Raw genomic sequence first — 113545 nt, 5'->3', positions numbered from 1 at the left:
CGTCGAGCAAAGTGGCCGCTTCGTCGAGACCGAGCTCGGTGGCCCAGCGCTTGAGGGTGCCATAGCGGGCAATCTCATAGTGCTCGACGGCCTGGGCGGAGGAAATGAGACCGGCGTCAATCGCAACAGTGCCTTTGAATTCGTCGATGATCTCCTCGCCCTCGGCGAGAATGCCTTCAATGGCGTCGCAAGTCTTGCCGCGTGCGACCTTGCCGATCAGCTCGAACACCTGTTGCAAGCGCTCGACATGCCCCTGGGTTTCGCCGCGGTGCTTTTCGAACGCCGCCTTGAGTGCCTCGGATTGCGCTGCCCTCTTCATCTTGGGCAAGGCCTTCAGGATTTTCCGTTCCGCGTAATAGATGTCCTTGAGAGTATCCTCAAAGAGGTCGCTTAGTGTTTTCCCGGCGGCCACCGTGACGCTCCTTGATCAGCTCGCTCACGGAAGGTGAGGTGCAGGCTCAACGAGGTGCACATGCCTTCGTTCCTTGTCCTACGGTCACTTCTTTCCAATCCGCACAAGCCGAGGCCGAATGCGGCTCCCGCCACGGCGCGGAGTTCATCTCGGATGCACCTTACTCCCGCGTCCTGGGGCGTAACGGAAATGGCTGCACGCCGAATTGCGGCGGGATGAATCTCAGGAGCAGGGCACGCTCAGGGGCCAGGCGGGGCTTTGCGGCCAAGTTCGATGACAAGGATATGTTCGCCGCCATCGAGCGGCACCTGGAAGACGCCCCTTTGAGGCAGCAGCGCCGCCCCGTCCATTGTCGCGCTGCTGGGTGCCTCGGATCGCTCACTTCGGTGGCGCACGATGACTTGGCAATTTGTGTCCGCCAAGTTCAGTGTTGCGGAAAACTCCGGCCAATCCGGCGGAATGCAGGGATCGACAACCAGCGCATCACCCTGCCGCCGCAGCCCCAAGATGCCTTCGATGCCGGCGCGATACATCCAGCCGGCTGATCCCGTGTACCAAGTCCAGCCGCCTCGACCAATATGCGGTGCGACCGAATAGACATCGGCCGCTATGACATAGGGTTCCACCTTGTAGCGTGCGACGGACCGAGGATCCGAAGCGTGGTTTATTGGGTTGACGAGAGCAAACAGATCATGCGCCTTTTCGCTGAGGCCCAGCTTGGCGAACGCCATTATTGCCCACATGGCCGCATGGCTATATTGGCCCCCATTCTCGCGAAGCCCCGGTGGATAGCCCTTGATGTAACCGGGATCGCGTGACGTCTTGTCGAATGGTGGCGTGAACAGCAAGGCGATGCCGTCCGCCTTGCGGATCAGGTGTTGGCCGAGCGATGACATGGCTTTGAGCGCGCGGATCGGATCGGCCGCGCCCGACAGCACCGCCCAGGATTGGGCGATGGCGTCGATGCGGCACTCGTCATTGTCTTTTGAACCCAGCCAGGACCCGTCATCAAACGTGGCGCGGCGGTACCAGGCACCATCCCAAGCCTCGCGCTCCAACGCGGTCTTGAGGCGGGCCGCATGGTTTTTCCAGCGCTTGGCACGCATGGGATCGCGCTGTTCGGCGAAAGGCATGATGAGATCGATGGCGCTGATCAGCAGCCAGCCCAGCCAGACGCTCTCGCCCTTGCCCCCCTCGCCGACGCGGTTCATGCCGTCGTTCCAATCCCCGGTGCCCATGAGCGGCAAACCATGGTCGCCGCTGAGCCTGACCGCTTGGTCAAGGCCGAGCGCGCAATGCTCGAACAAGGATGCGGATCGTTCGGACACCATGGGCTGGAAGAAAGCATCGTGCTCGCCTTCGGCCAGTTTCTGGCCTTCAAGAAACGGCACGGTTTCATCCAGGATGGTTTCGTCCCCTGTCGTGCCGGCATAGCTGGCGGTGGCGAAGGCCAGCCACACGCGATCATCAGAAATGCGTGTCCGCACGCCCTGGCCGGAATGGGGCAGCCACCAGTGCTGCACGTCACCTTCGATGAATTGCCGTCCGGCAGCGCGCAGGATATGGGCACGGGTGTCCCCGGGCCTCGACAGGGTCAGCGCCATGCCATCCTGCAACTGGTCGCGAAAACCATAGGCGCCGCTGGCCTGATAGAAACCGGAGCGCGCCTGGATGCGGCAGGCCATGGTCTGATAGAGCAGCCAGCCATTGAGCATGATGTCCATGGCGCGATCGGGCGTGTTGACCTGCACTGCACCCAGCACTGACTGCCAATGCGCCTTCACTTCCGCCAGTACGGCGTCGAGGTCGACCGCGCGATAGCGCGCGATCAGGTCGCGCGCCGACGCCTCGGATTCCGCTTCGCCCAACAGGCAGACCAGTTCAATGCTTTCGCCCGCCGCCAGTTCGATCCCGGTCTGCAGCGCGGCGCAAGGGTCGAATCCGGCACCGGTCTTGCCGGACAATGCGGCGTGGCCGACAAGCGCTTCCGGCACCGCGGCATCGCCGTTGCGTCCGAGAAATTCGGTGCGGTCGGCCGTCCAGGCGGTTTGCCTTCCGCCCATATCGGCAAAACCGACTCGGCCGGGAAATGCCATCGCCCAATTGTTGCGCGCGAACAGTGCACCCGTCTGCGGGTCACTGACCATGGTAAGGAATGGTGCGGTCGTGCCGCGCTGCGTACCGAGAACGAACTCGGCATAGCTGGTGACCGACAGCCGACGCGGCCGCCCCGAGCGATTGGTGAGGGTGAGCCGCGATATCCTGATCGGGTCGGCGAGCGGCACATAGGACAGCAGATCGCTTTCGATGCCATGAGCCCGATGGGTAAAGCGGCTATAGCCGAAACCATGGCGCGCAACGTAACGCCCGTGGTCGCGGATGGGTTGTGCCGTGGGGCTCCACAGCGCCAGTGTGTCCTCGTCGCGGATATAGATCGTTTCACCGGTCGGGTCGGCGACCGGGTCGTTCGACCAGGGCGTGATCTGGTTTTCGCGGCTATTGCCGGCCCAGGCATGAAAGCTGCCTTCGCTCGATACCTGAAAGCCAAACCCGTCATTGGCGATGACATTGATCCAGGGCGCGGGGGTCGTGACGCCATTTTCGAGCACGGTGACATATTCCGTGCCGTTGCGGGCAAAGCCGCCCAACCCGTTGAAGAATTCCAGAGGGTCGGGCTGTTCGACATTTTCGGCCGAGACGGGGACACTTGGCGCCGCCGTGGGGAGAACAGAGGTCTTGTCCAGACCGGCATGGTAGGCGAGCTGGTCGCTGATGGGACCGCGACGGGCCGCGAGTACCACTCGTGCGGTAGCGTTGAGCAGGTTGCGCGTTTCCAGAGTCATCAGGTCGGCGCGGAGCACATGCACCGAGCCCTCGGCCGGCCTGTCGTCATAGCGCGGTCGGGACTGGCTGGAGCGCACAGCCGCTTCGATGGCGTTCTGCAAATCCTGCACATAGGAGGAGCCGCGCTCGTTCACGATCACCAGGTCGACGGCCAGTCGCTTGATGCGCCAATATTCGTGTGCCCGCAGGATTTGCCGCACCTGCGCCATATCTTCCATGGCATCTATGCGCAGAAGCACGATGGGCAGGTCGCCCGAAATGGCCTGCGGCCAAAGGGCCGATTGCGGCCCCATGCCGCTGGCAATGATGTCGGAGCCGGGCCGGAAACGCGGATCGGCATAGAGGATGGGCGCGGCCAGCCGCTGGAAGTCGGCAGCTTCATCCAGCGCGATACCAAGGTGATAGAGCTGCACCTGTGCCTGCGTCCAGGCCAGCGTGCGCGCGCGCCCATAGGCACTGCGGTCGTGATGCTGGTCGATCAGTTCCATCAGCTCGGCGCGCGATGAGGCCACCAGCGTCCAGAAAGCGATCCGGGCGACCTTGCCCGGTGGAATGCGCACGTGCTGGCGCAGCGAGAACACCGGATCGAGCACTGTGCCGGCCGTATTTGACAAGGCCTTTCCATCATGGATGGCAGCGGCATTGCCAATGGCACGGTTGCGTCCAAGAAACCGGGCACGATCGGATTCATACTGCGGATCGGCGATGACGTCGCCTTCGACGACAGCGAAATGGGCCGCCCAGATTTCTGGCTCGGAGGGTGAACGCCGGCGGCGCGTGGCGATCAGAGCGTCGAATTCGGCGAGATATTCGGTCTCCACGAACATCTTGGCGAAGGCGGGGTGGGCATTTTCGGTGGCCGGCGCGGTCAGCACCAGTTCTGAATAGGAGGTCACCTCGATCTCTCGTGCCCGGCGGCCGCTATTGGTCAGGCAAACCCGCCGCACCTCGCCATCGTCCTCGCCCGAGACCAACACATCCATTTCGCTCGCCAGCGTTCCATCCTGGCGCAGGAACTGGGCATGATCCTCACCGAATACTACCGAGGCTTCGTTTTTTTCGTTCATCGGCTGCGCAGTCGGAGAGAAGACCCGCCCGGTTTGCGTGTCCCTGAGGAAGATGTAGGCCCCGCAATTGTCGCTTGTGGCATCTTCGCGCCAGCGGGTGATTGCAATGTCGCGCCAGCGGCTGTAGCCGCTGCCTGAGGCTGTCAGCATGACAGCATAGCGCCCATTCGACAGAAGATGGGTAGCGGGCGCTGCATCACGCGGTAGGGTCAGGCGGCGGACTGAAGGGGCTGCGTTGATCGCAGCGCCGACGGACGCCCTGACCTCCTCGGCGCGCGGCCGGATAACTGCAACATCGCGCGGAATGCGCTCGGACAGCAGCAATTCGCTCGCCTTGATGATCGGATCGCGGTGAAACCGCTCCCGCATACGTCCATTGTCCAGCACATTGGCGAGGGCGACCAGGGTCATGCCCTGATGATGCGCCATATAGGAGCGCACGATGGCGACATTCTCTCCTTCCGGGAGCCTTGAGCGGGTGAAATCGAGCGCTTCGTAAAAACCATGCACGCCCAGAGCGCCCATTTTCTCAAAGCGCCGAAAATTCTCCGCAGCCTCCTGCGGATCGACCATGGCGGCGAGGCCAGTCGCATAGGGCGCGACGACCATATTGCTCGCCAATCCGCGCTTGAGCCCCAATCCGGGCACGCCGAAATTGGAATATTGGTAGGTAAACTCGTAGTCGCGCGCATTGTAGGCGGACTCGGAAATGCCCCAGGGCACGTTGCGCGCCCTGCCATAGGCCTGCTGGCGACCGACGATCAGTCGGTTGGTATCGTCGAGAAGGCTGCCGGCCGGCGCACGCATGACCAGCGAGGGCATCAGATATTCGAACATCGAGCCCGACCACGAGATCAGGGCCGAACCACCCCTCAGCGGGGTGGCCGTACGGCCGAGCCGGAACCAGTGCCTGGTCGCGACATCGCCCTTGGCAATGGCAAAGAGGCTGGCCAGCCGCGCCTCGGAAGCCAGCAAGTCATAGCAATTGCTATCGAGGCCATTTTCGGCCAGCGAGTAGCCGATGGACAGCAGCTTCCTGTCCGGGTCGAGCAGAAAGGCGAAATCCATGCCGAGCGCCATGCGGCGCGCGGTCTGCGCCAACGCGACAAGGCGCTTGCCAAGAGCCGCAGGATTGTCGTGGATCAACTGCCGGTCCCGTGCGCCTTCGGTCAGGGCGTGGCGCAGGGCCAATATCCAGAAAAGGTCAGGGCCTGCTTTGTCCGAGACCGGGCCGGATACACTCCCTGCCTTGAGCGCCTTGTCCGTCAGCCGCAAAAGTGCCGGAGTGACGAGGTCAAGCGATTGCGGTCCCTTGAGCAGGACGGCTATTTCGTCAAGAACGGAGGAAACGAGGCCATGGCCTTCGCCGGGGCTGTCCTTGCTCGCCACCCTTGCAAGCGCCAGCGTATCAAGAAGCCCCTGCGACGAGGATGCCGGCAGCGCTTGCGCCCAGTCTTCGCAGGCATTGGCGAGGGCGATCAGATGGCCCGCGAGATTGCCGCTGTCCACTGACGACACATAGGCCGGGTCGAGCACCCTAAGGTCGCGCGTATCATACCAGTTGAAGAAATGTCCTTTATAGCGTGGAAGCTTCTCCAGCGTGACCAAGCCTGCCTCCAGCCGCTCGATGGTTTCGAGTGTGCCGGCCCAGCCGAAATCGCGTGCGGCCACGGCCGACAGGAAATAGAGCCCGATATTGGTCGGAGAGGTCCTGTGGGCAACTGCCGGCCTTGGCGTTTCCTGGAAATTGTCGGGCGGCAGCATGTTCTCCTCGGGCGTGACGAAGGTCTCGAAGAACCGCCAGGTGCGTCGTGCTGCCAGGCGCAAATAGTCGGCATCGGTGGCGGTGAGTGCCCTATCCAGCCGGGCCTGCGGCGCACGGCTGATGCGCAGGGCAATAGAAGGCGCAGCCAGCCAGATCGTGCCAAAGGCTAGGGCCAGCGGCCAGGTGAGCGGCGCGACGATCAAAGCCGCAGCCAACATGAGAAACGCCAAACCAGTACCGCCGGCCATGTCGCGATAGAAACCGTAGAGGGCCAAGCGCGCCCTGCCGCCCGAACTGGCCGAGGTCGTCCATTCGAGCAGATGCCGGCGCGTCACTGCGAGGCGGAACAGCGTGCGCACGATGGCGTCGCCATTGCGCCAGGCCTGATCGGGCAGAAGGGCAAGACCAAGCCCGATCTGCAATCCCGCCATCCTGAGATCGCCGAAGAGGCCGCGCAGGTGGGCGCGCCATTGCAGACCCGGTCGCCTTGGAATGATGGCAAACAGGGCTGGCAGCAGCGCCGGGATTGCCAGCGTGGCAAGGATCGCCCCGGCCGCGACAATACCGATCCGAAGCGGCATCAGGCAGCAGATCACCAATGCGAGAAAGGCGGCCGGTGCAAGCAGCGACCGGCGCAGATTGTCGACCATCTTCCAGCGGCCCACTGCCGGCACGGTGCGATCCGAGCCGATCCAGGGCAGCAATTGCCAGTCACCGCGCGTCCAGCGATGCTGCCGCCGTGCGGCCACGTCGTAGCGCGCGGGAAAGTCGTCGACCATCTCGATGTCGGAGGCCAGTCCGGCCCGGGCGAAAACGCCCTCGAACAGGTCATGGCTCAGCAATGTATTTTCGGGAATGCGACCGGCCAGCGCCGTCTCGAAGGCATCGACATCGTAAATGCCCTTGCCGGTATAGGAGCCTTCGCCAAACAGATCCTGATAGACGTCGGAGACAGCCGCCGCATAGGGATCGATGCCGCCGGGCGCCGAAAAGACACGCTGATAGAGCGAGCCCTCACGCCCGAGGGGAAGAGATGGGGTGACGCGCGGTTGCATGATGGCGTAGCCGTCGATGACGCGCCGGCCTGTCGTGTCGAAGCGGGGCCGGTTGAGCGGGTGAGCCATCTTGCCGATCAGGCGCAGCGCCGCATCGCGTGGCAATTGTGTGTCCGCGTCGAGGGTAATGACGTAGCGCACATCTGTGGGCACGGTCTGCACGGCACCGGTTTCGGTAACAAAGCTGGTATCGGTTGCCCCGCGCAGAAGGCGGTTAAGCTCATGCAGCTTGCCGCGCTTGCGCTCCCACCCCATCCACACGCCTTCGCTGGCATTGAAGCGGCGATCGCGATTAAGGAGCAGGAAGCGATCGCCAGCAGGACCCGGACCATGTCTGGCGTTGAGCGCGGCGATGGCCTCCCGGCCGAAGCCGAGCAGCGCCGCATCGCCGTCGAGGATTTGCGCCTCGGCGTCCAGCCCGTCCGTCAGCAGGGCAAAGCTGATATCGCCACCTGCGCCGGACAGGTAATGGACTTCGAGCCGCTCGATGTCTTCGAGAAGGGTTGCCTGATCCGCCAAGAGCGTCGGCACCACGACCAGCGTGCGCAGCTCCGGCGGCACACCCTCGGCCAGTTCAAGACCAGGCAGGCTTGCGGATCCCAATCCCCAGCCAATGGCGCGATTGACGAGCGCGGTCGCCAGCTCGCTGGCTGGGAGCAACGCCAATGCCAGAAACGTGCAGAGCAGCGCCATGGGAAGCCCCAGGCCCGCTAGGCTCCAGCCGGTCAACGCAAGCAGGGCGAAGGTGGTGGCGGTTATGGACAGACCATATCCGCCGATCCCGAGGCGGCCGGCCAGTCGCCCGAAACGCAGCCGGGCTGGCGCGCGAAAGCCGATGGCCTGTTCAAGCGCCGGCCGTCCGCGCCCCAACAGGTGATAACCCGTATCGCCCTGCCGGTCCGCATCTATACTCGTATCAACTTGTCGGGCTGCCGACAGCGCCGTTTGGGCGATATCGAGCTCGGAAAGCCGCGAACCGCGCGCCAGATGTTCGATGGCGCTGCGATAGAGATCGCGCGTGGCAAAATCCATGCGGGTGAAGCCATCTGCCTCGCCCAGCTTTGCATCGACCAGGCTGACGCTTTCGAACAGGTCTGCCCAGTCTATGTCGGAAATCAGCCGCATGCTGGTGATGACATTGCGCACCGTGACATTGGACGCGCCCTGGCGCTGCTGGGCGTGCTGCACCACTGTCTCGATGGAGGTGCTCTGCCGGGCAAGACGGGCTTCGAGCCAGCCATGGGCCGGGGTGGTGCTCGGATCATGGTCGCGCAGTCGCTTGGCCAATTGCGCGGCAAACAGCTCATTCAGGGGCTCGTCCGATATGCGCGCCATTGCTGCTTCACCGCCGGAGGCGAGCAACAGGTCGGCGAGTGCGTCGCCCTCGGCGCGCGCCTTGCGTCCGGCGGTAATCTGGTCCGCCAGCCGGCGCAGATTTTCCACCAACACGATGCGCAAAGTGATCGCCACAGCCCATAATTCGCCGATGGTCAGTGGCTGGACCTGCTGGTAGGCGGCGATGAACCGGGTCAGCGTTTCCGGGTCGAAATGGCTATCGGTATGGGCGATAAACGCCCAGGCCAGCCCGAAAACCCGCGGATAGCCTGCGAACGGACCATCGGCAAGCTTGGGCAATTGCCGGTAGTAATTTGGCGGCAGATCGTCGTGGATCTCGCGGATCTGCTCCTCGACCAGATGATAATTGTCGAGGAGCCATTCAGCTGCCGGCACGACGCCACGATCGCTGTCCATCTCCATGGCGCTGGCACGATAGGCAGCCAGGAGGACGGCAGCATTGCTTTTCAGCCTTTTGTGCAGTGAGAGAACGGCAGGCGGACGTTCGGTTATGCGCTGGGCCGAAGCAAGGCTGTTCGCATGTTGTTCGAGCCGCTCGACACCGAACAATTCCTCGCGCACCGGAGCGGTATCGAGCCAGGGACTGGCGGGCCGCACCTGACCGCCGGCCGCTGCGGCCGCTTCGGTCATCGTTGCTTCTTTGGTACCGCGATCCGTTCCAGCACCGCCTTGCTCGATAGCGTTGCGGCCTCGGCCACCGGCTCTCGCACCTTTTTGGGCTTTTTGATCTCGCGATTGCCGCGTTTCTGTTCCTTGGCCATGATTGATCCTCGGCCCGGATACGGCCGGACGGCCGTCCGGAAAGCTCCGGAGTGGTTCTATGTCGAGCAGCCATGGCGAGCAGGACTGGTGACTACTGTCTGCTCCCGCGGCCAGGCTATTCCATCAGCCCTGGAGGCAAATCGCCCAGCTTAAGCAATATGCGGGGCTCGTCATAGGCGTCGGTTTCCACGTCCACCTCCTGGGAAAAGGCGATGACGCCAGCGCGTGTCGGCGCCAGCCGCTCCGCCGTTGCCATTGCTTTCTCAGCCGTCTTGGTGGTTTGGACCGGATCGGCAACGAGTTTCCGACCGACCTGCTTAAACGCCTGAACCAGATACATCGTCGCCATGCCTGCCTCTAAACTCCAAAATCATGTGCCATTGCCGCCCTTGCGCTTGCGGACCGATCATCGGCCTGCGTGCAGGGTAAGCTCATGGTCTGAGCCAGGGCGCGGTTGGGCACGCCATATCTTGGGGCGCGGGCTTCACCTGCGCCTTCAATTCTTCCGCCGATGCGAGGGCATTTGCTGCCGATCATGCGGGTCAGGGCAGCGTCGGCTCTATGCCCGAATTGCGGTCATTGAGGATCGCCGCCTCAAGATCGCCGGCGGTGACAGGGAAGGCTTCGATGCGCCCCGGATAGCGCAACAGAATGCTCGACATCGTTCGGTGCGCGTCCCACATCACGTCTAACTGTTCCACCTCCGAGCGGACCTCGAATGTGCCCGGCGCATGCGGCTCCTGCATACCCGGCAGCTTGAAGGGGAACAGGAACGTCACGGACCTGCTAGTTGAGGGGCCGCTGGTCATGCTTTCCCTCCGAGCCTGGCAATATCCTTGGCGCTGGTGCGCTACGGGCGCGTTCCGCCTTGAAGCGTGGATAGGCCGAGACTCGCACGGACGGAACCAGGGCGGGGTAGGCACTGCGTCTGAAGGGAATGATCTTGCTCGGAATAGTCATCGATATTCTCCTGGAGTGGACGTTTATTTCGTGACGAGCGCCGCCAGATGTCGCTGTGTACGCACAACATGCAGGGCAATCCCACCGGCAGCAGCCAGTGCCATCATGCCGGCCACTGGCGCGACGTGACGCGTGAGGTCGAGTTCGTAAAAGCCGGCGACTGCGGCCAGTAGCAGAATGGCTGAGACCGATCCCACCACACCGTAAGTCAGTACCGAGCCACCCGGTGGCGGAGCATCCGCGTTGGATCGCGGCTCGCTCTTCATGGGCGTTCAGTCCTGGCGAGCGGAAAAGCTGCAGCATCATAGAGGCCACGAATTTGAATGCCGTCGAACCGCTGCTCGTCGACTTCCAGCAAGGAGCCGCGCAGCAGGGGAGCCGGCATGTCCTCAATGGCATAGCGCACGGCCTCGGCGGCGGTGGTGAAGCGGCGGTAGCTCACCCGGCCCGATTTATAATGGCTTTTGCTGGGAAAGAGCTCGGCGGCGGAGGCATAGTCGAACTGCGTCATGTCCTGTTCTCCTTGTGAGTATATGTGTGTGGCTCTGAACGATTTCAGTTTTGAAGCCACGCGGAGGCAAGCGCCCATCAGGGCAATCTGAGGTTGATCGCCGCCATGCGGCCATCCGGGCCATTTTCGATGTCGTAGGAAATCTTCTGTCCCTCGCCGAGGCTCGAAAGGCCGGCTCGCTCGACTGCGCCCGCTTGAACAATGGCGTCCTTGCTGCCGTCATCTGGCGCAATGAAGCCGAAACCATTGGTGGTATTGTAGAATTTGACAGTGCCGCTGATCATGTCTTGGTCTTTCAAAGTCCCGCCGATTGCAGGTGTCAATGCCCCGTCGCGGAATGCGTAAGGGAATAAACGTTTGCAAAATCGGGGGATCGCCAAGCAGCCGGCTGTGCCGGGGGGATCAGGTCGCCTTGGAGGCTGTAAACGTATTTCTATACATAGGTACACAAAGCGCCCTTTACAAGGAGGCGCCATGCCAAGGTCGAATTTCCAGGAATTTACCGACGACAACGCAGCGCCAACCTCGCCCGACCATGTGAAACGGAAGCGTTAGGCTGCCTAGGTGCACTTCCGCCTTTGTCGAAACGAAGTAGATGTTCGAACGGCCGGAACGGGGCGCTTTGCTGATCGGCTGCTCACGTCGCCTTTTGTTCTCCGCGCAGCTGCGTGTGCTGTTAGTCCCTTCACATGAGGTGATTTCTGCTTAGCCTAGTCTAGGTTTGAGCGGGAGGTCGCTTTTGGAAAGGCATCTGGGACTAGACCCCTCTCCTGATCTCTGGCGCTACTGCTTCACACCGTTGTCACATTGCACGCCGATATCACGGCGGTGCAGAACCAAAGCCCCAGGAATGCGACACCCGATCGGCTGCAGGCAGCTTGCGAGGAACTGCTGCAGGCGGCCGAACATCCAGATCTCGTCACCGTGCGCAGCATTGCCCAGCGCGCAGGCACAAATGTTGGCGCTATCAGCTATCACTTCGGCAGCCTCGAACAATTGATCTTCTCGGTAGCCGAGCGCGTCTACCTCCGGCTCAATGCCGAGCGCCTCGCGCTCCTGCAGGCGGCCGTGCAGCGGGCGCATCCAGCGCCGGCATCGGTGGAAGACCTTGTCACCGCCCTGGTCGGCCCCTCCATACGCTGGAGCCTTGACCCGCAATCGAGCTACCGCGTGCTGCGGCACATGACGACGCTGGCGCAAGTCAGCGACAATCCTGAAATCTTCAAGCCGATGGTCGAGGACGTGCAGCACCACCTCGTCTTCGTGCCGCATTTCCGCAGAATTGCGCCGTGGCTCAGCGAGGTGGATATCGGCTTCCGCATATCGTGCCTCTTGGGGGTCCGTTCGCAGATGACAAGGAGCCGCCAGCGCACCGAGGAGCTGACGGGGCACAGGCTTGCCCTTGGTGATCCGGACGTGGTGATTGCCGAGGTGATCGCTGCCACGGCGTCGATGTTCACGGCGCCCAGGGCCACCTATTCAAACGCTGTTCCAAACCTGTCACGCGACTGAGACGGCCACGGCTTAAGCCATGCTCCAGACCTGCTGGAGCACAACGATGGCCGAGACCACTTTCATCCACCTGACCGACCTCCATGTCGGCAATCCTGCCGTTCCCGACGATCACCTCTTCAGCGACACCTCGGCAACGCTTGGGCGCGTGCTCGAGCTTATCGGGAGCATTGACAACAAGCCCAGCTTCATCATCGCCAGCGGCGACCTGACCAATCGTGGCGACGCGGACAGCTACCGGCATCTCAAGTCCCTCATGGCAGCCACTGACCTGCCTGTCGTCTATGCCTTGGGCAATCACGATACGCGTCCCGGTTTCTACCAGGGCATGCTGGAACGCGAGACCGATCTCGATGCGCCCTATGATCATGAGCAGGTGATCGCTGGCGTCCATATCATCACGCTCGATACGACGACCCCCGGCCAAGTGGGCGGCGCCATCGAGCCAGAGCAGTTCGCCTGGCTCGAGGAAACGCTCGACAGCCATCCCGACCTGCCCAAGCTCATCGTCGCACATCATGCGCCCGTGCTCGGCGACACAGTGCCATGGGACCATTGGCGCACCATCGAGTTCAACCAATCCCAACAGCTTGCCGCGCTGCTCAAGGGCCGCAATGTGCTGGCGATCCTTTCAGGACACATCCACCACGACCGCTTCTCCGTATGGCACGGCATTCCGGTGATCGTCGGCATGGGGCAGCACGCCGCCACCGACATTCTCACCACCGATGTGCTGCGCATGGTGGAAGGCGCCTCGTTCGGCATCGGCACCATCCGCCGCTCTGGCCTTACCATGGCGCTGGTGCCGCTGCCCCAAACCCGCAGCGAACTCAACCGCTACGATCTAAGCAAGCTGCGCCAGAAGCAGGAAGCAGCCCTGGCCGAAGCCGCCGCCAGCTAACCCCTCCCCCCGCAAGGACCTCAACCATGATCAAGCGCGACTTTCTAAAACTGCTGGCCGCGGCCAGCCTCGGCTTCACCGCCCTGTCCGGCGCCGCCTTCGCCCAGATGGCGGACAGCATCACCGAGCCGGTGACCATCAGCTTCTATAACTACAACCTCGCTACGGCGAGCGCTGGCGCCGATGCCACGCGCGAGCTGATTGCCAAGTTCGAAGCAGAAAATCCCAACATCAAGGTCGAGACGGTGGGCGTGCCCTCCAACGAGATCGTGACCCGCCTCCAGGCCGACATGGCCGCGGGCCAGCAGCCGGACGTGGCACAGCTCGTCTTCCGCGACCTGATCTACATCGCCAGCGATTTGGGCGCTAACGCGCTCGAGGACATGGCTGGTCCCGAAGGCTATGCCGAACTGACAGATGGCATGATCCCGCGCGGTCTGGACCTCGGCAAGGTGGACGGCAAGACCTATGGCCTCGCCTATACGTTCTCGACGCCCATCCTCTACTACAATGCGGACCTGTTCCGCGCCGCCGGCCTTGACCCCGACAATCCGCCCAAGACCTGGGCGGAAGTGAAGACGGCCGCCGAGGCCATCGTCGAAAAGACCGATGCCGAGGGCTTCTTCCCCGGCGCCTATGGCCCCTCGGACGGCACCTTCGTTTACCAGGCCATCCTGATGAGCAATGGCGGCAAGGTGCGCGACGGCAATACGCTGACCTTCGCCAACGAGGAAGGCATTGAAGCCGTGCAGATGTTGCGCGACATGGTCGATAGCGGCGCCCATGCCAAGCTCGACCCGTCCAACCCGCAGGAAGCCATGGCTTCGGGCCAGCTGGGCATGTACCTCTATACCAGTGCGCTCCAGAACAGCCTTTCGACCTCCGCCGAGGGCAATTGGGAGCTGCGCGTTGCAGCGATGCCCAGTTTCGGCGGCAAGCCAACCGCCCCCACCAATTCGGGTAGCGCCCTCTTCACCTTCTCCAAGGACCCGGTGAAGCAGCGCGCCTCCTACGAGCTGATGAAGTTCCTCACGTCCAAGTATGGCTACACGATCATCACCAGCAAGATCGGCTACCTGCCGCTGCGCCTCGATATCGTCGATGACCCAGAATATTTGGGCGAATGGACGGCGTCGCACCCGCTGATCCGTCCTAACCTCGAACAGCTGTCGCGCCTGACGGCCAACGTCGCCTTCCCCGGCCCGAACTACCGTCAGGCCGAGTCGATGATGAAGGAAGCCGTGGTCGAGGCTGTGCTGGGCAGCGGCGATGTTACCGAAGTGCTGACCGCCGCGCAGCAGAACGCACAGAGCCTGATGCCCTGATGCGACCCGGCGCGGCTTTCGGGCCGCGCCGACTTTCCTGAAATATATCTGGAGTACGAGCGCCATGACCTTGGCTGCAACGCGTCATTGGCGCCTGCCCGACACCCACAATATTCGTGATCTCGGCGGCTATGCCCGCCTGGGCGGTGGCACCACGCAGTGGAACCGCATCCTGCGCGGCGAAGCGCTGCACCTCCTGCGCGAGGACAGCGCGGCGCTGCTCGCCCAGCGTGGCCTGTCGCTGGTGATCGACCTGCGCGGCCCGCATGAAACAACGGTCACGCCACACCCCTTCCGCGAACACGATAGGGTAACCTATCGCAACGTCATCCTGTTCGATGCCCTGGCGCCGATTGCAATGAGCACAACGCCCTTCAACATGGGCAAACGCTATTGCGACGCGCTCGACCAATGCGGCCCGCAGCTGGCCGAGGTCATGCGCGCCATCATCACTGCCCCGCCCGGCGTGGTCCTCTTTCACTGCACTGCAGGCAAGGATCGCACGGGCATTGTCGCCGCACTGCTGCTGCTCGCCGCCGGTGTGAACCGGATAGACATTGCGGAAGACTATGCCCTCACCGCCGAGGCGGAAGGCCTGATCAGCCAGTTGCGCCAGCGCGCGCTGGCGGCCGGCGGAGAACCTGATCATGTGGAGCGCGTCCTCGCCAGCGATGCGGCAACCATGCTCACCATGCTGGACCATCTCGACCAGGCTCATGGCGGCATCGATAGTTATTTTGCCAAGATCGGGCTTGCGCCCGCCGAAACCAAATCTCTGGTCGACCGGCTATGTGCGTGACGAGTTCACGCCGCGATGACCGACCAGCACATGTCGGCGATCAGCTGGCGGTCGCCGCTGCTCAAGTGGGGACCGCTCAGGCGCTGGCGCTTGAGGGTGTTGCGGATCGCGCCACGCAGGAAGCTCATGATCATGGTCGGCGTGCCTTCGCGCACCACTTTGGCTGCCTGCGCCGCCTCGATCATGGCGATGCCATGCTGCACAAACGGTCCGAAAATGGCCTTGGCGTCTTCCATGGTGATCAGCGGATTGTTGTCGAGATAGTCAAACAGCCGCGCCCGGTCGTGGTCTTCCCAGATAAAGTCGATGTAGCTGTCGATGTAGTGGCGCAACGTCGCCTCGGGCTCTGCCGCAGGCGGCGTCGCTATCAGGCGCTCGGCCATATCGAGGCTCACGCGCGTATAGACGCCCAGCACCAGTGCCTCCTTGGACGCGAAGTAGTTGTAGAGCGAGCCGGTCGCCACGTTTGCCTCTTCGGCAATGGCGGCCATCGAGCACTGCAAGCCGTTGCGCACGATGAGCCGTGCTGCAGCCGCCAGGATCCGTTCACGCTTGTCGAGCATCGTGTCCATAAACTGAATGAACCTTCATTCACCTGTCATGTAGCGACGGTAAACCTCCCTCCGCCGCTTCGCAAGCAGAAAATCGAATTGATAAATTAATTCAACCGGTTAACCCGGTTTCGCCGTCATTTTCTCTCGCCGGAACAAGGAGATCCATAGTGTCTGACGCCGTCACCTTCATTCACCTGACCGACCTGCATGTGGGTAATCCCGACGTGCCGGACGCTTACCTGTTTTCGGATACCAGCTCAACGCTGCGCCGCATTCTGGCCGAGATCAAAACCCTCGTGCCGCAGCCCAAGTTCATCGTCGTCAGCGGTGATCTGACCAACCAGGGCGACGACGGCAGCTACAACCACCTTAAGGCCATCATGGCCGAGTCCGGCCTCGACATGCCGGTCCTTTATGCACTGGGCAATCATGACAAGCGCGACGGCTTCTACCCTGCAATGCTGGGGCGGACCGAAGACCTTTTCGCCCCCTATGACCACTCGGCGGTGATTGCCGGTATCCATGTCGTCGTTCTCGACACGAGCGTGCCCGGCAAGGTCGGTGGCTCATTCGAAGCGGGTCAACTGGAGTGGCTGAAGGGCGAACTCGATAGCCATGCCGAACTGCCCAAGCTTCTCGTCATGCACCATGCCCCGGCTCTCGATACCCATAATCCCGACATGGAATGGGAGGGGCTGTCCTTTGCCGATACCGAGGCGCTACGTCACGCAGTGTCAGGGAAGAATGTCATCGGCATCCTCTCGGGCCATATCCACTACGACCGGGTCGCCAACTGGTACGGCATCCCCAGCGTCGTCGGCATCGGTCAGCACGCCGCCACGGACGTCCTCTGGCTGCATGAAGGCCTGCGCATGCTCGACGGCGCCGCCTTTGCCATCGGTACGCTGCGGCCATCGGGCCTCGCCATCACCTTCGCCCCTCAGGCCGCGACCCGTCGCGAGCTGCACAGCTTCACCTTTGCCCGCATGACCGAGCTGCTCAAGCAGCGCGATGCCGCTGCCGTAGCGGCCGAATAGGAGACCATCCATGTTCCGCACCACCATTATCGCGAGCCTTCTGGCGCTGGCGACTTCCGCCCCAGTGCTGGCGCAGACCATGGCCGCAAGCGTCGACCAGCCCGTGACGATCCGCTTCTACAACTACAACCTTGCCAGTGCCGGCATCGGCGCCGAAGCCACGCAGAAGCTCATCAACGAGTTCATGGAAGCCAACCCGGACGTGACAGTCGAGGGCGTGCCCTATAGCTCCGCCGACGGCAGCCGCATCCAGGCCGACATTGCAGCCGGCCAAGCGGTCGACCTCGTGCAGACCGTCTTCAGCGACCTCGATTTCTCGATCAACAATTTCGGCGCCCAGGCACTGGAAGACATCGCGCCCACCGACGAGATCAAGGCCCACCTTGAAGGCATGCATCCCAACGGCACCAAGCTCGGCGTACTCAACGGCAAGACCTATGGCCTGGCCTATACGTTCTCGACCCCGGTGTTGTTCTATAATGCGGACCTGTTCCGCGAAGCGGGGCTCGACCCGGACCAGGCGCCCAAGACCTGGGCTGAAGTCAAGGATGCAGCGCTCGCCATTGAGGACAAGACCGACGCGGAAGGCTTTACCGCCGGCATTACCGGGCCCGGTGCCGTCGACTGGCTGTTTCAGGGCGTGGTGCGCTCCAATGGGGGCGAGGTGATTTCCCGCGACCGCACCACCCTCAAATTCGCTGAACCCGAAGCGATCGAAGCGGTCAGCATGCTGCGCGATCTTTATGATGCCGGCGCCTATGAGCAGTACGACTCCACGGCCGCCGTCGACGCCATGTCGAGCGGATCGCTGGGCATGTATCTGCAGACCAGCGCCCTCCAGGGTGGCCTGGTGGCAGGCGCCGAGGGCAATTTCGAGCTCCGCTCGGCCGCCATGCCGCAATTTGGCGACAAGCCCACCCGCCCCAACAATTCGGGCTCGGCGCTGACCATTCACACGACCGACCCGCTCAAGCAGCGCGCGGCCTGGGAGCTGATGAAGTTCCTGACCTCCGAGCACGGCTATACCGTGATCACCTCCGAAATCGGCTACCTGCCGCTGCGTCCTTCCATCGTCAACGACGAGAAGTACCTAGCCGGCTGGATCGCCGAGCATCCTCTGGTGGCGCCCAACCTCGAACAGCTCGACCGGCTGGAGCCTTGGGATCCGATGCCGGGCCCCAACTACCGCCAGATCGTCAAGACCATGATGGATGCGGTCGAGATGGCTGTGTTCGGCGGCGCCGATGTCGAGGCAACCCTCGCGGACGCGCAGGCCAATGCCCAGGCACTGATGCCTTAAGCCCCTAGGCCCGCCTCTCTGGGCGGGCCACCCCTCTCTTCAAGGAGCGCGACATGGCCCTAGCTTCCGCTGCCCCCAAAAGATTGCGCCGCAAGAGCCATGCGCGCTGGTCGCCCTGGCTCTATCTGGCCCCGGCACTGATCACCCTGGTGGTCTGGATCTACTGGCCACTGGTCGACGCGGTGCGCCTGAGCTTTTACCAGTGGAACATGCTCCCCACCTCGCCGCAGACCTTTGTCGGCTGGGAGAACTACCAGCGCATCTTCGCGCTGCCCAAGTTCTGGCAGGCGCTGCGCAATACCGGCATCTATGTGGTCGGCCTCCTGCCCCTGGCCGTGCTGATCCCGCTGGCGATCGCCATCTATACCCACGACCTGCCCGAGCGCTCTCGCAACATCTACCGCGCCATCATCTTCGTGCCGATGATCATCGCGCCCGTTGTGGCCGCCGCCGTATGGCGCTGGCTGCTCGACCCCGGCTATGGCCTCCTCAACCAGATGCTCAAGGGGCTTGGGCTCGATTCCGTCAAGTTCCTGTCAGACCCCAAGGTCACGATCTGGACGGTGATCGCCATTACCGGCTGGAAGCTGATGGGCTTTTCCACGCTGATCCTGTCGGCGGCCAATGCCAATATCAACCCGTCGCTGATCGAGGCGGCACGCATGGACGGCGCCAGCCGGTGGGAGATCATCCGCGACGTCCGTCTGCCGCTCCTGAGCTCCACCGTCCTGTTCCTTGTGGTCATGACCATCCTCCTGGGCGCGCAGTGGAGCTTCACCTATATCAACGTCCTCACCGGCGGTGGCCCGCTCGGCGCCACGACCAATATCTACTATCTGCTGTGGGATTTCGGCTTCTCCACCATGTCGGTGGGCTGGGGCTCGGCTTCCGCCGTCATCCTTTTCCTCGGCTTCGGCGCCATAGCCTTCGTGCTGTTCCGCCTGATCGACAGGTATTCCTTCCATGACAACTGATGCCCTCGCCCGCCCCGGGTTCGGCAAGCCCGTCGCGCTGCGCCGGATCTCGTCGCAGTCCGGCCTCAACAGCGCCGCCGGGCACCTCATGATGGTGCTCCTGTCGATCTTTTGCCTGTTTCCGGTCTACTGGATGCTGGTGAGCTCGTTCCGGCCGGCCAATACGCTGTTTGAAACCAGCCTCTGGCCGACGCAACCGTCGCTCGATAACTACACCCGCGCCATCGATGCGATCCCGATCGCGCGCATGCTGGTCAACACGCTGGTATTCTCGGCCGTGTCAACCGTGTTCCAGCTGCTGACCGGGATCCTTGCCGCCTTTGCCTTTGCGCGCTGGAAGTTTCCGTTCGACAAGCTGATCTATACCGGCGTTGCCTTGACCTGGCTGGTGCCGTTCCAGGTGGTGATGATCCCCAATTATCTCCTCGTCGCCCAGCTTGGCCTGCTCGACAGCGTCCTGGCGCTGATCCTGCCCAATATCGCCGCGGCGCTCGCCATCATGCTCTTGGCGCAAGCGATGCGCGGCTTCCCCAAGGAAGTGATCGAGGCGGCCCGGATGGACGGCGCCGGCAATTGGCGGATTTTGTGGGAAGTGCTGGTACCCAACCTTCGCGGCACGATCGCCTCGTTGGCCATCCTCATCTTCATCTCGACCTGGAACGAATACTTCTGGCCGCTGCTGCTTTCCCGCACTGCCGAGAACAGCGTCATCCAGATCGGCATCCAGATGTTCATGACCGCCGAAGGCAATGCCTGGGGCCCGCTCATGGCGGCTTCGACTCTGGCCAGCCTCCCTGTTCTCCTCATCTACATCGTCCTGCAGCGGCAGGTCGTGCAGTCCTTCATGAAATCGGGAATTCGCTGATGCAACCGGCCCCCAGCCGTCACCTGCCCATCACGGGCACCTTCAACGTCCGAGACCTGGGCGGCTATGCCGCCGGGGTCGGAGAGACCCGCTGGCGGCGCCTCCTGCGTGCTGATGCCCTCCACCGCATGGATGATGCGGGCGTCGAGGAGATGCTCGCCGCCGGCGTCACCACCGTCATTGACCTGCGTCATGGCGACGAGTTGATCCACCAGCCCAACCCGTTCCGGGAGCATGCTGAGGTCCGCTACCACAACGTATCGCTGCTGGAAGGGCTCGCGCCTGACCTCATGAGCGAGGGCGACGTCCTGCTCGAACTCTACAAGCTCGCCTTGCTTCAGCGCCAGTCGGCCTTGGCCGAGGTGCTGCGCATCATTGCCGATGCACCACCCGGCGCCGTGCTGTTTCACTGCACCGCCGGCAAGGACCGCACCGGCATCGTCGCCGCCCTGCTGCTGGCAGTTGCGGGTGTCGAGGCGGGCCTGATCGTCGAGGACTATGCGCTGACCGCCAGCATGATCGCGCCCATCGTGGCCGATATCACCGCTGGTGCCGTCGCCCGCGGCGCCGACCCAGCCGGCTTTGCGCGGCTGCTCTCATCGGAACCGGCCACCATGGTCGCGACCCTTGCCTTCATTGAGGCCGAGTTCGGCTCGGTTGCCCTCTATCTCCAACATATCGGGCTTGATGAACCGACCATCGAGCGCCTTCGCCACCGACTCCTGGGAGAAATCTGATGGCCGATCTTTCCATCACCAACGTCAAAAAGACCTATGACGGCAAACTCGTGCTGCATGGCGTGGACGTTGCCATTCCCGACGGTCACTTCGCCGTCATTGTCGGCCCTTCGGGCTGCGGCAAATCCACCTTGCTGCGCATGATCGCCGGTCTCGAAGACATCACCTCGGGCACAATAGCCATCGGCGGCACGGTGATGAACGATATCGAGCCGGCGGATCGCGGCTGCGCCATGGTGTTCCAGAACTATGCGCTCTACCCGCACATGACGGTGCGGCAGAACATTGCCTATCCGCTACGAATTGCCAAGCTGCCCGCGGCGGAACGCGACAAGCGCGTGGAGCAGGCGGCAAAAATTCTCAACCTTACCGACTTTCTCGATCGCCGGCCGGCGCAATTGTCCGGCGGCCAAAGGCAGCGTGTCGCCATGGGCCGCGCCATTGTGCGCGAGCCCGACGTTTTCCTGTTCGATGAACCGTTGAGCAACCTTGATGCCCTTCTACGCGTACAGATGCGCATCGAAATTAAGCGCCTCCATAAGCGGCTTAAGGCGACGTCTATCTTTGTGACGCATGACCAGGTGGAGGCCATGACCTTGGCCGATACTCTGATCGTGATGAATGCTGGCCGGATCGAGCAGACCGGCTCGCCCACCGACATCTACCGCAAACCGGCCTCGGTCTTTGTTGCAGGCTTCATGGGCGCGCCGGCCATGAACCTCCTCCCAGCAACAGTCTCAGACAACGGCCGGGTCCTGCTCGACAGCTTCGGCGGCTCAGAAATCGGCCAGACTGCGCTGGCAGACGGCACGACCCTAACCTTAGGGATTCGCCCCGAGAGCATCGCGCTCTCCACGACGGTCGGCGCCGGCCTCCCTGCCACGGTTGATCTCGTGGAGGAGCTGGGCGGGTCGCGCGTCGCCTACTGCAACCTCGATGGCAAGGAAATCGCCGTTGTGTTGCCGGCGGGCGAACAATCGCTGGATGGCGCGACGGTTTGGCTGAGCTTTCCCGCAGCGGCGCTCCATTGCTTTGACCGGATCACCGGCCAGCGCATCGATGTGCAGGTTAGTCCCACTGCTCTCCTTCTCACGGCAGCAGGGAGGGTGAGCGAGCGGGCCTAGCCGGTGCGTTCCGCGTGGTTGGCGAGCACCGGTGTCGGGAGCAGTGCCAACCTAACTAACGGGTGGTCTCGGCCGCTCTGACGGCACAATGCGCGCTGCCACGGTCCGCCACGCCCGCGTTCAGAGGCTGCATTGCAGGAAGCTACCATTCCGTAATCCATCCTATAGACGATCGGGGCGACGTAAGCGGACTGGCAGCTTTGGGGATCTCACCTTGCCTCTTTGAAAGGCCGGATTGGGGCGCGTTGTCGTCGAAGATCGGCGACTTACTGAACGGCGGCTATCCCAGCGTCGCCGCCTAGAAGCGGCCAGTCCGCATTCCACTTCCACTAGGCCGTTTGTCCCTGTTGGGCATCAGTACCCACAACATGGCCCTGCTGTCCTTCCGGAAGAGGCGCGAGGATTCAAATATCAATCCATCAGGCCAACGGCAGGTCAGGGAGCGCAAGCGTTGCAAGGAGTGTGCACGGAGTTGGATGGGCCTCACCGAACACTCCCTGGCATCCACCTAAGATGCGGCAGGTGGCTCTCGACATCGACTGGCCCATCGAGCAAACCTAGACGCTTGCAGCGACGAAAGTCTCTGGGAAACAGTGTTATGTGGACGCGGCGATCGCCTCCGCATAGCGAGCCTCATCATGCTGCCTCCCACACCTGGTTCAGAATCCTGGCAGCTATGGCCGCCTTATCTTGTGGGAGAAACCGGCCATAGTGCTGCTGCACCATGGCCGGGGTGTCCTGAATAGCATACGAAGCCTGCTCGTAGCTCCCGGTTTGCTTGAGAATATGGGTCGCGAGCACATCGCGAACGTTGTGCGGCCCATGAGGCAGCAGACCTTTGATGGCGCCGCGTCCCGTCCACGGGTTGTAGATGCCATAGCGCTGGATGGTGAGCCGCCAGGCCTCGTAGAACGTGTTCTGGTTGTAGCTGGCATCGGCGCTGGTGCGCTTGACGGATTTCACGAAGAAGGTGCCCGGGTCGACGGCATCGCCGATAAGGCGAGCTCTATGACGATCGATGTAGGCGTCGATTGCATCGTACAGTCCGGCCAGGTCCGGCAGGACCAATTTGAATGGCTTCGAGCCGAAGAATGATGACGTCGAGTTCTTGAATGCAACGGATGGGATCAGCACCTCCCATCCCCGATCGCGCTCACTCCACCGGAGTTCACCTCTCTTCCTGTCCTCGAGATGTCGCTCGGTCGTTGGCTCCCGGCCCCGGGGGCAGACGAGGAGCTCGCGCAGGTTGCGTTGGCGCAGGCCAGTGTGCATGCCCAGGCGGATGAGAAGGAAGGACCTGACGGCCTCGGCAGCGGGTCTGGGATAACGCTGCTCGTCAGGCATCAGTCGCATGATCTCCTCGGTGATCTTGCGGTACTCGCCCACTGGGCTGTCAGCCTCAAGCACAGGCATAATGGGCTCGAAAGGGTCCCGGTGGATGCGGGCAACACGTTCAATCTCGCGGATGCGATGTCGTGCGTGCTTGTAGAAGGCGTCGCTGCTGCGCGTCAAACAGGATGAGACGGAGCGGTTGGTGTGTGTCGCAGGGAGGGCGTAGCCCGACCGGAGGCACATACCAATCGCTTTGCCCGATTTTGGGGTCTGTGATCGCGGCCGTCCCGCTAGAGTGGTGGTTTTCAGGATTGTGGAACCACCTTTGTGCCGGGGCGCCATGTAACCGATCATCAGATGAGGCTTTTCATGAAGCTCAGACAAAACCACACCACCGAGACGGCGTCAGCCATGGGCCGGAAGGCCAGCGGAATGAGACCGCCTGCCAGCGACGCCCCTGGAAGCTGAGATCGAAGCCTGCTTTCGCTGCTACAAACGGGGCAGGAGGTTGCCGTGCCATGCATCACTTGATCGCATTGCTCCAATAACCGACACCCGGGACCTCGCCGCTCGGCTCTCGTTAAATACTTGCAACCGCTCGATCCCTCGTGGCCGATGCCATTGCCTTGGGCATACGCTGTTCCATCCTGCTGGATGGAAGCGCACTGGGCGGCGATAGGCCCGGCGTCCGATGGAAGAAGATCGAATACAGGAGCTCATACCTCCAGACGCGGCCCGCATATACACCCTACCAACCACCGATGGCGCTCGCTCGACTTGGCGACGACGTTGGCGTTCGACCTCATGATCCTTGCACCGACCGCCAGGAGCCGCGAGCCATGCCCGCACGCGTCATAGCTTCCACGTGGAAGACCGGCGCGTTGCCAACCAGGTTGGACTAGGGCTCGGATGCGACCTAGCCGCGCTTCCACACCGGCATTTCACCTTGGTTGGAGAGCCCCAAAGGATAGCCAATAATCCTCGCTCCCGACGATCTATATATCTGTAGGAATGTCGGTTCCACGTGAGCCGGCCGATCACATGCCCAGCGTCGACATCCCCCCGGACGAACTGTGCATTTTAAGGAAGCGAGCGGAAGAGACAAGGGTGGTTTCACCGTCGCGGACGGCATCGGACAGCGACCAGGTGGCCTCATGTTCCGCTGAGCCGACAACCTGTCGCCTCGCACATGGATTTAGACCATGGCGGACCACGTCGCGCCTGACTGACAGGAGGCGTCGGACATTCGTGCTCGCTAGCGCCGTGGTTCAGAGCGGTTGGCGATTGGACGGAGGCCGCTGCATTCATCAGCACGTTGGCACCCCACGTCCGTCGGAACAGGACCGTGCACATGCCGCGTGCAAACCCGACTTCGACCAAGGTCCGCCCGCTGTGGCCGCGGGACCCAATGGGACGATTTCGACGTTCTGGGTTCTCTCACAAGTTCTAGACTTTGCCGAGCCACCCAGGCCCCAAATTTTCAGTCGCTTGAAGATCAAAGAGGTGAAATTTGTCTCCAGCCGAAGCCGCACGCTTCTGAACGAATACAAGAAGGCCTTGAAATCTTGGGTGATGGCTTTCACCGGCTTCTCCGGTGAAGACGAGAGTAAATTGCGGGTCGCCTGACGATGGCCTGTCTGTCTTGTCGGAAATCATCAACGAGTTTCCTTAAATGGCCGATCGCGATGCCGAATAGGACAGCCCGCTGCTGCTGATAGATAGAGTGTGACGGAATGATTGGTTCCCACATTGCCCCGGCGGCCATGGCGTCACGCATCGCCTTCACGGGCCTCAGCTTCCCAGCGGCCTGTTTGCTCCTGATTGTCGAATCTCCCTTGAGAACAGCCTCCCCAAGACACGCCGCATGGACCGGTCTTCACCCTATGGTATGGCATTGCTCCTGAAGGTGCTTTCCCGGGCGGGATGATCTGCGGATCTATAGAGGCTGCTTGAACCACGAGCGCGGTCTGGGCATATGATCCAATCGCTTACCTTTGCCAACAATGAGAAAAACGATGAATGGCAGCGCCACCCGCGACTTTTCAAGAACTTCGCTTGGTATCGATCCCGGTGTGGCAATGGGGCTTGCCGGGGCGTTGATCTTCTTCATCGCGAGCGGATTTGTCGCGTATACGAATTTCCAAGCCCTTCGCGAAGGCAATCAGCGCATCGTCCAAACGCACGTCGTCATCGTCGCCTTGGACGAGCTCCTGTCACACGTGCAGGACGCGGAAACCGGGCAACGCGGCTATTTGCTAACCGGCACAGATACCTATCTCGCTCCCTACGACTCCGCTCTGCGTGCCATCGGGCCGCAGCTGGACAGGATCGCCAATCTGACCAACCAGAGTTCGGTGCAAGAGGATCGCTTGGAGATCTTGCGGCAGCGTGTCGATGCGAAGCTCGCCGAATTGAACGAAACGATCGAACTGCGTCGGACTGCAGGGATCGAAGCAGCTCTCGCCCTCGTCAATTCCGATCGAGGCATGATCGAGATGGATGCCATTCGAGCCCAGATCAGAGCCATGGCCGACGAGGAAGTGCGCATACGAGGACTGCGGATCGTCGAAATGGAAGACGCGCAGCAGCGGGCCCTGCTCAGCACGCTGTTGTCGGGGGCACTGGGCATTCTGCTCACCATCGTGATCGCATTCATGCTGCGGCGGACCACACTCTTGCGGCGGCGCGATCAATGGCTTCAGGCGGGCCAGGTCGGTCTCGCGACGGCGGCCATGGGCGACCAGTCGATCGACCGGCTCGGTAATGCCATCCTGGATTATTTGGCGGAGTACGTCGGCGCCGTGGCCGGCGCGATCTATGTCAGCGATGGCGATCGTTACAGCAAGGCCTCGGCGTATGGCATACCGGAGGGGGCGCAGGTACCAATGCACTTCAGGACCCGGGAAGGTCTGCTTGGCCAGGCGGCTGCCGAGCAGCGAACGATCGTCGTTGGTGACGTTCCTCAGGGCTACATCGCCTTCGGATCGGCGCTGGGTTCCGAGAAACCAAGATATCTGGCTATCGTCCCCGGCATCGTCGAAGGCGAAGTCAATTCCGTCATCGAGCTCGGCTTCGTGCATTCGATCGACGAGAAGGCCATAGCGCTCCTCGCCCGTGCGTCGGAGGGAATTGCGATCGCGGTTCGGTCCGCGAAGTATCGGGGCGAGCTGCAGAACCTTCTTGAGGAGACCCAGCGGCAGTCCGAGGAATTGCAGACCCAGAGCGAGGAACTGCGGGTCAATAATGAAGAATTGGAGGAACAGGGAAGAGCTCTCAAGGAGTCGCAGGCCCGGTTGGAGCAACAACAGGTCGAGCTCGAACAAACCAACTCGCAATTGGAGGAACAAGCGCAGCAACTGGAAGCCCAGCGCGACGATCTCGAACGCGCGAATTCCGCGGTTCTGCACAAGGCACGCGAGGTGGAGCAGGCAAGTCAATACAAGTCGGACTTCCTGGCGAACATGTCTCACGAGTTGCGGACACCGCTCAACTCTTCGCTCATCCTTGCCCGTCTCCTCGCCGACAATCCGCAGGACAACCTGACCACCGAACAGGTCAAATATGCCAAGACGATCGAAGCGTCTGGTAACGACCTCCTCAACCTGATCAACGATATCCTCGATCTCTCCAAGATCGAAGCGGGGCACGTCGAGATGCATCCGGAGATCGTGCCGGTGGAGCGCTTGGCGCAGGGTATGCGCCAGCTCTTCCAGCCCTTGGCATCGGAGAAGAAGCTCGATTTTCGGGTCGACGTAGCTGCAGACTGCCCGCCCACCGTCGCGACAGATCCCCAGCGTCTCGAGCAGGTATTGAAAAACCTACTCTCCAATGCAATCAAGTTCACCGAGACGGGCGCCGTCGCCATGACGGTTACGCCATCGAGCAGCGGAGAAATCTCGTTCGCCGTAACTGATACTGGGATTGGAATTGCCCCTGATCAGCAGCGCAGCGTCTTCGAGGCCTTCCACCAGGCCGACAGTACGATAAGCCGCCGCTATGGGGGCACGGGACTCGGTCTGTCGATCTCTCGCCAGTTGGTGCGTCTTCTCGGCGGTGTGTTGGAGCTCCAGAGCGAAGTGGGCAAAGGCAGCACGTTCACCGTCACCATCCCCTCGAAATACGACGCCGCAGCGGTCCAGCCGCGCGATGCCCTGCCGGTCTCGATGGCCGCGATGCCCGCATCCTCTCCTCAAGAGTCCGTCCCTGCAATTCATCGGAAGATCGAGGACGACAGGGATGCGTTGGCAGGGGGGCACCGAGTGCTACTCGTCGTCGAGGACGACGATTCCTTCGCCGGAATCATGCGCGATCTTTCGCGGCAGGCCGGCTTCAAGTCGCTGGTGGCCGGCACCGCAGAGGAGGCCCTGTCCTTGGCGCAAGAATTTCTGCCCAATGCCATCGTGCTCGACGTCGGTCTTCCCGACCAGTCGGGGCTGGCGGTTCTTGACCGCTTGAAACGCGACGTCAGGACCCGCCACATCCCTATCCACGTCGTGTCCGCCAGCGATCACACGGATACTGCCTACTCGCTCGGCGCCGTTGGCTACGCCATCAAACCCGTCAACCGCGATCAGTTGATGGACGTGCTGCACCGCCTCGAAGAGCGTCTCGATCAAGGCGTGCGCAGGGTATTGATCGTCGAGGACGATCCGGTCCAGCGCGATGCCATCGTCACGCTGTTGGCATCGCGTGCCGTCGAGACGGTGACAGCGAGCACCGCCGCGCAATGTCTGGAGCTGCTGAAGCAGCAGACATTCGATTGCATGGTGCTGGATCTCACCCTGCCAGACGGATCGGGCCATTCGCTCCTGGAAACGCTCAGCCAGGGCACGTCCTACGCTTTCCCGCCAGTGATCGTCTACACCGCCCGCGACCTTTCCGCGGACGAGGAGCAGCGGCTGCGGCAGTACTCGAAATCGATCATCATCAAGGGCGCCAAGTCGCCTGAACGCCTACTCGACGAAGTGAGCCTCTTCCTGCACCAGGTGGTGTCCGAACTTCCCGACGAACAGCAGAAGATGATCCGCAGAGCGCGCAATCGAGACGCGCTTCTCGAGGGCCGTCGCATCCTCGTGGTCGAGGACGATGTGCGCAACGTGTATGCGCTGACCAATATCCTCGAGCCTCGTGGTGCGGTCGTCGAGATCGCACGCAATGGCCAGGAAGCCTTGGATCGCCTCGCCAAGGCGGCGGAAGAACCGGACACCGCCATCGATCTGGTCCTCATGGACGTCATGATGCCGGTAATGGACGGCCTCACCGCCACGAGGGAGATCCGGAAGAACCCCGTCTGGAAGAAACTGCCCATCCTCGCTCTGACGGCGAAGGCAATGCCCGACGACCAACAGCGATGCATCGATGCCGGCGCGAACGACTACATGGCAAAGCCCCTCGATGTCGAGAAGCTGCTCTCCCTCGTCCGCGTGTGGATGCCCAAGTGACGGAGCTGCCCGAGAAGGTCGAGGACATAGAAATCAGACTGCTGCTGGAAGCCTTGTTTCTCCGGTACCACTATGATTTCCGAAATTATGCCATGGCTTCGATAAAGCGGCGCCTGCGGCAGGCGCGGGAACAACTCGGCTTCTCGACATTTTCTGCCATGCAGGAGAGCATCTTGCGGGACGCAGACATGCTGCCCCAACTGCTCCGGTTCATGACCGTTCAGGTCAGTGAGATGTTCCGCGATCCGAGCTATTTCCGCGCGCTGCGCGAGCGCGTCGTTCCGCACCTGAAGACCTATCCTTCGCTGAAGGTTTGGGTTGCAGGGTGCAGCACTGGAGAAGAACTCTATTCTCTGGTGATCCTTTTCCGAGAAGAAGGACTGGAAGAGCGCACCCTGTTCTATGCCACCGATATCAATCACGACGCGCTGGAAACCGCTCAAGCCGGTATCTATCCGATGGAACGAATACCATTGTTCACCCAGAACCACCGGCAATCCGGCGGGAAATCCTCGCTCTCGGATTATTATCAGGCCGCTTACGGGCGCGCGTCGTTGGACAAGACGTTGCGCAAGAACGTCGTGTTCTCCGATCACAGTCTGGTCACGGACTCTGTCTTCGCCGAGATGCACCTGATCTCATGCCGGAACGTCCTCATCTATTTCGACAAGGCACTGCAGGATAGGGCGCTCGGGCTGTTCGAGGACTCCTTGGCCCGCCGCGGCTTCCTAGGCCTTGGATCGAAGGAGAGCCTTCGGTTCTCGAGTCACGCCTCTGCGTTCGCCGACTTCGTGCGTGAGGAGAAGATCTACCAGCGGAGCAGCGAATGATGCGCCCGGGACCTCAAATCGTTGTCATCGGCGCCTCGGCAGGCGCCGTCGACGCGCTCGGCGCGATACTGCCTTCCATCCCCGAGGATTCCGGATTGTCGATGCTTGTCGTGGTGCACGTTCCTCCCGACAAGCGCAGCGTCATGGCTGAACTGTTCAGGGCCAAATGTCGTCTCATGGTGGTTGAGGCCGAGGACAAGATGCCTATAGAGCCAGGCGTGGTCTATTTCGCGCCCCCGGACTATCATCTCCAGGTCGAAGCCGATAAGACACTCTCGCTTTCGGGAGACGAACCAGTCCTGTATTCGCGCCCATCGATCGACGTCCTGTTCGAGAGCGCAGCGGAGGCTCTTGGGCCGCTACTGATTGGGTTGATCCTGACTGGAGCCAATCAGGATGGCGCCAACGGAATGGCCGCCATTGTTGGAGCAGGAGGAATCGGCATCGTCCAAGACCCTCGAACCGCCTTTGCACCGGCGATGCCGGAGGCCGCAATCGCGGCATGTCCACAAGTCCGAGTCTTGGCCCTGGCCGAAATCTCGACCTTCCTGCGAGAGGTTGAAGTCTGATATGGAGCCAGTACCGTTTCTCCTGGTCGACGATCTCGAAGAAAATCTCCTCTCCCTCGACGCACTGCTGCGTCAGGACGAGCTGCTCCTGCTCAAAGCCCGGTCGGGCGACGAAGCACTTGAAATACTGCTCCAGAACGATGTCGCTCTGGCGCTCGTCGATGTGCAGATGCCCGGCCTCGATGGATTCGAGTTGGCCGAACTCATGCGCGGAAACGAGCGGACCCGCCGAATCCCGATCATCTTCGTGACTGCGGGCGCGGCCGACGTACAGCGGCGGTTCCGCGGGTATGAAGCCGGCGCGGTCGACTTCATCCAGAAGCCAATCGAAGCGAGCGTTTTGCGCAGCAAGGTCGCAGTCTTCTTCGAACTGTATCGACAACGTCAGCAATTGACCTCGCAAAGAGATGAACTGGCGGTGCATGCGGAGGCGCTGAAGGAAGCCACGCAGCACAAGGACGTCATGCTGCGTGAGATCAATCACCGGATAAAGAACCTGTTCAGCCTCACTGGCGGTCTGATTTCTCTCAGCGCCCGGTCCGCGAACAGCGTGGCAGAGCTGGAATCCGATCTACGGTCCCGCCTGCATGCGCTTGCTGTCGCCCATGAACTGACCTTGCCCGACCCTTCGACGGACAGCCAGGGCGAGACCGGCACCTCGGTGATGTCATTGCTGCAGGCCTTGACGGCTCCGCATCAGCAGGCCCAAGGGGCAGTCATCGAGATCACCGGCGTGGACGCACCGCTGAAAGGCGCAGGACTAACGTCGTTGGCTCTGCTGCTCTACGAACTGATCACCAACGCCGTCAAATACGGTGCGCTGTCTACCCCGCAAGGTCATCTCGCGATCGAGCTCGCCTTGGCCGGTGAGAAGCTCCGCGTGAACTGGATCGAGCGCGGGGCGCCATGCCGGGAGGACCGAGCGGAGCGCGAAGGCTTTGGATCGACGCTGGAGAAAGCAGCGCTCCGGGGCATCGACGGCCAGATCTCCAAAGAATGGCGCCCGGAGGGGCTGAGCCTGCAACTCGAAATGCCCTTGACCAGCCTGGGGGGCTGAAGCGAAGGATCGACCTCGCCGCCTGGACCTGTCGGCACGCAAACGGTCAGGTCTCGACAAATCCGCTCGATGACCCAGGATTCGTGATGGCCGCCATTGTCGATCGTCGTTTGATGCCATCGTCAGCGAGGATGTATAGCATTGTTCGCCGTTGGATGCTGCCGCGGAGCGCACGTCCCCGTGTAAGGCATTCGGAAGCTTAGACCGCCGCAGTTTTGGGCGGCCAAAACGACGGTGGATCAAGCTCGTGTCTTCTCGACCGTCGAGTTGGTCAACGCGCTCGAGCAGGAGAAAATGCAAGGAAAGGCTGGTCAGATTGCCGGGCGCCTCGCTTATGCCGATCTCGTCATTCTCGACGAGCTGGGATACCTGCCGTTCAGTGCTTCAGGTGGGGCCTTGCTCTTCCACCTGCTCAGCAGGCTCTACGAGCATACCAGCGTCGTCATCACCACCAATCTCAGCTTTAGCGAATGGGCCAGCGTCTTCGGTGACGCCAAGATGACCACGGCGCTGCTCGACCGGCTCACTCATCACTGCCACATCCTTGAGACCGGAAACGACAGCTTCCGCTTCAAGAACAGCTCTGCTCATCCCCCGCCGAAACCAAAGGAGAAACCTAGACCCTTGACCGCAACAACCGACCCGAAAGAAAACTAAAAGGCGGGTCACTTCTCGGCTCTGACTCACATTTGCTGCTGTTCGGGCCAAGGTTCGCGCTGGTTCGTAGGAGGATCAGCAGATGCAGCATGGTTTTCAGCGCGCGAGCCTTGCGCCGAGTGGTTTTGCAGTAGATGCGGTGCAGGTCTTGGCGGACAGGGTGCAAATCCTGCTTCGATCTCGCCGATCGTGGGGAGACTGCCCTGCCTGCGGAGGCCGTAGTCGGCGTGTGCAAAGTCGCTATAGGCGACGGCCAGCAGATTTGCCGCTCGGTGGACGACGGGTAGAGCTTTCGATCCTGACGCGTCGGTTTTGGTGTGATGGTGTTCTTTGCGGCCGTCGCATTTTTTGCGAACGTTTCGATGACAGCGTCTTGGGTCGGTATATGCCAGAACGATCTTAACCGTTCATCTTCATCCATCACACTTCGTAGCCGATGTTGTCTGGACTACATCGGCTAAGAAGACCGGATTTAATTGCTCAAGGCTGCGGATCGCCAAGCCTGTACCAGCGCGACAACGTCCTGGCATATCCGGCGATAGGGTCGAGATAATACACTCCAGAGGTGACAACCGGCCCCGGCCTCACGCTCGGATGGCCTTCCACAAACCCCATCAATGCGGGCTCGGCGCGCCGGCCCAGGCGCCAATCGTTCAACACCGGGGCGGCAGAGATGTCCCGGATGGATGGCGCCTCCAACTCCTCGATGAGTCGGAGGTCACGGGAAAGAGCGTGGATGCGTTCCGCGATCTCGCGGACTTGAGGATTCTCGAACGTGAGCAGCACGACGACGTCTCCTAAGTAGGGGAAGTGGACGTCGTGCGGACGAGCGGCACGCGGGATCAGGCTTGGGGACTCGCATATGGATGCGCAGGCCGAGTAATTCAAGTGGATCGGGTTCCACTCGAAAGGGATATCGGGTTCAGACGGCTCGCAGCTTCGCCATTCGATGCTGGGAACGGGCGGCAGGCAACATTTGCCGGAAGCCTGGCGGCGCCCCGTCGGGGCGCCGCTGCGAATATTTAGATGCGGTTGCGCGACTGATCGATGTCGACCGAGCGATCGTCTTCGATCTCGACTTCCGTCTTACGAACTGTATCGCTGACGGTCTCGGTGCGATCAGTGCCTTCCTTGCGAAGGGATATCTCCTCGACCACACGAGCTTCCTTGGCGATCACCGCCTCTTCGGCATGCTGTTCCGCCTCGATAACGCGATCCGTGAAAGCATTGTCGGTGGCACCAAGCGGACGGTCGACGGATCGACGCTCGATGGTGACGTTTTCGTTGTGCAGATTGACGTCGGCGCTGACCGGTTCCTCACGCACATAAGACCGCACGCGAACTCGGCCCAGATTGACGTCGCGCTTGCCCACGACAAGGCGTTCGTCGACGACTGGAATGGCCTCGCTGCCGCCCTCTTCAAGCGTGCGTGACGATGCCTGTGCGGTGTTGGAGCCGCCATAGGTGCCGCTGATCCCGCCGGCAGAGGCGCTTTCGGTCGTGTAAGAAGACACCGCATCAGCCGAATAGCCGGACCAGCCTTCGCTACGCCAGCTTTCCTCGCGCTCGTCGAGATCGATCGAACCTTCATCATCGAGGATATCGAGGGCGACATCGTGCTGACTGGCCGCGAGATTGTCGACAACGACGAGATACCCGCCGCGCGACAGGCCTTCGGCATAGGAGTAGCGATCTTCGTCGGGGAAGAAGAAATCGGCGAGCGCGGCAAAGAAGCCCTGATGGTGCTGCGACCGGTCTTGGACCGGGGTGTCGCTCTCATAGCCTGGCACAATGCGGGCGGTGGTAATGCCAGCCTGGTTCAGGCGATCGACGGCGCGCGAGGCTTCGGATTCGCTGTCGAACAGCGCCGACAGGGTTCGGTTGTCAACACTCGAGATTTGGCTCATTTCAAGTTTCCTCTTCGCTGGTAGGGTTGGCGACATCGAGCCGTTCGATCACCGCGTGTTGTTCGCGAAGATCGATACTGGTCTCGACGGTCTCGTGCGAAACGGTGCGGCGGATATGCAGCTCTTCCTTGAGGACGAGACGCTTCTCGACGATGAGGATTTCCTCAACTATCGGGACGATAGTCACGTCGCCCTCGGTGCGAATGGCCGGTGCTTCGTCGACTTCGCGATTGACCGGTACCCGCTCCACATCGACAGCCTCCGAGCGCAAGGCGGCCGTCACGAGTTCGTCGTGATGCTCGGTGCGGGTTTCGACCCGAACCTTGCCGGTCACGACCTCGCGCTTAGCCAGGGTGGCGCGTTCGGAGACGATCTCCAATGTGGATGAAGGGTCCTGCATGGCTGATCCGTTTCAATGCCCGAAGCCAACGGGCCAAGAAATCACAAGTTCCGACGAAGCGACGTTAGCCGTCATCACGATGTGCTCGGGTAACCATTTCGCTGTTAAAGGCCGGAGAACCTCATGGATAAAAAGGGCATGGTTGGATCGCGCCAACTCGAATGAAGAGATGATGGACGGAATCACTTCGCCAGTGGTGAGTATCCCGTCGCAGAGCGAGATCGTTTTAGCCGTTTGGCAAGACAAGGCTGCCGAAAGTGACGTTTCGACCCTGCTGAAGGGGCAGAAGCGACGTGCGGCGTCTATGGGCAGCCGTCATCAAAATTGATCCGGGGATCCGTGTTCAATCACACTTCCCGGAACTAACACCTCGAGGAACTCTCGATGTATGAAAGCGAATCTTCAAAGAGCTGACTTCGTGCGGGTCGATCATCTTCAACACGCTTGGCATCAAGCGTTGAAGGAGCGGCTTGATCCGCATCTATCCGTGGAGAGAGAGGAGCGCATGTTCGACCTCGTGGCAAGCTGCGATCCCACGCCGGCAGGGCGTTACCTTTCATGGCTATCGCGCTGGCGTCGCAGGAATTGGGACATCCTGGGTCTGCGCGCCATGTGCGGCGCGGGAGAGTTGGCCGAAGTGATGGCGGCTCTTCAACATTTCGACCGTATCAGGAAGTTCCTGCCCAAGGGTCGTGGCGACGTAAACACGTATCATTCCGCTCAGGACCTCTTCAACGCCGAGGGATACATCAAGGGACCGGGACGGCGAGATCTGCGCCGTGCGGAACGCGATGTGGCCATGGCGGGCAGCGAGGTGCTGTTCGACGAGGGACGCTGGAGGCTTGTGCTGCTGAGAAGCCAAGCCGCGGCAGCGTGGTGGGGCATGGGAACGAGATGGTGTACCGCTGCTCGCTCTGACAACCGCTTCGAACTCTACGCCAGACAGGGTGACCTCCTGGTGATCCTCTCACCCTGCGACAGGTATCAATTGTCCTGCGCAACCGGCGAGTTCAGGAACTCGTCCGATGGCCACGCCAATCTCGCTCAAGTTCTCCACCGCGCGCCAAGCGCGATGAGAAGCATACTCGAAAGCAAGATGGGGCTTCGCTGGGAGACCTTGACGTCTCGGAGGGTTACCGAACTCTATTTTTCCCTTCGCTCCAGCGACGACACTTGCCATCGGGATCGTGCATCCGCGACAGGCTAGGCATGGTCGTCATGGCCAAGACGCGCGCGCGCAACGCTGCCACGTCTTCTGCTGCCATCCGTGCTTGGTGGCACAGGACTTCATCTGTTCCACCTCGACTGTCGGTTGGACGACGATCCTCGTGACTCCGGCAATGAAGGCTTGCAGATCCGGGGGACTTCCGGAAAGCTGAATGCAGGAAAAGGAATCGCCCATGACCCACAGCAGCGCAGTCACCCAGATTCTTCGAATGAATCGGTACGTCACCTCGACGTTCGCGCTGCTCGCGCACGCACGGGAGGATTTCGGTTCTCCCGACGGGGCGGCGAAACTTGCTCGTCTACTCGATATCTCACCTGCTCAAGCTGCTGGAATGATCGCTGGAAAACCATCTGCGGGATTGCATCGCCTCGCGTTCTACTACGGCTTCATGCCAGAGGGCGAAGAGCGAGATACTTGGAGGGCTTTGCCGATGCGCGAACAGCCGTTCAATGACGGACCGGCAATGGTTTGGGGCTCGGCTATGGCGGAATACGTGCACGACGTGCTCACCGCCAAATGCGATCTCCGGCCGACGCCGTGGCCCATCCGGTACTGTTGACCCCCTATCGGCATCCAATATTGACCCCCTGATGATTGTGGGGGCGGGCCGGACGTCGGAGCTGGTCAGGGTTGCGCAGGCGTTCGGCCCGCGAGGCGAGATGGTCAGGCTCTGTTCTTGAAGCGCCAGCTATCGTTTCCGGTCTCGACGATATCGCAGTGGTGGGTCAGTCGGTCGAGCAGCGCTGTGGTCATTTTGGCATCGCCGAAGACCGAGGGCCATTCCCCGAAGGTGAGATTGGTGGTAACGATGACCGAGGTCTGCTCATAGAGGCGGCTGACCAGGTGGAAGAGCAGTTGGCCGCCTGACTGGGCGAAGGGCAGATAGCCCAGTTCATCGAGGATTATGAAGTCCTTGCGGCCCATATACTCGGCCAGACGGCCTTGTTTGCCAGCCCGGGTCTCGGTCTCGAGCCTGTTGACCAGATCGACAACGTTGAAGAAGCGGCCCCGCGCACCATTGCGGATACAGGCCCGGGCGATGGCGATGGCCAGGTGGGTCTTGCCGGTCCCGGTGCCACCGACCAGCACGATGTTGCGCTGGGTGGTCAGGAAGTTGCCGGCGGCCAGGTCGCGCACCAGGGTCTCGTTGATGCCGGTATCATCGAACACGAAGTCATCCACGTCCTTGGCCAGGGGCAGCTTGGCGATGGTCATCTGGTATTTGATGGACCGCGCCTGCTTCTCGGCGATCTCGGAGGTGAGCAGGTCCGAGACGATCCGTTCGGGTTGATGTTCGCGCTTGATGGCCGTGGCGATGATCTCGTCATAGGCGCTCTTCATGCCGTAAAGCTTGAGCGCGTTCATCGTGGCCAGGATCTCGGAGCGTTCCATCATATTGCCCTCCTCAGGCTGTCATAGCGGGAACAATCGGCCGTTGGCTCGATGCGGAGCCGGAGGGCCTGTGGGGTATTGAGGATGGTGACCGGGCTGCGCGGTTCGTGTTTCCGGGCCAGGATATTGAGCACGATATCGGCGGAACAGACCCCCTCGCGCACCGCTTCTGCGCAGGCCGCCTCGACCACGGGCAGACCATCGCTGAGCACGGCGGTGAGGATGCTCACCATCTGCCGGTCGCCATCGTCTGCAGAGCGCAGCCGGCGCCGGATCTTCTCGATGCTGACCGGCAGCACCCAGTTCTTGAACGGAGCGCCATTGCGCCAAGCACCGGGCTTGCGGGCCAGCACCGGCACGTAATGCCAGGGATCGTAGATGGTCTGGTCGCGCCCGAAGGAACGGGCATGCTCACCCACCACGAGGCCATCCTGGCGCAGCTCGATGCGGTCAGCATAGGCCCGGATCTCGACCGGCCGACCGACGGCATGAGCCGCGACCGAGTATCTGTTGTTGTCGAACCGCACCAGGCAGGTCTTGCTGACCGATGCGGTCACGGCATGGAAGCCGTCGAAGGCGCCGGTATAGGGCACCAGGCTGGGGCGTTCGGCTTCGAACACCTCCCAGATGGTCCGATCGCGGAACTCGGGATGCCGGTGTGCCCGGGCATAGGCAATGGTCTTGTCCAGCAGCCAGGCATTGAGCTCGTCATAGCTCCGGAACCGCAGACGCGGCGTGAAGAAGCGTTCCCGCACCAGGCCGACCTGGTTCTCGACCTGACCCTTCTCCCAACCGGAGGCCGGCGTGCAAGCGACGGGGTCAACCAGATGATGGCCGCACATCTGCAGGAAGCGCTGAACCGCACCGGGAATTCCGGAGGCTGTTTGATTTAAGTTATGCGGCCATGGCCGGTTGTTCCAGTGCGGCGTAGAAGTTTGCCTTAGCTTCCGCTGGCGGGATATTGCCGATGGGCTCGAGGAGGCGCCGGTGATTGAACCAGTCGACCCATTCGAGGGTGGCGAACTCGACGGCCTCGATGTTTCGCCAGGGCCCGCGCCGGTGGATCACCTCCGCCTTGTAGAGACCGTTGATGCTTCCGGCCAAGGCGTTGTCGTAGCTGTCCCCGACGCTGCCCACCGACGGTTCGATGCCGGCCTCGGCCAGGCGCTCGGTATAGCGGATACTGACGTATTGCGACCCGCGATCTGAGTGGTGCACCAGACCGCCGCGATGGATGGGGCGGCGGTCGTGGATCGCCTGCTCGAGGGCATCCAGCACGAAGCTGGCATGGGCGGTGCGGCTGACCCGCCAACCCACGATATAGCGAGCGTAGACGTCGATCACGAAGGCCACATAGGCGAACCCGGCCCAGGTCGCGACGTAGGTAAAATCGGAGACCCAGAGCCTGTTGGGCGCCGGGGCATGGAACAGGCGATTGACGTGATCGAGCGGGCAAGGCGCCGCCTTGTCGCTGATCGTGGTGCGCACTGGCTTGCCACGGACCACGCCCTGCAGGCCCAGATCGCGCATCAGGCGCTCGACGCTGCATCTGGCAACGTCATACCCCTCCCGCTTCATCTGCCGCCAGACCTTACGCACGCCGTAGACGCCGAAGTTCTCGGCAAAGACCCGCAGGACCTCAGGCTTGAGGGTCTCATCACGCCGGGATCGGGCAGACCGCCGGACAGGATCGCGGCGCTGGGCAACGCGTTCGTGGTAGCTGGATGGGGCGATCGGCAGAACCCTGCAGATCGGCTCGACCCCATAAGCATCCCGGTGCTCATCAATGAAGGCGATCATCGCTTGAACGGGCGGTCGAGCTCCGCCTGGGCGAAATATGCGGAGGCTTTGCGCAGGATCTCGTTGGCCTGACGCAGCTCCCGGTTCTCCCGTTCCAGGGACCTGAGCTTCTCGGCCATATCCGTGGTCACGCCAGCCCGCTTGCCGCTGTCGACCTCGGCCTTCTTCACCCACTCGTTGAGGGTATGGGCCGAGCAGCCGATCTTGCCGGCAACCGACACCACCGCTGCCCAGCGGGACGGGTACTCCCCGCCATGCTCTTGAACCATCCGCACCGCACGGGTCCGGACCTCAACTGAAAACTTGTTCGTCGTCTTGCTCGTCATGCTCCATCCTACTCAGGAGTTGGAGCCTCCGGCAAACCCGGTGCGGTTCATTTCAATCGATCGCATTCATTCAAGCCAGCACTATTCATCCCTACCCGCGCTGAAGAAGCACCGACTGGAGGTCACCTACTGTGACCTCGTCGTATTTCTCGTATCCCAATCGTTTTGCCAATTTGATCGAGGCGAGATTTCGAGGGTCTATGCGACAGGTCGTCTTCCGCAGGCCCTTCTTCTCCGCCCATGACAGGACTGTAGTAAGAGCCTCACGCGCGAGACCTAAGCCCTGGTACCGCGGCAGCAAAGCCCAACCGGCTTCCGGGGGCTCACCGAACGACGTCAACGCGTCCCTATGGTAATGGGCTATACCCACTTCACCCACTAGTGCTTGGTTGAACTTGTCCTCAACAAGGAAGTACCCGTAGCCAAGCAGCTCCCAGTGGCCGGAGTAACGAAGGATGCGACCCCAGACCTCCTCAGACGTAGAGGGGCGGCCCGTGATGTACTTCGTCACATTTTCATTGCTCCACAGGCGCAAGCACTCATGGAAGTCGGCTGGACAATGGGCACGTAGCACCAATCTGTCCGTCTCTAGGCGCGGCACATCCATCCCTGTCTACTCACCAATGGCTATGCAATCGTGACCAGGATGATTATGCCAAGCGCGGTGTCCAGAACGAAGCAGAACTCGGAGAGCGACCGAGATACGACCCTGTTCACCCGATGGTGGTAAACGTCCCACGCCGCGTGGGCAAAGAGAGCCACAGCTACTAGAAGGGCGCCCACCTTGGGCTCAACGGCCAACGCGACCAGAGCCGCCGCACTAAAGGTCAGCATTCCGATGGTCTGAAGCGGCAGTCCGCTCATGGGGCGGATGAACACGCCTTTCACGACACCATAAGCGAGAAGCGGGCCACTAAGAATGATCAGCACCCATGCCGCATTGAGGTCAAACAAGAATGACCCCAGCCCGCCAAGAAGCAAGCTTGCAAAGAATAGAGGCCACGACGAACTCTTCTTCTGCAGAGCCGCAGCGCCAAGATAAATAAGCGCGGATGCCGTAACTACCGGCGCCAGATCTCGACCTTGAGCGAGGTCAAAAGCGAATACGCCAGCCGCTACGGCTCCTGCCTGAGGGCCACCACTGCAACGTTTTTGCCCATCGTTCAAGTGAGTTCAGTGACGAGCTTGTTTCCTCGGGTGTCGATCGTGCAATTTCGGTCATGTATTGGCTCCTTTGATCTGGCAGGAAAATACAACATTCATGGCGTGGCAGAAATGACAGAACTGTACTGTTCTCTGCCACTTTCGCGTGCCGGCTCTCGTCAACCCATCTGCAGCGGCAATGCTTAGGGCCTAAGCTGAGCGCGGATAGCCGGCGTGAGGAACGCTGACTGTTGTGGAATATAGCCTGCCGGTACGAGCAGTAACGTTCACTGATCCGGTCCACTCGTTGGCACAAATGAACAGGGTCCGACCATCATGCCCTCCTAGCATGCAGGCGAAAGCCATGCGGTCTAAGGGAACCTCGTCCAGAACTTGCCCTCCTTCGGCGACTCGGACGCACCGAGCACCTGCAGCGATCCACAAAGCTCCCTCCGCATCCATGCACATCCCGTCGCCGCCTTGGCCCTTGAGTTGCGCCCACAGGCGCGGGTTGCTCAGGGCGCCATCGCTCTCGATGTCAAACGCCGTGAGTCTCCCGTTGAACGACTCGGCACAGATGAGGGTGCCGCCATCAGGTGTGACGACCATGCCGTTCGGGAAGGCCAAGTCGCCTACTTGCCGAACGACTGACCCATCTGGGTGGACGAGCGCGATGAAGCCAGGGCGAAAATCACCACCGGGGAATTCGAAGTTCACGTTGTTGAGGTAGATGCGGCCTGCGCCGTCCACGACGATTTCGTTGTAACGGTGTTCAGCTCCACCCAAGTCCACGAAATCTTCGAGGGCGCCGCTGTTCAACTTTTGCAGCTTCTTGGCCGTGGCATTGACGACCACGAACGTGCCATCCGGCAGCCAATCGAAGGAGATCGGTAGCGAAGCAAGGTTCAGCTGGACTTCGCTGTCTCCGCTCTCGTCCACCGCAAGGATCGCCTGTCCGACCCAATCTGCGAACCACAAGCGCCCCTCATGCCATCTGGGACATTCACCAAGCAGGATGTCAGACTTCAAGAGTTTGAGCTTGTGAGCAGTCATGGTCTTACCTGGGATCTTTGGCGGTTCAGGGGTGTTCAGGGAGGGGCGGGTTAAGGCTGAGAGCCTCCCGCACGGGGTCTTCAGTTCAGGTGCGTAAGGAAACGACGTACTCGACCTTCGAACTTCAGTGGGTTAGCGTTCCAAACCTGGCCGTGATCCCCTTGCTCGGGCAGCCAGACCTCAACCTCTCCCCTTACCTCGGCCGCCAAGCGAACAGTGTGGTCGAATGGAACCAGTTGATCGGACTTACTGTGGATGAACAGCAAAGGTGGAAGGTCGGCCATCCTTAGAGCTTCAACTGCCGACGGAGCTGCGGACGACCCGGCGCGCAGTTGCGCTACACCCGCAAGGCTAGCCACCATCCAATCGGGTAGCCCCTCCGACTCGCGAGCATCCCGAAGCAACTGATACAGGCTCTCCATGGGGTTTTCGAGAATGACGCCATCAACACCGTGCGTCGACGGCAAGGCCCTCAAAATGGACAAAGCGCCGACAGAGCTTCCCATCACAACGACATGCCGGTAGCTCGCAGTCAGCTGCCGGACCGCAGATCTGACATCCACCGACTCTTTATCGCCGTACGACACTCCGCCTCCAATACACGGCGAGATTCCGTGGCAAACCGGGTCGAAGGAGGCCAAGTCGAATCCGAGGCTGTGTGCCAGATCGACGTACCGACTGGCTTCCCTTCGGTCGCTGCCGCCACCAGGTACATAAAGCAGCACCTTTCGGTACTCGTCCTGAGCGTTGGAGCGAAGTATCCAGCCGCTGAGCATGTACTCGTTGTCCGACTGGACCTCCCACGGGAGTTTTTCAATGTCCGTTCGCGCGCTCAAGCGCCCGCAATCCGTGCCCCATGCCTGCATTGCTAGTTGTGAGCAGCTACCTATCTCACCTACGCCACCTGGCCCAGACGGTCGCAAAATTGCTTCGCTCGCCGGCCACAGAATTGCGCCCACGGCGATTGGCGGAATGGCAAGAGCCGCAAGCACCAGGCCAGCTGAGATGAAGATAATAGGGCGGCTACTAAGCTTCGACATCGCTTTGCTGCTCATGGAGCGTTCTCGCCATGGCCCCAGCGGATAGATCCCGGCGTTGTCAGAAGCTCTCCAGTTTCAACCAAGGTCTTGAGACCAGACAGGATCATGGGCCACCCTCCATAGAGCTCCGGATTGGCACCTTCCGGCAGCATGTCGTGGACAACGGTGAGCCTGCAGGAGTCGCCGATCGGCTCGATCTCAAGAGTAACTTTGGAAGGTGCGTATGCTGCGACTCCTGGAGTCCAGTGTGCGTTGTAGGACTGAACGAGCCGCTTTGGGGGGTCATATTCCAGCGTCTCGCCAGAGACTATGGTCCGACCGCCTCCTGCCGCCGTGTAAGGCTCGCCTGCGCGGAACTCAGGCGAAAAAAGAAGGCCAAACTGATACTTGGCCCTTTCGTCGGGATCGGTCAGCGCGAACCAAATCCTCTCTGGAGAGGCCTTGATGTAGATTTCGAATACCTTTTGCACAGTCGTCTCCAGCTCCGATTTTAAATGGACAAGCGCCTCCGCCCATGGGGCTGCGAACCTCGATACCCAGCGGTCGTAAATCTGCGCGATGGGGAGGGTATTCAGGAAATGAAGGCGTTCGCGACCGTGTTTCCGCGCAACCACGAGTCCGGCGGCCTCCAGCACCCTGAGGTGCTTGGCCACTCCAAATCGAGACATTCCGTGAGCTGCTTCCAAGGCGCTTAGGCTCTGCCCATCTCGTTCTTGCAAAGCGTCGAGCAATGCCCGGCGGGTAGGGTCAGCCAAAGCTTTGAACACGTCATCCATGTGCAACCCGATAGGTGACTGTAAGGTCTCGTGTCAATACGGAAATGAGACCAAACGGTCACTTTTTTGCATTTGAGTGGGTGCTCACCGGACTTGGCGCAGAATAAGCTCGTATGACACGAGCTTGGAGCTAGAAGGTGATCACCTCAGAAATCTTAAAAAGTGCTGGACGGGCGGCCTTTGGCCTCGATCCCGCGGGCTATGATCGGGCGCGGCCAGATTATCCTGCGTGGGTATTCGAGTGCCTGTCATCACGTTGCGATGTGGGTACCAGCACTGCTGCCTTCGAAATCGGAGCGGGAACTGGAAAAGCTACTCGGCAGCTATTGGCCTTGGGCGCAAACCCGGTCGTCGCAATTGAACCCGACCCTCGATTAGCAGCCTTTCTCTCGAAAGGTGCCGCTGTTCCGGCACTTCGGGTCGTAAACAGTGCTTTCGAGGACGCCGATCTGGACCCCTTCTCTTTCGACTTGGGCATCTGCGCTACTGCATTCCACTGGCTGGATGAGAGCTCGGCGTTGCGGAGGATTGCCGACGCTATCCGCCCGGGAGGTTGGTGGGCCCCATTCTGGAACATCTATGGTGATCCCCACAAACGGGATCCCTTTCATGAAGCTACTCTAGACCTGCTCGCCTCTGGCCCTGCCAATCCATCGAATCGAGGTCATCCTCACCTGGAGTTCGGGGCGGATGTAGACGCGCGCGTCTCCGCATTGAGGGCCGCTGAAGCTTTTGACAGCATAGAGGTGCATCAAAGCACATGGTCAGTCACTCTCAACGGATCCCAGATCATGGACCTTTATGCGAGCTACTCCAACGTCAGCCTACGTTCAGATCGCGAAGCCGTTTTAGCTGAGCTCGGACGGATTGCACGAGAGGACTTCGGGAACTGCGTTACTCGCAACATCACGACGGTGCTCTATTTGGCTCGGCGTATGCTCTCCGAATAACACCGAGAGAGCCGCTGGTTCAGATGGTCAATCGTGCATGACCACGCGCCCAGGAGCAGCGACTCAGGTCAAAATGAAACTGACGGAGCCGTGCATGGCTAGCCCGCGCCACCCAGCGTCGAGACATGGGTTGGTCGATGAAAACTGCGATCGCATCACGGATGTGCGACACGGCAGCGCATGAAAACCTGTGGCCGCTTCAAGTGGGCGGCCAGCTAATTTGGAGCTATCAATGATAAAGCCAAAATCGTCCGGCTACGTGCCTGTGTCTGGTGGCGAAGTGTACTATCAAACCTATGGCCACGGCAGGCCGATCCTGCTCATCCACGGTGGATTTGGGATGATCGAAACATTCGACCATATGATCAAACAACTCTCGGAACATCACACGGTCATCGGAGTAGATTTGCAGGGCCATGGTCGGACTGCTCCATTCGATCGACCCATGTCTCACGGCAGCCTCGCCGACGACGTCGTCGCGGTGATCGCCCACATAGGATACGAGCGGGCCAATCTCCTTGGTTATTCAATGGGTGGAGAAGTCGCTCTGCAAGTTGCGCTGCGGTATCCGAAAGTGGTCGAACGTTTGGTCATCGTATCTGCGCCATTTTCTTGGGGCGGGTGGCACGACACCACGCAGGCCGCGCTACGAACGATCGGTGCAAGCAGCATCGAACCGATGAGGGGAACGCCCCTGTATGACATGTATGTAAAGGTCGCCGACAACCCTGAGGAGAATTGGCCGAAGCTCCATCTCGCTTTGGGTGGAATGGCCGCTGGCTCGGCTGGCTATGATCACGGAGAAGCGCTGAAGCGGGGACTTCCGGCGCCGACGCTGCTGGTATCCGGTGACTGGGACTCGGTGATGCCCAGCCACATGGTCGAGTATTTTTCTAGGCTTGTAGGCGGTCTGCGGGATGCTGGCTGGGATTCTTCCGGAATGAATCAGCATCGACTAGCCATTTTGCCGGGACAGACCCACTACTCAATCCAATCCTCAGCTGCTCTCTCGCAAGCCGTACAGGAATTCACTACAAGCGTCCCCGAGCTCGAGCGGGAAGTGCTTCGAAGGTCCTGAAGGTCGAGCGCGGGTTTGGCAGCGGCGCAAGCAGCGAGCTCTGGAACTGGACGGGTCGGACCGTCTTCTGCTGGATCACCATGGAGCGCGCCTGTTGATTGCCACTGAGAAGTGACCCGTTAGGCGGGACTATTTCCATCGAGATTTGGCTCTGGCGCACTTTTGCTGAAGCTTCGGCTATGGGGCTCCGATCAGTCTCGCCTGCAGGAGATCGAGCTTCGCGCGCCCGTACATTTGTCGTTTCACGAGCTTCAGGCGCGTGATCTGTCCTTCGGTCTGCCCATTCGACCAAGGCGAGACGATCGCGTTTCTGACGGCGGCCAGGTCCTTTCCGACACCATTGGCAAATGAGCTTACAAGGCTGAGTTTTGCCGCCTGCAACCAGTCATCCAACTTCGTCGCTGTTTTGGATCGGATCATGGACTGGAAGTCGCCGATAACTGTGCGGGCCACCACCAGCTCGGGTACATTCACTTCGATCGCAGCGACCAAGATCGCTTCGGACTTTGCCAGATCATCCCGCGCCGTGGTCAACAGCCTGGCGATGACGCGCGCAGACGGTGTTCGTGCCAACCCGCTTTGATTTGCCTTTTCAGCAAGACGCCGGCGTTGCGCCCATTGTGAGACGACACCGCTTTGTCCTGGAAAGCCCTGTGCCTGCATCTCGCGCCAGAGCGCCAAAGCATTCCGGACGCCTTCGTCCCAACGGGTGTTTAGCCACGGGAGCCAGCTATCCAGAGAACTTGGCCTTGTTCGGAACACGTCGAACCTTTGGCCGCGCAGAACGTCGCGTACGACCTTCCGACTATGGCCTGTCTGAAGGACGATTTGACGGATCGAGGTTCCCTTCTTCGACAGCTCTTTGATGGCCTCACTAGTCTCCTGCCGGCGCAGATATCCTTCGTATTGCAGCCTCTCGGCATAGGTCAGCAGCTTGGGGTCGACGATATTGCTGCCGACCGCCTGTCTTATCTGACGCATGGATTTACCGACGGCGTCGAGGAAAGCGCGGCTTGAGTTCTCCATGAGGTGCCAGCGGTCGGCGACCTGTTGGGCATTCGGCAAGCCTCTGGCGATCGCCTCGCCATAGCCGCCTCCACGATCTCGGGCAACGACTGATATGGATGGATGCTCGGCCAACCAGGCGCGGGAGGTATTCAATGCGCGATCTGGCAGCAGGACGACCGGCCTGCGACGCTCGAGGTCGCAGACAAGCGTCCCATAGGTTTGCCCGCGCCGGAAAGCGAAGTCATCGATTCCAACCACCGTCAACGTGTCATCATGGTCTGTGACCCGTCGGCGGACGACGCGTAGCAGTGTGTCTTTGCTAACCGGTATCATGAGACGATCCGCAAAACTGGCTGCGGGCCTGCCGCCTAAAGCCAGACCGAGATGGTGCACGATGGTCTCGAGCCGTTGCGTGCGCCGGCTATACCGACCCAAGACGCTGTCATCGAAACGTTCGCAAAAAATGCGACGGCCGCAAAGAACACCATCACACCAAAACCGACGCGTCAGGATCGAAAGCTCTACCCGTCGTCCACCGAGCGGCAAATCTGCTGGCCGTCGCCTATAGCGACTTTGCACACGCCGACTACGGCCTCCGCAGGCAGGGCAGTCTCCCCACGATCGGCGAGATCGAAGCAGGATTTGCACCCTGTCCGCCAAGACCTGCACCGCATCTACTGCAAAACCACTCGGCGCAAGGCTCGCGCGCTGAAAACCATGCTGCATCTGCTGATCCTCCTACGAACCAGCGCGAACCTTGGCCCGAACAGCAGCAAATGTGAGTCAGAGCCACTTCTCAATGGAAAACCTGGGTCACTTCTCGGCGGAAATCAACACGAATAGCCATTAAAACTGCTGGGCGGTGCTATCGACGGTCTCGCCAAGACTGCGGAGAGCCTGCCGAAGAGCCAGCGCGACGACATTGCCGCCAAGATCGCGGTCTTGTCGGCACAGGTGCAGCAGGTTTTGGACGGTGGCCCCGACAAGCCCATGCTGTTGGATCAGCTTGAGGTTTGGACCGCTCTCCGCAAGGACCACGCGCAGGACAAGAAGGTGAAGACCGACGCGAACCGCATTCGCGATTTCGTCGAATATGCCGGCGACAAGCCGGTTAACCGATATCGGTTCTCTGATTTCCAGAGCTTCACCAACGTGCTGGCGCGGTCACCGGCCAATATGACCAAGGAACGGACGTTTCACGGCATGACGCGTGCACAGGCTGCCGATCACAACGACACCCTGAATGACCGCCGTTTCCCAACGCTCACCGGCAAGGCCATCGAAGCGAACTATCTCAGCCCGCTTCGCATGTTCTTCAAGACCATGGCGGCAGAACATGACTTCCGCTCCCCACTCGCCGACATGAGCCCGACCATTCCGAATACGGCCCGCGATTCCGTGGTCCGTGTGCCCTTCACCGTCGAGGAACTGAACGTCTGGTTCAAGGCGGCGGCACAAGAGACGCGCCCCGACCTCAAGTGGTTACCGCTCTTGGCTACCTTGACGGGTGCCCGCGTGGGCGAACTGATCTATTTGCAGGGCAAGGACGTCCGCAAGATCAACGACACGCTCTGGGTCGCGGACTTGACCACGGACCTGATCATCGAGGGTGAAGAGACCGAACGGCAGATCAAGAACGAAACCAGCCGCCGCCTGTTCGCGCTGCACGAGGTACTGGAGCAGACCGCATTCTACGACCTCTGCGCCAAGCGTAAGGCCGATGAATGGCTGTTCCCTCACGCCTTCCGGCATGGCAGGGAACTAGTGAAGGACCCCGCCGATGCCGCTTCCAAGCGCCTCAACGGTCGGTTGGAGAAGCTGGGCATCCACCGGCCATATGAAACCACCTTCCATTCGAGCCGACACACGGCCAAGGACATTATGAGGGTGGCCAAGATCGACCCCCGTACCGCCGACCGCCAGACCGGCCATGCGATGAAGACCGCCGGCGACAATTACGGCAAGAAGACCTTGCTGGTCGAAGAAGTCGAAGTGCTGGCCGCGTTGCGCTTGCCCGAGGGGCTGGACCTGTCACCCTATATCATCAAGCCGAAGGCATAGGGAGCGTCGGAAATCGACCCCATTTCGGACATTCAGGCATAGTCCAAACCGAGCTAAAAGCTGCTATGCCTTTCTGCTGCGGCATGTGCGCGCGCCATAGACACATCGGCTACGCCGATAATTCCAGCGTCTGCGCCCAAAACTGCCGGCCTGATCGTAGGACGCAGGTGGCTGGGCTCCAGCAATAATCTTGCGACCAGCCGATCACGAAATTGCGGCAGCATGCCGATGCCACCGCCCAGCACCACGACCTGCGGATCGATCAATCTTTGCATGTCACCCAAGGCCACGGCCAGATCCCCGACAGCTTCATCGAGCAGCGCGACGGCCCATGGCAGGCCATTTTCGACGCCGGCAAAAATCTCATGCGTCGTGGCGGCATGGCCCAGAGCGGCTGCCGACGCGACCATGCCGAAACCCGAAGCGCGCGCTTCGAGACGTTCCGACGCCGGCGCACCTCTGATCTGACCCAGGCTGCCGGCGAGGCCATTGGCGCCCTGCAGCAGCCTGCCCTGCAACACGATCCCGCCGCCAATGCCCGACGACACGGTGACAAATACCATGTCCCGCGCGCGCCCGGCCCCATGGCGATACTCGCCCCAGGCCGCGGCCTGCGCATCGTTTAGGGCGATGGCCGGCGCATCGAACAGCGTGGTCAGCCGCTGGACCAGCGGCGTGCGCTCGGGAATGGCCAGCGTGCGCGGATTGAGGGCTGACCAATGGCCATCCTGCACCACACCGGTCACGGCGGCGCCGACCGCGTCGTAGCGCCCCCGCCAGTTGGAAGCCAACAAACCGATCGTGCTGAACCACGCATCCGTCCCAACGCCCTGCGGCGTCTTTATCGTCTGCCGTTCGAGAATTTTCCCGTTCCGGACCAGCGCCGCCAGCGTCTTGGTTCCGCCGACATCGAGCGCCAGCACCGTGGCCTTGCTGCCGCTGACCGCCTCATCCACGGCAATACGGAACCATTCGGTGACGTGCTCGGTGCGCGTGATGGCCGAGCCGACACAGACCGCACTGGCGCCTGCTGAAATGGCCGAAGCTGCCGCGGCGGGGGTATTGTAGCGTCCCTCCGCCACGACCACACCGCCCAGCCGGCGGCAAGCCGCCACGAAATCGAGGTCGGGCCCGGCCGGAACCGGCCCGCCGGTATAGCCCGACATGGTGGTGCCCAGAATATCGAAGCCGAGCCGGCTGGCGATCCTGGCTTCCGCTTCCGTCGCCAGGTCGGCCATCGCAAGAGCTCCGGCGGCGTGGATGGCAGCCAGCAGGTCGGCCACCGGCACCGGACGGACCCGGTCGGTGCCATCAACGGCGATGACCGTCGCTCCGGCCGCGGCAAGCGCCTTTACGTCATCGATGAACGGGGTGATGCGCACCGCGCTATCCGGCAGGTCGCGCTTGATAATGCCGATGATCGGCAGGTCGCAGGCCCTGGCCACGGCCGCCACATTGTCCGCACCCTCGATGCGCAGGGCACGGGCGCCTCCATTGCGGGCGGCCTGAGCGAAGGCGACGATAGCGGGGATGGTATCGAGCGGACCATCATCGACCGGCTGGCAGGAAACGATCAGGCCACCCTGGAGATCGGTCAGGAATTGGGCATTGTGCGGCACGGATCGCTGTCCTTCAGGCGTCAGAGAATGTCGTCGCGAATGCAGGCGCGCAGATGCCCCGGCGCAACCTCCCGCAAAGCCGGAACCTCGCCGGCACAGGCCCCGATGGCAAACGGGCAACGCGTGCGGAACACGCAGCCCGACGGCGGATTAGCCGGGCTCGGAATATCGCCGGTCAGGATCTGCCGCTGCGGGCGCGTCGCCGGATCGGGCGAGGGAATGGCCGAGAGCAGCGCCCGTGTATAGGGATGGCTGGGCCTGGCATAGAGATCGGCGGCGGGCGCCATTTCCATGATGCGGCCGAGATAGAGCACGATCACCGTGTCGCAGATATATTCCACCACCGCCAGGTCATGGGAAATGAACAGCATGGTCAGGCCCAGGCGGGTCTGCAGGTCGCGCAGCAGGTTGATGACCTGCGCCTGGATCGACACGTCGAGCGCCGAGACCGGCTCGTCGGCCACGATGAAATCCGGCTCGAGCGTCAACGCCCGGGCAATGCCGATGCGCTGGCGCTGGCCGCCGGAAAATTCGTGGGCGTAGCGGTCGAAGGCGTCGACCGGCAGTTCCACCGCCATCAGCGCCTTTTCCGCGCGGGCACGCCGCTCGGCTCGCGTGCCGATGCCCTGGATGTCGAGCCCTTCGGTCAGCACCTGGCCGATGGTCATGCGGGGCGACAGGCTCGCGAAGGGGTCCTGGAAGATATACTGCATCTTGCGCCGCTGCCGGCGCAATTGCGCGCCCGAGAGCGTGGTGACATCCACGCCGTCGAGCATGACCTGGCCGCTGGTCGGCTCGATCAAGCGCAGCACCGAGCGGCCGATCGTGGTCTTGCCGGAGCCGGATTCGCCGACCAGGCCGACCACCTGCCCGCGGGGAATGTCGAAGGAAATATCCTGCAGCGCCTTGACCACCGCCCCCCGGGAAAAGGCGGCCGGCTTGAAATGCTTGGAGAGGTTTCTGACCGATAGATAGGGCTGTTGCGTCATCAGAGTTCCTGCCAGCGGATGCAGCGGCTTTTCTGCGTCGGCGTCGTCTCGACCAAAGCCGGCATGGCGGCGCTGCAGGCGGCGATGGCGTAGTCGCAGCGATTGGCAAAGGCGCAGCCCTTGGGCAGGTTGCGCAGTGACGGCACATTGCCGCGAATGGTGGGCAGGGGCGTGCCGGCGCGTTTGAGCTCGACCGCCTGGCCCAGCCGGGGCACCGAGCGCAGCAGGCCCTTGGTATAGGGGTGCCGAGGATGGGCGAAGACCTCCGCCACTGGCCCCGACTCGACGATCCGGCCGGCATACATCACCACGACCCGGTCAGCGATCTCGGCCACGACACCCAGATTGTGCGTCACGAACAGGATGCCCATGCCGCGCTCGCGCTGCAGCTTCTGCAACAGATCGAGGATCTGGGCCTGGATCGTCACGTCGAGCGCCGTGGTCGGCTCGTCGGCAATCAGCATGCGCGGATCGCAAGCCAGCGCCATGGCGATGGTCACCCGCTGCCGCATACCGCCAGAAAGCTCGTGCGGATATTGCTGCGCCCGGCGGACGGGGTTGGGAATGCCGACATCGGCCAGGAGGCGCACGGCATCGGCCGCCGCCTCGCGATGCGGCTTGCCCAGATGGATGCGGATCGGCTCGGCGATCTGCTCGCCCACGGTATAGACGGGGTTGAGGCTGGTCATGGGTTCCTGGAACACCATGCCGATGTCATTGCCCCGAATCTGGCGCAGGGTTTCGTCGGACATGGCGGCAAGGTCGACGACCTCGCCGCTCTTGCGCGACAGCATGACCTTGCCGGCGGCGATGCGGCCCACGCGCCTGGGCAGTAGGCCCATCACCGACAGGCTCGTTACCGACTTCCCCGACCCGGATTCGCCGACCAACGCCACGGTTTCACCAGCGGCGATGGTCAGTTCCATGTCTTCGACGGCGGCAATGTCGGCGCCGCCGATCCGGAACACGGTCCGCAGTCCAGCAATGTCGAGGATCGGGGCGCCCATGGTCAGCCGAGTAGTCCGACGGCTTTGAGCACGGCGTCGACCTTGGCCGTCTCTTCGTCATTGAGGTGGCGTTGCGGTCGCGCCATGGTGTTGTTGGCAATGATGCCGAGTTGGCGCATCGCGGTCTTGAAGGCACCGACACCGGCCGAACCCGCGCTGGTGCGGGCCGTCGAAATCCAGACAATCTCGAACAGCCTGCAGAGTCGCTCCTGCTCAGCACGCGCGCCTGCGAGGTCGCCTGCCTGCACCAGGTTCCACAATTTGACATAGCCATGCGGGTCGACATTGGCGAGGCCAGGCACGACGCCGTGGGCGCCCATGGCCAGCACACTATCAACCACGATTTCCGAGCCGGTCATGCCGAAGAAATCGGCATCGTCCTGCATGTCGGCGAGCACATAACGCAGGTTGCCGTCGTCGCCGCTCGAATCCTTGAGGCCAACGATGGCGCCTTCCTTGGCCAGCGTCACCGTGGTCTTGCGGTCGAGCTTCAGCCCCACGCAGACCGGAATGTCATAGGCGATGACGGGCAGGTCCACCGCATCCTTGATGTAGCGGAAATGGTCCGCGGTCTCGGCCTGGTTGGTCCGCGTGTAGAAGGGCGCGGTCACGACCACGGCAGCGGCGCCGGCCGCCTTGGCGATGCGCGAATGCTTGATGACGCGGTCGGTGGTGGGGTCGATCGTACCGACCAACACCGGAACGCGGCCATTGGTAACCTTGATGGCGTGTTCGACAATGGCCTGGCGGGTTTCTGAATCGTGGAACACCACTTCGCTGGTCGAGCCTAGCACGAACAGGCCGTGGACACCGGCATCGATCAGGTTTTCGAGCACCCGGGTAAAGGACGCATAGTCCACGGTAAAATCGGCGTTGAGTGGCGTTACGACGGGAGGGACGACGCCGGTAAACAAGGGCATTTCGGAAACCTTCAGGGTCAGTTGAGAGCGGAGCGAGGGTCGAACGCGTCGCGCAGGCCGTCGCCAATGAAATTGATGGCCAGCACGGTCAGCACCAGGGCCGCGCCGGGGAACATCCATTGCCAGGGATATTGTTCGAGCACGACGGTGGAGCGCGCCAGGTTGAGCATATTGCCCCAACTGGCCTCGGGCGGGGCGATACCCAGTCCGAGGAAGGACAGGCCCGCTTCGAGCAGGATGGCATTGGCGACCTGCAGAGTGGCGTAGACCACTAGGATGTCGATGCAATTGGGCAGACCGTGCTTGAACAGCAGATGGGGCACGCCGGCGCCCATGCCGCGCGCCGCCACGACGAAATCGCGCTCGCGCAGTTCGAGGAGACGCGCGCGCACGATGCGCGACAAAGTGGGCCAGGACAGTAGTGAGATCACCAGAATCGTCGGCGTGATGCCGGTGCCGGCAATCGAGGCGAGGACCAGCAAGAAAATCACCGGCGGCAGGGTCATGGCGAGATCGACCAGCCGCATGAGCGAGGCATCGGCGACCCGACCTCCGAAGCTGGCAAAGGAGCCGACGAGGAAACCGATGACGGTGGAAATCGCCACCGAGACGACGGCCACGATCAGCGAGACCCGGCCGCCCTGCAACAACCGCGCCATAACATCGCGGCCCACGCCGTCGCTGCCCAACCAATGTTCGGGCGACGGCCCCTTGTTGAGCGCGCGCAGGTCGATCTCATTTGGCCCCGAGCCCCACCACCAGTCATAGGTGATGATGGCCACAAGGATGGGCAGGAAGATCGCCAGCCCGACCATGGCCGCGCGATTGCCGAAGAAGCGCTCGATGGAGCGGCGGGTCGGACCCTTGGTCCGTTCGATGGGGGTGGTCGCTGCATCGGTCATGTCAGGCCACCTGGATGCGCGGATCGACCGCGGCGTAAGTGATATCGGTCAGCAGGTTCACCGCGATCACGCAAGCGCCAACGATCAGGGTGGCGCACATGATGACGGGGTAGTCGCGGGTGTTGACCGCATTGACCAAGAGCAGGCCCATGCCCGGCCAGTTGAAGACGCTTTCGAGGAAGATAGCGCCACCGACTGCAATGCCGATGGTCGAGCCGATCAGAGTGACCACGGGCAGCAGCGCATTGCGCGTGGCATGCTTGATGATGACCCAGAATTCCCGGACGCCCTTGGCGCGGGCGGTGCGCACATAGTCCTGGTTCAGCACTTCGAGCAGCGATGAGCGCATATAGCGCATGATCAGCGCGGCATGGCCGATGGAGAGCAGGAAGGCCGGCAGGATGAGATGCGACAGCAGGTCGGACACGGAAAATGGGGCACCCGGCGTCAACATGCCGCCCGAAGGCGCCCAGCGCAGTTGTACGGAGAAGAAATAGAGGCCGAGCAAAGCGGTGAGGAAGGCCGGGCTCGATATGCCGATGGAGGAGGCGACCGAGAGGGCGACATCGGTCGCCGAATTGCGGCGTACGGCGCTGACAATACCGGCGGCGATGCCCAGCACGATGGCGAGGAGCATGCCCGTCCCCATCAGCAGCACCGTCGGCCCGATGCGCTCGAGGACCAGCGGCAGCACGGGCACGCCGGCGCGCTGGATGGAAAAGCCGAAATCGCCTGATATGGCGGCCCGCAGCCAGCCGAAATATTGCACCGGCAGCGGCTGGTCGAGCCCGAGCCTTGCCCGCAAGGCAGCGAGTTCATCCATCGAGAGCGGCGCGGCAGGATTGATATAGGCGTCGATGGCATCACCCGGTGCCAGGCGCAACAGCACGAAGACGAGGACGCTGAGAGCGACCAGCATCAACAGTCCGATGCCGATACGGCGTGCGATGTAGTTCAACATGACCAGGTCCGGTGTGGATGGAAGGCGGCGCGGATCGTCCGCGCCGCCATGCGCAGAGGAGAACCGCGCTTACTTGATATCCCAGAGTTCAGGATGGGCGGCGAAGGGGCCACCGGCCGGCGCCGGCGTCCAGACGAAGTCGACCAGGTCGGCAGATGCCACGCCATAGCGGTTGGCGACCCACATGGTGGCCCAGGGCAGTTGCTCGTTCATCACCTTGCAGACGTCCTGCCAGCGGGCATCGACCTGGCTGGCATCGGTCTCGCCGATGGCGGCGTCGAAAGCGGCGCTCAGATCGTCGAACTCGATGCGCATGATGTTGGCGCCGGCTGGCGGCAATTGCGACTTGTTGAGGCCGACATTGATCCCCGCCGGGTTGGGCCCGTTCTGCAGGCCCGCATAGATCAGCGGGAATTCGTTCCAGTCGGGGTTGTTCTCCTGATAGACGGTGCCGTTATAGGTCGGCACGTCGACCACGCGCGGTACGACGTTGACGCCGACCTGGGCCAGCATGGCCTGCACTGCAGCCATCACATTGGCGGCCTGGGGCGAGCCGTAATAGGTCAGCCAGGTGATCGGCTTGTCGCCGTTGATCTCGGCCCAGCCGGCTTCGTCGAGCAGCGCCTTGGCCTTTTCCGGATCATAGGCGTAATCATTGAGACCGTCGGGCACCAGATGGGGCGCGACATAGCCGCAATTGGCGAGCTTGGCGGCACCACCATAGAGGCTTTCCACGATCGCGGCACGGTCGATGGCATACATGAAGGCCTGGCGGACACGAACGTCCTTCCACAGATCGACCTTCTGGTTGAAGCCGATATAGTTGACCACATAAGAGTCGCCTTCGATGACCCTGAAGGCCTCGTTGCCGGCAAAGGTCGCAGCATCTTCCGGTTCGACATAGGTGAACTGGATTTCACCGGCGCGCAGCGCGGCCACCGCGGCAGCCGGGTTCTCGAAATAGCGGTTGATCAGCCGGTCAACCTTGGGCGCGCCGCCACGATAGTCCTCGTCGGCCGCCAGTTCGACATACTGGTCGGTGACATATTTGGTGAACTTGAAGGGGCCGGTGCCGATCGGGGTGGTCGACCACCAGGTGCTGGTGGCGATGCTCTCGGGCGCGACCGAAGCCAGGGCATGCTCGGGCAGGATCATGACCTGGGCCAGCACCGACAGCAGGCCACCATCGGCCTCCGACAGCGTCACGACGACAGTACGATCATCGGGCGCCTCGACATTGGCGACCTTGCCCAGGCGACCGGTAAAGACACTGCCCGAGGCAGCATCGCGGATCAGGTCGAGGGTGAACTTGACGTCGGCAGCGGTGAAGGCCTCGCCATCGTGCCAGGTCTCTTCGGCCAGGTTGAAGGTATAGGTCAGCATGTCTTCGCTGACGGTGTAATCGGTGGCCAGAGCGCCCTCGATGGCGTTCAGTTCCGCACTATAGATTACCAGCGGCTCGAAATAGGTGTTGAGCCAGGTAAAGCCACCGGTGGCGGCGAGCGGATTGAAGTTCTTGGGGAACCCGCCAGGACCGACATCGAAACCGCCGGTAATGGTCTTCCCATCCTGCGCGAAGGCCGGCGTGGTGAGTGCAGTTGCACCAAGCAGCAGGCCACCAATGGCCAGAGCTTGCGTGATCGTCCTGATATGCATGGTTTTCCTCCCCGGAAAGATCAGGCTTTGGATGGTTCGGTGCGGTTCCTGGCAATGACCTGCTGGATGCCGCGATAGTGATCGTCCAGGCGCTTGCGCGCCTGCTCCACGTCCTTGCGAGCGACCGCTTCGACGATTTCGTGATGGTCCCGCCACGTATCGAGCGGTTCAGGGTTGTCGAGATCGTTAAAGTTGGAGGCCTTGTTGAAGGCCGTCCAGAAGATGTCGATCAACGCGCTCAACATGTGATTGTTCTGGCAGCGGAACAGCAATTGGTGGAAGCGCTGGTCCTCCTCGGCGAAGCTCTCCTGCCGCTCCGCCCGCACCTTCATGCGCGCCGTGACATCACGCAAAGCGGCCAGATCCGCCTCGCTGATCATGGCGATGGTCTTGCCGATCAGCCCGGTCTCGAGCACACGGCGGATTTCGCGCAATTCCTCGACGTCGCGCAGCGAGTCCTGCAAGCCATAGGCCAGGTTATCGAGCAGCGGCTTGAAGGAGAATTCCTTGACGAAGACGCCGATGCCGCGCCGCGTCTCAAGGATGCCCAGCGATTCCAGTGCCTTGATCGCCTCGCGCATGGAATTGCGCCCGACGCCCAATTGCTGGGCCAGGAAAGTTTCGGGCGGCAGAGGATCGCCGGCCTTGAGCTGGTTGGCCTCGATATATTCCTTGAGACTCTCCTGCACTGTGACGTGAAGGAGAGGGGCCCGGCTCAACGGCGTCATCGCTTTCAAATTCGACATCGTGGTCCTCGTTTATCTGTTCCAGCTTTCTGGGCAGCACAGATCAACACCGTCAACGCTTGTTGTATAGCAACATATGGGATATCCTGCAAGTCGATATTGGATAGGTGGCCAAAGCATGAAGATTGCGCTGTTCGGGACCAGTCATTGGCACGCGGAAATGCACCTGGACGCAGCCCGCGCGGCGGGGGCGTCGGTGGTCGGCGTATGGGACGAAAACCCCGCCCATGCGGCTGCCTTTGGAAAGAAACATGCCCTGCCGACGGTGGAGGATATGAGCGACGGCCTGATCCTGGCGCCGGACCTGGTCGTGCTTATGGGTCATCCGACCACCCTGCCCGCCCGCGCGCAGGCACTGATCGAAGCCGGCATTCCCCTGATTCTTGAAAAGCCCGCTGCCAGCAACACAGCGGCCATCGCGGACCTGGCGCAACTGGCCGCAAAAAGAAAAGGCTTTGTCGGGGTGCCGCTGCCCAACCGCTTCGGGCCGATTTTCCATGCTCATCGTCAATTGCAGGAAGCCGGTCGCGCCGGCAGGCTCGCCCATGCCAGTTTCCGGCTGGTGAATGGCCCGCCGGGGCGATATCGGCAGGATGCCGTGGGCTGGCTGCTCGACCCCGCCATTGGCGGCGGTGGCGCCCTGCGCAATCTGGGCATTCACGGCGTCGATGCCGTATTGAGCCTGGCGCAGGGGCCGGTGACCCTGGTCTCGGCCAGTGTCGGCAATCGCATCCATGACGAGGCCGTGGACGACCATGCCCTCTTGGTGCTGACCGACGCGGCCGGCACGCTGTTCACCGTCGAGGCCGGTTATACCTATGCCTCGATGGCGCCCGGCGGCGAATTCGAATGGCGGCTGGTCACGGCGAACGCCACCCTAGTGGACCGAGGCGACAATGCCAGTAGCGTGACGCTGGATGACGCGAGCACGCGCGCGTTGCCGCCCGAACCGACAGCCACCCGCTATCGGCTGTTCATGGCCGATACACTGCAGCGCCTGCGCGACGGCCGCCCACCGGCAATCACCCTCAACGACTATCTCGCGGCGATGACCCTCATCGATGCCGCATATACAAAGGCAAGATCATGATTGGAATTGGTATCATCGGCGCCGGACATTTTGGCGCGGTGCATGCAAAGGCAATGGCCGAGGTCGACGGCGTGCAGCTCGTCGCCAGTTGCCGGGAAGACCGGGCAGCCGCCGAGCAGTTCGCGCAGGAGCATGGCGGCAGCGCCTATTCCGACTGGCGCCAGCTTCTCGCTGATCCGAAAGTCGATGCCGTCGTCATTGCCACGCCGCACCACCTGCATGAAGAGATCGCGATCGGCGCGGCCGGGGCCGGCAAGCATATCCTGCTGGAAAAGCCGATGGCGCCGACCACCCGCCTCTGCGACGCCATCAATGCGGCTGTCGCCAAAGCGGGCGTACAGCTCATGGTCGGCCATGTGATGCATTTTGCCCTGCCCTGTCTCAAGGCGAAGGAGGTCCTCGACTCCGGCGTGATCGGCAAGCCGGTGCTGGGATCGAGCTGGATGATCAAGTTGTGGATGGAGAGCAATCGCCGCGACTGGCACAAGAATACCGCCTCAGGCGGCGGCATGCTGATGACTGCCGGCATCCATGCGCTGGACCGGCTGGTCTGGCTGATGGGGCAGGACGTGGTGGGCGTCAACGCCCTGGCCGGCACCTTCTTTCACGAGCAGCAGGCCGATGACAGCGCGCTGATCGGGCTGCGCTTCGCCAATGGCGGCATCGGCCAGGTGCAAAGCGTCGGCTACCGCAACGGCGCGGTCGGCTTTGCCATGGACCTGGTCTGCGAAAACGGCACGCTGCGCATCGATTTCGACAAAGGCGTTTCGATCGGCCGCGACGCCGTCTGGACGCCGGTGCCGGATTCGATCGAGGCCGACTGGATGCATCACGCGGTGGTGCGCGAATGGCGGGCCATGCGCGACGCCATAGCCGGCATCGCGCCCGTGCCCGTTGACGGTGCGTATGCCCGCCAGATTGTGGGAATTATCGAAGCGGCACATCAGGCCAATGACCAAAAGCGGGAAATCGGGATCGGCCATGGCTAGCCAATCGACCGGGCAGTTCGCCCGAGCCTATATCGCGGCGCATCGCGACCCGAGCAAGCCGGTGCCGGCCGCCGCCTTGCAGGCGCTGGACGCCACCGGCGCCATGGCGGTGCAGGGCGAAGTGCTGCGGCAATTGGGCGAGACCGCCTCGGTGGCCAAGGTCGCCGCGCCAGCCGGGGGCCCAGCCCTGGCCGCGCCGATCATCGATAGCTGGGTCACCAGAAGCGGCGGCACGCTGCAACTGAATGGCCGCAATATGATGGGTCTCGAAATCGAGATCGCCGCCGTCCTCAAAAGCGATATCACGCCCGATATTGCGCGCCAGGGCAAGACGGCCGTGCTGGCGGCGATCGACCATTTCATCGTCGGCATAGAGCTGATCGGCACCCGTATCGACCAATATAAGCACGCTGGCGCGTATGGCTCGCTCTCCGATTTCATGGTGACGTCGGGCTATGTGACGGGGGCACAGGTCATCCCTACCCTGCCCGAAGTCGATGGTCTGCTGATCACGCTGGAAACCACCGCCGGCACCACCCAACTTGGACCGGCCAAACTCCCCTTTGGCGGTGTACTCGAGCCCATCATCGCCTATGCCAGCGCCCCCTTCGACCATTTCGGCGGACTGCGCGCCGGCATGGTTGTCACCACGGGCTCCCTATGCCCGCTCATCGAGGTCTCGCCAACTGGCACCTTTGCGCTGCAACTGGGCGATTTCGATCCGGTCTCATTGACCCTATCCTGATATCGCGCCGCTCAGTGCATCTACTAGCCGACGGTTCTTTGCTATCAAAGCAATTCCGGACGCTCTCAATTTCGTCAAGCGACAATGAGGGGGGCATTGCCCGCACGGTGGCGACACCACGGCGATCCGCCGGTGCCGCCAAGTTCAGGTTCCTTCATTGCTCGGACGGGTTGAAATAATATTGCGCACCCCTAGTGCCGGTCCCGGGCCTCAGCCCGACTTCGGTGTTGTCGTACCCGTGACCGAGCATTAGACGACGGTCCGAGGCTGCCCGAATGCCTGAAAGCAGCGTCAAAGCGAATTCTCGGAAGCGGAAGTTGGGCAAATGGCGATACGAGGCTATCTGCATAGACAGACTTGACGCCAGTTCTCCACATCGAATGCCACTTTGTCGAAGTCCCCGTATCTGCTCAGCAACTCGAAGCCATTATGCTGAAGAAGGAGTGGTAACTCCTGAGGGTATATCTGCCGCATATCCACGCTTGTGTGACGAAACTCGGGTTCGGTGACGGTGGACCAGTACCAGTCGGCATGACTTACTTGCGTGATGGGGTTGTAGCGGATCGTCTTCAACAGAGATTTCGCCGAGCAGGCTATGCGAGAACTTGCCAACGTGCTGGCGCTCATCGGGATGCCTGCTCAACATGTAAGCGCTCGGGACAAAAATATCGAAGGCCAGGAGACCGCCAGGAGCCAGGTGGCGGCGAATGGCGGCGAATGCCCGCGCAAAATCCTCCGATGTGTGCAGGTGCAGGAGAGAGTTGGCGGCGACGATGACGCAGTCGAAAAGCGCATTGAGCTCCAAGTCCCGCATATCGAGTTTGACGAAATGCACGTCGAGCCCCCGGGTTAGGGCGCGGCTTTCAGCCTTTTCGATCATTATTTCGGACAAGTCTGCGCCAGTAGTCTGCGCACCACTTTCGGTCAGAGGAATGGTGAGCCGACCTGATCCACATGCCAGTTCCAACACTGTCCTGCCAGGTCCGCCGGCGATGTCGACGTAAAAGCGTTCCATTGATTCATCTCTGGGTGAGACGAGATCGTAAAGGTCAGCATCGTCATAGAGTCCGGGCATCGTCCCTCTCCCTCGCTTCGAGAAGACGATAACCGCAACAGGGAGAGTGCGGTTAATCGCGGCCGCTTTTGGCTGCAGCAATCAGTAAATGCAGACTGTCCCCTCACCACCCCGTTTGAGCCGTCTGCCGTACGTTTTGGCGACGGCAGCTTTCGGGAAATCGCCAGAGCTACCTGAGCGGCCGGAATGGGGCGCGTTTCCGATCGGCGGCTCACGACCCGAGGCTGTGTGAAAACCTCCGATTGTGCTATGATCTAGTAGTGCAGCTGGCATGCAAGCGGAAGCGACGAGCAGTGCGCCCGCGAACAAACGAGAAACCCGATCTCGTTCCACAATGCAGCTTCCTGTGCTGCTCGAAGTTCTTCGAGTGGCACCTGGATAGGCTTGAAGTCCAGCCGATACATTGGAACCTGCCATTGGTTGTAGAGGTATCGAAGCTGGTCTTTCTCGGCATTTTCGGAGATCAAGCCGGCTACGTGCAGTCGTTCGAGCATCGCATGCGTCAACTCGCGGCACCGAATAGCATTCGACTTCACCGATGAAGTCGACGGACCCCCATGCTTTTCGCATGATTCTGGCAAGAAGACCCTTCGGCCAATCCTGGAAAACCTATGAACCATCCCGACGGGCCGATGGGAGATTAGGTGAAAAATCCCGCCGGAATGGAGCAGTTATCCACGCAAACGTGGAAATGGCATATTAGTGTCTCCTCGTGGTCCTACGGTCGCATGGCGCGGTCGCGGGACGTACTTGCATAATTTGTCAGGAGACCGCTCTAGCGGCTACGCGTTGTTCGCGAATGAGGATCTCCTTGACCTTGTCAGCAACAGCGCGACCGAGGTCGAGATTGTTTTGGGCCGTGAAATGAATGCCGTCGCAGCCGTCTGTGGTGATGACCGTTCCAGCGTCTAGGAAATCGACCTTCATGAAGTCGGCCATGGCTGCATATTCCTTGCCTAGTTCCTTGGACTTGGCATGGGCGCCGCCGAACATGCCTTCAAAGTAAGGATGGGGCATGGGTGTCAACGGCGGTGGAGCAATGACAAGGCATTTCGGTGCAGGATAAGGTGTGCCGACGCCGCCTGCACTTGTCAGCACCTGCCCGACCAACTTGGCCATGCCATAGGCGATGTCGTAAGGGGTTCGATTAAAGAACGGCTTGGTATCGTTGGTGCCGAGCAGGATGATGACCAGATCGAGCGGCAGATGGCTCGCCAAGGCCGCTGGAAGATACTGACTGCCGTTCAACCGGTTGTCGTTCGGATCGTCGGCAGATGTCGTGCGGGCGCTCAGGCCCTCTTCGATGATCTGATAGCCCTGGCCAAGCGCGGTTGCCATTGCGCCAGTCCATCGCTGTGCGAACGGATACCTCACCGTCGGCGAGCCTTCGTCGACAGGTATCCAGCCCCAGGTAAGGGAATCGCCAAAGCACAAAATGGACTTCGTTTCTGACATAGATGCCTCCTCATACTCTTCAGTTGGTGCGTTTTGCAGCGACGCCATAGAAAATGGCTGCAAGCATGATGATTAAGCCCTGTGCGATGAGCCGGCCGGGATCGCCGACGCCCAGCGTCGTCATCACGACGAAGAGCAGGGCGAAAGACAGCACACCGAAAAACGGCCCCCATACTCCACCCTCCCCCCGTCCAAACACGACTCCACCCAGGATGGTGGCGGCGACGGCCAGAATGGGCAGATCTAGGCCAACGCGCACGCTGCCCACGGCGATCGAAGCAGTTTGAACAAGCGCGGCGATCCCCGCGATAAAGCCAGCCAGGGTATGCGCGAGCATCACCGTCCGTTCGACGGGCACGCCAGAGAAGTGGGCGGCTTCCGGGCTTTCCCCCACGGACGTTACAAAGCGACCGAAAACAGTTAGGGACATGAAACCGGCCATGATCGCCGTCAGCACGGCCCAGAAGAGTACTGGTGCTGGCACCGGACCAAAACTCGTATTGAACAGATGGTTGAAATATTCGGGCACATCGCCGGGGGGCTTGCCGCTTGAGAGATACTGAACGAGGCCCACAAGGACGATGCTGACCGCTAGTGTGACAATGACAGCCGATACGCGCCGCTTGGCGACCATGAAGCCGTTGAAGAACCCAACTGCGGTCCCCGTAGCCAGCGCCAAAGCAACGAAGAATGCCGGATGCGCGTCAGGAAACGTCCCCGAGGAAATGAAGTAGTTGATGAGCAGAATGACGCCGCCGGAAGAAAGGTCGATGCTCTTGACGCGCATGACTAGCATCTGCCCCAGGACCACAACGCCGAGGGGAGCAACTTGTCGGAAGAATACGCCCATCACGTTCAGGTTGAACATGTTCGGCCTGGTGAACCAGAGGACGGCCAGAAGGACAACAAAGACGATGTAGGCTGGAGGAATCCGCATTAGGCGTTCGGCCCAACCGCGACGCGACTGGTTCTTACCCAGGGAGTTCAATATGCTGTCGATCATGTTTACAGCCCCGTCCGCTTGCGGGTCTGTGTACCGACGACCAAGAGGAGAATGGCTCCCTTGATCGCGGTCTGGATGAAGGGCGAAATGTTGAGAAGGTTCATGCCGTTGGCGAGGAGTGCCAGAACTAATGCGCCAATGACGGTACCATGCAGGCTCCCGACTCCGCCTGAGAGCTGGGTGCCGCCAATCGCCACCGCGGTGATTGCATCCAGCTCAAAAAGAAGCCCAACATTGGGATCACCGGAAACAATGCGGCCGGCCAGGAAGATGCCAGCAAGGGCGGCGAAGCAGGACGAGGCGACATAGGCCAACACAATGTTGCGCTTCACCGCGAGCCCGAAATTACGCGCCGCATCCTCGCTGCCTGCAGCGCTTCCACCGCCAATAGCGAACAGATGAAGTCCAAACCGAGACCCATATAGAAGCTTCCAGGCGATGAAGATCACGGCAGCGCCCCAAAAGATGGGCATCGGGATGCCGAGGATGTTGCCGGACACAGAGCTGATGACGATTTCGGGGACTGTACCGCCCGACGTTGGGCGCAGAATGCGCGTTACGCCGAGCAGGACGTATTGCATGCCCAAGGTGGCGATGATCGGATGGACATTGAAGCGGGTAATAACAAGCCCGTTCGTGGCTCCGACGAGGGCCGCCAAAGCAATTGCGCTAGGGATAAGAAGATAGCCCGGCCCGCCGATCGCAAGAACCGCGGTAGTGAAGCTGATCACCGATCCCACCGAGAGATCGAGACCTCCGACGAGCACCACAAACAGCTGACCAATGGCTGTTATCATCAGCGGCATAGCCTGCGCGACAAGGTTGAACAGGTTCTCTGGCCGAAGGAATTGACTGGTTCCAACTGTCAACGTCAGAACCATCGCGGCAACGATCAGGAGCGGCAGTAGCCACAGGCCCTGACGGCTCTGGGCACCGATCCAAAAGCGGTTGACCGTAGTCTTCATGTTAGTCACCTATGCCGCGGAGGCGGACAGCGCCGCATCAAGGATGTCGTGTTCTGTCGCCGTCTCTCCCCTCATCTCGGCCACGATAGTGAAACCGTGGACGACATAGAGGCGGTCGCAAAGTCCGATCAGTTCGAGCGTTTCTCGGGAGAGCACCAAGACTGCTCCCCCGTTGTCTGCAAACTTGCGAAGCAGGCCGTAGATTTCAGATTTTGCGCCCACGTCGACGCCTCTGGTCGGCTCCTCAATTAGAAGTAGATCGGTATCCGCCGCCAGGTACCTGCCGAGCAGAACCTTCTGCTGGTTACCGCCTGAAAGCTTTCCGACACCGGTGCCCATCCCCGCTGCCTTAATCGACATGCTGGACACAGCATAGGCGATTTCATCACGATGACTCTTCGCCCCGGAGAGTTCGCTTCCGTTCGCATGAAGTCGTATGGCGATGTTGTGAGCTATCGACAGTCCTAGAAAGAGGCCTTCGCCTTTTCGATCCTCTGGTACGAAGCCGACCTTAAGTGCCTGCAGCTTCCGCACTCCGGATTGCTGCGGCACCGGCAGCGGAAGGTCCGTGCCGTTAACTGAGGCCCTGCCTCCATGAGGCCGATATTGCCCAATCAACGCCCGGAGAATTTGCTGCTGACCTTGCCCCTCAAGCCCGGCCAATCCGACGATCTCGCCTTTCCTTACGGTGAGATCAATCGGTCTGCTTGTGGGGGTAAGGCGCAACTGATCGAGCTCGAGGACGGGCGTACCCGACTGGGTGCCGCGCGGAGGAAAAAGGTCCTGCAGTTCCCGGCCAACCATCATCGCGATCAACGACTTAGGGGTCATCTCGGAGATCTGGCGAGTGCCCACTAGACGGCCATCTTTGAGTACCGTTACGGTATCGCAAATGGCGAAGATTTCCTCCATGCGGTGGGAAATGTAGACGATCGCCTTCCCTTGTTCCTTGAGGCGACGAATGTGCTTGTTGAGCACTTCGACATCGGCGGCATTCAGCGCGGCAGTGGGCTCGTCTAGGATGAATACGGATGCGTCCGCTTCTATACCGTGCGCGATCTCAACGAACTGCCTTTGAGCGATCGAGAGATTGGACACGAGCGTTTCCGGATCCAGGTCCAGCGACAGAGCTCTCAGCGCATCCGCAGTCGCCTTGTTCATCTTGCCGTAGTCGATGCTGCCGAAGCGTTTGATCGGTTCGCGACCCAGGAACATATTCTCAGCAATGGTCAGGTTGGGCAGTAGCGACATCTCTTGGAAGACGGTCGAAATACCCGACGCCAGCGCCTCACGCGGATTGTAGAAAAACACCTTTGCGCCATCCTTGCGGATCTCGCCCAGGTCCTGACGATACACGCCGGCGAGGATCTTCATCAGCGTCGACTTGCCGGCACCGTTTTCGCCCATAAGAGCGTGAACCGAACCCGCCTCAAGCTTCAACGACACTCGGTCCACCGCAATGGTCCCACCGAACGACTTGAGGATGTCTGACATCTCCACGAGCGCCATAGCCGCCTCCCTAGAGTACGCCGGCCGAAGGTTCGCCCCGGCCGGCGCTAGAAATCATTTCCCGTAGAATTCCTGCAGCTGCTCTTCTGTCAGCTCGGAGGGCCACCAAACGTTGGCCGACAGATCATCGCGGTAAAGCTGCTTGGCGGCTTCGAGATCCAGCCCCGGCGGATTGTAATTGTAGCTCTTGTAGAGCTGCTTGCCTTCAAGCAGCGCGACAGCAGCCCGGACGCCTGCGGCACCCTGATTGGGACCATATTCAGGCGAGATCGACTGGAATCCGTCGGCGATCCACTGGCCGAAATAGCCATTGTTGCCTTCCCCGCTAATAGGTGGAATCTCCGCGCCAAACTGCTTGAAGACGTCAACGCAAGCACGGGTCATATCGGCACCAGAAGACCAGATGCCATCCACGTCAGGATTGCTTAGATAGAGGGTCTCGCAGAGGCTCTTGGCCTTGTCGTACTGCCAGTCACCATGGTCTTCGGCGATGATCTGAACATTCGTGCCTTCGAGGGCCTGAACAAGACCATTGTAGCGGTTCGTATCTTCCGGGTGGCCGGCCAATCCGCGAAGGACCCAAATCCTGCCATCGTTGCCGACGGTGTCAACGAGCCAGTCGCCCATGACCTTGCCGAAGTGCTCGGCACCACCCTGAATTTCAGTGGTGAAAGCGTCAGTCTCAATTCGGCCGGTGTGTAACACCACCGGAATGCCAGCGGCGACGGCCTTCTCAATGGAAGCATCGGCTGATGTGGACGTTACTGGCTGGACGATAATGGCATCGACGCCTTGTGCGATCAGGTCCTCGATATCCGCAACTTGCTTCTTCTGGTCCAGTCCAGCATCGAGCTGAATGAACTTTTCAATACAGTCGTTTGCGTCAGCTGCCGCCTCGGCTTCATGGGCCACCTGGACGGTCCAGGTATTCGCATTGACGCCGAAGTAGCTCATGCCAATAGTCCAGCCGCAGTCCTTTTGGAAAGCACCAGCCTCGGTGAGCGGGTTGTCGCCTTCGGCGGGCGTCACGCCCTTCATGAGCTCGACGTCCTGAGCCAGTGCCGGAAACGAGAGACCGGCAGCGATCATCAATGCGCAGAGCGACGCCGCATTATGCAGTTTCATCATGTTCTCCTCCATCGGGCATGTCCTCCAGTTGCTCCGCCCGATACGGTCGCAACCCGCCGACGTTTCGGCACAATGCCTGGGGTAAGTCCGAGCAAGGCTTCGCCGGCCACCAATTTGCTGGTGATTGGGCGATGAATAGCGATGTCACGGGACCTCCCCCACAGCCGATAAAGAACACGAGCAACCACATGCGTCAATAGTTATTCAGAGTGAATGACCAATTCTCGGCTTGTTCGAGAGCAGTGGCTAGTGGCATCTTTGGGCAGCGAGCGCACACAACCTAGGGAGGAAACATGCACACCGTCCTGTGCTTCGGTGACTCGAATACGCATGGCCAAGTTCCTGGTGGCTTACCCACGAGCCGCTACCCCTTCCCGCAAAGGTGGGGTGGCGTTCTGGCGCGGGAGCTTGGCCCCTCCTGGCATGTGATCGAAGAAGGGCTAAGTGGCAGAACCACAGTCCGTGATGATCCGATAGAAGGCGCCCTCAAAAACGGCCGAACCTATCTCAGGCCATGCCTTATGAGCCATGCGCCTCTTGATCTGATCATCCTGATGCTCGGGACGAACGATCTGAAAGCACGGTTCAGTCAGCCAGCGTCCGAGGTTGCGATGGGTATCGGGTGTCTCATCCATGACATCAGAGAGCTCTCACCTGGCCCCGAGGGTAAACAGCCCGAGATCATGGTAGTCTCTCCTCCCCCTATGCGCGACGATATCAAGCAGTGGGAGCAGATTTTTAAGGGTGCGCAGGCGAAGTCGCACGAGCTTGCCCTTCAGTTCGAGATCGTTGCCGATTCTCTTGAAGTTCACTTCTTTGATGCCGGATCGGTCTGTAGCTGCGACCCAAGGGACGGCTTCCACATCGATGAAGTGGCGCATGAAGCGCTCGGAACGGCGCTTGCCAGAGAAGTTGAGGCAATCGGATGGAAGTGAACAGCTGGCAACTGCGGGGTGTCGAACTAACCATGAGAGAGTTTTCCTTCCATGCCTGACATGCGCTTCGCACCGCCCAATCCGCTGCGTATCGCGGATCGCGCCACGGGCCTCAATTCGGGGAGCGTGCGCAGCTACAATGAGCGTCTGGTGCTGTCCTTGCTGCTGCAGAAAGACGCAATCACTCGTGTAGAAATGGGTGAGCGTACGGGATTGTCGGCGCAGACAATTTCGGTGTTGGTTCGCTCTTTAGAGCAGGAAGGGCTTGTTTCTAAGGGTGCAGCCCAAAAAGGCCGGGTCGGTCCGCCCACCGTGCCCCTCGCGTTGAACCCAGAGGGCGCGTTTTCGATCGGAGTAAGCGTCGGGCCAAAGCGGACCGAGGTGGTCCTTGTGGATCTTGGTGGGAAGACCCGCTTTCACGAGCGGCTTTCAAATCCGGACAAGCGGGATGGAAACCATTCGGAATTCTTGGACACGATACGTCGGGCCGTGGAGATCGTACCCGAGAATGCTAGACCACGTCTGGCTGGGGTTGGCCTTGCCCTACCCCACGATCAGCGCTCGGAAGCAGCAGAAGACGATTTTTTCAAAGCTCTCCAGGCTGAAATAGAGGTACAGATAGACGTGCCCGTCTTTGTGCAGAATGATATAGCGGCAGCAGCGAGTGGTGAGAGCATGTTCGGTGCCACCAAGCAGCTATCGGACTACATGTACTTCTACCTTGGAGAGCGTCTGCACGGTCGACTTGTCCTCAATCACCGCATTCACAAGGGCAACTCGCCGGTCAATTTCGATGTGGGCGTCGCCGCACTGGAGCGTGCACTAGCTGGCAAGGGCCTCTCCACTGACACGATATGGAGCCACGAGGGCTGGCCCGATCTTGGAGATGTGGAATCGACTTGGCAGGCGGACATAGTCGACGAGATTACGACAGCTGTGCAGGCCGTCGCCCAGTTCGTTCAGTTAGAGGGTGCCGTCTTCGCTTCCTTCATCCCAGTCGAGCTCTGCCAAAAGGTGTGCGCAGGACTACGCGCGCGATCGCCATCCTTGCCGATCTTCTCCAGCACCATAAGCCCAATGCCAGAAGCCATCGGCGCGGCCAGCTTGCCGTTTTCGTCGATCTTTACTGCGGAAGCGTCATCTTAGGATGTGGTTGCGTCGAAATCGTTCGTTGGCGTGTGGAGTGCACCCCATTTTGACCGGACAGCCGGCATAGCCGATAAGGCACAGGTACGTGCCCCGCGTTGTTCATTGAGCCCGAAGCCAAACAGTACTAGTGACAAACGGACTACCGGGGCACCTTGAGATCGCTGGAGTGGACCCCTTTTCACCGGACAGGCGGCGGTTGGGTTTAGGCACTGAGGCGCAGGAACTCGCGTGGTGAACGGAACTTGAGCCCGGAGTGCGGGTGGACCTCACAGTAGTCTTCGATCCATTCGGGCAACAAGGCCAAGATGGTGCTGGCGTCAGTGCTGACGCCGGACATAGACGTTCCTGCCGGGACGCTACATGCCCTCGCGAGCCTCGGGCCATCTCAAATACAGGTCCATGAGGTTCAGACCGGCACTTGTCGGGAAAGCGATATCGAGCGGTATGCCGACCACAGCGGGCGTCACGTCGATGGAGCAGAGGACCCCAAGATCGCGCGGGGTCTGCTGGCCTACCGAACGCTCGTAAGTCAGGTGACAAGCATGCCCTGATGAAACCTTTGCGGAGCTTTGTAGTCCCGCACCGCCGACCAAAATGGGGCGCATCGACGATGATCCGGATGTACTCCTGGACAGGGCGCGATCGTGTGATTGCTGACCGGCCGGTTCCGGCGATCGAACCAAGATGTTCCCTCGGTGTCCTCTCGTGCGGCCTCACCTGCGGTGGGACCGCTGATCGTCAGACTACTGTGTGCTCCGCCAGTTCCAGTGCGTCCTCAACATCGACGCCCAGGTAGCGGACCGTGTTCTCGATCTTGGTATGGCCAAGAAGGATTTGCACGGCGCGGAGATTGCCGGTTGCCTTGTAGATGAGTGAGGCCTTGGTGCGCCGGAGCGAGTGCGTACCATACTCCTCTTTGCGCAGACCGATGGCGGTGAGCCAGCCCTATTTCTACGAGACAGCGGGCGGAGCCGGTAGCGATCTGCCAACCGCCAGCTTCTTCTGGGAAAGCTTTGGCACGATCAACACGATCGAGCTCACCCCCCGCCAATGGGTCGAATCCAATGGCCGCTGCGAGCCAGTCGGCACCAGCCAGCTTTGCTATATGCGGGGCCAGGACATGATGCTCGATGTGGTCTTCGAAATGATCCTCGACACGCTGAGCGTGACCCCGCCCGGCGCACAGATATCGACCGCTCAGCCCGAGCGGAGCGGCGCCGTGTATCCCATCGATCTCAGCAACACCACGCCCGAAGCGTTCCGCCAGCTATTGTCCAATTGAGGAGCCAGCACATGCACAATTTCACGAGACGCGGTGTCCTGGCATTCGGCCTTGCCGCAGGGCTCTTAATGCAGGTCGCGTCTGCCCAGGCGCAATATGTCCAGTTGGCGATCTGTGGGTCTTCCGGCTGCACCTGCAAGGTCAGCTCGGTAACGATCGAGGAAGTCGAGGCGACGCTTAAGATTCCAACCCGCGAGGGCGCAATCGACATGATCCTCGTCGAGGACGATGACGGGTTCAGTTGGCAGGATCTGACACCGGCCCAAGTGGACCGCAAATATGGTGGAGATGGCTCGTGTCCACTGGCCGTCGCCAGTAATTCCGGGCTGGAGGACGGGCGTTGGCAAATCAGCGTCGGCGCGACGGATACTTCGCAGTGCAAAATGGTCAGCGGACAGGTACCGACCGGGGGCATGTCCGGCCAGACCAGGATGATCCAATGGGGCAGCGAGTTCCATCCCGACAAGCTGTTCATGGAATCGGCAGGCATGGTGCGCTGGAACAAGACAGGGCTGCGGACCTGGCGCGGTGTCGTGGTCGACGAGCGCATGTCCGCCAATGGCGGGTCTTCGGGCGCCAGCGTCATTCACACCATGCAGATCGACAGCTCCACCCAGATCAGCGGCAGCACTGTGTTTGAGTACGACCTCAACATTCCCGGTCTCGACGCCGCCGCCGCATCCGTCATCGCCGGAATGCAGTGCAAGACAGTCACGCCGTTCACTGCGCGCAAAGTTGGCTAATAGGCGGCGCTCACCACAGCGCCCTCGATCGGTCCAGGCTTGTCGGCCCCGCTGGAGGTGGAAAGGTCACTTGCTCATGCACTGTGGCTGCTTCCGGAAAGTTGTGCGACCAGCCTCTATGGCTGGATGGAGGCGCGTTGCCGATTGGCAGGTGCCGACCCCCAAAGTCCATCATTCGGGTGGGCAGCGAAGCGCCCGAACCTGCCATTCGTCCGGCAACTGTATTCCGGCTCAAGCGGGGCCGACGTTGGCGACATCGGTGAGTTCGGCATTAGCACCGTCGAACGTATTTGATGCCACCGAGCCGCTTACGTTGGCCGCCGAGTGTTACAAATGCCTTTAGCGGGCCGCTGTCTTCTTGAATGACCGGCGCTTAATAGCTGAGACAAGCGAGTTAAAGGTGACGCTTCGAAGTTCGCTGGTACCAAAGCGATGGCGCTCGTCCACATCCCAACCGAACCAATGCCTTTCGGAAATATGGTGGCGGCGTCCGTTGAGATCGATCAGTCTGCAGGTGTTGCCGAAGTCCTTTTGAACCAAAGTTAGGTCCACAACCCCTGTCAGGGCGATGTGTCCCCTGCTAGTTCCTTTGCGCCAGTGCAGGATATCACCGTTGAGCCAGAACGCCTGTCTGCGCCGAAACAGGCCGGGACGGAATACATGGCCATACTTGCTAAGCTCTTGACTATCCATTTGTGTCTGCAGTGGCTCCGGTTCTGACTACAGGCCCATTTCGCGGGTTGCCGCATGCTCAGCCGAAATCTTAGGAATCGTTCAGACACGTTGCAAGGTGAAGGTAGGAGCGCGTTGGTTCCGAGCGGGAGTTGTCATAACGGAACATAGTTTCGCGGCCGCCTCGGGTGTGCCGGCAAGTAGTTCGTCAGTCACGCGTCCCCCAAGGTGTGATGCATCGGCATCTGGCGTCCCATAGCCGGCTGTAAGGTTCCGGCCTCGAATCTTATGGTCCTCTACTGCCTGCGCTTGTAAATAACCCGACCGAAACCGACCTTCCACTGGCCACCGGCCTTCGCCTTAGAACAGAAGACGCGAAACGGCTGGTTTCGGGAACTCGGCAACTTGGTCTGAACGGCCGGAATGGGGCGCGTTCAGCCCGTCCGCAACTCAAAAGTCTCCACACTTGTATTTCAGGATCCTTTTGCGAACAATCCCGACTCATTGCCATTGATCATCCGCACAGTAGTGGGCCAGGCTTTCGGCCTTTGTCCTCCGCTGTTGTTCCTCCACCGAGCAAAGTCTGGTCTGCAACCTCTCCTAAAGCCACGTCAAGCGCGTGATCCTGGGGATCCACAATCCGGGTGGTGGCACCTCGGAACCACCGGCAGTCACCATGCGGCATGCCTACGAATCTCAACCGCGCCGATTTTGTTCTGATCGACCATCTGCAGGCGACCTGGGTCCGCGCGGGCCGGGAAAACCTGGACCCGTATCTGTCGGTCGGACGCGAAAAACGTGTCTTTCCGCTGATCTGCCAGTTCGACCCCTCCGAGGGCCTCTACCACGGCTGGCTTTCCCGATGGCGCCGCCGGCTCTGGGACCAAAGAGGCTTTCGGACGAGCGTGGACCTCATGCAGTTGGAAGACGTCCGGCGGGCGCTTGCTCGATTCCATGACCTCAAAGACCGGCTGCCCGTTGAGCGGCGTGATATCGGTCAGTACCGAACAGTGGATGACCTGAGGTCAATCATTCCAACCCGCATTGCCGAAACGCACCGGCGCAGGGAACGCGAAAGCCTTAAAGCAGAAGCCTATCGCCAATCCGAATTTCTCTACCGCGATGGCAAGTGGATAGTGGTGCGGCTGAAGGGTTTTGCGGCAGCCCGGTTCTGGGGCCTGGGCACAAAGTGGTGCACGACCTCGGCTGAACACATCTACCTCAGTTATGCCGGCAAAGGTGAGATTGTGGTCTTCCTGACGCCGCACGGCAAATACCAGCTCGCCACCCAAAGCCGAATGTTCCGGAATGAGCGCGACGACCCGATCGACCTGAGGATTTTCCGCGGCGCGCCGCCAGCGTTCATGAGGTTGGTAAGTAGCAACTGGGCCGATGACGGGACGAGACGATGCCCAGTGGCAGAGACCTAAAGGTATGGAGAGGCTGACCAAGCGCTGAGCGGTGCTGATCGATTTGAACCGGAGCAAAGCCAAAAAATAGCGCCCCTTCTACCGCTTAATCTATTCTCCACCCCACGCGTTCGGCGGCCCGAAACCAAAAATTAACCACGATTCACGCTGGCGCAGAATGGGGATTGCCAAGCGAAAATGGATCCCGCAGCCTTTTCAGACGATGCCAATCCCGGCGTCGAAACGGTTGGAACCGCTTCTATTTTTGAGGCGGCCGACAGGGCGCTTGCAACACCCTGCCGACCTGACCGACATCAAACTGAGGTACAGTAAGATGAAGGCTATTGCCACTTCTAGCGGCCGCACGGCTGCACGCAACCCCCTATCCGCAACATCTGATCTGCCCGCATCGGGCGGTGCCGATCTTTCGCATCCCGGGCTGATCAGCCACCCGACGCTGACGCCCAGTGTCCAGGTGCAGATCCTGTCCGTGGTCGATGCGACCGGCTCGGCGTGTATCGGCGACATTGTTGCCGAGCTTCCCGGACATGACGATCCTGTCAGCGCCATCTTCGCCCTGGTCGCTGCCGGCGCCCTGGCGGTGCTGTCGGAAGGCATCGTCGATGCCCACACGGTATTGGCACGACGGCTGCCGTCCGACCAATCCGATGACCCTGTCCCGGTTGACGCGGCTCCTTCACCGGTGCCTTCGAGCGAAAGCCTGGAGGACAAGCTCGCAACTGCGCAGTGGACCGACTTTGTGGGCAATGCCGACGCTGAGCTGCCGCCAGACCTTGTGCAGGTGCCCTCGTCGACTCTGCAGCCGCGGATCCTTCGTGGGGCCGGCAGGCATCGTGCTGCCTTCAAATATGCCCCTGGCCTGCAGCAGCCTGGTGTCTATATCCAGCTCTGCGGCGCAGAAGCATATGTTGGCTTTGGCGGCGACGTCGGGTTCCGCATCGCCATGGGCAAACAGATGGATGCTTTGCCTGACACCATCTTGGTGATCACTGACGCGAACAATAGTTTGAGTGAAGAAGACGGGCTCGCCCTCGAGCGCATTCTTTGGGCCTATGTGTCGGACGATGCCGGCTTCAGCGTGGTCAACAAGCAGCCCGACGGCGCCCCGATCAGCGTCGAACGCTACGATCAGCTGGTTCAGTTCACCGCGCAGGTGGTTCTGGCCCTGCGCCAGGCCGGCATCATGTTCCTTGAGGGTTCGGTGCGCCAGCGGCTGGCTGGTCCCCGCGCGGAACCCGATCGCCTCGGAGCCCCGCGTCCCTTCGATTCCATTCCCGAAGGCCGGGTGATGGAACTCAACTATCGCGGTCTGACGGCATTGGCGGCAGAGCGTGACGACGGGACCTGGTTGCTGCTGCGCGGCAGCGACGTGCGCATCGACACGGTAAAATCCGCATCTGCCAATGCGTCCTTCCAGCGCGCGGCATGGCTGCATTCAGGATTGTTGGAGCTGGCCGAGGATGGCAGCTGCTATGTCCTGATGCGCGACGTTGTCTTTTCCTCCGGCAGCGCTGTGGGCCACTTCGTCTCGGGCAGCAAAGGCTTCGGCCTGGCCTGCTGGCAGCCCATAAATCCGGACGACTGTGAGATGGACGCACTCGCTCTTTAGCGCGCGTCCGCCACCCGACCCCAAACCCTTTTCCCATTTTCTGTTCAAGGCGCGGCTTCGGCCGCAGCCGATGGAGAACGCACATGTCTCTTTCCGCTCTCAACCGGAAGTCCCGCAAGGACACTACCGGCAACACCGGTGGCATCGAGCCCGCCACAGCACCACGGGAACTTGAGCGTCCCGGTGAGGCTTTGGGCCGGCTCCTGCTCGACGGGGCTCTTACGCCCAAGCTGCGCCGGCTGTTCAAGGCTGCGGCGAAGCTCATCATCATCAAGACCAAGGATGAGGCCACCGCGCGATTGCTCGACACTTACATCGCGTCCCAGGATGGGAACGTGGTCGTCGAAGCCTATTGCGAGCTGCCGCGCCCGGGGAAATCGCAGGACCTTAATGGCCGGCACGAGTTGGCAAAACTGCAATGGGGGCGCACGGTCATCCTGATCTCCCCGGATCCAGAGCGCGTGCTGGTGCCTGAGGCTTTGGTTGGTGCGGATGTCATCATCACTGTCCCACCGCCGAACCTGGCCGTTGTCCGGCAGACTATCCAGGCCGTGACGGGCCAGTCGGTACGGGGCCTACACCGTGCCGATATCGAAGGTCTGGGCGTCAAAAATTTTGTCACGGCGATCCGCCCTCTGCTCTCGGCTCGAGAATGCGTATTCAATCTGCGTCGGGCTTCCAAGGTTCTGCGAAAGGACGTGGGCGCCGGCCCGACAGTAACCCTTGGGGACCTGGCCATGACGCGCTCGGTTGCCAGCTGGGCCTTCGAGACGCTGGAGCTCATGGAAAAGGTGGAAGAGGGAAAGCTCAAGTCAACGAGCCTCGTCCATGCCTGTCTCGAAGGTCCGCCCGGCACGGGCAAGACCACATTGGCCCAAGCTCTGGCCGGCTCAGCTGATTGGACTTTTGTGCGGACATCCGTCGGCGAATGGTTTGCCAGTTCCGGCGGACATCTGGGTGATGTCATTCGCGCGGCCCGACGGTTTTTTGACGAGATCGCGCTTTCCACCACGCCGGTCGTCGGTCTGATCGACGAAATCGATAGTCTGCCCAATCGCGCTGCCATGGATGAAAAGGATAGCCAGTGGTGGACGCCCGTCGTCACTTTCGTTCTCACAGAGATCGACAAGCTTCGGCATGCGGGAAAACCCATCCTGCTGCTCGGCGCGACAAATCACTTTGAAAAGCTGGATGGTGCGCTCATCCGTCCCGGCCGGCTGGAGCGGCGGGTGCCGGTCCTCTTGCCAGATGCCATGGATCGTCAGCGATTGTTTGCTTGTTTCCTTGGGGACAGGCTGCCGACATCCGCAGTGGTCCAGCTGGCACGGCTGGCGATTGGTGCCAGTCCGGCGCGCATCAAGAGCTGGTGCGAAACTGCCCTGGCACAGGCCCAAAAAGCGGGGCGCCCTCTGGTCCTGCGCGACGTTTTGGACCTGGTCGCGCCGCCCGATGGCCGATCGCCGCACAAGGACCGTGCTGTAGCCCTGCATGAGGCCGGTCACGCTGTGGTTGCGATTGAACTGGGGCTGCCTGTCCAGGAAGTGTCTATCCTGAGCATGGGCGCCATTGGCGGCTATGTGACCACCGGTGATGGCGACACCGGTCTTCTCACCCGAGAACAGATTGAGCGCACCGGCACAATGATGCTGGGCGGTCGAGCTGCCGACGAGGCTTTGGGCTCTGGAGGCCATGCCGGGGCCGCGGCAGACCTTGAAAGCGTCAACTCCCTGTTGCGCGCGGCCATGTTGGACTTCGGTCTCTATGGTTCACTGCGGACAGCGAAGAACACCGACTATCGGGACTTCAAGAATGGTGTTCCGCTGGCCGTGGTCATCGACATCGAACTCAACCGCTTTCTCAAGCGGGCCACGGAAATCGTCATCCGCCGCCAGAATGACATTGCCCGCCTGGTCGACGTCCTGATCGACGAACGGGTCATTACCGGTGAGCGTCTCCACGAAATCCTCGATGCACCCGAAACCACTCTGCCCGATCTGCCATCCGACCATGACGGGACCCCGTCTCTGGCGGAGGCCTCATCATGAGCATCGCCGCCGAAACCAGGGCTTTGATCGAAGCCTGTCTCGCCGAGGATCCCGCTCTGGTGTCCCTGGCCGTCGTAGGGGCCTCCCCTGACACTTTGACTGCCCATATCGCGCCAGGGCGGCCCGTCAATGCCATCGGCGGATCGGGCTTTTCCCCTCATCCGCCCTTCCTCCGCGAAACGCTGGTGGAGCTAATTGTGCGTATGCAGCGCCTGCGGTGGAACCGGTCGGCGCCCTTTGATCCCAAGGGGTGGCCGCCGGAGGATCGAGACCTGCAAGCCCTTCACCGAAAGCACGCCACGGCAGTGGTTGGCTTTGAATGCGGTCCTGGTTGGACCGATCTTTTGGACGCCACCTTTTCTTGGCTCCATGAGATCGCATCCACCAGAGAATGGGCACCAAGCCAGATCAAAGAGAAGTTCGGCACGCTGCGCTTCTATTGGTATGGCGACCTGCCGGACCTTGGCGACGAAATCATCTCGGCGGCTGAACACATCTCCGGCCACCTCTGCGAAATGTGCGGTGCGCAGGGGTATGTGCGTAAGGATCTCGGCTGGTGGAGCGTGCGTTGCCGTGAACACGCCAAGGCGGCCTGGTCATGAAAAGGGTCTCCGCAAAAACGCTGAAGAGAGCCTTGAAGGACTGGGAGAAGCTGTCCAATGGGCACTCACCCAGTGCAGACGATCTGTCCAATGCGCCGCTGTTGACGGACTGGGAGCCACGCTGGACCGCGACGGGTGTCATGTTCTTGGTCGGACAGGTTCGGGGACATCCAAAGCTCGCGGACGGTCCGTGCAGCACTTCCGTGGTGCTGGCAGCCGATGTCCGCGAGGGCTGGGCACGCACAATCAGCCGATACTACCGGCTCGGCCCGCAACGCGGAGAGACCCTCCATTGAATCCAGCCGGTCCGAGCATAGTCGCGGTACAGCAACAACGTCACCCCGCATTACAGTACGGTTCTAAACCATACTATGCTAAACCCCTAAACATCAGGAGCTCATGATGAACGCAGAAATCGCTAGCCTCGAAAAAGTCCGTGCCGCCGTGGCCCAGCTCCATCTTGACCACCAACGCGCCACGGCAGACGCCGTCATTGCCGCCATCGGCGGTGGCTCGAAACCGACAGTCTTGAAGCACATGAAAACGTTGCGTCAGGAGCCGCAGCAGCCGGTGACCGACCTTCCGGCTGGCATCCTCGATCTGGTCCGGCCGGTCATCGCGCAGATCTTTGCAGAGGGCAGTAAAGCTGAAGCGGCGCGAACCCGCGATCAGATTGCGCGCCTGCACCGGATGCTTGGTGACCTCGAGGCCGAGGTTGAGGCGCTAGGAGCGGCCAACGCTGCGCTGGAAGAGCGAGTTGCCGAACTCGGCAATGACCTTGAGCGTTCGAACAAGGCCCTGTCGGCCGCCGAAGGGCAGCTAGCTGTCAGGGAGCGGAAAATCGAAAAACTATCCGCACAGCTGACCGAGCGGGACTCCATGGTGCAGAGCCAACTTTCCGAGGCGATGAAGGGTGTCGACGAAAAACTTGCGCAGCTCGCTCAGCGCCTGACAGACGCGAAGACGGATCGGGCAAGCACCTAAGGTTGCCCATGCCACATCGAACTTTGTGAAAAAGATTGCAATCTGGAAACACATCAATGGAAGTCTAGAAAAGTGTTATCAGACCATGATCTTTCGTCACCAAACGAGGAGGTAACGGGGTGTATTGGCCCCGGGTAGCAAGGCTGATTTGAACGCCTCATCGGCGTGTTGGGCACCATGTGACGGGCGGGCCGAACTGGCATATAAAGAAACGTCGACCCATCTGCGGCTCGTGGAATTTGCGGACCGGCTGAAGTGCGCCCCATATCTGCCGTTCAGACCGCAACTCCGATTCCCCAAAAGCAGTCGGTCCGCCTAAGTCGAAGCAATGGCGATAAGGGGGTGGGATCCGGACAGTCCGCTATTAAGATGATGTCTACCAAGCTGACTTGGCCGGCTTGCAAGGGCTCACCCCCGAGGGGCTAAATTCCGATTGCCATGATTGGCTCTTGGATGTGATTCAGGAAGCGTTTTGCGGGTGATATCCGCCACCATTGGCCGTCCGGATCACGATCTCGTCGCCTGCCTCGATCACTAGCCCGCTGACAAAGGCATAATCCTCGCTCACTCCGCCCTTGCGCCTAACTGTCAAGCCATTAGTGCCGCCCAAGCCGCCGCCCTGCAGCGACCAGACCGGCTGGCGGTTGCGGCTGAAGCCCGCCGACAGCACTACTCTGCCCCGCGGTCGGTAGACCAGGCTTAGGCCCTTGCCGCCGCTATGGCGTCCCCGCCCCTCCTCGGTCTCATTGGGCCTTTTATAGGCAACGTCGATGCCGTAGCGGCTCTCGCAGATCTCCACTGGGCAGTTGAAGGTCTCCCCATGGCAGGCCGAGTACATAGCGTCGAGTCCGTCGCGCTCGCTGCTCGCACCCCAACCTCCCATCTGCGGTTCGACCATGGTAAAGCGCCGCCCCGTGTCAGGATGGGTCCCGGCGATCACCGTGCCGCAGATCGAGGCGAAGTTGCCGGCCGGCAGCCTGTCAGGCATGGCGCGCGCCAGGCACTGCCAGAGCATGTCGTAGAGCCGGATGCGCGTCTCGAAATAATAGCCGTGCGGGGCATTGCCCGTCGCATGGAAGATGGTGCCGGGCTCGGTGATCACCTCCAGCGCCCGGAACGAGCCGGCATTGGCAAAGAGCGTCGGGTCAGTCAGCGCCTTGAACACCATCTGCGCGGCAATCACGGCACCATCGCGGCTGGTATTGTAGGGTGCCGAACGCTGCTCCGGATTTCCCCGCAGATCGACGGTGAACCGATCCTCAGAAATCGTGATCGCCGCCTGCCACAGGGCCGCGTCGTCCTGCTCCTCGGTGATGGTGAAAGTGCCCTTGGGCAGCTCCGCCAGCCCCTTGCGCCCGCGCGCCTCGCCCTCGTCGAACAATGCCGCCAGCGCCCCGCGATAGGCCGCAAGCCCATAACTCTCGACCAACTGCCTGATGCGCGTCTCCGCCCGCCGGCTCGCCACCACTTGCGCCCAGAGATCGCCGCGCACGAAATCGGGCAGGCGCGAATTGGCCTCGATGATATCAAAGACGGAGCGGATCGGCTCGCCGTCCCGGAACAGGCGCACAGCCGGCAGCCGCAGCCCTTCCTGGAAGATTTCGGTCACATCCACCGCCATCGACCCCGGCGTCTTGCCGCCGACATCGTTCCAGTGCGCGATGGACGCAGTCCAGGCAACCAGAGCCCCCTCGGCAAAGACCGGGAGCGCGATCACCACGTCGTTGAGATGGGTGACACCGCCATACTGGGGATCATTGGTGACGAAGAGATCGCCATCGCGAATGCCCTCGGGCCCATGCAGTTCCAGGATGCGCTTCACGGCCTTGTCGAGCACCCCGACAAATGTCGGGATGCCCGCGCCGGAGCTGACCAGCTCGCCATGGGCATCGGTGATGCCGGTACCGACGTCAAGCACTTCGTAAATGATCGGGCTCATCGCCGTCTTCTTCAAGACGGCGAACATCTCGTCCGCGGCGGCAACCAGGCTAGCCTGGATGACATCCGACGTGAACCGATCATTTGCGTGGGTCATGGGTCCTCCTCAGGCCTTCGCTACATGGGCGTCGCGCGGGAGGGTGGAGAGGATCTCCGGCCCGTCCTCGCGCAGGATCACGATTTCCTCGAGCCTGATACCGAAGCGGCCGGGCAGATAAATGCCGGGCTCGATCGAGAACACCATGCCCACATCGAGAACTGAGTCCGAGGTGCTGGTGAGATAAGGCGGCTCATGGCCTTCGAGCCCCATGCCGTGCCCGGTGCGGTGCACGAAATACTCGCCATAGCCCGCTTCAGTGATGACGTTGCGCGCGGCCTTGTCGACCTCCTTGGCCGCAACGCCCGGACGTGCCGCCTTGAGCGCGGCTTGCACGGCACGCTCGACGATGGCATGGATTTCCGAATAGCCCTCGGGCTCCTTGCCAATGATCGCCATGCGGGTGATGTCAGAGGAGAAATCGCCCTTGCGCGCGCCGATATCGATGACGACAGCATCGCCCTCGGCCAGCTTACGATCTCCGGTCTGGTGATGCGGGAAGGCGCCATTGGAGCCGGCGCCGACGATCGTAAAGAGCGGGCTCGAAGCTTCCTGGGCGAAATGCGCTTTCACCACCGCCGCCACGTCGCGTTCCGTCATGCCCGGCTTGAGTGCGGCAAAGGCCTTCTGCATGGCCTCGTCGGCAATAGCCGAGTTCATCCTGAGCTCTTTGTATTCGCTGTCGTCCTTGCGCATACGCAGCGCACCCAGCGTCTCGGCGGTGAAGCTCTGCTTCGCCGCCGGCAGCTGGGCGAGCAGCAGCAGGGCGAAATCGGCGCGCATGGTCTCATCGACCACCACATGCCCGGCGCTGTCCTCAGCGATATCGGCAAGGGCCGCCCGCAAGGCGGCATTCGGCCCCTCGGCATCGCTCCAGGTGTGGAAGCCGATGTCCGTGCTCTCGCGCGAACCTTCGGCATTGAGCACCGGCATTAGGAATGCCTCCTTCTGCTTGCCGACCAGCAGCAGGCAGGGACGCTCATCGGGATGCGGGTGGAAGCCCAGCACCCAATGCATATGTGACCCGGGCCCCAGGGCGACGAGATCGACGCCATGTTCCGCCATCTTGCTGCGCAGGGCAGCCAGCCTGTTCTTGGTTCTCTCGGTCATTCCTGATGCCCCGGGTTTCCTTGCCTTACTCGTCCTAAGCCTCGACCACGATGCGGTTGCCGAAGGCCTCACCGTCGTCGAACCCACCGAAGCGCGCCATTTCGGCTTCCGAAGGCGCCTCGCTCGACCACTTCCGACTCGGGATCCAGCCGCTTTGCTGCTTGAGCACGGCGGCGTATTCCGCGCGCTTGAGCGCGGCGATGGACGGGTCGATCACCGGCACGCCCAAGGCTTCCTCTACTTCCCGGTAAAAGCCCACTTCCATGGTGCAGCCGAGGATGATGGCCTCGGCATAGTCCTCTTCCACGGCCTTGCGCCCGGCGGCGATGAGGCGCCGGCCGGTTTCGGCATGATCCTTCTGGAAGTCATCCACCCCCAGCTCGACATGATAGAAGCCCGACAGCCGGTGCTCATGGCCGTGCTCGCGCACGGTGCCATGCATCTGGTTCACCCACTTGCGCCGCCCCACGATGATGCCGAAGCGGTTCGACAGGCTCGCGGCGATCTCGCAGGAGGCAACGCAGGGGGCGGTGATGATCATCTGCCCCGAGACCTCACGCGCATCATGGAGAGCCGTGTCGTAGAAGCAGCCAATGGCGAGCGCGTCGAATCCTTCGCGCGCCGCGGCACGCACGCCGCGGATGATCCCGCGGGTGACCATGGCCTCATAGGAACGGAACTCGATATGGCTGAAGCCGCCGACATCGGCGGGCATCGAGGTGATGTGCACTTCGGTGCCAGGCAGTTTGTGCTGGCGGGCCATGTCGGCGAAGATCGCATCGACCCCGGAGCTGGAGGCGAGCGGATTCATAAACATGATCTTGCGTGGCTTGGTGGCCATTTTCAAATCTCTCGGGTTGATTAGTTGGAATTGGCTGCAGGCGTGACCGCGACGACGATCTTTCCGCACTGCGAGTTGCCCTGCATGTGCTGATAGGCTGCAATTGTTTCGGCGAAGGGGAACACACGATCGATTTCGGGGCGGAACTTGCCGTCCCGGATGTTCTTCATCACGAAGTCGATGCCCTCGCTCAGCTCATCGGGGGAAATCGTGTGGTTGAACATCGAATAGGGATGAACACTGGCGTTCGAGCGAATGGACGGCAGGATCGGGATATTGATGTCGAGTCCTTCGAGCATGCCGTAGATGATGACCTTGGCACCCCAGTTGAGCCCGCCCATGTAGTCTTTGAGGAAATCGCCGCTGATGGGGTCGAACACGACGTCGACGCCCTTGCCGCCGGTGAGTTCGCGGATCATCGGGGCGAAGTCCTCCCCAGATCTGGTGACGATCACATGATCGGCCCCGACCTTCTTCAGGAACTCGATCTTGCTGGCACTGCGCGTCGTGGCAATGACAGTCGCGCCGATGGCTTTGGCCGTCTGAATCGCCCCGACGCCCGCACTACTGGCCGCCGCGGTGATGATTGCGCTCTTGCCCGCTGAAAGCTTGCCCACCCTCAGCAGTGCATAATAGGCGGTCAGATACTGCATCCAGACCGAGCATGCTTCAGTCGCAGAGAACCCCTCGGGCCAAGGGGCGAGGAACTGGTCTGGGACGATGGCATATTCGCCCTGCACGCCATGCCAGTCGGATTCCTGAGAGTAGAACGGTACGGATGAAACCTTGTCGCCGACCTTGAAACGGGTGACGCCTTCGCCGACGGCGTCGACCACGCCGGCCGCTTCCGAGCCGACCCGCGAGGGGAGTTTCAACTCAGTATAGTGTTCGCCGGTGATGTAGAGGATGTCGGCGCGGTTGAGCGCAAATGCCTCGACCTTGAACCGGACTTCGCCGGCGCGCGGTTGGCGAACGTCGACGTCCGCGATCGACAAATGTTCAGGCCCGCCCAGAGCCGCCACGTGGATGACCTTGGCCATAATAAACTCCCTTACTTGTGTGTACTGAAGTGAGCGGCGCGGGTTCAGAGTGCGCCTACGCCGCTACAGGTTCTTGTTGTTGCTCAGTTCGCGACGGCTGTTCCCTGTAGCTCGCGCGCCTGGCAATCGATGAGTTCGACTAGGCTCCGTAGACTTCGCGGGCACGTTCTGGCGTGATGTAGCCGTTGCGCAGATCGCTTTCGATTTGCTTGGGATCGCGCTTGGTCGGATCGCCGAGACCGCCGCCGGTGCCTGTCATGACGCGGATGACGTCATCCTTGCCCACGGGCAGGACCGAGACGAAGGAATAGCGCTCGCTGCTGCCATCGGTGCGGATGACCTCTGCGTAGTTGGGCGAGCCCTCATTGCCGCCTTCCAGCGTCCAAGGCAGGACCTTGGAGCGGGTATAGCCGACGGTGACCCAAGAATTGTCCGAGCGGATGCGGTAGTCCATGCGGATCCCGTGGCCGCCCACCCACTGGCCCTCCCCGCCCGGCTCAAGATTGAGCTCCATGCGGTCGACGAACAGCCCGTTGCGCGCCTCCGAGATCTCGGCCGGCGTGTTGTACGTCTCGCCGTGGAAGGCCGAGAAGATGGCGCTATTGCCGTCCCGGCCGCGGCTTGCGCCCCAGCCGCCGATTTGCGGCTCCACAATGGTGTAGTGCCGGCCGGTATCGGGATGCGGGCCACCGATGAAAGTGCCGCAAATCGAGGAGAAGTGGCCCGCCGGCAGCCGCTCGGGGATGTGCGGGGCAAGGCAGCGCCAGATCAAGTCGAAGACGCGCACCTCGGTTTCGAAATAGAAGCCGATTGCCGAGGGCTCCTTGGCGTGGAAGACCGAGCCCTCCCGCGTCAGGAGCCTGATCGGGCGGAACGACCCCTCGTTGGCCGGGGACTGCGGATCGGTCAGCGACTTGAAGATCATCTGAGCGCAGACCATCACGCCGTCGCGGCTGGAATTGGTCGGGCCGATGTCCTGGTCCGGGTTGTCGCGCAGGTCGATGACGAACTCGGTGTTCGAGATCGTCACCTTCACGTTGTACTGGCGTCCATCATCCTGCGGCTCGGTCAGCTCGAACGTGCCATGCGGGAGCTTTGCCAGCTCGGCCAGCGACACCTGCTCGCCGAAATCCATGAAGCCTGCCATGGCGGCCTCGAAGGTGTCGGGACCATATTTGTCGGCAACGTCGGCCAACCGCTTCGCACCGATGCGCACCGAGGCGATGGCCGCCCAGATATCGCCGCGCAGGAAATCGGGCATGCGCGAGTTGACGGTGATGATGTCGAAGACCGACTGGATGGCCTCGCCCCTCGAGACAAGCTTGATCGCCGGAAGGCGCAGGCCTTCCTGGAAGATCTCGGTAGCGTCGGCCGAAAGCGAGCCGGGCGACTTGCCGCCGATGTCGGAGTTGTGGGCGATGTTGGCAGTCCAGGCGATGATGCGGCCACCGGCGAAGACCGGCATCGCCACGACGATGTCGTTGAGGTGCGTCACGCCGCCATAATACGGGTCGTTCGTGGTGAAGACGTCGCCGGGCTCGATGTCGCCGGGCTTGTCGTACTTGCTGACGATCACCTGCACAGCCTTGTCGAGCACGCCGATAAAGGCCGGGATGCCCGCCCCCGAGGAGGCAAGGTGGCCCTTGGCATCGAGGATGCCGGTGCCCATGTCGAGCACCTCGTAGATGATCGAGCTCATCGCCGTCTTGCGCATGGCGGCGAACATTTCGTCGGCGGTGGCCTGCAGCGAGTTCTGGATGATCTCGAGCGTGATCGGATCGTTGATGGGATTGGTCATGTGGGCCCCGCTTACGCTGCCAGATGGATGTGGATATTGCCGTAGCCGTCGATCTCCACGCGGTTGCCCGGGTGGATGACCACGGTGGTGCCGGGGTCCTCGACAATGGCGGGGCCGGCGAAGGTCATGCCGGGCTCGAGCCTGGTGCCATCATAGATCGAGGCCTTGTGGATGCCTTCGAGGGCATAGTCGACGTCGCGCTCGCCCTTCTTGGCCAACGAAGCGTCGTTTCCGGTCGGCTCAGACTTGGCCATCTTCAGCTTGCCGACTTCGGCGGAGGCCACGAGGTGGATGCCGACCATCTCGACAGGGGCGTCAAGCCGATACGTGTATTCACGCTCATAGGTCTCGTGGAAGGCAGTTTCGATCCCGGCGAGGCGCGCGTCGCTGACGGCGCCGTCCTCGATCAGCACTTCGGTGGTGTGTTCCTGGTTCTGGTAGCGGAACTTGCCGTAGCGCAGCATCTTGACCTTGCCCGCTTCGATGTTCTCGGCAGCGAACTGGCTGCGGGCCAAGGCCTCGGTCTCGGCAAACAGCGCCTCGATACCGGCAGCGGCGCCTTCCTTGAGGTCGGCGAGGCGGGTGACGAAATAGTCGCGCCGCAGGTCGGACATCATCATGCCCCACGCCGAGAACACCGAGGCGCCGGCGGGCACGACAACCTTCTTGACGCCCAGTTCGGCGGCCAGCGCAACCGCATGCATGGCGCCACCGCCACCAAAGGCCACCAAGGTGAAGTCACGCGGGTCATGACCGCGGTTGAGCGACACGAGCTTGAGCGCATTCACCATGTTGTTGTTGGCGATACGGATGATGCCGCGGGCAGCCTCGTCGGCATTGACCCCCAGCTTTTCGCCCACGGCCTCGATGGCCTTCTGCGTAGCCTGCATGTCGGCAACGACTTCGCCGCCGCAGAAATAGTCCCGATTGATACGCCCGAGCCAGAGATTGGCGTCGGTCGTCGTGGCATTGGTGCCGCCGCGGCCGTAGGCGGCCGGCCCGGGCTTTGCGCCGGCCGATTGGGGCCCGACATGGAGCTTGTTGAACCCGTCCACCCAGGCGATCGAGCCGCCACCGTTGCCGATCTCGACCAGGTCCACCACTGGCACCATGATCGGGTAGCCGGCCGAGGTGCGGTCGCGCTCGATCCAGTAGTCGGTCATGATCTTGACCTGGCCGTCCTCGATCAGCGAGCACTTGGCGGTGGTGCCGCCGATGTCGAGGGCCAGCACATCGGGCTCGCCGATCAGCTTGCCCAGTTCCGCCGCGCCCCAAAAGCCGGAAGCGGGGCCAGATTCCACCATGGTGATCGGTATCTGCGACACCGCCTCGAGCGAGTCGACGCCGCAGTTCGACTGCATGATATAGGGGTTGCCGCCAAAGCCCTCGTTCTTGAGCCCCTCGTTGAGGCGCTTGAGATACCGCTCCGCCGCCGGCTGCACATAGGCCGAGAGCACCGCCGTGTTCGTGCGCTCGTACTCGCGCCACTCGCGAGTGATCTGGTGCGAGGCCACCACCGATCCTTCCGGCCAGAGGCGCTTGACCTCCTCGAGCGTCGCCCGCTCATGGGCGGGATTGGCATAGGAGTGGAGGAAGCTGATGGCAATCGCTTCCACGCCGTCCTTGCGGAAATCGTCGAGGATCGCCGGCAGACCGGAAAGGTCCAGCTGCGTGACCTCTTCGCCCTTGTACGTCATGCGGCCCGGCACTTCGCGCCTGAGGTAACGCTCAACGAAAGGCTTTGGCTTTCTGTAGTCCAGGTTGAAGAAATCCGGGCGGTTGCCGCGGGCGATCTCGAGCGTGTCGCGGAAGCCTTCCGTGGTGATGAGGCCGACCTTGACGCCCTTGCGCTCCGTCAGCGCGTTGATCACCACCGTCGTGCCATGGGCGAGGAAGTCGATCTCGGAGGGGCTCACACTGCTCTTGGCGATGACGTTCAGCACGCCTTGTTCAAAATTGGGCGGGGTCGTATCCGACTTGGCGGTCTTGATGGTTGCCTTGCCGGTCGAAAGATCTGTCTCGAAGCACACGAGGTCGGTGAAGGTGCCGCCGACATCCGTCGCGACTCGGATGGTCTTGTTAGCCATTGCTGGCCTCCTTGGTCTGAAATTGCTTTTGGAACAGCAGGCAAGCGACGCCCGCGAGCTTGAGGCTCTCGGCGGCGGCAACGCGTTCCGCGGTGTAGTGCCCAGCCACGTCAAGGCAGTTGATGGTGCCCCGTACTTCCCCTGCGGTGATCATGGGAATGTTGATGACGGATTCGCAGCCGAGCGAGCGGATCAGCTCGTGGTCGTTGAACACGGCCCGTACGCCCTCATAGTCGTTGGCGACGAAACTGCGATGCTCCTCGATGACGATTTGCGTCCAGTGGGTGGGGTTGAGTGGCTTGGTACCCGAGACAGGATAGGCATCCGGCATGTTCGAAAAGACGCGGCTCGCCTCGCCCGTCTCCGGGTCATAGGTCATGACGGTGAAGAGCTTGGCGCCGATCGTCGCCTGGGTCAGTGCCCGCAGCGCGTCATAGACGCTTTGCGGGTTCGCGCCCTTTGCGGCAAGCGCCTGCGAAATGATAGAATGGTCAGTCACTACTATGCTTCCATGGTTAGTCGGTCGCGCAAGGCAGCTTCTTCCGGCGTCACCACCGGAACGGCCGCGATGAGCTTGCGCGTGTAGGGGTTCTTGGGCGCGGTGAAGATCGTCTCGGTGTCGCTGAGTTCCATCAGCTTGCCGCGCTCGAACACGGCGACCCGGTCGGCGACATTGCGGACCACCGACAGGTCGTGGGTGATGAACACATAGGTCAGGGAACGCTTGCGCTTGAGGTCGTCCAGGAGCTTGAGCACGCGCGCCTGCACCAGCACGTCCAGCGCGGAGGTCGGCTCATCGAGCACCACCACTTCGGACTCGCAGGCCAGCGCCCTGGCGATGGCGACGCGCTGGCGCTGCCCACCCGACAGGCTCGCCGGCGAACGACGGGCGAAATCGGCAGGCAGGCCTACCTCTTCGAGCAGCTGCCCCACCCGCGTTGCCCGTCCGGATTTGGGTCCGATATCATGCACGTCCAGCGCCAGGCGCAGCGAGGCTCCGATCGAGCGCTTGGGGTTAAGCGAGGAGAGCGGGTTCTGTTGTACCAGTTGGATGGACCGGCGGTGAGCGAGGGTCCGCCGGGCAGGCAGCGCCACGTCCTTGAGCAATATCTCGCCTTCGCTCGGTGGATAGATGCCGAGGATCATGTTGGCGATGGTCGACTTGCCCGAGCCGGACTCGCCCACAACCGCGAGGCATTCTCCCTGCTTCACGTCGAAGGAGACATTCTCGACAGCGCGCACTTCGTGGGTGCCGAGCGTGAAAATCTTGGACACCGAACGCAGCGACAGCAATGGCGCGCTCATGAGGACACCTCTACCTTGGGCGACGTCTCGTGGACCACCGTCGGGTCGTAGAAGGCTTGCGAGTCGTCCTCGATCTCAGGGATGCCGCCGCCAGTAAGCCGCGGCACTGCGGCCAGCAGGGCCCGCGTGTAAGGATGGCTCGGATTGGCAAAGAGGGCGGCTGTCGGCCCGGTCTCGACCATGCGGCCCTTGTATATGACGTAGACCCGGTCGGCGAATTCGCGGACGACACCGAGGTTGTGCGAGATGAACAGCACCGAGGTGCCCTGCTCGCGCACCAGATCGCTCATCAGTTTCAGCGTCTGGTTTTGCACTGTCACGTCCAGCGCCGTTCCCGGCTCGTCGGCAATAAGCAGAGACGGTCCATTGGCCAGCGCCATGGCGATTATGATGCGCTGGTTCATTCCGCCCGATAGCTGGAAGGAATAGGACTGCAGCACCCGCTCGGGATCATGGATGGCCACGCGTGCCAGTGCCTCGGCGGCCTTCTTTCGCGCCTGAGCCCGCGAAATGCCGGGATTGGCGCGCTTGAGCACTTCGTGGAACAGCACCTCTATGGTGTAGACCGGATTGAGCGCCGAGGTGGGATCCTGGAAGATCATCGACATCTTGGTCCCGCGCAGCGAATGCCGCTCGCGCCTCGAGAGCGTGTTGAGGTCCTTGCCCTCGAATTCCAGCCATCCTTCGACGCGGGCGGAGCGCAGTTCCTGCAACAGTCCCAGCACAATGCGTGCGGTGACCGACTTGCCCGAGCCCGATTCCCCGACCAGCGCCACGCGCTCGCCCTGAGCGATCTGCAGCGAGATGCCGTGCAGCACCTGGGCAAGACCGGCATAGCTCTTGAAGCCGAGCTTGAGATTTTCGATGAGAAGCGTGGGACGGCTCATTGATCTGCCCCCAGAATGTTACGCAGCGCATCGCCCAACAGATTGAAGCCGAACACCGCGACGAGGATGGCAAGGCCGGGGAAGACGGTGAGCCACCAGCTGTCAGGCAGATAACTGCCGCCTTCGGCGACCATGGAGCCAAGATCCGGGGTCGGCGGCTGCACGCCCAGTCCCAGAAATGACAGCGAGGACGCGATCAGGATGACGAAGCCGAGGTCGAGCGTCATCTTGGTGATCACCGCCGGCAGAGCATTGGGCAGTATCTCACGGAAGATTATGTGTAGCTTGGAGGCGCCCAGCACCTCGGCGGCCAGCACGTAGCCCTCTTCGCGCTCGGAACGGGTGATGTTGTAGACGAGCCGCGTATACCAGGGCCACCACATGGCGGTGACGGCCAGCATGCCATTGGTGAGCGAGGGCTCGAGTACGCCCATGATCGACATGGCAAGAACCAGCGGCGGGATCGACAGGAACACGTCCGTGATGCGCATCAGCACATATTCGGTCCAGCCGCCGATATAACCCGCGACGAGCCCAAGGGTGACGCCGATGGGAACGGCGATGACCAGTACCACCACGCCCAGGATCAGCGAGGTCCGATAGGCAAAGATAATGCGGCTGAAGAGGTCGCGGCCGACAAGGTCGGTGCCGAACCAGTTCATCGCGTCCGGCGCCTTGTTGAAGTTGGTGAAGTCCACCACCGCGCCGACATGTTCGGGAAAGGGTGCCAGAAATTCGGCAAAGAGGGCCGAAACTACCACAACGCCAACCAGCAGGATGCCGACGACAGAAAGCGGGTTCGATAAAAGGATGCTTGCGGTACGCTTCATCAGGTCCTCTGCGAGTGACGGATGCGGGGGTTGATGAAGGCGATCAGCAAATCGACGATGATGTTGACGATGAGAAACATCGCAGAAATCACAAGAACGGTGCCGATGATGGCATTGAGGTCCTTGCGCAGGATCACCTGCACGCCATAGCGCGACAGCCCCGGCCAGGCGAACACCGCCTCTACGAGGAAGGCGCTGCCCAGCATGGCCGCAAAATCGAGGCCGATGATAGTGAGCGAGGGAATAAGCGAGGGCTTGAAGGCGAAGCGGTTGGCGATCGAGCGCTCCGAGAAGCCATAGGCCTGCGCCATCTCGACATAGGGCCGGTCATAAGTCTCGACCATATTGGCGCGAGTCAGGCGGGCCGCCTGCCCGATGCCCGACAGCGCCAGCGCGAAGGCGGGCAGGATAATGTGCCAGAAGGCATTGCCAAAGGCAGCGATATTGCCAGCCAGCAGCGTGTCTACGAGCAGAAAGCCCGTTACGGGAGGGATGACAAAAGTGTCGCTGATGCGCCCCGCGATCGGGAACAGCGTCAGGAAATAGGAAAACAGCAGCATCAGGATCACGGCCCAGACAAAGCTGGGTGCCGAAACGCCGAGCAGCGAGACGAGCCGAACCAAATTGTCGAGCCAGCTGTTGCGGTATCGTGCCGAGAGCTTGCCCAGCGGCAGGCCGATGCCCACCATGAGCACGCCAGCGACGAAGATCAGTTCCAATGTAGCCGGCAGGAACTGGGCGATATCAGCGGTCACGGGGCGGTTGGTGTAGAGCGAGATGCCTAGGTTGCCCTGCGATAGGTCGCGCAGGAAATAGCCATATTGGCTGACAAGCGGCTCATTGAGGTGCAGGCGGTCACGCAGCGCCTGAACGGCCTCGGTTGTAGCGTTGGGCCCGAGCGCTATGCGAGCGGGATCGCCTGGGATCACCCGGGCGATGAAGAAGATCAAGATGGAAACCCCGAACAGCACGAGCAACGAGGTTCCGAGCCGCTTCAAGATTAGGTGGATGACTGGTGACATAGATGCGCCCTCGGCAGAGTCTTCGGGCCGGCACAGGGCCGGCCCGGCAGTGTCCAGCGGATTACTGGCCAGTCATTTCCATGTTGCGGAAGGTCAGGTTCATCCCGTCGAGCGCATAGAACTTCGCCGGATCCGTCAAAGTCGGCACCTTGACACGGTTGCTTGCGGCGAACACCGACTGACGGTCGTAGGCGTAGATCGACGGAGCGATCTCCATCAGCCTTGCGTTGAGGTTTGCATAGGCCTCGACCCGCGCCTCTTCGGTTGCTGCCGTGCGCCCTGCCTCAAGCAGCTGGTCGACCTGCGGGTCGTTCAGGTATTCGGGCGACTGCCAGGTGCCAGCGGCCGAGGAATGGTACATGCCATAGAGAAGCGTGTCGGGATCGCCGGTAACGGCGTTCACGAAGAGCTGGCTGACATGCGGGGTATTCTCGGGCTTGGTTACCGCTTCGGAGAAAAGCGCCCAAGGCATCTTGACGATATTGGACTTGAAGCCGAGCTCACCGAAATTAGCCTGCATCAGCAGCGCGTAGCGCTCCTCGACGGGCACTTCTGCAATCCACGACAGGTCAATGGTGTAGTCGGCCGGGTTGTATTTGCATTGGGCCAGGTATTCCTTGGCCTTGTCGAGATTGCGCTCGAGCACGGTGTCGGCAGGGTTGGAGCCGAGCATGCCCACGGGAATCGCGCCCGAGGAAGGGCTGCCCTGCGCCGCATCGGCAGTGATTGCCACCATCTTGATCGCCGAGGCGTAATCGAAGGCATTGGCGACGGCCAGGCGGCAGTTCGGATCATCGAACGGGGCCTTGGTCGTGTTAAGCTTGATGTAGAGCGCGCCGGCACTGCGTTCGGTGAGGAGTTGCGCCCCCTCCTTGGCCAAAGCACCAAGCACTTCCGGAGGTAGCCACTGCGAGGAGATGTCGTGCTCGCCCTGCGCGATAAGCGTCCGGACCGTCGCTGCCTCAAGGCCATAGCGGTAGCGAACCGTATCGGGCGCCACATCGGGGACGCCGAGGAAGTAGTTCGCGTTCTTTTCCATCACGGTTTCGGACTGCGGATTGTGCGAGCTGACGGTATAGGCACCCGTGCCAGCACTGTCGGCGGACAGGTAGGCCTGGCCCCAGTCGCCGAACTCGCCTTCGCCTTCGCCGAGATTCTCTTTCACCAGTTTGCTATCGACAATCGGCAGTCGAACCAGCGAGGCCACGAAGGGCGCATAGGCTTCAGTGAGGGTGAACTTGACGGTTTGAGCATCGACGGCCTCGGCGCTCTCGATCTTCTCGAAGAGATAGGAGAGGCCCTGCCCGAGCGCTTTCGTGCGCTCGAAGGAGAAGACGACGTCTTCTGCGGTGAGCGGATTGCCACTCTCAAAGGTCACGCCTTGGCGCAGCTTGAAGGTGAAGGTGTTCCCTTCGGTCTCCCAGCTTTCTGCCAGGTGCGGCTGATAGCCTGGCTTGCCCTGGTTCGGGATCACCAGCGTGTCATAGACATTGAACATCAGCACGCTGTCTGCGTAGTCCGAGGCTTTTGCAGGATCGAGCTCGCCTACCGGCACCTCGTCCAGCCGCAGCACGGTTTGCGCCATCGCAACACCAGTGACCGCCGTCAATGCCGTGGCGGCCAGCGCCGCTGCCGCCAAAATCTTGTTATACTGTCTCATTCCCGTTTCCCTTGTTGTCGTCTCGACTGCCCGGTCACGAATGCACGGGTCAGTTTTCCTTGCCGTCTTCACCGAAGAGATCCTGCGTGCCCACCCAAAGCGCGACAGATGTGTGTTGCGAACTGTTCCACACCTGATGCGGACTGGTGGATGGGAAATGGATCGAATCCCCCTCATGCAGGATCACGTGATTGCCATCCACTGAAGTGCTGAGCTCTCCCGAAAGGACGAACATCATTTCCTCCCCATCATGGGAGATCACTTCCGAGCGATACCCGGAAGGTATGTTCATGATAACGCTGCGAATTTTGCGCCCGGGGAAATTGGCCGAGATGCGCTCGTAGCGGATGGGGCGCTCTTCCCGGGAAAGAGCAAATGGGTAGCGCATCCCATTGCGCGAATAGCTGTTCTCGAGACTGGGCTGCTGCAGATACGTGCCGACATCGGTCTTCAGGACCTTGCAGATGGAGACCAACGAGGAAAGCGAAGGAGCCGTTAGGTCTCGTTCCACCTGCGAGATGAATCCCACTGAGAGTCCGGCTCTATCTGCGACCTCTTTCAGGGTCATGCCCAACTCTTGTCGGCGCTCGCGAAGACGCCGGCCAAGCGGAAGTTGTTCGTCACCCTTTGTCAGCAGCATTGACCACGTACCCGCGTCGGATTTTAGCTCCACTAAAATCCATCAAAGTGCCTACGGAGGATACTGTCAAGCGAATTTTAGTGTGGCTAAAAATCTGACATTTGCCTAGGGGTGCCGGCCCAGGCGCTGAACAGGATGATCATCAGCAATCGTGGTGAGGCTCGCAAAGTATGCTATCATTGCAATATGGTTCCGACACCTGCGCACACGTCCGCTGTAGGGAAAGCAAAGCGCAGGTCACCCCTCCGGAATGGGGTCGGCAGCCGCCAGTCAGAAACGCGCCCCATTCCGGCTGTTCAAGAAGCGTGCTTCATTCGCTGAAAGCAGACGCTCAGACCTACGAGAAGGATATTGCCTGGACGGCTCCAACTCTCGTGCAAGTTGCGTCCGTTTTCCCTGCTGCTGGAAGTAAGCGTTGGAGTTGACGTCAGGATCACTGCCGCTCACACCCTATCGTGCTCATGATAGAAAGTGGCTCAGGTTTGTCTGCTCAGGCGGTGGGCAATGGACGCACATACAAAGATCTGGAGTTGATGAAAGATCAGCAATGGCAGCACGATAAGACTGACGGCCTGTCCCATGAAAAGGATATTCGCAACTGGAATGCCGGTGGCCATGCTTTTGGTCGAGCCGCAAAACAGCAAGGCCACGCGATCGGAGCGGTCAAGACCGAGCTTCCGCGCCAGCAGCATGCTCCCGGCTAATATGATGGCAAGCAGCAAAATCTCAGCGCCGAGGAGGACGACAATGTCACAAGGTGTGACGCGCATCCAGACGCCGGCAACCATTCCCGCGCTGAATGCGGTGTAGACGATGAGGAGAATGGACCCGCGATCTACGGCCAGCGTCAGGCGTGGATGTTGCGCGAACCAAGCGCCGATGACGCGCCTCGAGATCTGACCAAGGGCGAACGGCAGCAAGATCTGGACACCGATGTTGACCACTGCCGACCCGCTTGGCCCCTCGCCCGTCTGCAGCAGTATTGCCGATAGCAAGGGAGTCAACGCGACGGCCGCGATATTGGATAGGGTTGCTGCGCAAACGGCTCCGCCGACATTGCCTTGAGCCAGCGAAGTAAAGGCGATGCAGGACTGGACGGTCGAAGGCAGAAGGCAAAGGAATAGCACGCCCAGCGCCAGATTGGCTGGTAGAATCGAACCAATTGCGGTTGCCAGCGCAAGACCGATCACTGGAAACAGCGCGAAGGTTGTGAGTAGCGTCGTCCCCTGCAGGCGCCAGTTGGCTAGCCCGGCCAGCACGGCACGCGGATCGAGTTTGGCGCCATAAACAAAGAAAAGCACGACGACTGCGGCGTAGGACGCGCGCGACAACCATTCCGCCACCATGTCGGTCGCTGGAAGGACCATCGCTGATAGAACTGTCAGCACCAGCAGGACAAAAAACGGGTCCGGACGGAAACGCTGCAGGGGTGAGGGCGAGGACATGGAGCGTATTGCTCTGAATTATAGCGTCGGCATGTCGGCTGGCTGGCTTCCAGATGCCGCTTGTGCGAAGGCCAGAAGTTGCCGGTCACCGTCTGCTTGCCCAATCAGCTGGCAGCCGGCCGGCAGGCCACTCGCGCCGCGCGCCGTAGGTATGGTGATCGCCGGCAGCCCTAGCGCATTGGCAAAGGCGGTGAAGAGGGCATGGCCCCGTGGACCGACCGGGACGCCCGCAATACTGTGCGGATGCGACTGCTCCTTCTCCCAGGAGAAGGCGGCAATGGCGGGTGTCAGCATCATCTCGTAACCGTCGATCAGCGCTTCGAAGGCATGCCGCATATCCTCGAGCGCGGCCAGCGCCGCAGCATAGTCACCGCCGCTGCAGACGCGACCGGTCTCGGCCATGGCGCGAATGCTCTCGCCGGCAAGGGCATCGAGCTCGGGGTGGCAGTCGAAAAGATGGGCGACGCCGCTGCTGGAAACCACCGGCCAGATCCTGTCAATCGGCATGAAGGTGTCGACGGAGTCCACGGTGACGACCACGTGTCCCTGAATTGCCAGGGCAGCGGCAGCCTCGGTCACCAGGCGATCGATCTCAGGATCGACAGGCTGGTGGTTGAAGCTTCTCACGTGGAGGATGCGGGATGGTGCGACGTGCCTTGGATCACCCGTCGCCGGAGCCAGAATATTCATCATGGCGGCGATGTCGGGCACAGAGCGCGCGATCGGCCCTACGACTTCAAAAGCACCCAGAAGTGCCGGGAAGCCTTTCCCGCGCTGAACCGCGCCAGCGCTGGGCTTGAAACCGAATTGGCCGGTATGGGCAGCCGGCCGGCGAATGGAGCCGCCGCCATCGGTGCACAAGGCCAACGGACCAATGCCTGCCGCCACCGCTGCTGCTGCGCCACCGCTCGATCCGCCCGGGGTCAAGTCAGGCGCCCAGGGATTTCCTGTGGGGCCGAAGAGCGCGTTGTCGGTGTAGCCCTGCAGCGTCAGCTCCGGCACATTGGTCTTGCCGATAAAGACCAATCCGGCGCGTCGGAGCCGGGACACCGGCACTTCGTCGGCGTCGGGCACGAAGTCGGCAAAAGCGCGACTGCCCCAGGTCGTGCGCAGACCCTGAACCAGCAAGTTGTCCTTGATGGTGATTGGGACCCCGTCGAGCGGGCTCAGCGCTTGGCCAGCCTGCCAACGTGCGGTGCTCGCCATGGCGTCGCTTTCCGACGCCGGGTTAAACGTGACCACAGCATTGAGGCGACCGTTTACTTCGGCGCACCGGTCCATGACTGACCGCAGCGCCTCGAGAGGTGTCGCGCTCCTCGCTGCGAAACGTGCGGCGAGCTCAGTCGCCTGCAATTGCCAGAGCGGTCGGGTCACGAACGAGCCCTTACAATCGCGGCAATCGGCGCCTCGCCGGGCGGGCACTGATGCTCGGTGCCGCCCGATAGAAAGATAGCCGGATCACCGGTGACCGAGGCTATCACCGCGCCGACTGCAGCCCGGGCATGTCGCTCGTAATTGATATCGGCGTCGGAATACATCGTCGTCCGCCGCCCGCGCAGCATGGTCGATGCTTCGGCTTTGGCAAAGACCGTGACGATGTCTTCCACCGCGGCATTGGCGCTGCGCGCCGCCGCGCCCACAGCGCTTGCGTCAAGAGCGTCTTTCAGCGTTGCGTGGCCGATACTGTAATCGCTGCTGGCGCTTGGAGAATTACCGAACAAGATGATTTCACATTTGGTGAGCTCACCTCCGGCAGAGGTAGATGCGACCTTCGAATAAAGGTTCATGTCCCGGGCAATGCTTGCCGGCGTAACCTTCTCCGCCTGTACTTCGCCGAGGCCGACGGCGACCCCGAGCGCCATCGCGCCGCGTGCAAAGGGCTTGGATCCATTGGGGTCGTCGGTGACCAGAGCTTGCCCGGCGGCCTTGGCGGACGCGATTGCCGCCGGGGTTAGCAATGGACCCTTGACCTGAACATAGTGCACGTCGGCCGGGTCTTTGATGTCGGCATCAGCCAGGGCCTGCCGCACAGCGTCGGCGACAAGAATGACATGCGCGGGCGTGCCAAATTCGTCTGGTGCAATGTCCCGGGTCATAGCTAGACCCAATGCCAAGCGCGGGCTCGCCGGAGGAATAGTTGACGCGTTGGAGCGGGTAAAAACGGTCGCATGCGGGGACAATACACCCTCGGTACCCCCAGACCAGACGAAGGCAATTTCGCTCATGATCGCTTCCTTAGCGCGGCCGAGATGAGGCTCGAGTGCCAGCGCAAAAGAAAGCGTCGCGAGAGCTCGCGTAAAGTCGTTGGCCCCGCCATTGCCTTCGGTCTTGCCGATCACCGCAACGATTTCGCGAGGATCGAGGGCGCCGGAGGCGATCAGGCCCTTCAGTTCAGACGTGTCCGAAGGGGCCGCCATAGCGACCTTATGAACTCCAATCTTCATGACTCGATGACCCTACTTGCCTCCCCAATGAACGAAGCGCCGTTCAATCACCATGAAGAGCAGGTTGAGCACGTAGCCCAGGGCCCCGGCGGCAAAGATCGAGGCATACATTTCGGGCATGTCGAAGATCATCTGCGAGTCGATGATGCGTTTGCCCAGCCCGTCGCTCGAGCCGATGAACATTTCGGCGACGATGACGATCACCAGCGCAATGGAGATGCCAGAGCGCATGCCGACAAAGGTTTGCGGCAGCGACTCCCAGATGGTGACGTCGGTCAGGACACGCAGGCCCGATGCCCCCATGACCCTTGCCGCCAACTGCCGCTGCTTGCGAGCGTTCATCACGCCATAGGCGACATTGAACAGGATGGCCAAGGCAGCACCGAAGGCCGCGACGGCGATCTTGGCTTCTTCGCCGGTGCCGAAAAACACGAGAAACAGCGGGAAAAGCGCGGAAGCCGGCGTTGAGCGGAAGAAGTCGATCGTGAACTCGATGCCACGATAGACACTGTCGGAGGATCCCAGCAACACGCCAAGGGGAACGGCGATGATGGTGGCGATGGCGAAGGATACGGTGGTGCGCACGATAGTGCGCCAGAAGTCGACCCACAGACTGCCCTCGGCGAGGCCTGAGACAAAAGCATTCCAGCTCTCGGCAGGAGATGGAAGCAACACCGGATCGACGGCCTGGATGGCGTTGATGAACCACCAGACCACTACCAGGGCCGCGGCGCCGAGAAGTGGCTGAATGCGATAGACGAGGCGTTTTGCGGCAGTGCTCATTTGCGGACCTCCCGCTGAAAGATTTCGAGGGTGCGCGTCTTCACATCGATGAATTCGGGCGTGATGGTGGTTTCCGCCGTACGCGGGCGTAGGGCGTTGAATTCGAGGCGCCCGGCAATGTTGGTCGGCTTCTTGGTGAGCAACAGGATTTCGTCAGCCAGTTCTACCGCTTCGTCGAGATCGTGCGACACCAACACGGTGGTCACCTGCATCTCGGTCAACACCTTTTGCAACTTGGAGCGTAGGAACAGGGTCATTTCGTAGTCCAACGCGGAAAAGGGCTCGTCAAGAAACAGCACTTCAGGGTCGACGACGAGCGCTCGCATGATCGACACGAGCTGCTGCTGGCCGCCCGACAGCTGGTAGGGGTAGCGGTTGAGGTCGATCTTGACGTCGAAGCTGCTCAGAAGCTGTTCAACGCGCCGGTCGCATTCAGCCTTGCCGAGTTTGAGGAATTGTAGCGGATAGCGAATGTTGTCGATCGCCCGCAACCAGGGGAACACCGCCTCACGATAGTTCTGGAAGACATAGCCGATGCGGGTTTCGCGCGCCGTCTTGCCGTCGAATAGGATCTGCCCGGCATCATAGGGCATGATGCCGGAGATCATGTTGATCAGGGTCGACTTGCCGCAACCATTGGGCCCAAACACCGAAACGATCTTGCTCTTGGGAATGTCGAGATCGAAGCCCTGGTACAAAACGACGTCGTCGAACGTCTTGGTCAAGCCGCGCACGGTAATATGCGTGCCGGGCGGAAACCACATGTGGCGGTTCGGATCTTCGGCGGGAGGCGCGGAATGCGCCTCCCTTCTGGTTGCGAGCTTGAGAACGGTGGAGGCCAAGGCGTGTCCCTTCAGTAGGAAGTCAGGAGAGTGCTGGCATCGACGGTGGTGGGAACGACGCCCAGATCGACACCCACATCGACGAACTTCTGAAAGTCGGCGATGTCGTCTTCGGTGAGATCGCTCGCCATAACGAAATGGGCCAGCGGCACGGTACGGACCAGGTCAGGCGGCACGTTCATGTCCCCGGCGAGGAGTTCGCGCGCGCTCGGATCATTGTTGGCATCTTCGACAGCCAGAGCCCAGGCCGCTGCAAAACGCGCGGCGACGTCAGCCTTGTCGCCGATGAAGCTGCTGGAGAAGGCTGCCCCTGCCGCATAGGCCTCGGCTTGGGCATCGCCGAGCAGGTAGGTGGAGATGACACCGGCCTCGAGCCGCTTGGCGATGCCCTGAGCGATCATGTTGGTTGCCAGCGGCTCGAGGGTGTAGCCGCCCTCGAAACTGCCGGACTGGATGGCGCCGATATGGTTCCCCATCGGCTGCTCCTGCATGGTGTAGTCGGCGCCTTCTTCGAGACCGATCTCGGAAAGCACGGCGATCGCAGCGCCCATATTGGCGGGACCCGGCGCCGAGAACAGCCGCGCGCCTTCAAGATCAGCCAGGGTTTCCGCTTCGCTGTCGGCGGGCACCACGAACTGCTCGGTGATGTACTCGGCATTCTGCCCGTTGATGGCGATGTATTTGAGCGTATCGGGGCGGCGTGCGACGATATTGGCGCCTTCAAGGGTCACAACGTTTGAGGCCACATCGATGTCGCCGGTTACCAGCGACTGAATGATCAGTGGGTGGGTGCTAAGGATGACGGTTTCGACCTCAATGCCCTGGCCAGCAAAATAGCCGCGGTCGAGCGCGATGTAATAAGGAAGAGCGGAGCTCGACGGGAAAACCCCGACCCGGACCTTGTCGAGGTCCTGGGCGGCGGCAGTCCCCATACCAGCTAGCGTGAGGCAGGTTGCTGCCAGAAGTATTGCGCTGCGGCGGTTAGTGATCATTTTTGTTCCCTGTTTTCTTTTTGTCTCGGCAAAGCGTCGCCGATTATTGTGCGGCGCGCTCCTGGCCTTGCAGCGGCCAGGTGGCGTCGAAATCGTGGTAGAGTTGCTTGAGCTTGGACTGGAATGCCGGCTCAGTCTTTTTCAGCGTTCCGGCAACCGGGTCCGATCCGGCGAGGAGCGTGTCACTGGCTTCGAGCGAAAAATTCATGACAAAGCGGATGCGGGCGGCGCGCGCGTCGGAAACGGCGCCCAGCCATTCGCGAGGATCGAAATTGCCTGCGGCAACTAGGTCTCGGATCACCATGAGCGCCGTGCATGACCCTTCGATGGCCTGCGTCGCGCCTTGCCCAAGAGTAGGCACCATACCGTGCGAACTGTCGCCCAGATAAAGCACGTCGGAGTCTGGCTCGAAAATGCGCACTTCCGATTCCTGTAAGCGCGCCCAATGGAGATTGGTCGTTGGGTTGCATACCGCCTCGACCAGCCACTGGCCCTGCTCACTGAGCGTCCCGTCGGACGGCGTGTAAGCCTCCCGCAACGCCTCGCGCGCCTTGTGCGCATCGGTGATGTCGCCACCCACCGAGATCGGGAACGTGCCTGAAATATAGATATGGTCCGGCGGCACGCGGAAGCCGAGCAGGCGATTGTCGCGATTGAACCACTGCTCGTAATCGTTGATCACGCCCTCGCTGGTGTCCGCCAGCAGGGTGCGGAAGATGGCGACGCCAACCTGCCTGGCCTTGGCGTCACCGGCGAATCGCTGCCGGACCTTGGAAAATCGGCCATCGACGCCGATCAGCAAGTCGATGTCGTCGAGGGCATGCGCGCCAGTCGCGTCAGTCCAGCGCAGGAAGGTGCGACCACTGCCGTCGCCCGTCGGACCCATATCGGTGATGTCGGCGCCATAGCGTATAAGGCCATCGGCGCCCTGGCGCAGCACGCGGTAGAGCTCGGACCAGCGCAGGCGCCAACCTGCGCTCGGCGCCACATCGCGCATCCTGATGTTCATGAGCTCGGTGCCGTCGGTCAGCGTCACTCGCCAGGTGTCCCAGGGCAGCGCCGCAGCGGTGATTGCATTAGCCAGTTCGGCATCGACCCGGCTCAAGGCGCCAACGGCGTTTGGCCCGATGTTGAGCCCGGTGCCGGCTTCAGCCTGATCGTCGGGGGCCACGCGTTCGAGACAGGTGACGTCGAGCCCCGGGAGTTGCGCAAGGCCCCGTGCCATGATGGCTCCGGCCACGCCTGCCCCGACGATTGCGATCCGCATGCTCATTCTCCCGTCAGTTCTTGTTGGGCCGCGCGCTCGGCGATTACGGCGATCAAACCACCGCCATCGGGCCCTTGATGTTCGGCACCGCCCGACACGAAAATGCGGGTATCTCCGATCACGCCGGCGACAAGCCCGCCCACCGCACCGCGAATGTGACGCTGCGGATCGATGTCGATGTCGTTAAGCATGGTATGTCGCTGCCCACGAATGGCGCCGCGACGGTCCGGTTCGGCTTTGACAAGGACGCAGCGGATACGGTCGCGATGCAACGCACCAACTTGTCTGCTGGGCGGGAGACCAAGGTCTCCCAGCACGTCGTGGATGGCATCGAGATCGATAGCATCCTGCATGGGCCGGTGCGCCACTGTGAGCGGACCGGTCCAACGCCGCGAATTCCCGAGCACAACCACTTCGTTGCAATCCACCTCGACGCCGGAGGAAATGCTGGCGCGGCTGCAATAGGCGGCGAAGTCGCCCAGCATCATATCGTCATTGATTGCATCGAGATTCATCTCGCCCAGCCCGACGGCGACGCCCATAGCTCCGGCTGCGCGGGCCCTGGCCATGGATTGTCCGGCCGAACTGGCCTTGAGCGGCACGCCTGTCGCCTGCAGCGCTGCCAGCCGCGCCGAGGTAAGGCAGGGAGTTTTGACCTGGACGAAATGGACGTCGTCCATGGCTTCGATTCCGGCATCTGCGACAGCCGCACGGACGGCCGCAGCGATGCTCTGGGCATGTGCCTTGGTACCGATAAGCGCATGCTCGGTGGGTTCGGAAAACGCCGTACCGATCGCTAGCGCCGGTATGGAGCCAGGCCCATCCGCGTCTACCCGGCAAAGCACGGTATAGTGGGGCGACAACACACCCTCGGTGCCGCCGGACAACACGCAAGGGATGCGCTTTGCCAGCATGGTCGCCGGTTCGTTGAGATAGCGCTCGAGCAGCGTCATCAGCCGGTCGGTAAAGTAGCCACGGGTGAAGTCGTTGACGCCGCCATTGCCCTCGGTCTTGCCGATTATGGCGCAGATGGATCGCGCATGGACGGCGCGGCTCTGGAGCAGACTCGCGAGCGCGGAGACGTCTCCCGGATGGGCCATCGACAATCTATGGATTTCGGCTCGCACGCGGCACCCTCGCCTTGCTAAGTGTTCACTTACGAACACACTGAGCGACAAGGCTGGTCTGCCGATAGAACAATTAGTTGATCGACGTGCACACAAATTGTGTGCGGTACTGCCTAAACGGCTGCGATTACTGACAGGACGAACGGATAGGGCGCACGCGCCATGCGTTCACTGCATGCGGACCATGATGGTTTTGCAGCTAGAGGCGGCCGAGCCGCTGTTTCAGGGCTTCACTAAAGCTGAGCGCAGGCAGCGACAGCTTCCGGCCGGTGCGGCATCCCAGCACGAGATTGCCCCGGCTGAGCTCGGGATCACTCAACGGGATGGCCACCAGTTCACCGCGTTCGACATCGCGGCGCGTGCCGATCTCAAATTGGAAGCAGATCGCCCCAGTTTGCCGTGAAAATGTTTTGAGCGACTGGACCGTGCTCGATTTGAGCCGCACATCCAGAGTTAGGTGCAGCCGCTTGAGCACTTGGTCGATCATGTAGCGACTGCCGAACGAAGCACTGCCCAGGGCGACCGGGTAAGGCTGGCAATCGGCGAGGCGCAATTTGCTGCGTCCGGCCAGTGGATGGCTCGGCGGCATCATCGCACAGAGTGGCTGGGCTACCACGGCCATGGTGGTAAAGTCAGCGGAGCTGGGCGGATTATGGCCTAGGAACACTTCGGCATCGTCCTTGAGCAGCGAAGCAAGCAGGTCGCTGGTGCCTCCTTCGATGATCTGGAACTGCACTCGCGGGTGATGAGCCTGGTACTCGGCAATGGCCGACGGCACGAGATCATCGGAGACCGAATGGGCGATGGCCAATTGCACGCTGCCCCGCACCAGCCCGCGCAATTGTTCGATCTGCGCATTGACGGTCTCGATATCGGAAAGGTTGCGACGGATCGAATTGAGTAACACTTCGCCGGCCGTGGTCAGTCGAACCCCTTTGGCCAATCGCTCGAAGAGCGGTAGGCCCATCTCTTCTTCGATTTCGATGATCTTGCGGTTGAGCGCCGTCGAGGCCACGCCGAGCTTGGTAGCGGCACGACGAATTGAGCCGTGCCGCGCGACCGCATCGAGATAAAGGTAATAGCGAGGAGGGCGGAACATGTTGCCAAAGCTAACCAGTTTTGATCACCCAAACCAGACTTCACTACGGCAACGAACCAACAACAACGGACTGCAACTTTGCGCCCCATTCCGGCCGTTGAGGCCGGAAATCCGATATCCCAGACCTGCCGTTCCACCGTGGCCGGCTCAATGGCGATTTTGGGTGGAATGCTGACAGGCTGCTTTGGAATGTCCGCATTACGAAAACTGACGTCTCGTATCGACGAATTCTGGAGCCAACCTGCGTTTTAGATCGACTTAATGCCGACCCGCTCCTCAAGTTTAGCTGCCGTTTCTTTACGCTCGCTGTAGCGGGAGGTCAGGTAGCCGGAAACGCCGCGATTGATCAGCGTGACCTTCACCAGCTCTTCCATGACGTCGACAACCCTGTCGTAATACGACGACGGTCTCATGCGTCCGTCGTCGTCGAACTCCTGGAAGGCCTTGGCCACCGACGACTGGTTCGGGATGGTGACCATCCGCATCCACCGGCCCAGGATACGCATCTGGTTCACGGCGTTGAAGGACTGGGACCCGCCCGACACCTGCATGACTGCCAAGGTTCTACCTTGCGTGGGGCGGATGGCGCCTCCCGGTAGCGGTATCCAGTCGATCTGCGCCTTCATCACTGCGCTCATGGCACCGTGTCGCTCGGGCGACGTCCAGACCTGCCCCTCCGACCACAGCATGGCCTCACGCAGTTCCTGCACCTTGGGGTGAGTGTCCGGTGCGTCGTTCGGCAGCGGCAAGCCGTTAGCGTGAAAGACCCGGACCTCGGCGCCGAACGCTTCGAGCAGCCGCTGCCCTTCAAGGGTCAGGAACCGGGAATAGGAGCGCTCCCGCAGCGAGCCGTAGAGCATCAGGATGCGTGGCTTGTGCTGCAGGTTCGGAGCATTGAGACGAGAGAAATCTGGAACTTCGAGAGCGGCCGGTACGACGTTGGGTAGATCAGACAAGCCGGCTCCCTTCTGCATTGATGATGACCTCGCCGTCCTCTTTGGTGAACGGGCCGATCTCAGGGTTTTCGAGGATGTCGAGCACGACCTCGGAGGGGCGGCATAGGCGCGTGCCTCTCGGGGTCACCACAAAGGGACGGTTGAGCAGGATTGGGTGTTCCGCGATCGCGTCGAGCAAATCATCGTCGGTCCTGGTGGGGTCAGCCAATCCGAGTTCATCGAAGGGTGTATCCTTCTTTCGAAGCGCCTCGCGCACAGTGAGCCCGGCATCGCGGATCAGCCGGGTGACGGTGGCCCGGTCGGGCGGGGTCTTGAGGTATTCGATCACCGCGGGCTCGACGCCGCTCTGGCGGATCATCGCCAAGGTGTTGCGAGACGTGCCGCAGTCGGGGTTGTGATAGATGGTGACGCTCATTCGGCGGCCCTCGCTTCGGTGTTGCGGCTGACGGCTGCACCGCGTTCGTACCAGCCCTTGGTGCGGTTCACGATCCAGACCACCGAGAGCATCACCGGCACTTCCACCAGCACGCCGACAACGGTGGCAAGCGCTGCGCCGGAATTGAAGCCGAACAGGCTGATGGCGGCGGCAACTGCCAGCTCGAAGAAGTTCGAGGCACCGATCAGGGCGGACGGTCCCGCAACGCAGTGCTGCTCCCCCGACACCCGGTTCAGCAGGTAGGCGAGGCCGGAGTTGAAGTAGACCTGGATCAGGATCGGCACCGCCAGCAGCAGGATGACCGTGGGCTGGGCGATGATCTGTTCGCCCTGGAAGCCGAAGAGCATGACGAGGGTCAGCAGCAATGAGGCAATGGAGATCGGCTGCAGGACTGCAAGCGCCCGGTTCATCTTGTCGATCCCGCCGTTGGCCAGCAGCCAGCGGCGGTAGAGCTGTGCGGCGATCACCGGCACGACGATATAAAGCCCGACCGAGAGCAGCAGCGTGTCCCAGGGGACGGTGATAGCGGAGAGACCGAGCAGCAGGCCGACGATGGGGGCGAAGGCTATCACCATGATGGCGTCGTTCAGCGCCACCTGCGACAGGGTGAAGTGCGGCTCGCCCCGGGTCAGGTTGGACCACACGAATACCATGGCGGTACAGGGTGCAGTGGCAAGGATGATAAGGCCGGCTATGTAGCTGTCGATCTGCGTTTCCGGCAGCAGCGGGCGGAACAGCCAGCCGATGAAAAGCCAGCCCAACAATGCCATGGAGAACGGTTTGATGGCCCAGTTGATGAACAGGGTGACGCCGATACCGCGCCAGTAGGCGCCGACCTGGCGCAGCGACATGAAGTCGATGCGCACCAGCATGGGGATGATCATCAGCCAGATCAGGACCGCCATCGGCAGGTTGACCCGCGCATATTCGAGAGCGGCCAAGCCCTCGAAGAACGAAGGCAGGAAATGGCCGGCGGCGACCCCGACAATGATGCAGATGGCGACCCAAAGGGTCAGGTAGCGTTCGAAGATGGACACGGGGTCAGGTCTTTCGGATCAGCTTGCCGTTGAGACCGGCAGACTCGGCGACGGTGTTGAAGATGGTGCCGTATTTGCGTACGTTCGTGTGCAGCAGTTCCAGCCTCTGGTCGGACTCGTCACTGTCGACCGTCAGGACGTAATCGACCGAGATGATGCGCGGCGGAGCATCCTGGCGCTTGGCCTCAAGGCTCACCTCCACCCCGCGAAGCTCGAACTTCAGCATCGGGCTGACCCGCTCGATGCCCTTGAGCATGCAGGCGGCTATCGAGGCGAGAAACAACTCGGCCGGATTGAAGGCGTCCGGGCGTCCCGCAAGGGCGGTGTCGATAACCAATTCCGCCTCCTTGCAGGTGGCGAGGCTGCCATTGGCGTCGACCCGCCTTGCGTGAACCTTGTATTCAAGCATCAGGCCGCCCCTTTGTCCGATCCGGTGGAGCCATCCATGGCGCCAATGCCTTGCAGCCTCGAGGTGAGCGACATCCGATCGATGGTCGCCAGCGGCAGGTTCATGAAGGCCGCGATGCGGTTGCGCAGGTAGCGCAAGGCGTCGTCGAACGCAGCCTCCTTCTTGAAGTCGGGGCCCTCGACTGCGGCGGGGTCCTCGATGCCCCAGTGCGCCGTCACCGGATGTCCCGGCCAGACCGGGCAGGCTTCGCCGGCGGCGTTGTCACAGACGGTAAAGACGAAGTCCATCTTCGGCGCGTCAGGCGTCGCGAACTCGTCCCATGCCTTCGAGCGCAGGCCGTCGGTGGAGATTCCCGCCTTGCGCAGCGTCTGCAGGGTCAGGGGATGCACCGCACCCTTGGGCGTCGAGCCGGCCGAAAACCCGCGGAAGCGATCACCACCCACATGGTTGATCAGGGCTTCCCCTAGGATCGATCGAGCCGAGTTTCCGGTGCAGAGGAACAGGAGGTTGTAGACGCGATCAGCAGGCATTCTTTCCCTCCGAAGGGGTGGTGCAGCATAGGGTGAATTCGGCGACGAGCGGCTCACACAGTTCCGGACGACCACCGCAGCAGTCCTGGACCAGGAAGCTGGTGAGTTCGCGGACGCGGTCGAGGACGGCGCGATAGATGATGGAGCGGCTGTGACGCTCCGACTCGACCAGCCCGGCGCGCGCAAGGATCGCCAGGTGCGAGGACATCGTGTTCTGCGGTACCTCCAGGCGGCGCGCGATCTCGCCGGCCGGAAGCCCCGCCGGCTCGTGCTCCATAAGGAGACGGAACGTTTCGAGGCGTGTCGGTTGCGAAAGCGCAGCGAAGATTTCGATAGCGTAATTTGATTCCATATATCGAGGATTATGGATTTATGGGCCAGTGTCAAGATGTGGACATTCCACGTTTCGTGGAGTGCCTTGGCAGCTTTCAGTACTTAGATGCGACAGCCCAAATGGCAGAAATGGGGTCGATAGCGACCGGACTACCATTCAGTTTGATGGCCAAGCCGTGTCCAATATTGTAATCTGCATGGGCCATAAATATGACGAACCTTTTCCACGCGCTCAATCGGGCGATTAGCGGGCAAAGTTCGAAATTCACTTCTCCACGCTGGCTGTGTGACTACGACAATCAACCATTTTGAATTCCAGCGCACATGGCATCAGGCGGCGCTTCGTAGCGCATCAACCGAAGGGCACCAATGTACCGTCGGCGTCCATCATCATCGTGCGGTTGCGGCCAAGTGCTTTCGCTTCGTAGAGCGCGCGATCCGCAGCCTTCACTGCGGATTTGAAGCTCTCTCCGGACTGCGGCGGCCAACAGTATAGGCCGATGCTCACCGTTATGGGCGCGCCGCTCCCTGTCACACTCGCCGCAGCCTTGTGCAGACGGCACACGAAGTGACTTGCGGCCTCGGCATTGGTGGCTGTCACGGCGAAGATGAATTCTTCACCCCCATACCGGGCGGCAAGTTCGTTCGACCCGACCAATGGGGCGAAGGCTCCACCAAGCTGACGCAATACATCGTCCCCGGCTAGGTGTCCGTAGGTGTCGTTGACTGCTTTGAAACGGTCAATGTCCAGGAGCAAGATCACGACCGACGCAGCAGCGCGATTTGCCGCCGCACTAAATGGCGCGATCATGCGTGTGAACTCCCGCCGGTTCATCAGCCCGGTCAGGTCGTCTCGCGCGGCCAACTCCTTCAGCGAACGCGCTTGCTTCTGCAACAGATTGCGGGAGGCCAGTACCTCCGTCTGAAGCTTGTCGCGCTTGTCCGCGCGCATAAAGCTCCAGAACACGAAGCCCGGCCTGTCGCCATGAACCCAAGCGCTGACAACCACCGGAGCGCGGGTCCCCGACCCGGTCTCGACGGTCAGCAAGACTTCGTCGCAGTGCCCTTTGGTAAGCAGGATCGGAAGGACGTAGCTATCGCAGAAAATCCGGGATGCCGGGGTCAGCAATGTCTCGATACCAAGTCCCAGCAAATCGTCTTGTGCGCGGTCCAACTGCATCGCGGCATGCGCATTGGCGAAGCGGATGACACGCATGTCATCCGTCGCAATGCACCCCACCGGAAAGCGGTCAATACCGAAAGGGTCGCCCGCTGCTGTGTCAAACACCAGTGAATTCTCTGATGAGGGTCGCGACCTGGGTGGGATGGGTCATGTGGAGGCAGTGCCCGTCCGCGTCGATCACCTCATATTGGCTGTTGGGAAGCGCATCATGCATGTATCGCCCCACCGAGGTCGCGGCGAGCGAGTCGCGCTCGCTTTGAACAAGCAGAACGGGGTGAGCCGCCCTGCTCAGAAGATCGCGATGGTCTGACAGGAATGTCGCCTCGGCGAAGGTTCTGGCCGTCAAGGGATCGGTGGAGCAGAAACTGCGCCTGAGCTCTTCTGACAGCTCGCTGTCAGCGGGCTGACCACTAACGAGTGGAGCCAAGTGTTGCGCCCAGCCGATGTAGTTTCTGTCCATCAGGGAAATGAGTTCCTCCAGGTCGCTCCGCTCGAATCCGCCAGCGTAGCCAGGCAGGTTAAGAAAGCAGGGCGAGGGACAGACCATCACAATATCTGCGAAGCGCGCAGGGGAAGCGACGGCGGAAATCAGCCCGATCAGACCGCTGACGGAATGGCCGACCAACGTGGCACCGCGCAGGTCGAGAGCCTCGCAAATCTCGCCCAAATCCTCGGCAAAGCCTTCCAGCCGGCTGTGCCGGTCAAGGTCGAAGGCAGAGAGGTCAGAGCCTCCGCTGCCGGTGTAATCGAAGAGAACGAGACGAAAGCCATCGAGATGGGGCATCAGCCGCTGCCACATGTTTTGATCGCAACCAAAGCCATGTGCCAACACAAGGGTGCGTTCACCGTCGCCCCGGATTGCTACGTTGTTCCGGCTCAGTACGTTGGTGAACATAAATCCAGCTTTGCTCAAATGGTTAGCCCGCCACGCGAAACATAAAATTTCTACATTAACTTTCCACGAATTTGGCTAGCTGGATCGTAACCTTCGTGACGTCGCAGTGCTGGATGGCGATCTCATAGCAGTTGAACGGCGGCTTACAGGCAATCGACGAAGCGGTCTGAACGGCCGCAATGGGGTCGACTGCGGGCGGTCTGGTGCCCCTACTCTGCCCTTGCGTTTAAGGATGCCGTCTTTTCGCTAATGCCCCTGCCATAGTCGTTTCTCTTTTGGCCGCTTTGGCCACAGGAGAAATGTAATGGGTATCTCGCAATATGACCCTGCCGCAGCAGGCAGACCTGCCTGGAACGCCGGTAAGCAAGTGGGCGCCAAACGCGCTCTGAAAATTAAACAGATTTGGTCAATCCGCTTCTTTCTTGATCGGGAAGGTCGAATGCGAGATCGAGCGCTGTTCGACCTTGCGCTCGACAGCAAGCTTCGAGGCTGTGACTTGGTGAAGATCAAGATCGGGACGCTTGTGACTGGCCCCACTGTCCGATCTCGATCGATGGTGGTCCAGCAAAAGACGGGAAGACCAGTTCAGTTTGAGATCACCGCCGACACGAGGGCCAGCTTGCTCGCTTGGCTCGAACGGCGAGGCGGCAGCGTCGATGACTACGCGTTCCCAAGCCGCGTCCATCCTCGAGACCACCTCAGTACGCGGCAATACGCAAGACTCGTGGACGAGTGGGTGACTGCCATAGGTCTTGCACCCGAGGAATATGGCACCCATTCGCTCCGTCGAACCAAGGCCTCACTTATCTACAAGGCCACAGGCAACTTGCGAGCCATTCAGATTTTGCTCGGGCACAGCAAGATTGAGAACACGGTTCGTTACCTTGGCGTAGATGTCGACGACGCCTTATCGCTTTCAGAGGCCACTGAAATCTAACCATCAAAGTCTTCGCCGGCGGCTAATTCAATCCGTCGGCGGAGCGCCCCATTTCCACCGTTCGATGAACCTTCTCGCCTTCCGAGAAGCGGACGTCGCCGAATGGCTAGCTCAACGGCAAGACGGGGGTGGATATCTGCTGGACAGCAACGCACGCCTTCCAGTCCTCCGACGAAGCTTCTCCCAAACCGGACATTGGCCGTCGCTACCGCGTCCGATCGAGAACCGATGGCTTAGCTGTCGGGGACGATCTTGCGGCGCGGATCCGCGTGATACGAGGACGACAGCAATCATCGCTGGAGCGTCACCCAGCCCTATCTAGGTTTTGACCTCGCGATCTGGGAGTCGGCCAAATCGACCTTGACCTCCGTGAGCGTCGATATCACGGTTGGCTTGTTTCGCTGTCGAGGGAGAGCACCATGACGATGATGCGAGCCGCAGCCTTGACCTTACTGTTAGCTCCGGGCCCCGCAACTGCTGCAGGCTCGGTTCCGTGGGACAGCTTCCTAGCTCAGATGGAGTCGTATGAGTTCATCACGGGGACCGCTGATCAGTTCGCGAGGTTGCTGGGGAACGAAGACCAGGAAGGCCTCGACGCCCTTGCCAAGGAGGTCGCTCAGAGCCTGAATACTGATCACCTTGCGTTAATCGCGGAGGGTTTCAACGTCGGCCCTCTCCCGGGCGAGGATGAGGCGCAGTATTTCGAACGCTTGAGCACCAAGGTAACGCAGCTTGGCATATTTGAGGACGCCAGCGCCTCACGCGTAGCGCTGGAAGGCCTTGGAGCGTGCGAGACCGCCGGTATCCTCCTGCGGCATCTGATTCTCATGGTGGCAGACGGCGCAGCTAAGCCTAAACTTATCGAGGGCCATCTGGTTCTAGACGGCACCGGCAACGACTGGCGATACGCAGAGGCTTTCGCTCGCTGCCAGATTGTGGGGCGGCACGTGCTCCAACCATCGGCAGTCGGCTATAGTCAAAATGCCTGCCAAGCCACCCGGCAATCTTACTGCCCCGATATAGTTGACCAGTAGACCATCTGTACGACCGGTCACGTCCCACAGCGTTCAGGGTAAAACTGGAAGACGGCTATGCGCCCCATTCCGCCGTCGTTGGACTAAACGAGCAATCCAGAAAGACCCCATTCCTTTCACTAAGGAGAAATGGTGCGATGATTTACAATTGACTAACGCTCAGGAAGCCCGGCGGCCCTGAGGCTGGGGATTACTGCGAGACCGTACGCGTCATCACACCGGTCAACGCCCTCCTCGAGCGCTGTCAGGGTGAGCGTAGGGTTCAACTCGCGAAGCCGCCTGACCATGGCTCGGGCGTCGTCCATTCGACCGAGGCGCTCGTAGCAGGTGGCCAAGGTCATGTAGGTGAAGGGCCACTCGTTGAAGGTCGCTAGCGACCTGAGGCACCATTGCACCGCAGTCTCAAGATTGCCGCGCATCATCTCTGCCGCCCCCATGCCGTGCAAACTCACGTAAGCGTCAGGGGCACTGGGGCTGAGCTCGTAGGCGCGCCTCCGGCATCGCAATGCCTCGTCCGCGTCACCGCTCATTTGATGGCCGATGCCGCTCAGATTGAGAATAACGACATTGTTCGGATTTTCTCGCACCGCTTCACGCAAACCTTCGAGCATGGCGGCATTGCGTTCCAGTCGATAGAGCACGAAGCTGCAAATGGCCCGCACAATCGGATCACTGCGTCCGACCTTGAGCGCCGCATGGGCGAGCGCAATGCAATTGTCGTGGTCGCTGTTTCCGAGGGAAGGCAGTCGAGCAGAGATGCGCTTTTCATAGATCCAGGCCGCATAGGCCAATGGCAGGCCAAAGCTCGGATCGAGTTCTGCCGATTTCTGCAGCAGTGCCAACGCCTCCTCATGCCTCTGCGGCGTTGGCGCATAGACCATGGGCAGGGCCTTGAGGAAGAGGTCATAGGCATCGAGACTCTCAGGCGGTTTGCGGCGCACGCGCTCGATTTCGGCCGTGCGGATGGCAGGTTCGATCACACCCACGACAGCTTGTGTGATGCGATCCTGAAAGGCGAAAACCTCCGACGCGCTGCCATCATAGCTCTCCGCAAAGAGCGCCGCTCCGACATCTGCACTGAGCAGTTGCGCGGTAACCCGCAACCGATCGGCCCGGCGCCGCACCCCCACTTCAAGGATGTAGCGCACGCCCAGTTCGCGTGCCGCAGTGGCGGCATTCGAGCCCCGATCCCGCAAGGCAAAGCTTGCGCTGCGAGACAGCACGGCAAATGTCTTGAAGCGTGACAGCGCAGTGATAACGTCGTCGACAGTGCCGTCAGAGAAATCGTTTTCCTCGTCGCCAGAACCTTGGTTAAGGACAGGGAGGACAGCAATCAGCGGCGGACCGCGCAGGGTTTCGGACGATGGAGGTCGGACCACCAAGCGATAGCCGATGCGCGGTACTGTGATGACGATGCTATCACCATCGGCGCCCAAGGCGCGGCGCAGCGCCGAGATCTGCACGCTGAGATTGCTTTCCTCAACGACCAGTCCAGGCCATGCCCGTTCCATCAGCGTGTCCTTGCTGACGGCTGCGCCCCCTGCCTCGGCCAAGGTTTCAAACAGCACATATCCCCGCTGACCGAGGGCCAGCGTTCGTCCATCGCGCATCAACTGACGGCGTTCGTGGTCCAGCGTGAATGGTCCCAAGGTCGTGCCCATAGCGCCGAGCATAGCCAGTTTTCGGAAGTTTTCGACTCTTTCAAAAGACCCGAAACACCCAACTCTGAAAAGCTCCTGCATCGACAACAGGAGAGTTTCCGATGACCAGTTATGCCCATCTGACCAATGCGCTTGTGTCCGTGTTCGCATTTTCGGCAATGCCGATGTTGGCAATGGCCGACGATGCCGACGCAACGTATCAGAATATCAGCGAAACCTATGGCGCTGTGCCCACGTTTTTCTGGCAGTTTCCTCGCGAAGAGCTCCCCAATGCCTGGGAAGCATTCTCGAACCACCAGATGAACCCCAACCTGGCGCTGGAGAGCGGCATGCGGGAGCTGATCGGTGTCGCCGTCGCTGCGCAAGGTTCTTGCCAGTCTTGTCTCTACTTTCACACCGCTGCAGCGCTCGCAAATGGCGCTTCCCAAGCCGACATTCTGGCAGCACTTCGTGTTGGCGAGGCTACGGTACGTCTTGACGCTATAATCTCTAAAGTCGATGTGGCGCCCGAAGACTTCCGGCGGGCAACGGATCTTGTTCTTTGGGGCGATATGACAACGGTCGCGGTGCGAAGCCCATCCGCCGAATTCTGCGGACGGCTTCTTGCGGCCGTTGATTTGGCCGGATTTTGCGAGGAGTAGGCCACTCCGTTTCGGCTCTGTGGTAAGCGGGTAACCGAGGCCGTTATGGCTTGAAGTTCCAAGGCATCAGTTCGGTAATCTGGTTGTTAGGCCAGCCGCCGGCGATGCGCTGTAGGGTCTG

General features: G+C 61.2%; 104 protein-coding genes, 4 pseudogenes and 1 other annotated feature (1 of these 109 cut by a window edge). Of the genes and pseudogenes, 39 read left to right on the top strand and 69 right to left on the bottom strand.

The features are described from left to right. The 5 genes from DEVEQU_RS00580 to DEVEQU_RS00565 all read right to left on the bottom strand — a co-directional run. On the bottom strand, positions 1–412 hold the 5' portion of the coding sequence (locus tag DEVEQU_RS00580) for a YciE/YciF ferroxidase family protein (protein ID WP_126148616.1). It extends 83 nt beyond the left edge of the window; only the first 412 of its 495 coding nucleotides appear in the window; it begins with the start codon at positions 410–412; its stop codon lies off the left edge, out of view. A 239-nt stretch (positions 413–651) separates the two neighbouring features. After that, the gene (locus DEVEQU_RS00575; protein ID WP_126148615.1) at positions 652–9129 is read right to left on the bottom strand and encodes a GH36-type glycosyl hydrolase domain-containing protein; all 8478 of its coding nucleotides are present in this window, start codon (positions 9127–9129) and stop codon (positions 652–654) included. After that, entirely contained in the window at positions 9126–9260 is a 135-nt protein-coding gene (locus tag DEVEQU_RS20200) for a hypothetical protein (protein WP_268907369.1), read from the bottom strand. The genes DEVEQU_RS00575 and DEVEQU_RS20200 overlap by 4 nt, the downstream gene beginning before the upstream one ends. A 116-nt stretch (positions 9261–9376) precedes the next feature. After that, on the bottom strand, positions 9377–9610 hold the full coding sequence (locus DEVEQU_RS00570; protein ID WP_126148614.1) for a hypothetical protein: 234 nt from the start codon (positions 9608–9610) through the stop codon (positions 9377–9379). A 193-nt stretch (positions 9611–9803) separates the two neighbouring features. Next, positions 9804–10070: a hypothetical protein gene (locus DEVEQU_RS00565; RefSeq protein WP_126148613.1), complete on the bottom strand. Its 267-nt coding sequence runs from the start codon at positions 10068–10070 to the stop codon at positions 9804–9806. Positions 10071–10268: 198 nt separating this feature from the next. Here DEVEQU_RS00565 and DEVEQU_RS20195 point away from each other — a divergent pair, with 198 nt between their 5' ends. After that, positions 10269–10394, top strand: coding sequence for a hypothetical protein (locus DEVEQU_RS20195; RefSeq protein WP_268907368.1), 126 nt, complete (start codon positions 10269–10271; stop codon positions 10392–10394). 89 nt (positions 10395–10483) lie between these two features. Here the strand turns inward: DEVEQU_RS20195 and DEVEQU_RS00560 are convergent, their stop codons facing one another. Next, positions 10484–10732, bottom strand: coding sequence for a hypothetical protein (locus DEVEQU_RS00560; protein ID WP_126148612.1), 249 nt, complete (start codon positions 10730–10732; stop codon positions 10484–10486). Positions 10733–10809: 77 nt separating this feature from the next. Next, on the bottom strand, positions 10810–11016 hold the full coding sequence (locus DEVEQU_RS00555) for a cold-shock protein (protein ID WP_126148611.1): 207 nt from the start codon (positions 11014–11016) through the stop codon (positions 10810–10812). Between the two features lie 544 nt (positions 11017–11560). Between DEVEQU_RS00555 and DEVEQU_RS00550 the strand changes: the two genes are divergently transcribed. The 4 genes from DEVEQU_RS00550 to DEVEQU_RS00535 all read left to right on the top strand — a co-directional run bounded on the left by DEVEQU_RS00550 (position 11561) and on the right by DEVEQU_RS00535 (position 15269). Beyond that, the gene (locus tag DEVEQU_RS00550; protein ID WP_126148610.1) at positions 11561–12244 is read left to right on the top strand and encodes a TetR/AcrR family transcriptional regulator; all 684 of its coding nucleotides are present in this window, start codon (positions 11561–11563) and stop codon (positions 12242–12244) included. Positions 12245–12290: 46 nt separating this feature from the next. Further along, entirely contained in the window at positions 12291–13145 is an 855-nt protein-coding gene (locus DEVEQU_RS00545; protein WP_126148609.1) for a metallophosphoesterase, read from the top strand. 26 nt (positions 13146–13171) lie between these two features. Beyond that, positions 13172–14470, top strand: coding sequence for an ABC transporter substrate-binding protein (locus DEVEQU_RS00540; protein ID WP_126148608.1), 1299 nt, complete (start codon positions 13172–13174; stop codon positions 14468–14470). Between the two features lie 64 nt (positions 14471–14534). Continuing rightward, the gene (locus tag DEVEQU_RS00535) at positions 14535–15269 is read left to right on the top strand and encodes a tyrosine-protein phosphatase (protein ID WP_126148607.1); all 735 of its coding nucleotides are present in this window, start codon (positions 14535–14537) and stop codon (positions 15267–15269) included. Between the two features lie 5 nt (positions 15270–15274). On the opposite strand, the gene DEVEQU_RS00530 is transcribed toward DEVEQU_RS00535, so the two are convergent. Further along, the gene (locus tag DEVEQU_RS00530; RefSeq protein WP_126148606.1) at positions 15275–15841 is read right to left on the bottom strand and encodes a TetR/AcrR family transcriptional regulator; all 567 of its coding nucleotides are present in this window, start codon (positions 15839–15841) and stop codon (positions 15275–15277) included. A gap of 149 nt (positions 15842–15990) precedes the next feature. Between DEVEQU_RS00530 and DEVEQU_RS00525 the strand changes: the two genes are divergently transcribed. From DEVEQU_RS00525 to ugpC, 6 genes are read left to right on the top strand one after another with little or no spacing between them, the layout of a single operon-like run. Then, entirely contained in the window at positions 15991–16860 is an 870-nt protein-coding gene (locus DEVEQU_RS00525; protein ID WP_126148605.1) for a metallophosphoesterase, read from the top strand. A 10-nt stretch (positions 16861–16870) separates the two neighbouring features. Beyond that, a complete protein-coding gene (locus DEVEQU_RS00520) occupies positions 16871–18160 on the top strand; it encodes an ABC transporter substrate-binding protein (RefSeq protein WP_126148604.1) in 1290 nt (429 codons plus the stop codon). 53 nt (positions 18161–18213) lie between these two features. Next, positions 18214–19134, top strand: coding sequence for a carbohydrate ABC transporter permease (locus tag DEVEQU_RS00515; RefSeq protein ID WP_126148603.1), 921 nt, complete (start codon positions 18214–18216; stop codon positions 19132–19134). After that, positions 19124–19999: a carbohydrate ABC transporter permease gene (locus DEVEQU_RS00510; protein ID WP_126148602.1), complete on the top strand. Its 876-nt coding sequence runs from the start codon at positions 19124–19126 to the stop codon at positions 19997–19999. Before DEVEQU_RS00515 ends, DEVEQU_RS00510 begins: the two co-directional genes overlap by 11 nt. Next, positions 19999–20736, top strand: a complete 738-nt coding sequence (locus DEVEQU_RS00505) for a tyrosine-protein phosphatase (RefSeq protein WP_126148601.1) — start codon at positions 19999–20001, stop codon at positions 20734–20736. The genes DEVEQU_RS00510 and DEVEQU_RS00505 overlap by 1 nt, the downstream gene beginning before the upstream one ends. Continuing rightward, positions 20736–21860, top strand: a complete 1125-nt coding sequence (gene ugpC / locus DEVEQU_RS00500; RefSeq protein ID WP_126148600.1) for a sn-glycerol-3-phosphate ABC transporter ATP-binding protein UgpC — start codon at positions 20736–20738, stop codon at positions 21858–21860. The genes DEVEQU_RS00505 and ugpC overlap by 1 nt, the downstream gene beginning before the upstream one ends. A gap of 636 nt (positions 21861–22496) precedes the next feature. On the opposite strand, the pseudogene DEVEQU_RS00495 reads toward ugpC, so the two are convergent. Together DEVEQU_RS00495 and DEVEQU_RS00490 are read right to left on the bottom strand one after the other, a co-directional pair. Further along, positions 22497–23351, bottom strand: a pseudogene (locus tag DEVEQU_RS00495) (hypothetical protein); the annotation flags it as partial. Between the two features lie 1287 nt (positions 23352–24638). Then, positions 24639–24848: a hypothetical protein gene (locus tag DEVEQU_RS00490; protein ID WP_126148599.1), complete on the bottom strand. Its 210-nt coding sequence runs from the start codon at positions 24846–24848 to the stop codon at positions 24639–24641. A 359-nt stretch (positions 24849–25207) separates the two neighbouring features. Between DEVEQU_RS00490 and DEVEQU_RS00485 the strand changes: the two genes are divergently transcribed. The 6 genes and pseudogenes from DEVEQU_RS00485 (at position 25208) to DEVEQU_RS00460 (ending at position 32149) form a co-directional block, all read left to right on the top strand. Further along, positions 25208–28633, top strand: coding sequence for a response regulator (locus DEVEQU_RS00485; protein ID WP_126148598.1), 3426 nt, complete (start codon positions 25208–25210; stop codon positions 28631–28633). Further along, the gene (locus DEVEQU_RS00480) at positions 28630–29463 is read left to right on the top strand and encodes a CheR family methyltransferase (RefSeq protein WP_223214058.1); all 834 of its coding nucleotides are present in this window, start codon (positions 28630–28632) and stop codon (positions 29461–29463) included. Before DEVEQU_RS00485 ends, DEVEQU_RS00480 begins: the two co-directional genes overlap by 4 nt. After that, the gene (locus tag DEVEQU_RS00475) at positions 29460–30032 is read left to right on the top strand and encodes a chemotaxis protein CheB (RefSeq protein WP_223214057.1); all 573 of its coding nucleotides are present in this window, start codon (positions 29460–29462) and stop codon (positions 30030–30032) included. The genes DEVEQU_RS00480 and DEVEQU_RS00475 overlap by 4 nt, the downstream gene beginning before the upstream one ends. 1 nt (position 30033) lies before the next feature. Further along, positions 30034–31089 carry a sensor histidine kinase gene (locus DEVEQU_RS00470; protein ID WP_126148596.1) on the top strand — a complete coding sequence of 352 codons (1056 nt, stop codon included), beginning with the start codon at positions 30034–30036 and terminating at the stop codon, positions 31087–31089. A gap of 240 nt (positions 31090–31329) precedes the next feature. Continuing rightward, positions 31330–31746 (top strand): annotated as a pseudogene (locus DEVEQU_RS00465) (ATP-binding protein); the annotation flags it as partial. Between the two features lie 82 nt (positions 31747–31828). Further along, positions 31829–32149, top strand: a complete 321-nt coding sequence (locus tag DEVEQU_RS00460; protein WP_223214056.1) for a transposase family protein — start codon at positions 31829–31831, stop codon at positions 32147–32149. A gap of 77 nt (positions 32150–32226) precedes the next feature. Here the strand turns inward: DEVEQU_RS00460 and DEVEQU_RS00455 are convergent, their stop codons facing one another. From DEVEQU_RS00455 to DEVEQU_RS00445, 3 genes are all read right to left on the bottom strand, one after another. Further along, on the bottom strand, positions 32227–32532 hold the full coding sequence (locus DEVEQU_RS00455) for a DUF6634 family protein (RefSeq protein WP_126148595.1): 306 nt from the start codon (positions 32530–32532) through the stop codon (positions 32227–32229). Positions 32533–32768: 236 nt separating this feature from the next. After that, a complete protein-coding gene (locus DEVEQU_RS00450) occupies positions 32769–33653 on the bottom strand; it encodes a YsnF/AvaK domain-containing protein (RefSeq protein ID WP_126148594.1) in 885 nt (294 codons plus the stop codon). A gap of 1 nt (position 33654) precedes the next feature. Further along, positions 33655–34053 carry a YsnF/AvaK domain-containing protein gene (locus DEVEQU_RS00445; protein WP_126148593.1) on the bottom strand — a complete coding sequence of 133 codons (399 nt, stop codon included), beginning with the start codon at positions 34051–34053 and terminating at the stop codon, positions 33655–33657. On the opposite strand from DEVEQU_RS00445, the gene DEVEQU_RS00440 reads away from it, so the two are divergent. The 3 genes from DEVEQU_RS00440 (at position 34052) to DEVEQU_RS00430 (ending at position 35840) form a co-directional block, all read left to right on the top strand. After that, entirely contained in the window at positions 34052–34381 is a 330-nt protein-coding gene (locus DEVEQU_RS00440) for a hypothetical protein (RefSeq protein WP_126148592.1), read from the top strand. The two genes, DEVEQU_RS00445 and DEVEQU_RS00440, sit on opposite strands and share 2 nt — an antisense overlap. Before the next feature lie 60 nt (positions 34382–34441). Continuing rightward, a complete protein-coding gene (locus tag DEVEQU_RS00435; RefSeq protein WP_126148591.1) occupies positions 34442–35260 on the top strand; it encodes a hypothetical protein in 819 nt (272 codons plus the stop codon). 172 nt (positions 35261–35432) lie between these two features. Continuing rightward, positions 35433–35840, top strand: a complete 408-nt coding sequence (locus tag DEVEQU_RS00430) for a hypothetical protein (RefSeq protein WP_126148590.1) — start codon at positions 35433–35435, stop codon at positions 35838–35840. Between the two features lie 104 nt (positions 35841–35944). Here the strand turns inward: DEVEQU_RS00430 and istB are convergent, their stop codons facing one another. The 8 genes and pseudogenes from istB to DEVEQU_RS00390 form a co-directional block, all read right to left on the bottom strand. Next, the gene (gene istB, locus DEVEQU_RS00425; protein WP_126148905.1) at positions 35945–36673 is read right to left on the bottom strand and encodes an IS21-like element helper ATPase IstB; all 729 of its coding nucleotides are present in this window, start codon (positions 36671–36673) and stop codon (positions 35945–35947) included. Then, positions 36673–37530: pseudogene (locus tag DEVEQU_RS00420) on the bottom strand (Mu transposase domain-containing protein); the annotation flags it as partial. The pseudogene DEVEQU_RS00420 and the gene istB, both read right to left, overlap by 1 nt. A 37-nt stretch (positions 37531–37567) precedes the next feature. Continuing rightward, a protein-coding gene (locus DEVEQU_RS00415; RefSeq protein WP_223214055.1) for an IS3 family transposase occupies positions 37568–38799 on the bottom strand; the annotation gives its coding sequence in 2 pieces (ribosomal slippage) (positions 37568–38505 and positions 38505–38799; 1233 coding nt in all). Continuing rightward, positions 38399–38515, bottom strand: a sequence feature (AL1L pseudoknot). Its footprint overlaps the gene before it by 117 nt. Before the next feature lie 91 nt (positions 38800–38890). After that, on the bottom strand, positions 38891–39406 hold the full coding sequence (locus tag DEVEQU_RS00410) for a GNAT family N-acetyltransferase (RefSeq protein ID WP_126148588.1): 516 nt from the start codon (positions 39404–39406) through the stop codon (positions 38891–38893). A gap of 20 nt (positions 39407–39426) precedes the next feature. After that, positions 39427–39753, bottom strand: a complete 327-nt coding sequence (locus DEVEQU_RS00405) for a hypothetical protein (RefSeq protein ID WP_126148587.1) — start codon at positions 39751–39753, stop codon at positions 39427–39429. A 399-nt stretch (positions 39754–40152) separates the two neighbouring features. Beyond that, complete coding sequence (locus DEVEQU_RS00400; RefSeq protein WP_126148586.1) at positions 40153–40995, bottom strand: SMP-30/gluconolactonase/LRE family protein; 843 nt, start codon at positions 40993–40995, stop codon at positions 40153–40155. Positions 40996–41075: 80 nt separating this feature from the next. Further along, positions 41076–42050: an alpha/beta hydrolase gene (locus tag DEVEQU_RS00395; RefSeq protein WP_126148585.1), complete on the bottom strand. Its 975-nt coding sequence runs from the start codon at positions 42048–42050 to the stop codon at positions 41076–41078. Continuing rightward, positions 42047–42811, bottom strand: coding sequence for an ArsR/SmtB family transcription factor (locus tag DEVEQU_RS00390; protein ID WP_126148584.1), 765 nt, complete (start codon positions 42809–42811; stop codon positions 42047–42049). The genes DEVEQU_RS00395 and DEVEQU_RS00390 overlap by 4 nt, the downstream gene beginning before the upstream one ends. Positions 42812–42948: 137 nt before the next feature. On the opposite strand from DEVEQU_RS00390, the gene DEVEQU_RS00385 reads away from it, so the two are divergent. Together DEVEQU_RS00385 and DEVEQU_RS00380 are read left to right on the top strand one after the other, a co-directional pair. Then, positions 42949–43761 (top strand): class I SAM-dependent methyltransferase, encoded by an 813-nt coding sequence (locus DEVEQU_RS00385; RefSeq protein ID WP_206437755.1) that lies wholly within the window; start codon positions 42949–42951, stop codon positions 43759–43761. Between the two features lie 232 nt (positions 43762–43993). Then, a complete protein-coding gene (locus DEVEQU_RS00380) occupies positions 43994–44839 on the top strand; it encodes an alpha/beta fold hydrolase (protein ID WP_126148583.1) in 846 nt (281 codons plus the stop codon). 177 nt (positions 44840–45016) lie between these two features. Here DEVEQU_RS00380 and DEVEQU_RS00375 read toward each other — a convergent pair whose 3' ends face one another. Continuing rightward, positions 45017–46573, bottom strand: coding sequence for an ISL3 family transposase (locus DEVEQU_RS00375; RefSeq protein WP_126148582.1), 1557 nt, complete (start codon positions 46571–46573; stop codon positions 45017–45019). 216 nt (positions 46574–46789) lie between these two features. On the opposite strand from DEVEQU_RS00375, the gene DEVEQU_RS00370 reads away from it, so the two are divergent. Next, on the top strand, positions 46790–47908 hold the full coding sequence (locus DEVEQU_RS00370; RefSeq protein ID WP_126148581.1) for a tyrosine-type recombinase/integrase: 1119 nt from the start codon (positions 46790–46792) through the stop codon (positions 47906–47908). Positions 47909–47961: 53 nt separating this feature from the next. Here the strand turns inward: DEVEQU_RS00370 and DEVEQU_RS00365 are convergent, their stop codons facing one another. The 8 genes from DEVEQU_RS00365 to DEVEQU_RS00330 all read right to left on the bottom strand — a co-directional run bounded on the left by DEVEQU_RS00365 (position 47962) and on the right by DEVEQU_RS00330 (position 56708). Further along, positions 47962–49527, bottom strand: a complete 1566-nt coding sequence (locus tag DEVEQU_RS00365) for a putative N-acetylmannosamine-6-phosphate 2-epimerase (RefSeq protein WP_223214054.1) — start codon at positions 49525–49527, stop codon at positions 47962–47964. A 20-nt stretch (positions 49528–49547) separates the two neighbouring features. After that, positions 49548–50516, bottom strand: a complete 969-nt coding sequence (locus tag DEVEQU_RS00360; protein WP_126148580.1) for an ABC transporter ATP-binding protein — start codon at positions 50514–50516, stop codon at positions 49548–49550. After that, positions 50516–51523 (bottom strand): ABC transporter ATP-binding protein, encoded by a 1008-nt coding sequence (locus DEVEQU_RS00355; protein ID WP_126148579.1) that lies wholly within the window; start codon positions 51521–51523, stop codon positions 50516–50518. Before DEVEQU_RS00355 ends, DEVEQU_RS00360 begins: the two co-directional genes overlap by 1 nt. A gap of 2 nt (positions 51524–51525) precedes the next feature. Continuing rightward, positions 51526–52443, bottom strand: coding sequence for a dihydrodipicolinate synthase family protein (locus DEVEQU_RS00350; protein WP_126148578.1), 918 nt, complete (start codon positions 52441–52443; stop codon positions 51526–51528). A gap of 17 nt (positions 52444–52460) precedes the next feature. Continuing rightward, positions 52461–53345: an ABC transporter permease gene (locus DEVEQU_RS00345; RefSeq protein WP_126148577.1), complete on the bottom strand. Its 885-nt coding sequence runs from the start codon at positions 53343–53345 to the stop codon at positions 52461–52463. A 1-nt stretch (position 53346) separates the two neighbouring features. Beyond that, positions 53347–54306: an ABC transporter permease gene (locus DEVEQU_RS00340; protein ID WP_126148576.1), complete on the bottom strand. Its 960-nt coding sequence runs from the start codon at positions 54304–54306 to the stop codon at positions 53347–53349. 69 nt (positions 54307–54375) lie between these two features. Continuing rightward, positions 54376–55962, bottom strand: coding sequence for an ABC transporter substrate-binding protein (locus DEVEQU_RS00335; RefSeq protein ID WP_126148575.1), 1587 nt, complete (start codon positions 55960–55962; stop codon positions 54376–54378). A gap of 20 nt (positions 55963–55982) precedes the next feature. Beyond that, positions 55983–56708 carry a FadR/GntR family transcriptional regulator gene (locus DEVEQU_RS00330; protein WP_067458795.1) on the bottom strand — a complete coding sequence of 242 codons (726 nt, stop codon included), beginning with the start codon at positions 56706–56708 and terminating at the stop codon, positions 55983–55985. 118 nt (positions 56709–56826) lie between these two features. On the opposite strand from DEVEQU_RS00330, the gene DEVEQU_RS00325 reads away from it, so the two are divergent. From DEVEQU_RS00325 to DEVEQU_RS00315, 3 genes are read left to right on the top strand one after another with little or no spacing between them, the layout of a single operon-like run. Further along, positions 56827–57798: a Gfo/Idh/MocA family protein gene (locus DEVEQU_RS00325; protein ID WP_126148574.1), complete on the top strand. Its 972-nt coding sequence runs from the start codon at positions 56827–56829 to the stop codon at positions 57796–57798. Beyond that, positions 57795–58787, top strand: a complete 993-nt coding sequence (locus DEVEQU_RS00320; RefSeq protein WP_126148573.1) for a Gfo/Idh/MocA family protein — start codon at positions 57795–57797, stop codon at positions 58785–58787. The genes DEVEQU_RS00325 and DEVEQU_RS00320 overlap by 4 nt, the downstream gene beginning before the upstream one ends. After that, complete coding sequence (locus DEVEQU_RS00315) at positions 58780–59532, top strand: hypothetical protein (protein ID WP_126148572.1); 753 nt, start codon at positions 58780–58782, stop codon at positions 59530–59532. The genes DEVEQU_RS00320 and DEVEQU_RS00315 overlap by 8 nt, the downstream gene beginning before the upstream one ends. A 427-nt stretch (positions 59533–59959) precedes the next feature. Here the strand turns inward: DEVEQU_RS00315 and DEVEQU_RS00310 are convergent, their stop codons facing one another. From DEVEQU_RS00310 to DEVEQU_RS00285, 6 genes are all read right to left on the bottom strand, one after another. Continuing rightward, a complete protein-coding gene (locus DEVEQU_RS00310) occupies positions 59960–60607 on the bottom strand; it encodes a class I SAM-dependent methyltransferase (protein WP_126148571.1) in 648 nt (215 codons plus the stop codon). A 762-nt stretch (positions 60608–61369) separates the two neighbouring features. Beyond that, positions 61370–62062, bottom strand: a complete 693-nt coding sequence (locus DEVEQU_RS00305; RefSeq protein WP_126148570.1) for an SGNH/GDSL hydrolase family protein — start codon at positions 62060–62062, stop codon at positions 61370–61372. 19 nt (positions 62063–62081) lie between these two features. Beyond that, positions 62082–63062 (bottom strand): ABC transporter permease, encoded by a 981-nt coding sequence (locus DEVEQU_RS00300; RefSeq protein WP_386849574.1) that lies wholly within the window; start codon positions 63060–63062, stop codon positions 62082–62084. A 5-nt stretch (positions 63063–63067) separates the two neighbouring features. Continuing rightward, complete coding sequence (locus tag DEVEQU_RS00295; RefSeq protein ID WP_386849573.1) at positions 63068–64039, bottom strand: ABC transporter permease; 972 nt, start codon at positions 64037–64039, stop codon at positions 63068–63070. Then, positions 64040–65539 (bottom strand): sugar ABC transporter ATP-binding protein, encoded by a 1500-nt coding sequence (locus DEVEQU_RS00290; RefSeq protein ID WP_126148567.1) that lies wholly within the window; start codon positions 65537–65539, stop codon positions 64040–64042. Positions 65540–65593: 54 nt separating this feature from the next. Continuing rightward, on the bottom strand, positions 65594–66628 hold the full coding sequence (locus DEVEQU_RS00285; RefSeq protein ID WP_329601434.1) for a substrate-binding domain-containing protein: 1035 nt from the start codon (positions 66626–66628) through the stop codon (positions 65594–65596). A 332-nt stretch (positions 66629–66960) separates the two neighbouring features. Between DEVEQU_RS00285 and DEVEQU_RS00280 the strand changes: the two genes are divergently transcribed. Together DEVEQU_RS00280 and DEVEQU_RS00275 are read left to right on the top strand one after the other, a co-directional pair. Next, positions 66961–67602 (top strand): SGNH/GDSL hydrolase family protein, encoded by a 642-nt coding sequence (locus tag DEVEQU_RS00280; RefSeq protein ID WP_126148566.1) that lies wholly within the window; start codon positions 66961–66963, stop codon positions 67600–67602. Between the two features lie 51 nt (positions 67603–67653). Beyond that, on the top strand, positions 67654–68748 hold the full coding sequence (locus tag DEVEQU_RS00275; protein ID WP_223214053.1) for an ROK family transcriptional regulator: 1095 nt from the start codon (positions 67654–67656) through the stop codon (positions 68746–68748). Between the two features lie 741 nt (positions 68749–69489). Here DEVEQU_RS00275 and DEVEQU_RS00270 read toward each other — a convergent pair. Next, positions 69490–69693 (bottom strand): annotated as a pseudogene (locus DEVEQU_RS00270) (tyrosine-type recombinase/integrase); the annotation flags it as partial. Between DEVEQU_RS00270 and DEVEQU_RS00265 the strand changes: the two are divergent. Beyond that, positions 69686–70033, top strand: a complete 348-nt coding sequence (locus DEVEQU_RS00265) for a hypothetical protein (protein WP_126148565.1) — start codon at positions 69686–69688, stop codon at positions 70031–70033. The pseudogene DEVEQU_RS00270 and the gene DEVEQU_RS00265 overlap by 8 nt on opposite strands. An 11-nt stretch (positions 70034–70044) precedes the next feature. Beyond that, positions 70045–70776: a hypothetical protein gene (locus DEVEQU_RS00260; protein WP_126148564.1), complete on the top strand. Its 732-nt coding sequence runs from the start codon at positions 70045–70047 to the stop codon at positions 70774–70776. A 339-nt stretch (positions 70777–71115) separates the two neighbouring features. Here the strand turns inward: DEVEQU_RS00260 and DEVEQU_RS00255 are convergent, their stop codons facing one another. Continuing rightward, positions 71116–71469, bottom strand: a complete 354-nt coding sequence (locus DEVEQU_RS00255) for a hypothetical protein (RefSeq protein ID WP_126148563.1) — start codon at positions 71467–71469, stop codon at positions 71116–71118. Positions 71470–72131: 662 nt separating this feature from the next. Between DEVEQU_RS00255 and DEVEQU_RS00250 the strand changes: the two genes are divergently transcribed. The 6 genes from DEVEQU_RS00250 to DEVEQU_RS00230 all read left to right on the top strand — a co-directional run bounded on the left by DEVEQU_RS00250 (position 72132) and on the right by DEVEQU_RS00230 (position 78118). After that, complete coding sequence (locus tag DEVEQU_RS00250) at positions 72132–72878, top strand: hypothetical protein (RefSeq protein WP_126148562.1); 747 nt, start codon at positions 72132–72134, stop codon at positions 72876–72878. A 157-nt stretch (positions 72879–73035) separates the two neighbouring features. Further along, entirely contained in the window at positions 73036–74487 is a 1452-nt protein-coding gene (locus DEVEQU_RS00245) for a DUF4357 domain-containing protein (protein ID WP_126148561.1), read from the top strand. 83 nt (positions 74488–74570) lie between these two features. Next, positions 74571–76532 (top strand): AAA family ATPase, encoded by a 1962-nt coding sequence (locus DEVEQU_RS00240; protein ID WP_126148560.1) that lies wholly within the window; start codon positions 74571–74573, stop codon positions 76530–76532. Then, on the top strand, positions 76529–77134 hold the full coding sequence (locus DEVEQU_RS00235; RefSeq protein ID WP_126148559.1) for a hypothetical protein: 606 nt from the start codon (positions 76529–76531) through the stop codon (positions 77132–77134). The genes DEVEQU_RS00240 and DEVEQU_RS00235 overlap by 4 nt, the downstream gene beginning before the upstream one ends. Next, positions 77131–77430: a DUF6634 family protein gene (locus DEVEQU_RS20285; RefSeq protein WP_386849572.1), complete on the top strand. Its 300-nt coding sequence runs from the start codon at positions 77131–77133 to the stop codon at positions 77428–77430. Before DEVEQU_RS00235 ends, DEVEQU_RS20285 begins: the two co-directional genes overlap by 4 nt. A gap of 106 nt (positions 77431–77536) precedes the next feature. Further along, positions 77537–78118, top strand: a complete 582-nt coding sequence (locus DEVEQU_RS00230) for a DNA-binding protein (protein WP_164550179.1) — start codon at positions 77537–77539, stop codon at positions 78116–78118. Between the two features lie 460 nt (positions 78119–78578). Here the strand turns inward: DEVEQU_RS00230 and DEVEQU_RS00225 are convergent, their stop codons facing one another. The 30 genes from DEVEQU_RS00225 to DEVEQU_RS00080 form a co-directional block, all read right to left on the bottom strand. Continuing rightward, positions 78579–80153, bottom strand: a complete 1575-nt coding sequence (locus DEVEQU_RS00225) for a hydantoinase B/oxoprolinase family protein (protein WP_126148557.1) — start codon at positions 80151–80153, stop codon at positions 78579–78581. A gap of 9 nt (positions 80154–80162) precedes the next feature. Continuing rightward, positions 80163–81263 carry a M24 family metallopeptidase gene (locus tag DEVEQU_RS00220; RefSeq protein ID WP_126148556.1) on the bottom strand — a complete coding sequence of 367 codons (1101 nt, stop codon included), beginning with the start codon at positions 81261–81263 and terminating at the stop codon, positions 80163–80165. 34 nt (positions 81264–81297) lie between these two features. Beyond that, the gene (locus DEVEQU_RS00215; RefSeq protein ID WP_126148555.1) at positions 81298–82104 is read right to left on the bottom strand and encodes an aspartate/glutamate racemase family protein; all 807 of its coding nucleotides are present in this window, start codon (positions 82102–82104) and stop codon (positions 81298–81300) included. Positions 82105–82124: 20 nt separating this feature from the next. Further along, positions 82125–83144 carry a zinc-dependent alcohol dehydrogenase family protein gene (locus DEVEQU_RS00210; RefSeq protein WP_126148554.1) on the bottom strand — a complete coding sequence of 340 codons (1020 nt, stop codon included), beginning with the start codon at positions 83142–83144 and terminating at the stop codon, positions 82125–82127. Between the two features lie 139 nt (positions 83145–83283). Further along, entirely contained in the window at positions 83284–84942 is a 1659-nt protein-coding gene (locus DEVEQU_RS00205) for a hydantoinase B/oxoprolinase family protein (RefSeq protein ID WP_126148553.1), read from the bottom strand. A gap of 11 nt (positions 84943–84953) precedes the next feature. Continuing rightward, positions 84954–87029, bottom strand: coding sequence for a hydantoinase/oxoprolinase family protein (locus DEVEQU_RS00200; RefSeq protein ID WP_126148552.1), 2076 nt, complete (start codon positions 87027–87029; stop codon positions 84954–84956). Further along, positions 87022–87528: a GAF domain-containing protein gene (locus tag DEVEQU_RS00195; protein ID WP_206437754.1), complete on the bottom strand. Its 507-nt coding sequence runs from the start codon at positions 87526–87528 to the stop codon at positions 87022–87024. The genes DEVEQU_RS00200 and DEVEQU_RS00195 overlap by 8 nt, the downstream gene beginning before the upstream one ends. A gap of 2 nt (positions 87529–87530) precedes the next feature. Then, positions 87531–88334, bottom strand: a complete 804-nt coding sequence (locus tag DEVEQU_RS00190; RefSeq protein WP_126148551.1) for an ABC transporter ATP-binding protein — start codon at positions 88332–88334, stop codon at positions 87531–87533. After that, the gene (locus DEVEQU_RS00185; RefSeq protein ID WP_126148550.1) at positions 88331–89221 is read right to left on the bottom strand and encodes an ABC transporter ATP-binding protein; all 891 of its coding nucleotides are present in this window, start codon (positions 89219–89221) and stop codon (positions 88331–88333) included. The genes DEVEQU_RS00190 and DEVEQU_RS00185 overlap by 4 nt, the downstream gene beginning before the upstream one ends. Continuing rightward, positions 89218–90051 carry an ABC transporter permease gene (locus DEVEQU_RS00180; protein ID WP_126148549.1) on the bottom strand — a complete coding sequence of 278 codons (834 nt, stop codon included), beginning with the start codon at positions 90049–90051 and terminating at the stop codon, positions 89218–89220. The genes DEVEQU_RS00185 and DEVEQU_RS00180 overlap by 4 nt, the downstream gene beginning before the upstream one ends. Beyond that, entirely contained in the window at positions 90051–91073 is a 1023-nt protein-coding gene (locus DEVEQU_RS00175) for an ABC transporter permease (protein WP_126148548.1), read from the bottom strand. The genes DEVEQU_RS00180 and DEVEQU_RS00175 overlap by 1 nt, the downstream gene beginning before the upstream one ends. Positions 91074–91134: 61 nt before the next feature. Continuing rightward, complete coding sequence (locus DEVEQU_RS00170; protein ID WP_223214052.1) at positions 91135–92805, bottom strand: ABC transporter substrate-binding protein; 1671 nt, start codon at positions 92803–92805, stop codon at positions 91135–91137. Then, positions 92783–93373 (bottom strand): helix-turn-helix domain-containing protein, encoded by a 591-nt coding sequence (locus tag DEVEQU_RS00165; RefSeq protein ID WP_126148547.1) that lies wholly within the window; start codon positions 93371–93373, stop codon positions 92783–92785. The genes DEVEQU_RS00170 and DEVEQU_RS00165 overlap by 23 nt, the downstream gene beginning before the upstream one ends. A gap of 476 nt (positions 93374–93849) precedes the next feature. After that, on the bottom strand, positions 93850–94818 hold the full coding sequence (locus tag DEVEQU_RS00160; protein WP_126148546.1) for a bile acid:sodium symporter family protein: 969 nt from the start codon (positions 94816–94818) through the stop codon (positions 93850–93852). A gap of 18 nt (positions 94819–94836) precedes the next feature. Continuing rightward, positions 94837–96192, bottom strand: a complete 1356-nt coding sequence (locus DEVEQU_RS00155; protein ID WP_223214051.1) for an amidase — start codon at positions 96190–96192, stop codon at positions 94837–94839. Next, positions 96189–97262: a cyanuric acid amidohydrolase gene (atzD, locus tag DEVEQU_RS00150; RefSeq protein ID WP_126148545.1), complete on the bottom strand. Its 1074-nt coding sequence runs from the start codon at positions 97260–97262 to the stop codon at positions 96189–96191. Before atzD (DEVEQU_RS00150) ends, DEVEQU_RS00155 begins: the two co-directional genes overlap by 4 nt. 12 nt (positions 97263–97274) lie before the next feature. After that, positions 97275–98045, bottom strand: coding sequence for an ABC transporter permease (locus DEVEQU_RS00145; RefSeq protein ID WP_126148544.1), 771 nt, complete (start codon positions 98043–98045; stop codon positions 97275–97277). After that, positions 98042–98809, bottom strand: a complete 768-nt coding sequence (locus tag DEVEQU_RS00140) for an ABC transporter ATP-binding protein (protein WP_126148543.1) — start codon at positions 98807–98809, stop codon at positions 98042–98044. The genes DEVEQU_RS00145 and DEVEQU_RS00140 overlap by 4 nt, the downstream gene beginning before the upstream one ends. Before the next feature lie 89 nt (positions 98810–98898). Continuing rightward, on the bottom strand, positions 98899–99879 hold the full coding sequence (locus DEVEQU_RS00135; RefSeq protein ID WP_126148542.1) for an ABC transporter substrate-binding protein: 981 nt from the start codon (positions 99877–99879) through the stop codon (positions 98899–98901). A gap of 43 nt (positions 99880–99922) precedes the next feature. Next, positions 99923–101146, bottom strand: a complete 1224-nt coding sequence (locus DEVEQU_RS00130) for an FAD-dependent oxidoreductase (RefSeq protein ID WP_126148541.1) — start codon at positions 101144–101146, stop codon at positions 99923–99925. Positions 101147–101148: 2 nt separating this feature from the next. Further along, entirely contained in the window at positions 101149–102273 is a 1125-nt protein-coding gene (atzD, locus tag DEVEQU_RS00125) for a cyanuric acid amidohydrolase (protein WP_223214050.1), read from the bottom strand. Positions 102274–102472: 199 nt separating this feature from the next. Further along, the gene (locus DEVEQU_RS00120; RefSeq protein ID WP_126148539.1) at positions 102473–103372 is read right to left on the bottom strand and encodes a LysR family transcriptional regulator; all 900 of its coding nucleotides are present in this window, start codon (positions 103370–103372) and stop codon (positions 102473–102475) included. 248 nt (positions 103373–103620) lie between these two features. After that, positions 103621–104346, bottom strand: a complete 726-nt coding sequence (gene arsH, locus DEVEQU_RS00115) for an arsenical resistance protein ArsH (RefSeq protein WP_126148538.1) — start codon at positions 104344–104346, stop codon at positions 103621–103623. Further along, positions 104321–104743: an arsenate reductase (glutaredoxin) gene (arsC, locus tag DEVEQU_RS00110; protein WP_126148537.1), complete on the bottom strand. Its 423-nt coding sequence runs from the start codon at positions 104741–104743 to the stop codon at positions 104321–104323. The genes arsH and arsC overlap by 26 nt, the downstream gene beginning before the upstream one ends. After that, positions 104740–105801, bottom strand: coding sequence for an ACR3 family arsenite efflux transporter (gene arsB, locus DEVEQU_RS00105; RefSeq protein WP_126148536.1), 1062 nt, complete (start codon positions 105799–105801; stop codon positions 104740–104742). Before arsB ends, arsC begins: the two co-directional genes overlap by 4 nt. 4 nt (positions 105802–105805) lie before the next feature. Continuing rightward, positions 105806–106210: an OsmC family protein gene (locus tag DEVEQU_RS00100; protein WP_126148535.1), complete on the bottom strand. Its 405-nt coding sequence runs from the start codon at positions 106208–106210 to the stop codon at positions 105806–105808. After that, entirely contained in the window at positions 106210–106740 is a 531-nt protein-coding gene (locus DEVEQU_RS00095) for an arsenate reductase ArsC (RefSeq protein ID WP_126148534.1), read from the bottom strand. Before DEVEQU_RS00095 ends, DEVEQU_RS00100 begins: the two co-directional genes overlap by 1 nt. Further along, the gene (locus tag DEVEQU_RS00090; protein ID WP_126148533.1) at positions 106730–107092 is read right to left on the bottom strand and encodes an ArsR/SmtB family transcription factor; all 363 of its coding nucleotides are present in this window, start codon (positions 107090–107092) and stop codon (positions 106730–106732) included. The genes DEVEQU_RS00095 and DEVEQU_RS00090 overlap by 11 nt, the downstream gene beginning before the upstream one ends. Positions 107093–107425: 333 nt before the next feature. Beyond that, a complete protein-coding gene (locus DEVEQU_RS00085) occupies positions 107426–108361 on the bottom strand; it encodes a sensor domain-containing diguanylate cyclase (protein WP_126148532.1) in 936 nt (311 codons plus the stop codon). Continuing rightward, a complete protein-coding gene (locus DEVEQU_RS00080; protein WP_126148531.1) occupies positions 108354–109151 on the bottom strand; it encodes an alpha/beta fold hydrolase in 798 nt (265 codons plus the stop codon). The genes DEVEQU_RS00085 and DEVEQU_RS00080 overlap by 8 nt, the downstream gene beginning before the upstream one ends. A gap of 304 nt (positions 109152–109455) precedes the next feature. Between DEVEQU_RS00080 and DEVEQU_RS00075 the strand changes: the two genes are divergently transcribed. Beyond that, positions 109456–110088, top strand: a complete 633-nt coding sequence (locus DEVEQU_RS00075) for a tyrosine-type recombinase/integrase (RefSeq protein ID WP_126148530.1) — start codon at positions 109456–109458, stop codon at positions 110086–110088. A gap of 419 nt (positions 110089–110507) precedes the next feature. After that, on the top strand, positions 110508–111122 hold the full coding sequence (locus DEVEQU_RS00070) for a hypothetical protein (RefSeq protein ID WP_126148529.1): 615 nt from the start codon (positions 110508–110510) through the stop codon (positions 111120–111122). A gap of 152 nt (positions 111123–111274) precedes the next feature. Here DEVEQU_RS00070 and DEVEQU_RS00065 read toward each other — a convergent pair whose 3' ends face one another. Then, positions 111275–112864, bottom strand: a complete 1590-nt coding sequence (locus DEVEQU_RS00065; RefSeq protein ID WP_223214071.1) for a winged helix-turn-helix domain-containing tetratricopeptide repeat protein — start codon at positions 112862–112864, stop codon at positions 111275–111277. Between the two features lie 20 nt (positions 112865–112884). On the opposite strand from DEVEQU_RS00065, the gene DEVEQU_RS00060 reads away from it, so the two are divergent. Next, positions 112885–113424: a carboxymuconolactone decarboxylase family protein gene (locus DEVEQU_RS00060; RefSeq protein ID WP_126148527.1), complete on the top strand. Its 540-nt coding sequence runs from the start codon at positions 112885–112887 to the stop codon at positions 113422–113424. Positions 113425–113545 lie beyond the last annotated feature (121 nt).

This window comes from Devosia equisanguinis, assembly GCF_900631955.1.
GTDB classification, from domain to species: domain Bacteria; phylum Pseudomonadota; class Alphaproteobacteria; order Rhizobiales; family Devosiaceae; genus Devosia; species Devosia equisanguinis.
The sequence above is the reverse complement of the archived record's forward strand: the minus strand, read 5'-3'. Positions and strand labels throughout refer to the sequence as shown.

Excerpts from the sequence above, each read along its gene's own strand:
- DEVEQU_RS00315 (WP_126148572.1), top strand. The coding sequence starts at position 58,780 with ATGGCTAGCCAATCGACCGGGCAGTTCGCCCGAGCCTATATCGCGGCG.
- DEVEQU_RS20285 (WP_386849572.1), top strand. The coding sequence starts at position 77,131 with ATGAAAAGGGTCTCCGCAAAAACGCTGAAGAGAGCCTTGAAGGACTGG.
- DEVEQU_RS00280 (WP_126148566.1), top strand. The coding sequence starts at position 66,961 with ATGCACACCGTCCTGTGCTTCGGTGACTCGAATACGCATGGCCAAGTT.
- DEVEQU_RS00520 (WP_126148604.1), top strand. The coding sequence starts at position 16,871 with ATGTTCCGCACCACCATTATCGCGAGCCTTCTGGCGCTGGCGACTTCC.
- DEVEQU_RS00230 (WP_164550179.1), top strand. The coding sequence starts at position 77,537 with ATGAACGCAGAAATCGCTAGCCTCGAAAAAGTCCGTGCCGCCGTGGCC.
- DEVEQU_RS00080 (WP_126148531.1), bottom strand. The coding sequence starts at position 109,151 with ATGTTCACCAACGTACTGAGCCGGAACAACGTAGCAATCCGGGGCGAC.
- DEVEQU_RS20195 (WP_268907368.1), top strand. The coding sequence starts at position 10,269 with ATGTCGCTGTGTACGCACAACATGCAGGGCAATCCCACCGGCAGCAGC.
- DEVEQU_RS00460 (WP_223214056.1), top strand. The coding sequence starts at position 31,829 with ATGCAGCATGGTTTTCAGCGCGCGAGCCTTGCGCCGAGTGGTTTTGCA.
- DEVEQU_RS00145 (WP_126148544.1), bottom strand. The coding sequence starts at position 98,045 with ATGAGCACTGCCGCAAAACGCCTCGTCTATCGCATTCAGCCACTTCTC.
- DEVEQU_RS00290 (WP_126148567.1), bottom strand. The coding sequence starts at position 65,539 with ATGGCGCTCGTGGAGATGTCAGACATCCTCAAGTCGTTCGGTGGGACC.
- DEVEQU_RS00240 (WP_126148560.1), top strand. The coding sequence starts at position 74,571 with ATGTCTCTTTCCGCTCTCAACCGGAAGTCCCGCAAGGACACTACCGGC.
- DEVEQU_RS00255 (WP_126148563.1), bottom strand. The coding sequence starts at position 71,469 with ATGGATAGTCAAGAGCTTAGCAAGTATGGCCATGTATTCCGTCCCGGC.
- DEVEQU_RS00235 (WP_126148559.1), top strand. The coding sequence starts at position 76,529 with ATGAGCATCGCCGCCGAAACCAGGGCTTTGATCGAAGCCTGTCTCGCC.
- DEVEQU_RS00540 (WP_126148608.1), top strand. The coding sequence starts at position 13,172 with ATGATCAAGCGCGACTTTCTAAAACTGCTGGCCGCGGCCAGCCTCGGC.
- DEVEQU_RS00445 (WP_126148593.1), bottom strand. The coding sequence starts at position 34,053 with ATGCAGGACCCTTCATCCACATTGGAGATCGTCTCCGAACGCGCCACC.
- DEVEQU_RS00140 (WP_126148543.1), bottom strand. The coding sequence starts at position 98,809 with ATGTGGTTTCCGCCCGGCACGCATATTACCGTGCGCGGCTTGACCAAG.
- DEVEQU_RS00320 (WP_126148573.1), top strand. The coding sequence starts at position 57,795 with ATGATTGGAATTGGTATCATCGGCGCCGGACATTTTGGCGCGGTGCAT.
- DEVEQU_RS00200 (WP_126148552.1), bottom strand. The coding sequence starts at position 87,029 with ATGGCTAACAAGACCATCCGAGTCGCGACGGATGTCGGCGGCACCTTC.
- DEVEQU_RS00360 (WP_126148580.1), bottom strand. The coding sequence starts at position 50,516 with ATGACGCAACAGCCCTATCTATCGGTCAGAAACCTCTCCAAGCATTTC.
- DEVEQU_RS00395 (WP_126148585.1), bottom strand. The coding sequence starts at position 42,050 with ATGAGCAGCAAAGCGATGTCGAAGCTTAGTAGCCGCCCTATTATCTTC.
- DEVEQU_RS00135 (WP_126148542.1), bottom strand. The coding sequence starts at position 99,879 with ATGATCACTAACCGCCGCAGCGCAATACTTCTGGCAGCAACCTGCCTC.
- DEVEQU_RS00330 (WP_067458795.1), bottom strand. The coding sequence starts at position 56,708 with ATGTCGAATTTGAAAGCGATGACGCCGTTGAGCCGGGCCCCTCTCCTT.
- ugpC (WP_126148600.1), top strand. The coding sequence starts at position 20,736 with ATGGCCGATCTTTCCATCACCAACGTCAAAAAGACCTATGACGGCAAA.
- DEVEQU_RS00185 (WP_126148550.1), bottom strand. The coding sequence starts at position 89,221 with ATGAGCCGTCCCACGCTTCTCATCGAAAATCTCAAGCTCGGCTTCAAG.
- DEVEQU_RS00190 (WP_126148551.1), bottom strand. The coding sequence starts at position 88,334 with ATGAGCGCGCCATTGCTGTCGCTGCGTTCGGTGTCCAAGATTTTCACG.
- DEVEQU_RS00565 (WP_126148613.1), bottom strand. The coding sequence starts at position 10,070 with ATGACCAGCGGCCCCTCAACTAGCAGGTCCGTGACGTTCCTGTTCCCC.
- DEVEQU_RS00225 (WP_126148557.1), bottom strand. The coding sequence starts at position 80,153 with ATGACCCACGCAAATGATCGGTTCACGTCGGATGTCATCCAGGCTAGC.
- DEVEQU_RS00065 (WP_223214071.1), bottom strand. The coding sequence starts at position 112,864 with ATGCAGGAGCTTTTCAGAGTTGGGTGTTTCGGGTCTTTTGAAAGAGTC.
- DEVEQU_RS00245 (WP_126148561.1), top strand. The coding sequence starts at position 73,036 with ATGGGGATTGCCAAGCGAAAATGGATCCCGCAGCCTTTTCAGACGATG.
- DEVEQU_RS00090 (WP_126148533.1), bottom strand. The coding sequence starts at position 107,092 with ATGGAATCAAATTACGCTATCGAAATCTTCGCTGCGCTTTCGCAACCG.
- DEVEQU_RS00575 (WP_126148615.1), bottom strand. The coding sequence starts at position 9,129 with ATGACCGAAGCGGCCGCAGCGGCCGGCGGTCAGGTGCGGCCCGCCAGT.
- DEVEQU_RS00450 (WP_126148594.1), bottom strand. The coding sequence starts at position 33,653 with ATGAGCCAAATCTCGAGTGTTGACAACCGAACCCTGTCGGCGCTGTTC.
- DEVEQU_RS00165 (WP_126148547.1), bottom strand. The coding sequence starts at position 93,373 with ATGCTGCTGACAAAGGGTGACGAACAACTTCCGCTTGGCCGGCGTCTT.
- DEVEQU_RS00515 (WP_126148603.1), top strand. The coding sequence starts at position 18,214 with ATGGCCCTAGCTTCCGCTGCCCCCAAAAGATTGCGCCGCAAGAGCCAT.
- DEVEQU_RS00375 (WP_126148582.1), bottom strand. The coding sequence starts at position 46,573 with ATGCAGCATGGTTTTCAGCGCGCGAGCCTTGCGCCGAGTGGTTTTGCA.
- DEVEQU_RS00545 (WP_126148609.1), top strand. The coding sequence starts at position 12,291 with ATGGCCGAGACCACTTTCATCCACCTGACCGACCTCCATGTCGGCAAT.
- DEVEQU_RS00410 (WP_126148588.1), bottom strand. The coding sequence starts at position 39,406 with ATGGATGTGCCGCGCCTAGAGACGGACAGATTGGTGCTACGTGCCCAT.
- DEVEQU_RS00210 (WP_126148554.1), bottom strand. The coding sequence starts at position 83,144 with ATGGCCAAGGTCATCCACGTGGCGGCTCTGGGCGGGCCTGAACATTTG.
- DEVEQU_RS00390 (WP_126148584.1), bottom strand. The coding sequence starts at position 42,811 with ATGGATGACGTGTTCAAAGCTTTGGCTGACCCTACCCGCCGGGCATTG.
- DEVEQU_RS00070 (WP_126148529.1), top strand. The coding sequence starts at position 110,508 with ATGACGATGATGCGAGCCGCAGCCTTGACCTTACTGTTAGCTCCGGGC.
- DEVEQU_RS00535 (WP_126148607.1), top strand. The coding sequence starts at position 14,535 with ATGACCTTGGCTGCAACGCGTCATTGGCGCCTGCCCGACACCCACAAT.
- DEVEQU_RS00475 (WP_223214057.1), top strand. The coding sequence starts at position 29,460 with ATGATGCGCCCGGGACCTCAAATCGTTGTCATCGGCGCCTCGGCAGGC.
- DEVEQU_RS00220 (WP_126148556.1), bottom strand. The coding sequence starts at position 81,263 with ATGACCGAGAGAACCAAGAACAGGCTGGCTGCCCTGCGCAGCAAGATG.
- DEVEQU_RS00305 (WP_126148570.1), bottom strand. The coding sequence starts at position 62,062 with ATGTCAGAAACGAAGTCCATTTTGTGCTTTGGCGATTCCCTTACCTGG.
- DEVEQU_RS00490 (WP_126148599.1), bottom strand. The coding sequence starts at position 24,848 with ATGATTTCCGACAAGACAGACAGGCCATCGTCAGGCGACCCGCAATTT.
- DEVEQU_RS00285 (WP_329601434.1), bottom strand. The coding sequence starts at position 66,628 with ATGATCGCTGCCGGTCTCTCGTTTCCGGCACTGGCTCAGGACGTCGAG.
- DEVEQU_RS00430 (WP_126148590.1), top strand. The coding sequence starts at position 35,433 with ATGCAGGAAAAGGAATCGCCCATGACCCACAGCAGCGCAGTCACCCAG.
- DEVEQU_RS00505 (WP_126148601.1), top strand. The coding sequence starts at position 19,999 with ATGCAACCGGCCCCCAGCCGTCACCTGCCCATCACGGGCACCTTCAAC.
- arsC (WP_126148537.1), bottom strand. The coding sequence starts at position 104,743 with ATGAGCGTCACCATCTATCACAACCCCGACTGCGGCACGTCTCGCAAC.
- DEVEQU_RS00435 (WP_126148591.1), top strand. The coding sequence starts at position 34,442 with ATGAAAGCGAATCTTCAAAGAGCTGACTTCGTGCGGGTCGATCATCTT.
- DEVEQU_RS00345 (WP_126148577.1), bottom strand. The coding sequence starts at position 53,345 with ATGACCGATGCAGCGACCACCCCCATCGAACGGACCAAGGGTCCGACC.
- DEVEQU_RS00470 (WP_126148596.1), top strand. The coding sequence starts at position 30,034 with ATGGAGCCAGTACCGTTTCTCCTGGTCGACGATCTCGAAGAAAATCTC.
- DEVEQU_RS00350 (WP_126148578.1), bottom strand. The coding sequence starts at position 52,443 with ATGCCCTTGTTTACCGGCGTCGTCCCTCCCGTCGTAACGCCACTCAAC.
- DEVEQU_RS00075 (WP_126148530.1), top strand. The coding sequence starts at position 109,456 with ATGGGTATCTCGCAATATGACCCTGCCGCAGCAGGCAGACCTGCCTGG.
- DEVEQU_RS00340 (WP_126148576.1), bottom strand. The coding sequence starts at position 54,306 with ATGTTGAACTACATCGCACGCCGTATCGGCATCGGACTGTTGATGCTG.
- DEVEQU_RS00160 (WP_126148546.1), bottom strand. The coding sequence starts at position 94,818 with ATGTCCTCGCCCTCACCCCTGCAGCGTTTCCGTCCGGACCCGTTTTTT.
- DEVEQU_RS00175 (WP_126148548.1), bottom strand. The coding sequence starts at position 91,073 with ATGTCACCAGTCATCCACCTAATCTTGAAGCGGCTCGGAACCTCGTTG.
- DEVEQU_RS00095 (WP_126148534.1), bottom strand. The coding sequence starts at position 106,740 with ATGCCTGCTGATCGCGTCTACAACCTCCTGTTCCTCTGCACCGGAAAC.
- arsH (WP_126148538.1), bottom strand. The coding sequence starts at position 104,346 with ATGCAGAAGGGAGCCGGCTTGTCTGATCTACCCAACGTCGTACCGGCC.
- DEVEQU_RS00400 (WP_126148586.1), bottom strand. The coding sequence starts at position 40,995 with ATGACTGCTCACAAGCTCAAACTCTTGAAGTCTGACATCCTGCTTGGT.
- DEVEQU_RS00205 (WP_126148553.1), bottom strand. The coding sequence starts at position 84,942 with ATGACCAATCCCATCAACGATCCGATCACGCTCGAGATCATCCAGAAC.
- DEVEQU_RS00355 (WP_126148579.1), bottom strand. The coding sequence starts at position 51,523 with ATGGGCGCCCCGATCCTCGACATTGCTGGACTGCGGACCGTGTTCCGG.
- DEVEQU_RS00250 (WP_126148562.1), top strand. The coding sequence starts at position 72,132 with ATGCCTACGAATCTCAACCGCGCCGATTTTGTTCTGATCGACCATCTG.
- DEVEQU_RS00130 (WP_126148541.1), bottom strand. The coding sequence starts at position 101,146 with ATGCGGATCGCAATCGTCGGGGCAGGCGTGGCCGGAGCCATCATGGCA.
- DEVEQU_RS00180 (WP_126148549.1), bottom strand. The coding sequence starts at position 90,051 with ATGAAGCGTACCGCAAGCATCCTTTTATCGAACCCGCTTTCTGTCGTC.
- DEVEQU_RS00555 (WP_126148611.1), bottom strand. The coding sequence starts at position 11,016 with ATGATCAGCGGCACTGTCAAATTCTACAATACCACCAATGGTTTCGGC.
- DEVEQU_RS00260 (WP_126148564.1), top strand. The coding sequence starts at position 70,045 with ATGCACAATTTCACGAGACGCGGTGTCCTGGCATTCGGCCTTGCCGCA.
- DEVEQU_RS00060 (WP_126148527.1), top strand. The coding sequence starts at position 112,885 with ATGACCAGTTATGCCCATCTGACCAATGCGCTTGTGTCCGTGTTCGCA.
- DEVEQU_RS00275 (WP_223214053.1), top strand. The coding sequence starts at position 67,654 with ATGCCTGACATGCGCTTCGCACCGCCCAATCCGCTGCGTATCGCGGAT.
- DEVEQU_RS20200 (WP_268907369.1), bottom strand. The coding sequence starts at position 9,260 with ATGGCCAAGGAACAGAAACGCGGCAATCGCGAGATCAAAAAGCCCAAA.
- atzD (WP_126148545.1), bottom strand. The coding sequence starts at position 97,262 with ATGAAGATTGGAGTTCATAAGGTCGCTATGGCGGCCCCTTCGGACACG.
- DEVEQU_RS00530 (WP_126148606.1), bottom strand. The coding sequence starts at position 15,841 with ATGGACACGATGCTCGACAAGCGTGAACGGATCCTGGCGGCTGCAGCA.
- DEVEQU_RS00560 (WP_126148612.1), bottom strand. The coding sequence starts at position 10,732 with ATGACGCAGTTCGACTATGCCTCCGCCGCCGAGCTCTTTCCCAGCAAA.
- DEVEQU_RS00485 (WP_126148598.1), top strand. The coding sequence starts at position 25,208 with ATGAATGGCAGCGCCACCCGCGACTTTTCAAGAACTTCGCTTGGTATC.
- DEVEQU_RS00380 (WP_126148583.1), top strand. The coding sequence starts at position 43,994 with ATGATAAAGCCAAAATCGTCCGGCTACGTGCCTGTGTCTGGTGGCGAA.
- DEVEQU_RS00120 (WP_126148539.1), bottom strand. The coding sequence starts at position 103,372 with ATGTTCCGCCCTCCTCGCTATTACCTTTATCTCGATGCGGTCGCGCGG.
- DEVEQU_RS00310 (WP_126148571.1), bottom strand. The coding sequence starts at position 60,607 with ATGCCCGGACTCTATGACGATGCTGACCTTTACGATCTCGTCTCACCC.
- DEVEQU_RS00215 (WP_126148555.1), bottom strand. The coding sequence starts at position 82,104 with ATGGCCACCAAGCCACGCAAGATCATGTTTATGAATCCGCTCGCCTCC.
- DEVEQU_RS00325 (WP_126148574.1), top strand. The coding sequence starts at position 56,827 with ATGAAGATTGCGCTGTTCGGGACCAGTCATTGGCACGCGGAAATGCAC.
- istB (WP_126148905.1), bottom strand. The coding sequence starts at position 36,673 with ATGGAACGCTCCGAGATCCTGGCCACGATGAACGCGCTCAAGCTTTAC.
- DEVEQU_RS00100 (WP_126148535.1), bottom strand. The coding sequence starts at position 106,210 with ATGCTTGAATACAAGGTTCACGCAAGGCGGGTCGACGCCAATGGCAGC.
- DEVEQU_RS00440 (WP_126148592.1), top strand. The coding sequence starts at position 34,052 with ATGGCTGATCCGTTTCAATGCCCGAAGCCAACGGGCCAAGAAATCACA.
- DEVEQU_RS00570 (WP_126148614.1), bottom strand. The coding sequence starts at position 9,610 with ATGGCGACGATGTATCTGGTTCAGGCGTTTAAGCAGGTCGGTCGGAAA.
- DEVEQU_RS00510 (WP_126148602.1), top strand. The coding sequence starts at position 19,124 with ATGACAACTGATGCCCTCGCCCGCCCCGGGTTCGGCAAGCCCGTCGCG.
- DEVEQU_RS00335 (WP_126148575.1), bottom strand. The coding sequence starts at position 55,962 with ATGCATATCAGGACGATCACGCAAGCTCTGGCCATTGGTGGCCTGCTG.